Genomic DNA, 115,343 nt, shown 5'->3' with positions numbered 1-115,343 from the left:
AGCCTTAAAAAATCACCATATAGATTGCCTAAGCTTAATGATTTATCTACGATGATTCGATAAATGCCTTTGACTTTTACAATTTGAACACTCGGTTTTTCTGAATTGATAATCTCAATATCATTCAACAAAATAGGCAGTGAACAATTAAGCTTGCTGATTAATTGATCGCTGGATAATCCCTCCCGCTGATAATACAAAAGCTCCAATAGTAACAAGCGCCTCATGTTGCTGATTCCTAGAACTGTTCGAAAATCCATCGTCATTCCCCCTCAACAGAATGCTTTCTTCGAATAATAGTTGGCTTCACTAACAACCTTCTTTTGCAAAAGGACGATCCCAATTCACTGAAATAATTAATCTATAATCTTTATTTAGCTAAAATGCATTATGTTCTCACTAAAGACAAGAATATAGTAACGATAATCACGTAAATAAAACGTTTTCTTTATAAAAATGATAAAACGAGAAGGTATCAAAAACAAGCGCTAATTGCGAATATTCTAAAAAAATAATGCTTTTTTCATTTATCTAGCGGCTGTTAGAGCTAGCGCCGTTTACACTGTATTTAGCGTCATTTGTCATGCTTCCCTATCGAAATCGGAGCAAAGCCATCCATCTTCTTTCCAACAATCCAATCCTACCGACGCTTGTTGTCACCTATTTATTAGGCTATATGAAATCGAGTTCCTTTGCCAGATCATTCAAAAACTGGACCGGTAAAACGATCTCCGAAGCAAAGATTCAGTGATTGTTTGGAGGCTCATCTTGAAACTGGCATTTTCACGCCATCCATGGAATAATTAAGTCCATGCTTTTGTATTCACGAAGCTTTCAAATTTTATAGGTGGAGGGAGAAAATGGAAAAAATATTTACCATTGTTGTGCTATTATTTTTTTGCTATTCATTTATCGGCTGGTTATGGGAGACGGTCTATTGCTCGATCAAAGCCAAACATTTTGTATATCGGGGATTCCTCTTAGGACCGATCACACCAATCTATGGTTTTGGTGTCGTTGGGGTGCTCTATTTGATTGAACCCTACCAGCAGAATATTGCACTATTGTTTATTTTGGCGCTGCTGTTGGTGACCGCGCTGGAATACTTGACCAGCTTTCTGTTGGAAAAAATCTTTCATTTAACCTTGTGGGATTATAAAGACGTTCCGCTAAATATCAACGGACGGGTCGCCGTTCCAGTATCAATCTTTTGGGGCATCGCCTGTGTCTTTATCGTTCGTATCTTGAATCCGTACCTGATGAATTTAGTCATGGGCTGGCAGCAGCGCTTTGGGATGTTCTTACCGATGATTTTGCTGATGGTAACGAGCTTTGACCTTGGATTCACTCTAGCAAACTTGGCATCACTGCGTCAGGCGATGAACAAGATGAGTGCTACGATCCAAGACAAGAAGGAACAATTGCAGGAGGATCTTGGGGAACTGAGAGTTGCCGCGGAAGAACGTCGTCAAAGCTGGATGACAGAACTCAAAGAGCAGCCTGAATGGCGTAAGCAGCTGCCGAAGCTGAATTTCCAAGAACGCCGGTTCTTAAACAGCTTTCCAAATATGAAATCTAAAGAAATAAAAAGTCCATTAGCAGAGATTCGCCAGTTATCGAAAGAACTGCGGAAAAAATAATATTACAAAAATATGACAAGAATTACTGCTTTCAATGCTTCCTGAGACTACCTTTTTAAAGGTTTTAAGGAAAATAAAACAAATGTTACTAAAACATTCTTCGTTTTGTAATGAAATGTAATATTGCTGAAACAATAAGCCCCCTTTTTTCTTATATAATAGCGAAGGACAAAGAGAAAGGTGGACTTTTTAAGTGAGAAAGCAAACGTTTGGGTTCGTTGCCACGCTATTGTTGGGTGCTAACGTACTTTTACCAGTCTTTGCACATGCAGAGTCACTGAATGAACTAGATAAAAAAGAATCCGCAATTGCTCGCCAAAGCGATAAAATCAGCGGAGAGCTGCAGATTGCGCTGAATGATGTTAATGAGAAATATCAAGAAGTGAACGTCATTCGTACAAAGATCAGCGAAAATGAAGCAACCTTAGAAAAGACCAAGGCTGACATCACCGCAACAGAACAGAAGATCCAGCAGCGTAAAGAAGCGATCGCTGAACGGATGAAAACGGCCCAAGTCAGCGGAGCTACCGATCGTTCGATCAACGCATTGTTAGAGGCAAAAGATTTAGGTGAGTTTTTAAATCGCGCGTTTGCGATGTCTGTCATCCAAAATGCCGAGAAAACAAAAGTTGCTAGTCTAGGCGAAGCCAAAGACAAGCTAACTGAGCTGAAAGCAACCCAAGAAAAAACACAAGCCCAATTAAAACAAGATAGTCAAAAGCTGGAAGCTGAAAGCTCTAAGCTAGATGAGAAGATGGCCAACTTAAAGCAAGAGCTAGCCGATAACAAGACCAGCTTAGAAAAAATCAGTCAAGATAAAGAAGTCGAGAAGGCCCGCCAAGCTGCTGCTAAAGCACAAGCGGAAAAAGCCGAAAAAGAAGCGAAAGCAGCTGAGTCTGCTAAAGCGGCGGAAGCAGAAAAAGCTTCGCAGGCTGCAGCAGCACAAGCACAGGAAAAAGCGAAAGCCGAAGCAGCAGCTTCTGCTCAAGCGTCAAAACCTGCGTCATCTGCTTCAAGTTCACAGCAACAATCAACAACAACTAGTGAACCAGCAAAAACAGAACCCGCGCAGCCAGCACCAAGCACGCCGACGACATCTGGTCGTACGATGCAAATGGAATCAACTGGGTATTCATGTGCGGAATCAGTCAACACATTCTTTACAGCGATGGGCATTGACTTACGTCAGAACCCACAGGTTGTAGCGGTTGACCCAAGTGTCATTCCATTAGGTTCAATGGTGGAAGTATCTGGCTACGGCATTGCCATCGCTGGTGATACCGGTGGTGCCATCAAAGGAAATATCGTGGATGTTCATTTCCCAACCGTTGAACAATGTATCCAATGGGGACGTCGGACAGTTACCGTTACAGTTATTAGTTAAGTCACTAAAAGAACCATTTGAAATCCTTCGATTTCAAATGGTTCTTTTTTCTCTTTTCATGCTTATGACCAATTATCCTGAGAAGCACCATTCGCTAGATTTTCATCGGTCTGTTCCACGGCTGCTTTACTTGCTTTCCTACTTTTCTTCAACAGCATCGCGAAGATAAGGGTCAGGGATTCTGCGACTAATAATGGAATCCAAATCAGCTTGGCTCCGAATAATGCCGGCAGGGCAAAGATCAACAAACAGTTGAGCACGAGTCCACGACTACAGGATATCCAGAAGGCCTGCATTGATTTTCTGATGGAAAGAAAATAAGTAATGTAGATAATATTGATCGCCGCTGGAATATACGCGAGTCCATACCATTTCAGGGCGGTATAGGCTAACGGGATCAGTGAATGATCTGTAATAAATAGTTTTAATGCGAAAGGACCAATCAAAACATAGATACTATAAAGTACAGTAGAAAGAATCAAGTTGATCAGCAGACCAGCCCGGAAGAAGTAATGGACTTTATGATTCTCTCTGCGTCCGTAGCTTGTCCCAATCAACGGTTGCAAACCTTGGGAAATTCCAAAGAAGACACCTAACATAATGACCATCATATAAGTTACACCAGCAAAGGCCGTCAAGCCCGATTCCCCTAGATAACGCAGGATTACTAGGTTGTAGCAAAAGATCGTCATCGGCTGACTGATCTGGATGACAAATTCCGGTAAGCCGCAGACAATCACTTCGCGACATTGCTTGAAGGTTACAGAAAAACGTTCGATCCGCAGAATCCCTTTCTTGCGCAGAAAATGGATTGCCAGAACTAAGCAAGAAAGCAATTGCCCCAAGCCAGAAGCGATCGCTGCTCCTTTGATCCCCATCTGCAGTGGAAAAATGAACAACCAATCCAAGAAGATATTACTGAAAGCCCCGACGATCATTCCCCAAAAAGCCAGTCCGGGACTGCCATCATTTCTAACAAAAGCATTGCCTAAGATCGATGCGGTGAAAAAGATCGAGAACAGACTGTACCATTTGATATAGGCAGCCGTTTGCTCCAGCAGTAGATCTGTCGCGCCAAATAGGCGGGCGATCTGTGTCGGCACGAAAAATCCGATCGCTGTTATCAGTAATCCCGCGAGGATCACCAGCAGCGTACTGGTCAAAAAGACTTGGTTTGCCCGTTCCTGATCCTCCTTGCCCTTGTAGATCGCCATGGCAGTCGCGCCGCCGATTGCCAGCATCGAGGCTAACCCCGTCATGATCTGCGTGAAAGGCATCGCTAAATTTACCGACGCTAAGGCACTTGTACCAACACCCTGCCCAACGAACATCCCATCCACCATGTTGTAGGTGAAAGATACCACCATCGCGCTGACCGATGGTACGACATAGCGTAAAATCTGTTTATTGTTTTCCTTGCTCACCTGCATACTTTATTTTCTCCTCTATCTGTATTGACTCGAATTAGTACCCAGTATAAACTGTATAACAATTATACAGTCAAGAGGAGTTGGGATATTTTGGGGAAAGAATGGCTTAAAATCAGTGAATTTTCCAAGCTTTCAGGTATTTCTCGGAAGCTGCTGATCTTTTATGATAATCACGGACTGCTCCATCCTGAGAGGGTAGACGAAGCGAACGGCTATCGCTATTATTCGTATCGGCAGATTGATACCGCCAGTGTGATCGTTTCTTTGCGGGAAGCTGGCATGACCTTGTCCGATATCAAAGAGTATTTGAATAAGAAGTCTCCAGAGACGCTGATTGAGCTGTTAGGGGAGCAGGCGGGGATGTTGGATCAACAGATCCGAAAGCTTCATCAAATTCAGGAAATGATTCAGTTCCGCATCCAACAGACACAAAGGGGCTTAATGAGTAAAACACCTTCGATCAGGATTGAGCAACAAGCTGCAGAAAATATCTTCCTTGGACCAATCTTGCCGGACGACTATGATCTTACGGATGGCTGGACGTATCTGCCAGCCTTTTACGCCAAATGTCAGGAGCAGGGGATTCAGCTGGGCTATACGGTTGGGACGATGGTCTCAAAGAAGAATCTGCTGAAAAGACGCTGGGATAAGCCGAGCCATTATTATTATCGTCTTTCACAGGAAAATTATCCGTTGTATCAATTAAAGCCCGCTGGAGAGTATGTTGTCGGCACGATATATGCAGATTATGGTGAGACAGGTCCGCTTTACAAGGAGCTGCTTCACTATATAGCTGAGAATGGACTGACGATCGCTGGGGACGCTTATGAAGAATACTTGATCGATGAAATTGCGGAGAAAAACAGCGGGAATTATCTGCTGCAGGTAGCCATTCAGATTATCAATTAGATGAGGCGGCTATCATTAGCTGTGAGACATTAGAGCTAAAAAAGATAGTGATAATAATAAAAAAAGGCATATTATAACATGCAATCAACTTTTGCTTTATCGTGGAAATAATTGAGTAATCTATTTAGCGAAATGCTAAACTTGTTATAAAACTTCCTATACTAAGATATCAATAACGCCTGAATAACCTATAATTAATCTATTTTCGCATGTATACCTTATTTGTATTAAATATCATTTGGAGTTATAAAAAGATATTTTACCAAGTGATAAAATGTCATTTTTTGATATTTTACGTATGTGAAAATTTAACAACACCCGAAAAATACTGTATCGTAATATGTGTAGAATAACTCGTGTTACTTAAAAATGATAAAGCAGAAAGGTGTTTTTAAAATGATTAAATTGTATACCTCATCCAGTTGTACTTCATGCCGAAAAGCAAAAGCTTGGCTGAGAGAAAATGGACTAAAATTTGAAGAAAGAAATATTATGTCTGAACCGTTGACACAAGAAGAAATCGTTGAGATTCTTTCGATGACGGAAACTGGTACCGATGAAATTATTTCAACCCGTTCAAAAGTCTATGAAAAACTAGATATCGATTTTGATGAGCTGAGTATAAGTGAGTTGGTGGCTATCATTGAAAAATATCCAAGCTTATTAAGACGTCCGCTTATCTTTGATGAAACCAAATTCCAGGTTGGCTATAATGAAGATGAGATTCATCAATTCATTCCGCGGGAAGTCCGCAGAGTCACTTCGAAGAAAATGGCCAGAGTGCTACTGTACATGGATCTGCAAAAAATGGATTTGCAAAAAGAAAGTCTTGCTTAAAGACATTATATAGATAAATCCCCATCCGGTTCTCTTGTTGGTAGGAACCGGATGGGGATTATGCGAGTTAGGCTTTTCGCAGCTTATCAAGCTTGAAATGTAGATATAGCTTTTTTATCAAGCTAATGAACAGGTAGTTTAGCCTAATCGTATGCGAAACGAGAATACGAATCATTTTTCTGGTTTTAAGAAAAATGATTACTTTATCCCGAGATAGCTGCGAGCTGCGTTTTTCGCAGCTTATCTAACTGTCTGACGAATCAAATGATCAAAGGCGCCAAGCGCGGCAGTTGCCCCAGAGCCCATCGAGATAATAATCTGCTTATAGGCACTGTCGGTACAGTCGCCTGCTGCGAAGATTCCTTCGACATTGGTTGCACCATGCTTGTCGACTAAGATTTCGCCACGATCACTCAAAGCAACAGTATCTTGCAGCCATTCGGTATTTGGCATCAGACCGATTAGGATGAAGACGCCTTCGACCTTCAAGGTATGTTCTTCATTTGTCACACGATCCGTGTAGGTCAACGCTTCGACATGTGAAGACCCAGTGATCTCTTTTGTCGCCGCATTGGTGATTACAGTGACGTTCGTTAATGAATAAAGCTTTTCTTTTAGGACTTGGTCGGCCTTCAATTCTGGTAAGAATTCCAACACATAGATGTGTTTGGCTAAGCCGGCAAGATCAATCGCTGCTTCGATCCCTGAGTTTCCGCCGCCAATAACGACAACTTCTTTGTCCTTGAACAATGGGCCATCACAATGTGGACAATAGGCGATCCCTTTATTTTTGAATTCTTTTTCACCAGGCACATTGATCGCTCGCCAACGTGCACCCGTTGAAAGGATCGCTGTTTTGGCGGTTAATTGCGCACCGTTTTCCAGCTCAACTTCGATCAAATCGTTTTTCTGGATCGATTTGGCACGTTGCCCCTTCATGATATCCACGTCGTTTTGCTTCACGTGTTCCTCTACCTGACGCATCAATTGCGGACCTTCCACATAAGGCGTCCCAATCACATTTTCGATCCCCAACGTTTCTAAAACCTGTCCGCCAAAGGTATCTACGACCATTCCAGTCTTGATTCCTTTGCGTGCCGCATAGATGGCTGAACTGGCACCAGCTGGACCGCCGCCGATCACTAACACATCAAAGGTTTCTTTGTCGGCGAATTCATCAGCACTTAGTGGACCGCTGACTTTTTCAATGATTTGTTCGATTGTCATCCGTCCGCTGTCGAATTCTTCGTCGTTTAAGAAGACGGTTGGCACAGCCATGACTTCTTTTGCATCGACTTCTGCTTGATACATACCGCCTTCGATCATGGTGTGGGAAATCTTAGGATTCAATACAGCCATGATATTCAACGCTTGCACGACATCTGGACAATTGTGGCAAGTCAAACTGACATAGGTCTCAAAGGACAATGGGCGATCAATTGATTGGATTTGCTGAATCACCGCGTCATCGACTTTTGGTGCACGACCAGCGACCTGTAACATAGCTAAGATAAATGAGGTAAATTCATGCCCCATTGGCAGACCTGCGAAGACGATGCCGCTAGCGTCCGCGCCAACTTGATTGATCTCAAAGCTTGGTGTCCGCTTCAAGTTCTTTGTTTCGATCAAAATCTTGTCATCCATCGCCGCGACTTCTGTTAAGAAATCCTCCACTTTTTTTGAATCTTCCGACTCATCCAAGCTTGCGGAAAAGACGATCTTCGACTCCAATAAAGCTAGATATTGTTTCAACTGCTCTTTTGTCTCGTTATCTAACATAGGCATTAAATTTTCCCAACTAGGTCAAAGCTTGGTTTCAAGGTTTCGCCGTCTTCTTTCCATTTCGCAGGGCAAACTTCACCTGGATGCGTGCGGACATATTGCGCTGCGCGGATCTTGTCGATCAGGCTGCTTGCATCACGGCCGATGCCATCTGCGTTGATCTCCATCGCTTGAACGATGCCGTCTGGATCAATGATGAAGGTTCCCCGCTGAGCCAAACCAGCTTCTTCGTCTAAGACATCAAAAATGCGTGAGATATGATGAGAAGGATCACCGATCATCGTGTAGTTGATCTTGCCGATCGCTTCTGATGTGTCGTGCCATGCTTTGTGGGTGAAATGAGTATCAGTTGAGCAAGAATAAACCTCAACACCTAACTCTTGTAATTTTTCATATTGATCCTGTAAATCTTCTAATTCCGTTGGACAAACAAAGGTAAAATCTGCTGGATAGAAACAAACAACGGACCATTTGCCCCGTAATACTTCTTCAGAAACCTCGATAAATTTTCCTTGACGATAAGCTTGTGCTTGAAACGCTTCAACTTGTTTCCCGATTAATGACATGAATGTACCCTCCTGTTTAATAGTGAGAAAATAATCTCGTAATTGATAAGAGTGAATCAAGAAAAACGTAAAACGACCCTCTCTTATTTAAAATAATTATAAACAAAAAGACATTCTATTGTAAATGACTTTTTTGCAGAATTTTGCGTTTTTTATCCAAAAAGATGAAAATAAATTTGGAATTTGGTTTTTTTAGACGCATATAGTTTTTAGAGAGTAGTCGCATTATTTGCTGGTAATCTTCATAATTGAGAAAAAAAATAGTGGGTGAGAAAATGAAGCGGTCATTACAATCAACAGTATAATGACATAGTGCTGCGTGCTGAGCCCCCATATGGCTGTGGTTACCGTGAAGGAATTGTCTGATGGGAATCGATCGAAGCTTTATCGACCAAGTAAGCCGAAATCCCCTAGACAAAAATAGTACCTGAAAACGGTGATGAGAAGGGGCAAATTTTTGGTCGTTGAGGTGTTTAACTTGTTGATAGTGTTTAGACAGACAATAAATCTATGCTATTTTTGATTATCTGTTTAGTTATATATTTGTCGAAAACAAGATGTTTCAACTTATATATAATTGATTATATTTGATTTTCATTTACTTGAGTAACGAAAGATGTTATTTTGTTTATAGGAATATTAATCTGAAAAAGAACTTTGTCTCATTAGAGTTGATAATCACAGGATGATTTGATTTACAAGGGTCTTTTTTTGACCAATTCTAAAATACATAATTTCTAATAGATGTTGAATTTAAGACGAGGTGGAAAATCAATGCTAATAAAAATGGAGGCTTCGCCAAAAATTGGAGCAAAGGTCGAAACATTGCTAGGCACTCGCTTGTCAGAGTACTGTACGGTGAATATCATGCATACAGATTTTGGCAACGACTTTTACTGCGTTCTTCCTCCAGATGAAGCCGGTGAGAGAAAAGAATTTTATGTTCAGTATCGTGAATTGGAACGTGTTGAGGAGCAGGATGAGTATCTGTCCTTGCGTCTTAAGACTGCGACAGTTCGCCGATGGTTAAAGAAGAGGTGTCTGACCTTTCTTTTTTATGTTGACCTTGCTCATGACGACATTTATTGGGTCGATCCATTTGAACAGCTCTTTGGAAAGTTGAAGGAGCTAGCACCTGACCAAGAGTGGATCGTCTTTGATATCCCTAAAAAAAATCTATTATCGAGAGAAGCGAAAGAGTTTCCTGATCATTTTTTTGAACGGATGGAGAAATTTGACAATTATTTGTTCAATGGAACCTTAGACCGAATCAGCAGAGATATCGAAATATCTAGGGAAGACGTGATGTTTTCAGAAGAGTTGTTGATTGACGAGAAAGAGGATTCTATCAATATCAAATATAAAAGTGTTTCTTTGAACGCGAAGTTTCCTGAAACTAATCAAGAAGGCAGCTGTTCTATCACGTTTGGCAGATTGATGAAGACGACGGATCTGGATATACACTTGAATCATAAAGAGATACTGGATTTATTCTATTTTGGCAAGGAGACAGATGCCCGACTAGGTATGAGAAGATATATTGGTCTTTATCTTGAGGATCTGGATCAATATTTTGCTGAATTTAGAAACAGTGTCGCCTATTTATATCAAAATGAAGTGGAAGAGCTGGGAATAGTAATCGACACATTCATTAAGAAATATGTTGCGAAAATCACCGATTTTTTGAAAGAGCTGCAATCATTTGCCTTTGAACCCTATTATGGAGACTACCGCAGATTTAAGCTAATGGAACTCGATGTAGAGATATGGGAGCAAATTCGAACGCATGTACAAAAGTATCAAACAGGCAACGGACCTTACGATCAAGGATATATCTTTATCCCATATGAGGATCCCAATTTCATAGGCGTTGATGATGATCAGGGGAGAGAATTATTCAGTGTTTATGGTAACTATAGACAATCCAACAAGGAGTCTGAGAAGTTAGTTGTCGATGTAGTCTGGGAGTATATCGATTATTCCCAAGAAGGCATCCAAGCAGGACCAACTTATAATGTTGCCGATACCTATGCCTTTCTTATTAATGATCTGCTGCCTAAATTCTTTACAAGCGAGCATACGGTCAAGAAAAGACGCCTCTTCGGAACAAAACTTGTTAAAGTGCACAAAACACAGACAAAAGAAGAGATTGAGAAAAAAATCTTCACTCCCAGATACAAACTAACGCAGTACCCGAACGGGAATGCCGAACTGGCCGAGACCTTCCGCTATCTTTCAAAATATTTGAAGGCGAAAGATTTTTATTCAATTGAACCAGAGGTGTTTGAGAATTTGTTGGAGGGTTTTGATACGCTGCTTCGAGCAGAATTATCGATCGGCGGAGAATCTTCAAAAGCTTGGTACCAAGAGAAAAAAAACGATCTGTTGAAAGATATAAAACAACTAAAAGCAGATCAAGAGAATCAATTTATCAGTGATGGGTATTTTCTAGCCAATATCTTTAACAAGCTTCAGATGATTGTCAAGCACTACAAAGGTTCTTTTGATGGAAAGAGAATCCAAGAAAACGAACTACTTCGAGAGTTTTCAGATTTGATTAATGAATACAATGAAGAACAGTTGATCCGACTGTTGCTTCGTTAGAAACTAAATAAAACACCTGCGAAATGCTGTGTAAGCATTTCGCAGGTGTTTTTGGCTATCGTTATTTCCACTTTCTTAAAAGGAAAGAAGCAACTCCAAAAATACAGGTTGTGATAAAGAGTATGAATAAAACAATTTTTATAATAGTTGAGAAGTCCATGATTATTCCCTCCGTTAATTCAAACTATACCATAAAAATGTGTTATATGTGAGTCTCCATCATTTTTATGAATGAAATAAAGAGTTATATAAAACATATTTTTTATTACGAAATTCTGCTGAAACATCAGTAGTCAATCCATATATGATTCTTAGAAAGGCTATCATATCACTAGCAAGACTCTTATAGACTAATCTTTATAAACTATGGCATAACTTTCAGAATGTATGAAGTATTGCAGGTGGGAGTAAAATATAAAGTAAAGCAAGTGATTGCGTAATCACTTGTGTATTGGAGTGTATGCAGGGTATCTATCTAACTGATAAAAGTCAAAGTCCAGTCGCTCTGGTAGGTACTGCCAAGTGTAATGAATTTGAGTAGAGAATCTTAGAACCAGCATACAGAAATTTGATGAAATTGGTGGACGATGTTGTGTTGCAAACTGGATTCTGAAAGGTAAATGTAAAATTAAGAAGTTGCAAAGTGAAAGATAAGTAGTGTTTAACCCTGAAGATATATTGTGAACAAATGTAGCGCTCCACACGAGAATATAATAAAAGGAACAAATGCCAATTCCTCTATATCCTATTTTTTACCAGTGACGAATTTATTTTATCTTGTTATATAAAATTGGAGAATCCACTAGATGTGAATAATAGCATAGAATTCTCGAAATATTGGGCCTGGAAAGGTTTTTTTTATCAAATTTATTTCAAGTGTAACAAAAAATAGTATTCTGGTTATTTATAGGAGTTTAACAATTTTCTAAAGCCCTTTCTTTTTTATGCGGCTAGTAAAAAAACTACATAATTAACAAATAGCGCTTTAATAAATTGTTTTTTTGTTAATTTATCGAAATAATAATAATTCCAACTTTAAGATGCGCAATGAAATTGTCATTGATATTACAGACTGTGTGAACTATAATAATAACGTTGACTGTGTACTTATAGGTTATAATGATTTTAAATTGCGACTAAGTGAATTTTTAAACAAAAAATGGGATTAACTATTTTGATTGATTATTGGTAAAAAGCAATAAGAATTTCTTTTGTGGGTAACGGAAGTATTCATGCTTTTAAAAAACATTTCATTTAATTAAAGTAGCAGTAATCAATACCGTTTAGAAAAAAATTCTTTTTCTTTAGAAAAACGTCGAAAAAAGAAGATAAATTTTCTAAAGAATTTCTATTCGTATCATTCTTTTTTGATATATTATTTCTGCTATTCAAAGGGATTTTAAAAGGAATATAAAAAGTAAAAATTTAGGGAAGTTGAGGAGCGTATGGAACAAACGATCAGTATCAAACAATTATTTGAATTACTAAGGAAACGAATGGGGTTGATTGTGTTAGGAGGACTTGTAGGCCTTTTGATTTCAGGTCTATTAGCCTTTTTCATTTTAACGCCCAAATACAGTTCACAAGCACAGTTGGTTGTGACATTGCCGCAGACAGAAACGACAAATGCGAACGATGTCAACACAAACTTGCAGATGATCAATACATATAAAGATATTATCACTGGGGATTTGGTTACTAAAGAGGTATCTGAGAAGTTGAACTCTGAGTATGGAGTCAAATTAAGTACTGATGATCTGAAGGAAGTAATAAAGGTAGAACAAAATCAGAACTCTCAAATGTTCTCAATTATAGCAACAAGTAAAAGCCCAAGAGAAGCAGCAAACATCTCAAACACGACAGCTGAGATATTTAAAGCAAATGCAAAAGATGTGTTGAATGTCGATCGTATTTCGATTATTTCTCAAGCTGTAGCTAATAGTGCTCCAGTGTTTCCAAATAAGAAATTGACCTTAGCTGTAGGATTGTTGTTTGGCCTGATGTTAGGTGTTTTCTTGGCAATTCTTTTAGAATTATTAGATCGTACAGTGAAGGATAGTAAAGTATTGACCGATGAGTTTGGCTTGACTCTTTTAGGGAATGTTCCAGAGTTAACCCAGAAAGAATTGAACGCGAAAATTCGCCGTGAGCCAGCGCCGACAATCAATAAAAAAGAAATTCCTAAAAATAATCCAGAAATGTCTCTTGATCGTCGCAGACGCAAGAGGGTCTAGGAGGTAATTATGGCTAAAAGAATGAAACAATCAGATGTGGCTCAAGCTGTCAGCTTGATCACACTAGTAGATAAAAGCTCACCGGTATCAGAACGGTACCGGACGATCCGGACAAATATTCAATTTGCATCATCTGCTGACCGTCAGATCAAGACATTGGTTATTACGTCTTCTGGACCAGGTGAAGGAAAATCAACGACAGCAGCGAACCTTGCTGTAGTCTTTGCAAATTCAGGGCAAAGCGTCTTATTGGTTGATGCAGATATGCGGAAAGCAACTGTCCACAAAACCTTTATGCTGAATAATGGCGTAGGACTGAGCAATGTTTTAAGTACAGATATAAGTATTAGTGACGCAGTTCAACGCACAGTGGTCCCTAATCTTTATGCAATGACCAGTGGGCCGAAATCACCTAATCCATCGGAATTATTAGGGTCAACACGCATGGATCAATTGATGAGAGAGCTTCGAACCGATTATGATTTTGTCATCTTTGATATGCCGCCGATCGTAGCGGTAACGGATGCTCAAATTGTTGCTTCTAAAGCGGATGGTACCATGTTAGTGGTGCGCGAGAATATCACTCGTAAAGATTCTTTGCAAAAAGCTCGAGAGCTATTGTCAATGGTGAATGCCAATGTATTGGGTGCTGTATTTAATGGTAGTACAGATGCGAATGATCAAGGCTACTACTACTATGGTACAGATAAATAGTACGAGAAGGTGGAAAAATTGATAGATTTGCACAGTCATATTTTACCAGGTGTCGATGATGGAGCTCAAACGATAGATGATAGCATCGCAATGGCTGAAAAAGCAGTTAGTCAAGGTATCACTCATTTAATGTGTACCCCACATCATAATAATGGAAAATACTTCAATCCTGCTCAACAGGTTATTACTAGGGTTAATGAGTTACAAAGTGTATTGGACCAAAATGATATTCCTCTCACTTTGCTGGAGGGACAAGAAGTACGGATCACGGGTTCGCTTTTAGACGACATTCGGAATCAAGAAATCTTGTTTACTGATCTAGACAATACCTACGTTTTGATCGAATTCCCTTCTGGCGACGTGCCAGAGTATTCGGAGCAACTTTTTTTTGAACTGATGAGTAATGGGCATGTACCAGTAATCGTTCATCCGGAACGAAATGCGGTTTTTCGAAAAGAGCCAAACCGCATAATCCCATTTCTCCAAATGGGCGTGCTTACGCAATTAACTGCACCGAGTATTGTTGGTGTTTTTGGAAAAGATATTCAAAAGACTGCAAAACGCATGTTGAAGCATAATATGTTGTACATGGTGGCTTCTGACGCGCACAATCTAAAACATCGAACTTTCCTTATGAAAGAAGCCTATAAAGAAATTCAAAAAATTGGTGGAGCGAGAATGGTTGAAGAGATGCAGCAGATGGCAAAGGATTTGGTGAATGGTGATGAGGTCCATCCACCACATTTTGAACGCGCGAAAATTAAGAGATTTGATTGTTTTTATTAAGTGATGAATTATTTTTAGGAGGATTTAGTGGTGTTTGGGTTCAATCTTACAAGAAAGCGAAAAATGGCAATACTGATTTTCGTGGATATTTTATTAATTGTATCAGCAAATTTGGGGGCTTATCTATTTATGCATCCCTTAGTTTTGATTACGATTAAATTTTTTATCACGAATACGATTGTTTCTTTGTTTTTATATGTATTGTTTGGTTTTATTTTTAAAGTATTTACACGGATAAATCGTTATACGAATTTAAAAGAAATGATAGCAATTTTTCTTGCGATTACTTGTCAGATTATTGTTGGTGCAATAAGCATGAACTTTATAGCCGGATACAGTTATAGTTTGAGGTTTCAAATGTTGACCTATTTCTTTTCGACTTTCTTTATTATTACAAGTCGAATTAGTTGGCGTATGTTTATTGAAAAAAGAAATGAGCATAGTAACGGTGATGGTAAAATAAAAAAAACTATAATCGTTGGTGCTGGAAGTGGGGGACAAATTCTTTGTAATAGCTTTTTAGGCTCAATAACTGCTGGAGAGATTGAAGTTGTTGGACTCGTTGATGATGATCCAAATAAACTACATACATATTTATCGGGAATAAAAGTATTAGGTAGTATTAAAGACTTACCAATGCTAATTGAGAAAAAAGATATCGATGCAATAGCGATTGCGATTCCCTCATTATCTAATACGCGTTTGAGAGAGATATTTAAACTAATTGAACCTCTGAATGTAAAAGTAAATACAATGCCTTCACTGGAAGAAATAGCTTCAGGAAAAGTAAGTATGACCCGATTGAAAGAAATTGATGTCGTAGATTTGCTAGGCAGAGATGAAGTTCAGCTGGATATTGATTCCATCAAAGACCAGATAGCTAATCGAGTTATTCTTGTTACCGGGGCAGGGGGATCTATTGGTTCAGAAATCTGTCGACAAGTGATGAAATTCAATCCAAAAAAATTACTCTTACTTGGGCACGGAGAAAACTCAATTTATCAAATCGAACGTGAATTAAAGACAAAACATAACAATATAATCACTGAGATTATCCCATTAATTGCGGATATTCAAGATAGAGATCGAATATTTGATATCATGAATGACTATAAACCAACCATTGTTTATCATGCTGCTGCTCATAAACATGTTCCTTTAATGGAATACAACCCTAGCGAAGCTTTGAAAAATAATGTTCTTGGAACAAAAAATGTGGCTGAAGCTGCAAAAAAATCAAAAGTCAAAAATTTCGTCATGGTTTCAACTGATAAGGCAAACAACCCACCGAATGTAATGGGGGCAACAAAACGCATTGCAGAAATGATCGTAACAGCATTAAACGAAGAAAATTGTACGAAATTCTCAGCTGTTCGTTTTGGAAATGTTTTAGGGTCTCGAGGAAGTGTCATTCCACTATTTAGAGAGCAAATTGAAAAAGGTGGACCTGTAACAGTGACTGATTTTCGGATGACGCGTTATTTTATGACTATTCCAGAAGCTAGTCGTCTTGTTATTCAAGCAGGGGCTCTTGCGAAAGGTGGGGAGATTTTTATTCTTGATATGGGTGAACCTGTTAGAATTGTTGAGTTGGCGAGAAATATGATCCGTCTCAGCGGTTATACAGAGGATGAGATAGAGATTATTGAGACCGGTATCCGGCCAGGTGAAAAATTATATGAAGAATTATTACTAGACAAAGAAAGAACTGATGAGGCTGTATTCGACAAAATTTTTGTTGGAAATATTAAGGGATATGATCTTGATAAGGTGATGAAATTTGTCAAGAGTTTATCAAAACGTGACCAACGATTGTCAAAAGAAATTGTTGAATTTGCTAATGCGTCAAATAAATAATTAAGGAGTTTAAGATGAAAAGTATTCCATTTTCTCCACCAGATATTAGTGAAAAAGAAATTGAAAGTGTTGTTAAAGTTCTAAAATCTGGCTGGTTAACAACAGGACCAAGGACTAAAGAATTTGAAACAAAAATTTCTCAATACTGTGGAACTCAAAACACAAATTGTCTAAGTTCTGCAACTGCAAGTATGGAGTTATGTCTGAGATTGTTAGGTATTGGTCCAGGAGATGAAGTCATTACTACGGCTTATACTTATACTGCATCGGCGAGTGTTATTGATCATGTGGGTGCTAAAATAGTATTAGTTGATACTGATAAGGACTCTTATCATATATCTTATGAACAATTAGAACAGGCTATCACGCCCCAAACAAAAGTAATTATTCCTGTAGATATAGCTGGAGTAATGTGTGATTATGATAAAATTTTTGAAATTGTAGAATCAAAAAAAGCTATATTCCAAGCTAATAATGAGATACAAAGACTTTTTGGAAGAATTATTATCTTAGCAGATTCAGCTCATTCATTTGGAGCTATTTACAAAGAAAAAAAAGCTGGTAATGTAGCCGACTTTACAAGTTTTTCTTTTCATGCTGTAAAAAATTTGACTACATCAGAAGGTGGAGCTTTAACATGGAGAAGTTTAAGTTCTGAAGCTGATAAAAAAATATATCAAAATATCAATGTTTTATCCCTACATGGTCAAACTAAGGACGCGTTTTCCAAAAATCAATTAGGATCATGGGAATATGATATTATTTCTCCAGCTTATAAATGCAATATGACTGATATACAAGCCGCTCTGGGTTTAGTACAATTAGAAAGGTATAATGATATATTAAAAAAACGAGAAATGCTTATCGATGAATATAATAAAATTTTCCATAATATTAATTCATTTGAAGTGCTCAATCATAATATGAATAATTGTAAATCAAGTGGTCATTTGATGTTATGTAGAATTATTGAATCAGTTAATCAAAGTGACAGAAATGAGATGATTGCCTTTTTGGCTAAAAAAGGTATTTCTACAAACGTACATTACAAACCATTACCTCTTTTGACAGCATACAAGAATATGGGTTTTAAAATTGAGGATTTTCCTAATGCTTTTGAAATGTATAAAAATGAGATTACTTTACCTTTGCATACAGGATTATCAACAGAAGATGTCCGTTATATTGGAGAATGTGTCATAAAAAGTTTGAATTAGAAAGAGAGTGTTTTTATACTAGTGGAAAAAGTATTGGTTTTGGGTGCGGGTGAATTACAAATACCCACAATCAAAGAATTAATGAATAATGGCTTTTACACCATAGTTGTTGATTATGATAGTAATGCGCCAGGGAGAAAGTTAGGAAGCATTTTTTTTCAGGTAAGTACATTGGATTATGTAGAAGTTTTAAGTCTAGCAGAAAAGTATAAAGTTTCTGCAGTTGTTACAGCAGCAACCGATCGACCTATGACTGTATTGGCAAAAATTTCAGATAAATTAGAATTAAATATTGTTTCTGAAAATGTTATTCGCAATGCAAATAATAAGTTTCAAATGAGAACTATACTGCAAGAATCAGGAATAAAAGTACCTAAATTCAGAAAAATACATACTTTTTATGAAATAATAGATTTTATGAATCAAAATAAAGGAATAGATTTTATTTTAAAACCAACTGACAATTCTGGAAGTCGTGGAATTAGTTTTATCAAAAGGGATTCACGTATTAAAGAGGTATCAAAGGCATTTGATTATACGATATCACAGACTGAGCTTGATTACATTCTTATTGAAGAATACATGTCTGGTAATGAAATTAGTGTTGAGTCTATAATGATCAACGGCGTTAATAATATTATAGCGATGACTGATAAAGTTACTTCAGGCCCTCCTCATTTTGTAGAAATTGGGCATTCTCAGCCAAGTAAATTTGTCGAGAATTATCATAGAGAAGTGGCTGAATTGATTCAGAAATCTTTAGAAGCAATTGGCTATAAAAAAGGGGTTTCTCATATTGAAATTAAATTGACTCCTGATGGTCCTAAAATAGTAGAAATTGGATTAAGATTAGGTGGCGATTGTATTACAAGTCATCTTGTCCCATTATCGACTGGAATTAATATGGTGAAAGCAAATATTTTTTCTAGTTTGGGCAGAATCTTTAAAATAAGAAAAAATTTAGATAAAGGATCTGCAATCAAATATATTCCTCAAGTATCAGGGGTTTTAAAAGAAGTCATAATTCCAGAATTAAATACTGATTATTTCTCTGAAATAGTAATCAATTATAATAAAGGCGATAATATTAAGAATTTATTTAAATCAAGTAATGAAAGACTAGGTTATGTGATTTGTAATGGTGAAACAGCTGAGGATGCTTTAAAGAATTGCGATGAGATTATTTCTAAAATTATTATTAAATATGATTAAATGGAGTGTTACATGAACATATGGATAATTGGGATCGGTGAGCCATTACCGATAGACGGGAAAAACGTTCGTTTAAGAAGGCAAGGTAATTTTGCACTATATGCTTCAAATGAGCACAAAGTGAAATGGTTTTCAGTGTCTTTCAATCATTATGAAAAAAATCAAAGAGTCAACTCGGATAAGGCTATTTTGCTAAATAAAAATTTGGAATTAATAATAGCTAAAGTTACAGGATACAAAAAAAATGTTTCTGTAGATAGAATAATTTTTCATGGACAAGCTGCAAAACAGATTGTCAATTTGATGGAAGAACAGGACGAACACCCTGATATAATTTTGGTTGGAAATACACCGTTAGAGCTTGTTAAAAAAATTAGTGAATTTTCTATTAAAAATAACATTCCTTACATCATTGATATAAGAGATTTATGGCCTGATATATACGCTGATGCAGTACCAAAGTTGTTAGATTTTCCTGTGCGTTTGTATAGTACATGGTCAAAAAAAAGAATTAGGTATGCATTTAGAAATGCTAGTGGATTGACTGCATTGGCTGATGGTTTCTTAGATTTTGGATTGAAAATATGCGATAGAAAGAAAAAAGTAACGGATGCTGTGGTTAGAATGGGGTATCCAAATTACAGATATGAAGAATATAAAAGACTTTTCAGTGAGAGTTGGTCAGATTTTGACTTGCAAGACAGTGATTTTATTATCTCATTTACAGGGAATTTTGGGAGACAGTTTTCATTCGATAAAATATTACAAGCTGCAAAAAGGCTTTATGATTACAAAGATATTAAATTTGTACTATGTGGTGTTGGAGAATACCTAGAAAAAATTAAAGAAAAGGCAACTGAAAACGTCATTTTTTCCGGATGGATTGAGAAGGATAAATTATTAAGTCTACTTTCTAATTCTTCATTAGGATTAGCTCCATATATAAATAGTGTGAATTATAATATGAATACGCCCAATAAGTTTGGAGAATACTTATCCGCTTCATTACCCATTTTGGTCGAGGTGGATGGAGAGATGAGGATTTTAACAGAAAAGAATGAATGTGGTAAGTATTATGATAGTTCAGATGAGCTTGCTGATATTATTTTAGAGTATTACAAACAACCTAAAAAGTTAGAATATCAAAGAAAAAATGCAAGAAAATTATATCTAGAAATGTTTAATTCAGATAACACAAATAAAGAATTGATGAATAATATCGAGACTATTATCAAAAATCGATAAGCAAATGATTATAAGGAGGTTTTTATTTGTATAGATTATATGTAAAACGTCTTCTTGATGTATTTTTTTCCATTTTGTTATTACCCATTTTGTTTTTTTTAGTAATTTTTGTATCTATTTTTGTTGTTTTGGATGATAAGGGAAGTGTTTTTTTCTTAAGTCAGAGGTTAGGTAGATATGGGGAAAAATTTACCATACTAAAATTTAGAACAATGTACGAAAACGTTCCAGATATAAGAAACTCAGATGGCTCAACTTTTAATTCTACTTCAGATGAGAGAGTTACCAGATTAGGGAGATTTTTGAGAAAAACAAGTTTAGATGAGATTCCTCAACTGCTGAATGTGTTAAAGGGAGAAATGTCGTTTGTCGGTCCAAGACCTGATTTACCAGACCAAATTAATAGATATAATAATGAGGAGTTGGAAAAATTATCAGTCAGACCAGGAATAACTGGATATAATCAAGCCTTTTTTAGAAATTCTGTTTGCCAATCTGAGAAATTTAAAAATGACGTTTACTATACTCAAAACTACTCTTTTATTTTAGATGTCAAGATTATTTTTGCTACTATCTACACTGTATTAGCTAGAAAGAATATAAATATTGAGAACTCTAAAGGAGAGAATAATGAAGATTTTTCTTAGAGGATTAGTGTATTCTGATCGAGAAATCATTTATGAATGGAAAAAAGATGAGGGATTAAGAGATTCAGTCGGAACAATTTTTCCTATTTCAGAGTCAGAGCATGTTAGTTGGTTTGAGAACATAAAAAATGGAAATGATAGATTTTTTGTAATATGTTTAGAGGATGGGGTTCCATTAGGATTAATAGGTTTGCATGATATTGATTATGTTAATGGAAATACAATGTTATCTATTCTTATTGGAGAAGAAAAGGTTAGAAATTCTGGAATTGGAACTGCTGCCCTAAAGGAAATTATGAAGTTTATCTTTGAAACAATGCGTTTGAACGTATTGTATTTGAAAGTTTTTTCATATAATTTAAAAGCTATTAGATTCTATGAAAAAAATGGATTCATTCAAACTGGATATTTACAAGAAAATGTCTATAAATTTGGTGAGTTCCATGATGCATATCTTTTTTCAATGACAAAAAATCAATATGAAGTTCTATTTTAAAATCGGAAAGTTAACTTCAAAAGTAAAATAAAGGAAGGTTTTTTTATGTCTTTTTCTGATAGCTTACTTAGTAAGAAAGAGTTTTTAAGTGTCATAGGGTTAGGTTATGTTGGAATGCCACTTGCAGTTGCATTTTCAGAGAAAATGAACGTAATTGGGTTTGATAATAATAAATCAAAGGTGAATAAATATAAGAATGGCATAGATCCTACCCAAGAAGTAGGAAATGAAAGAATAAAAGACGCGAATGTTTATTTTACAAGCGACGAAACAGAATTAAAAAAATCAAAGTTTCTTATTATTGCTGTGCCAACGCCTATTAATCAAGATAAAACCCCAAATCTTGCACCAATAATTAGTGCTAGTAAAGTTGTTGGTCGAAACTTAAGCAAGGGTTCAATTATCGTTTATGAATCAACTGTTTATCCTGGAGCCACTGAGGATATCTGTATTCCAATTCTAGAAAAGGAGTCTGGATTAAAATGTGGAAGTGATTTTAAAATAGGGTATTCCCCTGAAAGAATCAATCCTGGAGATAAAATTCATACATTAGAGAAAATCGTTAAAATTGTATCGGGGATAGACAAAGCAACACTCGATGAAATTTCAGAAGTATACAAGCTTATAATTGATGCTGGGGTTCATAAGGCTAGTTCAATAAAAGTTGCGGAAGCGGCAAAAGTTGTCGAAAATTCTCAACGAGATATCAATATAGCTTTTGTAAATGAATTAGCGATCGCATTTGATAAAATGGGAATAGATACAAATGAAGTTATTGATGCAATGAATACAAAATGGAATTCTCTAGGATTTCGTCCAGGATTAGTTGGGGGACATTGTATTGGAGTAGATCCATATTATTTTATTTATCAAGCAGAGAATTTGGGCTATACGTCTCAATTGATCTCATCTGGAAGAAAAATTAATGACTCTATAGGCAGTTTTGTCGCGGACTCACTTATAAAGAAATTGGTACTAAGCGGAAAACCGGTGAAATCTGCTAATGTCGTTATTTTTGGACTTACGTTTAAAGAAAATTGTCCTGATTTACGAAATTCAAAGGTTATAGACATCATTGAGAGATTGAGAGAGTATGGTATTTCGCCGATGATAGTGGATCCTTGGGCAAACGAAGAAGAAGCTATAAATGAATATGGAGTTTCTTTAGAGTCAATAGAAAATATTAAAAATGCTGATGCTTTGCTATTTGCAGTCGCTCACGATGAGTTTACTAAACTTACATTAGATTCAATAGGAACGATGTATTCTGATTCAAAGTCTAAGATATTAATTGATATAAAGAATTTGTTTAATTCAACCGAACTAGAAAAGAATAATTTTCATTATTGGAAACTATGATACAGTTATCATTTACGGAGGTAGCATTGTGAACATCGCTTTGATTTTATTAGGGATAATTTGTATTTTTATATCAAAATACTTTTCAAAAACGCTTTCGTCTATTCCAAGTTTGCTATGTATTTTTTGGACAATAAATATTAGTTTATCGATATTGCTATTTAAAGAGATCAAACTAAATTTTTATCCTGAAATTTGGATATTTACTGTATGCTTAATGTTTGTGTTTGGATATTCTATCCAAGGAAAAAAGGAAGTTCATACTTCTAATTCGAATCGTTCCTTTAATGAAAAAAAATCACAAATGATACAATTTTTATCATTGGTTATTGCTTTTTTTTACACTATTACTTTGATAAAACAATATGGAATTTCACTAATAAATTTGATGGATATTGAAACTTTAGTTAATGTAAATACAACTGCAGCACGAAATAGATATAATCAGATAGGATCGAATAGCTTAATGGTTCAATTTTCTCTTGTATTTGTCTACTTTTCTTGTGCAATAGGAGGATATGTTTATCCTTTTTCAAAAACAAAGATATCCCAAATTATGTCGATAGTCGCTTTTTTTCCGCCTATTCTTATTTTATTAACAGAGAATACAAAAGCGACAATATTGGGTTGTATCATTTTATGGGTTTCAGGTTACTATTTAGGATATTTAAAGTTTTATAAAAGATATATAAAGTTTAATGCCAAAAAAATCTTAATGGCTTCGTTGGCAATTGGCTTAATTATCATTTTGTTAATTATATCAATGATGCTCAGGATAGGTAGTTTTGATTTAATAACCTTAGAGATAGTTCGTAATAAATTTGCAAATTATGCTTTAGGTCATGTTCCAGCATTTGATTTTTGGTTTACAAATCACGCGATTAATATAGAACCTGCTTTTGGATCATATACATTTTTAGGACTAGCAAATTTTTTTGGTTTGGTTCAGAGAAATCAAGGAGTGTTTTCTGATATATATAGTCATGGAAATGTCAGCACTAATGTCTTTACTGCTTTTAGAGGGTTGATTACCGATTATTCAATAGTGGGAGTTCCCATCATCAGCCTATTTTTAGGTTTTTTTACTAATCGAAGTGTGTATTCTATTATAAAAGAAAATACTTTTAGATTTGCAGAAACATTTCTGTTAGGGATTTGTTCTTTCATTCTATTTTCTTTCACTGTTTCGATTTTCAGTTACTTTAGTTATTTTGTGGTTTTTGTATTATTCTACTTTTATTTGTGGTGGACCTTCCAAAACAGAAAGGATGAAAGAGAATTTTAAAACAAATTAAAAAAAGTTCATTTGCACATGATATTGTTATCACTACTTTTGGACAGATAGTCGTATTATTATTAGCTTTTTTGACAAATAAGCTGATTAGCTACTATCTTGGTCCTATCAAATTCACTGAATTTAATATTGTGAACAGATCGGCAAATGTAATAGCATATGTTATGGTTTTAAGTTTAGGTATTACTTTACCAAGATATCTCCCTTACTACATAGCAAAAAGAAAAAAGAAAGAGGAGTCAGTTTTTTTTGTAGTCTCCAAAAGAATAATGTTTATTGCAACGATAGTTACAGTAACTATTCTATTTATATTTAAAGATTTCGTTATGAGGCTCATATTTAGTAATGAAGGATATGCATATTTTTTTTGGCCTCTAATTTTCATGGCAGTCAGTGTAGCTTTTACAACATATATATTTTCTTACTATCGCGGAATTGATAAGTTTTATATATATAATTTCACTCAAATAATTGTACAAGTCATATCTTTTATCTTAATTTTTTTTAGTAAAAATAGTCCTGCAACAATGCTTTTTTTGCGAGGAACAGTATTAACAATGCTTTCTATCATTTTGATTATAAAAATTTCATATAGTTATTCAACTAATCTAGTTCACAAAAAAGAGAAAGAATTAGTAAGAAGGATAACATTTGAGGTTTTACGATTTTCACTTCCAAGAGTTCCTGGGGAGTTTATTCTTTTTTCCTTTACTACTATCCCAATAATAATTATGAATAGTAAGTTAGGGATAGAAGGAACTGCTGGATTTGTTACAGCACTATCTCTAAATTCAATAGTAACGCCATTATTTCGTTTTGTTGGATTAGTATTATTGCCTTATATAAGTAAAAATGTTGCTGATAAAAATTATGAGGACATAGAACTGAAAATTAAATTACTTTCAAAAATATATATATTATGTAGTATGATTCTAATTCTGAGTCTCTACTTCTTTTCTGATGTTATCTTACAAATCTTATTTACCAAGGAATACATTAAATATTCAAATGTAGTAATAGGCATGTCTTTTTCCATCTTACCTAATTCAATATATCTGCTTTTAAGAAATCCACTAGATGCCCTGAGTGAGAAAGCATATAATACTATTAATTTATTTATCAGTTTTCTATTTTTAATCATAACAGTGTATTTTTCAAAGTACGATTATCAATATTATTTATCTTTTTTTGTTGCTTATTTAATATTAGGAGTTTTGACCTATCATTCATGGCGAAAAGTAAGAAGGCGGATTTATGAAAAAAACTAATTTTGTTTTTGTGATACTTTGTTACAAATCATTTGAAGATCTAAAGAAATTTTCGAATAGTATTGAGAACGTTAGCGATTTACATGAAGTGATCGTAGTTAATTCTTTTTCAGACGAAATAGATGATTCGAAGATTAAAAATTTTTGTTTAGAAAGAGAATATGTTTTTTTACCAGTATCTAATAATGGATATGGATATGGTAATAATCAAGGGATTAGGTATGCCGAAGCCAATTTGCGATACGATTACTTAATTGTCTGTAATCCAGATACTTTTTTTCTTCCAGATGGACTAAAAAAATTATTAGAAAACAAGGAATCCTTTTCATGTAAAATAATTGCGCCTAAAATTCAAAATTTAAAAAATAAAAATCAAAATCCTTATAAACCGAGAAATTCTATAATTATTGATTACCTTCAGTATTTCGGCCTCAAGAATGAAAAAAAATATATTTATTTATTAGGGGCAGCAATCAATCGCCTTTATCGAGAACTATATAATTTGTTTACCCGTGATAAAGTTAGAGTTTATTCTTGTCATGGATCGTTCATTATATTTCATAAGAAAGCCATTGAATCACTATATCCAATTTTTGATGATAGTATGTTTTTATTTGCAGAGGAGGATCATCTCGGACAATTGGCAATGAGTAAAAAGATTAAAATTATTTTTTATCCCCAAATTTTTATTAGGCATAAAGAAGATGGAAGCGTTGGACAGTCGAATACTTCTATGACGGATATCGCTAAAAAATCATATTTACATTTTTATCATCAATGGAGAAAGTGAGTTGATCAAATGTCCGAAAAGAAAAAGCGTAAGCGTCAGGGTGTTAAACGTACAAGTCGATCAAAAAAGATTTTCTTAACGTTACTAGGAATCTTATTAACGATCATTCTTGTAATCGTTGGTGTTGGTGCGAAAATGTATTACGATGTAAAGTCTACGGCGGATGGTGCCTATGAGACGGTGAAGCGAAGCGGTTCTGAGAAGCGGCAGGTGAATCTGTCTGAACAGGAGCCTTTTAGTATTTTGCTTTTGGGAGTGGATACTGGTGCGCTGGGACGAACGGAGCAGGGGCGTTCGGATACGATGATGGTTGCGACGGTAAATCCGTCGACGAACGAATCGTTACTAGTTAGCTTGCCGCGTGATACGTATGCGGAGATCGTTGGACATAATACGCAGGACAAGATCAATCATGCTTATGCTTTTGGCGGTGCAGCGATGTCGATGGATACGGTGGAGAAATTGCTGGATATTCCGATCAATCATTACATCACCATCAACATGGAAGGCATTGAGGCCTTAGTTGATGCGGTTGGTGGGATTGAGGTCAATAATCCTTTTGAATTTACGTATGAAGGCACTACTTTTCCTAAAGGTTCTCAGCAGCTTGATGGGGAATTAGCGCTGAAGTATTCTCGCATGCGTTACGATGATCCGAATGGGGATTATGGTCGGCAAGAACGGCAGCGTCAGATTATTACTGGTGTCTCTAAAAAGGTGCTTAGTACGAATGGGTTAACCAACTATCAATCGATTTTGACAACAATGGGTGAGAACGTGAAAACGGATCTGAGCTTCACGGATATGCGGAACTTGATGGGGGATTATCGAGGAGCCTTTGGCAATATCAAGTCTGATCAGATGAAGGGTGAAGGCTTTATGCAAGATGGCGTTTCTTATCAACGTATTGATCCTACCGAGTTGAAGCGTGTGCAGGATGAGCTGAAAGCTCAATTAAACTAGCTTTTAGTTTAGTACTCAGAAACAATAAAATGAATTCGGATGGTATCTGAACTGTAATCAGGTATAAGATAAAAGACTTAAAAAAAATGACTAATCTTTTATTTACTTGTAGAAAAACTATTTTGATATTTATAATTGCTTATTAGGAAGCCGGAAAGTTAACTTTCCGGCTTTTATAATTTTTCAGTAGGGTGTTTGATCTTCTAACGCTAAATAAATAATTTGTTACGTATTATTAATAAGTTTTATTAATTCATCTGCATTTTTAGTGTGTTTGAACAAAATAATAAAACATGTTGTCTTTTAAAATGATAAAAAGTATACTTATATCATCGGAAAATATTATTTTCGATGATTATTTTGTTTGCCATTTTTTAGTAAAGGAGGTTTGTAGATGAAGAAAATTGTAAGTGGGTTCATTGCACTCATCGCGGTGGTTTTGTTTGTTGGGCCTAGTGCTCAGGCAGACGGTGCCATTACAGTCGATGAGCAAAGAATTTTGTCGGAGCTGGACAAAGGTGTCACTGTCGGCGGGAAGACGTTTAACATTGGCGCAGCAGAACGTGCACAGGCAGAGAACTTCTTGAAGCAGAATGATGTGTCTGCGGATAAGGTGAATGTGGTGGTTGAACAGATTCAGAGTGCTCGTGCTTTAGTTGAAGCGTCAGGTCTTGATGTATCAAACATCAATTCGATCGAAGCGTTGATTAAGGCGTTGCCGCTGAACACTAAGAACCAATTGAAGGATATGATCACCAAAGCGGCGAATACCCTTGGGCTGACAATTACCTTCTACCCTGGAGGCTATTCTATTACTCAGCCGGGCTCTGGTTCTGCTGGGTCAAAAAGCTCCAGTAGCACAGTTTACACTTCAGGTGGTGCTGTGAAACAGACAGGGATGACGTATTTGTCTAGCGCGATTTCCTTCGCAAGCTTATTACTTGTTGCAGCAGGTGCATTTGTAGTAGGACGTAAGAAGTTTGCCTAGGTCTTCAAGATTGAAGAGGATTGGAGTGACGATGATCGCTCCAATCGTCTTTCTGGTTATCGGCTATTCTTTGATTTATGTAATAGGAAGACCTGTCATACAATTTGTCACTTCTTCTATCCAACTATTCTTATTAACAGATACCCCTAACTTTGAGACGACGAAACAGTCGTTTACGGCTGTGGACAATAAAAAAGTTGCTACGAACGAAAAGAATGAGCTGCCCTCGAGTAAGATCGATTATCCGTTGGGTGGCCAGCTGTACGGGAAAGTGAAGATAGAAAAACTGCAATTGAATGTTCCTTTATATTTTGGAGATACCGAAGAGATACTGCGTCAAGGCGCGGGACAATTTATGGGGTCCGTCTACCCTGGTGAGCTGGGGACCACACTGATTGGCGGACACAATGTCGATGATTTTGGCAAGCTGGGTGCTGCTCAGATCGGAGATGAGGTCACGCTTCAGACCACCTATGGAAACTATGTTTACCGCATCAATCAATTAGAAGTGCGAGATAAGAAGGATAAAGAAATTAATGAGATGATCTATCAACGAAATGATCGGAGATTGATTCTCTATACCTGTTATCCGATTGACAGTCTAGGTTTAACCAACGAGCGTTTATTCGCCATCGGAGAGTATGTCTCTGGGCCAATGATCAATGGAAATGAGTAGGCTATCATGAACGAATAGTAAAAAATCAAGCGAAATGGATTTAGGAGGAAGCAACGACGATGAATCATATGAAACGAAATATTCCCAGATGGATATTGGCCTTTATCGGATCCTTGCTTCTTTTCGCTACGAGTGCGTTGATTTGTATCCGCCTGACCTTATTCAATCAGAACTTTATGATCCAGCAGGTCCGCCGTTCGGGCTATGTCGAGACGATTCGTAAGGACATGACAGAAAGCATTCAAGACTTAGGTCGGGGAAGTAACATTCCGCCTGAAGTCTTGGCAGATGTCGTTCCTAAAGAGACAGTCTCATCCAATGTTGAGAACTATATTCGGAGTATCTATCAAGAAGTTCCTTTTAAGATTCAGGGAGAAAGCTTGATCAAAGAGAATATTCTCAAAAATGTTGATCAGTATGCGAAACAAAAGAATTACACGATCGATGAAGGGACAAAAAGTAATTTGGATAATTTGGCGGCAAGTGCGACAAAGAATTATTCTGCCTATATTGAGATTCCATATCTGCTGGAATATGGAAAAAAAGTGATGAGCTTTCGCTCGTCGCTAAACTTGATTTTGATTCTTGTAGCGGTGGCTTCTCTATTTATCTTCTTGGGATTGCTCCTGATGGTCAAAATGAAGCATCAACGGATCCGTTGGAGCAGCATTGTTTTTTTTGGAGCAGGCTTGATGTTAATCGTATTACCGGCAGCTATTTATTTTAGCGGTGTGATCAATCGGTTAGGAATTTTATCGGAGGGCTTGTATCGTTTTGTAACAAGTTATGTCACAGCATTTGATTTGAGTTTTATCGTTGCAGGGGGGATAGCCACTGTCGTAGCGATCTTACTGGTACTTATCAGTGAAAGGCTTCGCCACAAAAAAATAGTTAAGATTCGTTAGTGAGGAGAAAAGTGATGGAAGAGACAATCAGCATAGTAGAATTAATTCAAATCTTAAAAAAGAAGGCATTATTGATCATTATGACCACAATTGCCGGGATCGGACTGGCAGCTGGGGTCACCTTTTTCATGCTTACCCCGATCTATGATTCAGCAGCGCAGCTGATCGTGCAGAACAAACAAGCGGAGGGAACTGCGACTAATTTACAAAATGATATCAATGGGAATGTACTGCTGATCAATACATATAAAGACATGATCAAAGGCGATATCGTTATTGATGCTGTCCAAAAGGAACTGCAAAAAAAGTATCAGTATACCTACAGTAACAGTGAGCTAAAAGAGATCATCGAAGTGGAGCAGGCTCAAAATTCACAGATGTTCCGAATTATCGCGAAGTCACCTGAACCGCGAAAAGCGGCTACGATCGCGAATGTAACCGCGGGGATATTCAAGAAAAAAGCGGAGGACGTGCTGGAGGTAAGTAAAGTGACGATCACTTCAAAAGGGTTCGTTCCTTCCAAAGCAATCTTTCCGAATAATAAACTGAATTTGTTGATTGGTGCGGTCTTAGGCATGATGTTGGGTGTGGGTCTCGCGTTTTTGATCGAGCTGTTAGATAAAACAGTGAAGGATGAGCGCTTCATCGCGGAGGTTCTGGAGCTGCCTATTCTAGGCCAAGTTTCGGAAATTAGTAAAAAAGAACTATTCGACAATCGAGGAATCATAGTGAAGCCGCAGGAAGACACGCAAATGATCCAAGCGCGAACAGTGAATTCACGTAAACGCAAACGTGTTTGAGAAATGAGTTATTGAGGATTAGGAGAAGGACATAGATGGCAAAAAGAAAACAAATGATCAATCCGGTTGATTTGATTGCTTCAATCAACCCTTTTTCTACGGCAGCAGAGCAATATCGGAAGATTCGTACCAATATCGAATTTTCTTCTGCCGATAAGAAAATAAAATCTTTAGTGATTACTTCTTCCGGCCCTTCAGAAGGAAAATCCACCACGGCAGCAAATCTAGCGATCGTATTTGCGAATACTGGCAGCCGCGTGCTGTTGGTTGATGCTGATTTGAGGAGACCCAGTGTGGCCTTGAGCTTCAAAGTTCCCAATGTGAATGGCCTGAGTAATTATTTGACAGAAGAAAATTCAACTAGCGGCAGCTTTCATCATGAAGGCGCATATCTGACGCATGGAAACACATCTATCAACAACCGACTGGTCGAGACAGCGACTGAAAATCTCTATCTGATGCCTAGTGGGCCGACACCACCGAATCCATCTGAATTGCTGCGATCACAAAAAATGCAGGATTTGGTAGGGGTTTTGGAAGAGTCATTTGATTTGGTGATTTTTGATATGCCGCCGGTGGTTACAGTGACCGACGCACAGATCTTGTCGGCTTATGTCGATGGAACGATCTTAGTCGTTCGGGAACGGGCTACGAAGAAGCAAGCAATCCTGGAAGCAAAAAAAACATTGGAGATGGTTCAAGCGAAAATTCTCGGTGTCATCTACAACGGTAAAAAACAAGGAGAGGCCTCCTACTATTATTATGGGACGGAAGGAAATAAGTGAAGGGTAAATGATTGATCTACATAGTCATGTTCTGCCAGGTGTAGACGATGGTGCACAAAACTTGGAAGAAAGTCTAGCAATGGTCCGTAAGGCAATCAGTCAGGGAATTACACATCTAATGTGTACGCCTCATCACAACAATGGAAAATACAATAATCCAGCCGACGAGATTATTCAGCACGTCGAGTCTTTGCAGCAGGAAATTGATCGCAGAGGGCTGAATTTGACTCTGCTGGAAGGACAGGAAGTCCGACTGACGGAATACCTTTTGATGGAAATCGAGCGGGGAGAGCTCCTATTTACAGATTTGGGCAACACTTATCTATTAGTTGAGTTACCGACGCATGAAATCCCGCTATACACAACGGAAGTCTTTTACAGCTTATTGAAACAAGGGCATGTCCCAGTGATCGTCCATCCTGAACGAAATTGGATCTTTCGCAATGATCCTAATCAGCTGCTGCCGTTTCTTGAAATGGGTGTGCTGACACAATTGACAGCACCTAGTATTGTAGGAGTATTCGGCGACGAGATTCAGTGGACAGCTAGACGCATGCTGGAACACCAGATGCTCTTTATGGTCGCTTCTGATGCTCATGGCCTGAGACAGCGAAACTTTTACATGAAAGAGGCGTATAAAGAGATTCACAAAATTGGCGGGAAAAAAATGGTAGAAGACATGCAGAAAATGGCAAAGGATCTCGTGAATGGTGATCCAGTCGTGAGACCAAAATACCGAGCGATCAAGGAAACGCGATTCCGATTCTTTTGAGTCTACTTGGGTGATGGCCAGACTTGAAAAAGAAAAAAATAAAACGTTCTTTGAGGCTTAAATAGGGGAAAAAATGGTACTCTCATGTAGGAGCTTATCTTGCGTCAATGTAGCTAGACAAGCAATAGAGATACGATTGTATCAAACGACTCATCATTCTTTTCTACATTTTTTTGAACTTGTTATTATTCTCCTCTTATGTTTCGGGGCGCCTATAAAGCATATAAGGTTGAACTAGACTATAAGTGAGCTTTACTTAGAAACATGTGGACAAAATGATGGAGTTTTGGATGAGAAGATGCGATTTGCTACGGATCACATCTAATTTTGAATGGACGATTGTTTGTTCTTATTAGTCATTAAAACAATCAAAAGCAAAGCTCATTCAGATGGTCATGTTGAATCAAACTGTCTATCTCTAGTAAATGGATAGTACTTTTTTATACTGAATCTGAAAAGGTCAGAGTTACTTATTCTAATGGTAAGATTTAGAAGACGCTTACGCTAAGTCTGATGTCATTTAAGTGCATAAACAGTTTTTTTCGGATATGATGTTTTTTATATTTGTTGACAATAGGATTGTTATATAATAACTATTTTATTTTTCGATGATAATATAAATTAATATGATTTATTTATATAATATAAAGGCATCTTTTCTCTTTTAGAAAAGATGCCTTTATTTTTTTTGTGAAATAAGAATATTTACTTAGTCTTGTAAAAAACTAGAAATACCAATAGTTAAACAATGCAAAATAACTTATTTGTTTGATATATCAAAAATATTTTATGTTTCAATTATATTATTAATTATTAATAGGCAATATGGTTCACTAAAATAATTATTTTATATAAAGATAAGTATCATAAGTAAGATTATTCTTTTTCAAAATACAAATAGGAGACAGTAAATACGAAAATTGAGCCGTCTGTTAGGCCGTCAAATAGGAGGAAATTTTACATGCGTAAAGGTGAAAATATTTATCTAAGAAAAGATGGTCGCTGGGAGGGAAGATACCCAAAAGGTCGAAAATTCAATGGGAGGATAAAGTATGGATATATATATGGAAAAAGCTACAGTGAAGTGAAGCAGAAATTGTATCCTCTTCGTCTACAGTATCAATCGTTGCAGCAAATTCAAGGATCATCTGCCGAGACTTTTGAGGAATGGACGATTGAATGGTTCAATGAGGTGCAAAGTGAGGTAAAACCATCTACATTTTCTAGCTATTATTATAAAATATGCACCTATGTTTTTCCGATAATCAGAGATATTTCTTTAAATGAACTCTCGATTGAGACAGGAAAAAAATTGCTAGCAGACTTGCAAAAGAAATTGGCAAATTCAACAATTCAAGTTATTTTCCGGATACTAAATAAGTGTCTTAATCATGCAAAAAAGCTTGGAAAAATCAATGTTAATCCTTTTTCTGAACTAAAAATTCCAAAAAAGAAACAGCGGAAAGTTCGAGCGTTATCTTTGTCCGAACAAAAGAATGTAATGGCGATTGCTGCAAAGGAAAAGAAGGGATATGGCATCCCAGCATTATTAGCCTTGTATTCAGGGATGCGGATTGGTGAAATTGCTGCATTAAAATGGTCTGATATAGATTTTACTGCAAACTTGATTAATGTTAATCATACTTACCAAAGAATCTCAATTTTAAACAAACAGAGAAAAACGCAATTGGTTCTAACAGAATCAAAGACAGACGCGTCTGTTCGAATAATTCCAATGAGCAAGACACTAAAAAAACTATTATTAACTCATCGTAAACACTCAAAGGGTGCTTTTGTCTTTTCAACAAATGGTCAACCTTGTGAACCGCGCTTACTCACTTACCATTTTCATCAAATTCGGAGGAAAGCGGGTTTGTTACACATTCATTTTCATCAACTACGCCACACTTTTGCAACACGTTGCTTGGAAGCGAACAAAGATATTCCATCGGTAAGTGCAATCTTAGGGCATGCATCCACTCAAATGACTTTAGATACATATGTAGATGCAATGCTAGAGCAGCGCTATCAAGTAATTGATGATTTAGACTGCTTTATAAGTTAATTTTTTTTTAAGAAATAGAATTTTCGGGTATTCTTTTTTCAATTATTAGGTAAGCGCTTACTTAAGGTGGCGTTTTTCTGTACAGGTGCTTTTCTATTCATGAAAAATTGATTTTTCCTGGTAATCACATGGGTGTAGGTTTTCAAAAAAGAATAAGCCGTCATTCGTCGTCAAACGGTTTGGAGATTCCTTGAAATATAGGCATCCCCAGACCTTTTCTAGTTTTTTACAAGACTAGGCAAAAAATGTGTTCTAGATAAGTAAGAACTAGAAAAGATAACTAATTAAATTAACTTATTGCAAACTTTGAAAGGAGGTATGTTTATCGAGGGACAGACATACTAATTTCTTATTAATTCCCAATACCTGAGCTAATTTCATAAATCCTTAAAAGTGACAATAAAGTCATTTCTCTTACTGTTTCTCTATGAAAGATGAAACCGTGTAATACCAATGGGGAGATAAATCGTAATATTTCTCAATTTCTTTGAAACAAAGTTGATTTCAAACCGATTTTGTTAGGATTTTGGGGAGGTAGACAAATTTTTGTCTCTCAAAATCATTGATATAACCAGCTAAAAAATTATGAAATTAGTCCACCTAAAGAGAAAAAGGAATTTTATTCAGGTATTGGAAAAATAAATAATTGAGAAAATGGCGGCAACCTCTTCTCACTTATTTATTTTATCTAATTTGGGAGTAAAAAACAAAAAAAGCAAAGGAGTTTATTATGAAGAATAAGAGAAAATGGATAAGTAAAGCAGCGTTAACTCTAGGTGTGCTGACAATGTTAGGGGCAGCTGGAGCTGGAGCAGCACCAATGGTTTATGCAGTAGATCAAGATATTAGTGCAAATCCTGTATCCGATCATACATCTGATCGGAAAATTACCCTATGGAAATATGAAATCAACAGTTCGGCTGATTTAGGCGAGCGTGGAGACGGGATCAACCCAGATCCAAGCCAAGCGCCCGATATTGCTGGAAAGAAAATGATGCAAGATGTTAACTTTGAAATCATTAAAGTTGAAGCGATTGGTAATGCGGATTTAACAGATCCCTTACAACAAGTAGAAGGAACACATTGGCAAGTTGCAACAGAGAATCCTTATAGCAATACAGGATCTACAGATTCAAGTGGTAAATTAGTCTTTGATGTAAGCAATGGGATGTCTGATAAAAAGCTTGCAGACGGTATTTATATCGTTCGTGAAGTGCCAAGTGGTGTAGATGCAAATGGGAAAGATTTGTATACCTATACAGACCCTGTTTCTGGAAAAACGGGAATTAAAATTACCAAACCGATGGACCCATTCTTTGTTCATCTGCCACAAACAAAACGCGATGACACTGGAAAACTAATTTATGATGTCCATGTGTATCCTAAGAATATTGTTTCAAATACTGAATTAGATAAGACTGTTGAAGGCGGAAAAGGCTTCTCTATTAAAGCTGGAAATTCGTTCCATTGGGAAGCAACAACGAAGTTACCTTCAGGTCTGTATGCAGTTGCTACACAAAATATGACGATTAAAAATTATGTTGATCCAGATACAGGAGCTACATCAGATAAAGCGTTTTCAATTGGTGACGAGATTTACGCTTCTTACTTCAGAGTAAGCGATAGTATCAGTGCAGATCTTATGTTAGAAGGTGTTGAAGTCTACGCACTTGCGGCAGATGGAACGCCAACTTTATTGACAAATGGAGATGAGTATACGGTTACTTTAGGTTCAGGTGGTGGGGCAGCAACAACGATCGCTCCTGGAAATGACGTGGAAGATTTAACCTTAGGTGCTACGAAAGATGTAGTCGTTAGTTTAACGAAAGATGGTATGAAAAAATTAGGTCTTGATGAAGATACTCATATCAAAGTTGTCTATAAAACAAAAGCAAACAAAGATTACAATGGTACGATCTCAAACCAATACAAGGTTGATTACTTACTTCCTGGTGGAACACCGGACTCTAGTGAAAGTGATGAACCTGAATACTACAATGGTGGATTTGACATTAAAAAGACCGATAAAGCAGGCGCAGACTTATCAGGAGCAGTATTCCATATTGCAGAAACAGAAGACGATGCCAAGGCTAAGAAATATCTAGCATCAGATGGAAATTCATATACTTTGAATGATGATGGTACTTCGACTCCACCATTGCCATCAGGAGTGACTTATTTAACTTCAACTTCAAATGCATCAGGTGAAGCACGCTTTGATGGATTGAAATTAGACTGGTATACAGAGTCTGGCAATAACACGAGTCAAGATCCAGAAATCCCTTCTGAAGCAACTTGGGACGAAGCAGACATTAAAAAAGTTTACTGGGTAGTGGAAACGAAATCACCATCTGGGTATGAGCTATTGAAGACACCACAAGATGTTACCGTTACATTGACAACACATGAAGATAGCACGATTGAAGTGACAGTAGTCAATGAACCAGAAACCAAACTACCATTCACCGGTGGCACTGGCACGATGTTACTAGTGATCATCGCAATCGGAGCTATCACGATCGGTACAGCAGCAATCGCAATTGATAAAAAACGTCGTCACGCTTAAAAATGGGACAGAAAGGAAGGACAGACCATGCGCGAAAGATTCAAAAGAAAGCCAATAGTCGCAGTTCTTCTTCCCATTGCTCTTCTTTTGGGAGTAGCGATACTTATCGCTACTTCCATTGGTCCTTTACTAAATGCGGCATTAGATACCCCTTTAGTACAAGTAGAAAATGAAGAAGGGAAACAAGTAGAAAACTTTAAAACAAGAAAAGAGTCTGAAAAAATTCAATTGACTGCTAAAGAAGATGGCATCCTTGAATTGAAGTACGATGAAAATTTCTCAGTCAAAGTATTAAACGAGAAAAAAGAAGAATTATCGATTCCTATCTATCATAAGGAGACGCTACCTTCAGACAAAGTATCTGACACATTTAAAAAGATGAAGGAAGATACAGAAGACTTTTACGAGGGTGAGGATAAAAAGCCTGAAAAGAAAGTCGCTTGTATCCGAGTGATGAAAAGTGAAGCAAAAGGATCTCTATATTTTGAGTTTGAAAAAGATCAAAAACAGTGGCTAGAAATTCAAAGACATACCTCAGAAAAAGTGGATGTAGAGTTTTCAAAAGTGGATGATGAAAATCGCGTGCAACAACTCATTGAATTTGAGTCTTTAAACAAAGCTTTGGTAGAATCTGTTTCATCTGAAGCACCAGAAAAAGCTTCGATTAGTCAAGAACAGGAAGAAAAAGAAACACAAGAGTCAAAAACTCAGGAGTCGACGAAAACTTCTGAATCAACTGAGAAATCAGAAGAGACGAAAAAACAGGAGACAAAGAGCACCACAACATCCGAAGAAAAAACACAAGAGGGTACAAAGGCTAGCTCAGAAAAGAAAAATGAAACAACAGACTCAAAAGCAGAAACAAAAGATGAATCTGAAAAAGATACATCTAAAGATAGCGATAAAGAAGAAACGAAACTGCCTGAGTTAGGATCGCCAGAAAGCTACAAGTACGTTCATGCGGTAGAGACAAAGAAAACAGATGCTTCTTTGGAGAAACTGTTAAAAGCTAAGTATGAACCAGAAGACTCTTTGATGAAACCCAAGCTATTAACAACAAGTAAGGCAACGAAAGAGGTTAAGGGAACTAAATCCGATGTTCCGATTATTATACGAGATGTGAATCTGTCTGTAAAAACAGGAACTTCGACTTTTGATAGTGATAATGCAGCCGGACATGATAAAGATGAGAACAACGATATCGTTCGTTCTTTTGACCAGGTCAGTTATTTAGTTTCATTCTCTATTCAAAATAAGGAATTGACGAAAAAGTATACAAACATCAAATATCGTGTAATCGCGAATCTTGACAATGCAGTGGAAGTCATTGATGGCGTTCCCAGAACTAATGCGGAAATTGCGAATGGAACATACATTGATAAAACAGGCGGTACAGGTGCACAGTATTCAGAAGGCGTCATGGAATCCATTATCAGTGATACTGGTCAAGTATTTGTGCCAATTTTTATGAATGTGTATGGTTCTCCACATGGGAAAAAACTGAAACCGACGATCAAACTTGAAATCGTGGAAGCAATTAACGTTGAGACTGGAGAAGTAGAAGAGTTTAACAAAGTTTACGAAGAATCTGATCTATCAAAATTAACGATTCCAGAAACAACAGTGTCAGCAAAGCCTTCTGTGAAGGTTCAGCTAGTTAAGGGTGAAGTTTCGTCAAGTCAGTTAATTGGTATAAATAATGGATATGTCCAAGCTTTGAATATGGGAGTAGTGACTACGCTATATTCTTTACCGGAACGTTCGACAGGGGATTATCGTGGTTCAACATTTCCAAGTGGTGAAATTAGCTATACGATCAAACAAAAAGGAACTTACCAAATTGGTAGCAACCCAGCACAAAATATGTCTACGGGACAATATTATCGAGCTAGTGTATTTGGATTCGCACCTGCGTATAAAGACCGTACTGCTGCACCATGGACTAAAAATGCAACAGTGAATGTTGATCAACTTAGTGAACCATTAGATATTCCACATGCAAAAACACAACAAATCCATACTTCGCAGCCAAGCGGAGACCTTTCAGAAATAGGGGTTTATGATTCTGGTACATTCAGTGGCGGTTTAACGGATGATTATAACGGGACATTGATGAAGAATACGAATTATGTCGGTGCCTTAAATCCTTATACCTATAACATGACGGGAAAACGTACCCCGGAGGCAACTGCTAAAAGTTTTTCCAGTTTAGAATTAGTATTCGGTTGGGATAGTAGCTTAACGCAGAGTTATGCAAACAGCCAAGGGTGGAGTCGCTATGACAATACTTTTTATATTGAATCTGTTACTTATGATGGGATTACTAGCCCAAGTGAATCAAGTATTACTTATCCTACGATTATTACAGGGGCGGGAGCATATGCTGGGGGACCCACTGTATACCAAAGAGTTAGCGAAGAATCGACTAATATTGTGGGGATAAATTCTCAAGGGCGAATGGATATTAATACTGGGAGTGTTCAATTAACTAAAGGAAGCCGCGTTTACATGGGGGCATTTCCTATAACAAGTGATCCTTTGGTTGGGGAAATCAAGCAACTATTGATGTGGGATCCCAGTGCTTTTGAGTATGATCTTTCGGCCGAATCCATTTCTTATACGATAGGGGAGTTCGAAATATCGAAAGAATCTTTTCGTTACGGAGTATCTAAATCTGCAAATACTTCACCTCCGTATACGAGAATTGTTAAATCATTGGATGCCCAGGTAGGGGATTACAATTGGTATGATACTCCAGAATCTGCAAAGTTGGCAGGTTCAATTGGAGCTGTACTTTATGACTGTTATCCCGAAGCAGACACGGTTACTAAAGGAAGAGTTTTCCCAGCAATTCCCGTAAAAGTGATTGGAGAGGCTGGGGATAAAAGTCCTGCTGGAAACCCTTTAGCTTTGCTAGGAGCTACTCAATTTTTAAATAGTAATAAGGGGATTATAATGCAAATTCCCTATGCAGGGACAACTGAACAATATAAACCAACAATATTTGATTCATCTGGTAACCCGATTTCCTATCCGAATGAATATTGGAATTGGATAGGGGAATCACTTTATATTCAACCATTTGGTATTACAACAAAAACAGATGTAAAAAAATCTCTCTATCAAACAAATGAAGATATCGAGGTCACTGTGACCGGAACGTTTAAGGGGAGTCCTGAAACAGAATATGACTGTGCATTAAATACCACCTTACCAAAGGGGATTCATTATAAACCTGGGTCATCGAAAGATGCTGTGGGTAATTCTCTACCCGATCCTATTGTTACAACTAATGGAAATGGAACAACAACACTACGTTGGACATTTACAGATATCTCAAATGATAGTGGGAGACTAAATACTGGGGTAGAAGTTAATTTTTCAACAACATCAGATATCACACAATTATCTTTTAAGGACACAGGTTATACTAATTCCTTAGAAGTAAAGACTGTGGGAGAAATGTGGATTTCTGATGATCCTAGTATCAAGGATACAGCAAAAGAAATTTTGCGGTCATCTTCTGACACATTCATTGAATACCTCGTCCAACAAATTATTCTAAGTAAAGACGCAGATAAACCATTGATTGAAGTAGGGGATAATGATCCGCGACCTTCAGGTGAGGATACATCTATTACTTATAAAATAAAAATGTTGAATGAAAGTGCATCAGACATACCTAATGCCAGATTGTTAGAAGTTTTACCTTATAACGGGGATGGTCGAGGAACTAGTCTAAGTGGTAATTATATTGTCAAAGAGATTTTTGTAGATGATGAGAATGCAAGTATTTCATTTTCTAATAGTTCAGTTGACCCAGCAACAACAGATCCGATGAGCATTTCTGGTTGGACGAACTATATACCTGGAACCACACCGATAGAAGCCATCAAGGATGCAAAATCTATCCTGGTTACTAGGAAGGATAAAGATAAACCATTAAAAATTGGGAAATCGGTCGAATTGACAGTAAAGATTCAACCTACTGGGCAAAAAGCTGGAGATGTTCTAGTAAACAATGCTTCAATGAATTCTGATTTGAATCTTCCGGTTAATTCGCAAACGTTCTGGACGCGAGTCTATGGTCGTGATCTGACTGGATACGTTTGGTATGACGATAATTATGATGGATTGATTGATCCAACTGAAAATCCCGTTGGAAATATTCCTGTGAAGTTGTATCGAACTAGTCAAAAAGATTCATCTTATGTGAAAGAACTTGTGGAAGAAAGCTTAACGGGAGAGAAATTCATTAATGTTTCTGGTGATTCGTTGATCAAAACAGGCGCAGATGGGAAATACAAATTTGGGAATTTGCCTGAAGGGGAATACATTGCTGAGTTCATGGTGGGTGATATTGTAGTGACAAAGAAGATTGCAGTCATTACAAAACAATTAGTCGGAAGCAATCCAGCATTAAACTCAAAGGCAGATCCAGATAATTTCAAGACACCAGAAACTAACGATGATGGTACGCCATTCTATAAACATCCAGAACTGGCTAATTTACCAGCGCTTTTGACAGGTACAGACAAGGTAAGTCACATCACTGATGTCAACGCTGGATTAACACGTTTATCGAAAATTCGTCTTTTCAAATATGAAGAAGGGTCGGTCATTGATATTGATGATAGCGGAACATTAGAACCCGGGGAAATCGAAGCAAGCACTACCAATGCACTGGAAGGTGCTGAGTTTCAATTGTACAAAGGAAAGAAAGACGATCCTGATACGATCAAGGATGAAAATAAAATCGGTAGTCCTGTGGCTACAGGAAGCGATGGATGGCTAGAATTTGTTAGCTTACCGCCAGGATTCTATACGATTGTTGAAACAAAAGCACCAGAAGGGTTTGAATTACTAAAAAATCCGATTGAAGTGGAAGTTCCGACATATAACTATATCGCGATCGTTCATGTAGCGGATAATGGTCAAACGGAACTGCCATTCACTGGTGGCACCAAAGCGATGCGTATCATTCTAATCGCTTCTGCAGTATTATTGGTAGTCGGAATGACTAGCGTCTTTCTACATTTTCGACCGATCAGAGTAAAGGGAGGAAAATAAAATGAAAAAACTACGTCGTTTGTTGTTCTGTTTGTTTGTTTTCTCCCTGAGCTTTGGCGGTGTGGCGACTGCTCATGCCGAAGTAGAAGCCACAGAAGTGGAGGAAAACGCTGGTTACAGTATTTTTATCCAGAAATACAAGATTTTAGACTTTGACAAGATCGCTGATACGATGCCGTTAGACGGTACTAAAGTAGATCAAGTCAAGGACGAGAACGGGAAGACCCTTGACCCGCTGCCAGGGATGACCTATGAGATCACGCGTGTGACACCGATCCAAGGAGGCTCAGGATTTGAGCCTGTCCAAGGGGATGGCGCGTTTCAAACGACCGTTACAACGGATGAAAAAGGGCTTGCGCATGCAGGCAATCTGGTTCAAGGGATGTACCAAATCGTTGAGAAGGAACATAAACAGCTAAAAGACGTGATGGAGCCTGTCATCGTCGAACTGCCGTTCCCGCAACAGACCGGTGAACCGTTGAACGAGGTCTACATTTATCCGAAGTCCAGTGTTGTTAGCGCGAATCCAAAGCCGCCGGTGACGAAAGGTCCAGACGGCAAACCAATACCTGTAGAAGTTGATGAAAAAGGTGAGATCAAAAGACTACCGCAAACCAGTGGAAACATTGGGACAGCGCAAGTACTTCTTTGGATCTTAGCGATGATCGTCGCTATGGGCGGTATTGGAATGGTTAGTATCCATCGTAAGAAAGATGTTTTTTAAGAATTGATTGATGCATCATCACTGAAGAAAGAATCTTGGATGCGGACCTATTTGTATCCTTGATTCTTTCTTTCAAATTGTGACTCTCTATTGGAAAGAAGGACCCATCATGAAGAAGAAAAAGAGCCAAAAACCAAAAAGAAAGCATTCCTTTTTGAAGATCTTCGCGATCATCATGATCGTTGGTGGTGTGTTGACGCTTCTTTATCCAATTGTGGGAAACTATTTGGCCAATCGTGAACGGAGTCAAGCCGTCTCTGAATACGACGACACGATGGCGAAAATGTCACAAAAGGAAAAAGATGAACAGTGGGCTTTAGCGAAAGCCTACAACGAATACATTTACAACAAGCAAGAGGGATTACCCAGTGGTGATCCAGTGGTTTATAACAAGATCATGAAACAAGGGGATGTCATGGGGACCGTGGATATTCCCGGAATTGATATCAAACAAATGCCTTTTTTTCATGGCACGTCATTCAAAACATTGGAAAAAGGTCTGGGTCATTTTGAACCCACATCGATCCCGATAGGTGGAAAGAATACCCATTCAGTGATCACAGGACATAGTGGTGTTAAGAATCAAGTCCTCTTTACCGATATTCGAAACTTAAAAGAAGGCGATTTGTTTTTTATCAATATTTTAGGCAAACGTTTGGCATATGAGATTGATTCCTTTGAAGAAATCCTGCCAAGCGATGTCGACAAGGTCAAGATACATAAAGGCAAAGATAAAGTGACCTTGCTTACTTGTACACCACCGGGGATCAATACGTTCCGGCTGTTAGTCACGGGACATCGCGTTGATTATAAGACGGCGGTCAAGAAGAAGGTCAAGAAACGGAATACTTGGAGTTATCAAAATATTGTACTGGCAACACTGGGCTTAAATGTCGCAATTTTCGCCTTACTGATGGGCTTATATCGTCGCTTCATCAAACGCTTCCGCTCGGAGGATCCGATCATTGCGGCGAAAGCACGAAAGAATTTGAAACGACTGTTCACTGTTACGAAGACGCTCTTCATTATCCTGTTCATCACAATGACGGCAGTATTGATCACGGCAATCTATGGTTATCTCCACATGGAACAGGAGCCAGCATCTGCCCCAGTCAATGTCGGAGCGACAGAGGAATTGAGTTCTTACAATATCGACAAGGTCCAAAAGGCAAACTATGGCGAGAAACAGATTGCCAGTGTTAAAATTTCGGATTATGCCAAAGCGAAATCGGTTGTTCAAAATACGACGAACAATTGGGGCATCGGAAAGATCGTGATTCCCGATGTGTCAATTGACCTGCCGATCCTCGCTGGAATGGCGAATGAAAACCTGTTGACTGGAGTGGCGACCTACCGCTCCGATCAACAATTAGGGCGCGGAAATTATGTTGTGCTAGCTCACAATATTTTTGATAAGGATGTCTTATTGCATCGTATCCAAGATTTAAAAAAAGGCCAGCTGATCTATGCGACGGACTTCAAGAATGTGTATGTCTACGAGGTTTCTTTGAACAAGATCATCGAAGAGACCGAGGTTTCTTATGTGGAAAAAGAACCGAAGAATGGGATCGCGAAAATCACCCTCTTACGATGTGAAGGCGATATCGGCACGATCTATCGGCGTCTTGTTCAAGGAAACCTCAAGAGTGTCCAGCCTTTACATGGGGCAGAGGAAGAGCTTTTTAAACAAATGAAGCTCAAGCGAGAGGAAGGCACGATCGATGGCACAATCGTAAAAAAAGACCCGGTCTCAGAGACTGAACGCGTTAGCATGACCTTAGCAGCGAAGATTATTTCTGATCCAATGCAGACCGTCGTGCCGTTGTTCTTATTGTTTCTCTTACCAATATTATTCTTTAGTCTGATCTAGAAAGGAACCGATGCATGAAAAAGATAGTGATAGGAATTTGTGGTGTACTGGTCTTCATCGGCGGACTAGTGAGTATCCGCAGCGGAGTATTAAAGGCAGGAGAGCTGACAAAGGACTCTTCTTTAATAGTAGAAACAGGAACAACAGAAAGATCGTCTCCTACTTCACAAAGTAGTGAAATACTTGCCAGCGAAGAAGCAGCGCAACAATCTGACGCTGTAACATCGGTTGAGGAGCAATTCGAAAGAGAGACTGAATCATCGGATTCTTCGGTTAATACAGAAACGGATAGTTCAACTTCGTCAGAGACTATGCCTTCTGAAAGCAGTGCGACCGATCCATCAACGAGTACGACTTCGTCCTCGTCAGATTCAGGCTCATCAAGTTCGACACCGTCTTCATCCGGCAGTTCGTCGACTTCAAGTACGGCTAAACCAAGTAGTACGAATCCTAGTAGCACAATGCCTAGCAGTGTAACGCCAAGTTCAACGACGCCTAGCAGTACGATTCCCACACAGCCGTCTACGAGTTCAAGTCAAGAACCGCCAACAGCGTCGGCACCAGCTACATCAACATCAGTGGTGCCAAACAATCCAGCAGCTGTGACACCGTCAACTTCTCATTCGACGAGTGTCCAGACGCACTCATTTGTCACACCAACTGCACCAGAGGCTTTTTCAGAAATAATTGCGCTGAATTTGCCAAGTGAGTTGAAGACGACAGAAGTAGCACAATCGGACTTGAAGGGCTTTGAACTACCGTTATTAAGTAGTTTTGAAAATAAGGCTCATGCAGCACTGATCTATGAAGGGATCAAAAAACTCGGTACTGAACAAGAAGAAAGCTATAACACAGAGAAATTAGCGATCGCTATTTATCGTGAATTGTTCGATTTAGAGGTAACTGGTGAGCCAGAGAAGCTGCCAGAGGAACTCACGGTTGGTAGTCTGATCTATCAGAAGAAAAAGAATAAGAATATCTTGTTAGGTATCTATATTGGACAGGAGTATTACTTAACTGTAGAGGACGTGGAAATTGAAGAAGAGTCAATTTCTACCGCAGAACAATCGAAAGAAACAGCTGATTCAGAAACTGCAGAAGCAACGAAAAAGGACACACAACGTCAAGTAATTATTGAAACAATTGATTTAGAAGAAGACCTTTTGGCTCAAGAACTGCATGAAGCCTCGTTGACTGAATATGGAGAACAGGTTTTGGCAGAATATCCTGCATCAATGAACTTTACCGAAAATGACAGTGCGAAAAACTTCATTGAAAAAGTTGGAGAAGATGCACAGAAGCTAGGGCAAGAATACGATGTCTTTGCTTCGGTGATGATCGCACAAGCCTTAATAGAGAGTGGATCAGGTACCAGTACCTTATCTTTGGCACCAAATTATAACTTATTTGGGATCAAAGGAACCTATCAAGGACAATCGGTGTCGATGGTCACTCAAGAGGATCGTGGAAATGGCGCCTTATATTCGATTAATGCAGCTTTCCGGAAATACCCGAATTATGTCGCCTCTTTAGGAGATTACGTGAAACTGTTGCGCGGCGGTATTTCAGGCAACAGTAGTTACTACCAGCAAGCTTGGCGTTCTGAAGCGAAAAACTATTTACGTACGACCAATGCCTTGACTGGAACTTATGCGACAGATACCACGTATGGTCAAAAGTTAAATTCGATTATCGCCTTGTATCATCTGACTCAATACGATCAGCCAAAAGCAGAAACGACTTCTGGTGTTTTCATTAAAGGGAAAAACGAGATCCCAGAAGAGTATCGCAGTCGGATGAAATATCCTGATTACAATGGCGTGGATTATAACAGTTCCGGCTCGTATCCAGTCGGACAATGTACCTGGTACGCGTATAACCGTGTGAAGCAGCTTGGCAAAACAGTGGATGATTACATGGGGAACGGCGGACAATGGGCAAGCAAGGGGAAGGCACTTGGTTATAAAGTGAGTCAGAAACCCAAAGCAGGGTGGCTAATCTCCTTCAAACCAGGAGTCGCTGGTTCGGATCCACGATATGGACATGTGGCCTTTGTGGAGGTTGTTCGACCAGAAGGTATTCTGATCTCAGAAGGCAATGTCTATGGTGGAACAGTCATTTCGTACCGAGTCATTGATACAGCATTAGCCACATCTGACCAAGTTTCCTATATCAAAGCAAAGTAAAGAAGTAAGAAGGAGCACTGTAACTTATGGCAACTGTTCGATCACGTCAAACGAAAAAAGAAGGAAGCCCACCACAACGGTCAATTGGAAAAAGTTTGATTCTTACTATATTGACACTTTTACTACTGGTAGTGATGTTCATTTCGGGACAGCTAGTAAGAAGAGAATATAGTTTCCACCCTATCTCGGGAACCTCCATGAGTCCGACGTTGACAGAAAAAGACATGGTTCTCGTGAAAAAACGTGATTCAATTCAGCGATATGATGTGATTGCTTTTTCAGTCAAAGGAGAACCTGGAAAATTTGTCAAACGGGTGATTGGAATGCCGGGGGACACGATGTTCATCCGCAATGATCGAATGGTTCTGAACATTGGAGAACACGGAGACTTTGAAACCACCTATACGTTTCAACTTTCTCCAGCAGTGGCTGAAGAGTTTCAACACTTAACGAAGATTCCAAAGGGATACTATTTCACAACAGGCGATCACATTGACGTATCAAAGGATAGTCGAACGTTTGGATTCGTTGATAAAAAAATGGTTGAGGGAACAGTCCAATTCCATTTGCCGTCCCTGATCAAAAAACAAGCAGAAAGTGAATGGAGAATATCTCGCTAAAGGGGAAAGAAAGATGTTCATATTAGGAATAATTGGTGCGGGTTTTGTTCTCATTGCTCTTGTGATTATTATTTTGCGACTCATTTTTGATATACAACTCACTACGATTCAAAAAGACGTGGATCAATCTCCGTTGTTTCGAAAAAAAGTCACTCATCTAAGGAAAATCGAACAAGCGAGACACATTCGATATTTGTTATTTATTTGTTTGTCAATTGGAGTTGCCTTGATGCTCCTGATTATTTCTTTTCTGATCTTATCAAAGGATTACCAGAAGATAGGAGTAGAGAAGGCTCAATTAGAAAATCGAATAGAAAATTTAGAGAGTCAACAGAAAAAAGTAATTGCCAGTATTCCTTTGAAAAATTATCCAGAAGAGGGAATTGGGCTCAAGGAGTATGAATGGAACAAATTAAACAACGATTCAACTGTCCAAAAACAAATTGAATCAGCGATTTCACAAAAGACGAGTTCCTATTTTGGTTCAACGGATATAACCGTTTCCTTATCCGATCCAGAAACGTTATCGATTCAATTAAAAGGACAAATAGAAGACAGTGCCAGCAAGGAAATAATCAAAAAAAATATCGATGACTTTGCGAAAGAAGTCGAAATAAATTCCGAGTTGACTGGAATTCATGTTCGGATGGTCACTTCTGTGGGGAAAGAAAAACAAATCGTGTATAGCGTGACTTATTCTCGCGAGAATCGCGAGAATGGGTTCAAGAAGAAGAACGACTCTGAACAGAAACTAAAGGATGATGGTGGGAAAGGCTAATGGTAGAGAATAAAAAAAGGCGAAAATGGCTATCAACGCAATCATTGAAGGAATTTATCAATGATATTACCGAAGAAGAGTTGAATGCGGAAGATCTCTATAACGAAACGCAGGTCGATTATAAAGAGTATGATACCGAAGAAATTCAAGAAGCTGATTTAGAAGAATTGATTCAAGGGCAAGGAAATTCAGAGTTAGAACTACCAGCAGAATCCAGCCATTCTGTGCAACAGACAGAAATCCAAGAGCTTCAAGCAGAATTGGATAGTTTAAAAGCTGAAGCAGAAATTCGTATCCATGAGTTAGAACTGGAAAATGAGACATTAAGTGAAAAACTAACCTTTGAACGAAAGCGAATGGATGAGGAGCTAAATGACCGTGAGGAAGAATGGCAGGTAAAAGTTACCGAGATGGTTGAAGAGAAAAAAGAAATCGAAGTGACTATCGCTGAACTGCAACAACAACTTGAAGAAAAGCAGAAAGAACTAACAGAAACGATCGAACGAGTAAAAAAAGAAGCAGCAGAAAAAGAAACAGAGGTCGTTGATTTAAAAGAACTCACGCAACAGCTCAAGGAATATGAAAGAAAATATCAAGAGTTACAAGCAGAAACAAGTGAAAAAGAAAAAAAGCTGGTTCAGATCAAAGAGGAGTATGAAGAAGAGAGGCACCGATTTGATCAGCTAAAAACGCATTATCATGAATTGGAACAAGATTATCAGCAGTTACATATGATCAATCAAAAAAATGAAGGGAAGCTAGTAGAACTTCAAGGAGAGATCGATGTATTGAATGAGTTGCTTGAAGAAAAAGAACAAGAAGTTTCCACTGAACTGAAGCAACTGAAAGCAGAGAATACGAAATACAAACAAACGATCCAACAGTTAAAAGAGCAGGTTGCTCAAAAGCTTGAGAATGCATTGGAGGAATCACAAATGGCGATCGATGAACAAGGACAACTACCAGAAGAACAAGTGCAAGAAGATACGATTGAAGATATGGAACAGCTTGTGGCTGAGAAAGAAGCCCTTAACAGCGCCTTGTTCGATGCTCATGAAGAAATCGCAAAATTAGAAGAAAAAACCAGTGTTCTGGAACAACTGGAAGCGGAAAAAGAACGATTGGCAAGTCGTTTAGCCGATGCTCAAATTGAGTTAAGCAAATTGAAGGAGCAAAAGGCCGATGAAGAAAGTCTGGAATTAATCCAAGCAAAAAAACAAGTGGACGAGCTGATTGAAAAAAATGAACGCCTCAAAAAAGAGGTCGTCCAATCGCAGCAGGAGATCGGAGAAGTGCTGATCTCAGCCAAAAAGCAAGCCAATCGGACTGTAGAGGAAGCGCAGGTTGAGGCGAAGCATCTAATCAGCTCCGCCGAATTAGAATTAGAAAACATCAGTAACCGGGCGAAAAAGATTTTGATTGAAGTATCAGAGTCGCGGAAAAATGTCCTATCTATCTATGATGATCTAGAATTTAAGGTAGAAGCACTATCGAACGGAACACTGTTAAAAGAAATAAAGAAAAATAAACAGGACCAGAAGTTAGCTGATTATTTTGATTAATCACGAAATCAAATAAAGAAAAGGGGATACAGAAATTTTGATCATAAATTGGATTAGCGTTGCGCTGGTCATTTTGATACTGATTATTTGGTTTCGTCGAATGGTTATTAAGATTCAATTACAGCGGCTTAAATTACCACCAAATACACCGTTGTCCTTCCGTCGAAAGTTGGAGGTTGTCAAACAAGCAGAACAGGGAAAGCATGTTTCGGCTCTGTTGTATCTGACCATTCTCTTAGCGGCGGGGTTACTTTTGGCCACTTATGGACTATTTCGAATGGAAGAACAGTTACACGTTGTAACCGAACGAACCAATCAGTTAAAAGACGAGTTGTACACAATTAAAAAGGAACAGAAACAAATTATAACAAAATTGCCAATCAAGGCGTATCCGAACAAGGGTATTGGCTTGAAGGAGTATCCATGGGAGGAATTGTTCGCAGAAGAAAATCGAGAGAAACAGTACGAAATAGAAAGTGATCTGTCCACAAAGGTTAGTCCATACTTTGGACTTTCCACAACATTGATTGTGTTGGATATTCCGACGCAGACCTTGAACATTGCCTTAGCAGGTGATTCTGGCAGTGAAGAAAATCGGCAGCAGATCAAGGACAACATCAAAGCCTTTGCGAAGGAAGCGAAAGACGTATCCAAATTGACTCAGATCACCTTCCAAATGAACTTGATGAATGATAAAAATAAGAAAAAAACGTATAGCTGTACCTTCTCTCGCGAGAATGCGGATGAAGAATTTACATTGATCCAAGAAGAAGAGTAGAGAAAGAGGAGAGAAAACAACATGACAGCACAACAAAAAAAGAATGGCTGGTTTTTCAACAAGAATATTATTGATGAAATCAATTCTGTGCCAGAAGAAGAAGTAATGATTGAGGAGTCCCCCAACGCGACAGTTGAAAGAACGACCAGAGGGCAAAATGATGAAGTCTCAGAATTAAGACGAACCATTTTGGAAAAAGATGAGCAAATTGAACAGGTCAAAAGAGATACTGCACTGGAGGCCCAACGATTAACAAAAGAAAATGAAAAATACAAGCAAGCACTTCTGCGAACCGGTGAAGAGAAAGCGGAGAATCGCCGACAAATACAAGATTTAGAAGCGGAAGTTCGCCGAAATCGGCAAGAGATTCAACGCCTACAAGACAATAAAGAGATGGGCTATTTGAAGGAACAATTGGATCAAGCAGAAGAAGAAGTAGCTTCGTTGAAGGATTCCTTAAAGAATCATCAAACCTTAGAAGAAGAGCTGAAGGAAGCCAAACAGCAAATTCACGAGTTCGCTATGGGACAAAAAGATGTGGAAATGCAGCATCATGAAGCCCTTCAAGAAGTTGAACAACAAATGGATAATTTAGCTAAAGATCTTCATGAAAAAGAAGGTTTAGTGGATCAGTTAGATCAGTTAATTGCAGAGAAGGACCAAGTGATTTTAGAAAAGGAAGATCTCATTCAACAATTGATTGAAGAACAAAAGCATAGTGATTCAGTTTTAGAAAGTGATCATATCACTAAATTACAGCGCCAAATCACAGCACTTCAAAAAGAGAATGAACAGTTGAAGGAAGAGGCGATTCAATCGCAGCATGAAATCGGCGAAGTACTTATTTCTGCTCGTCGTCAAGCGAATCGGATGGTGGAAAAAGCGAAAATGGATGCGCAACGCATCGTTAAGGATTCTGAAGCAGAGCTGCAAACGATTCATGATCGGGCAAGAGAAATTTCTTGCGAGGTAGACGAATCTCGGCAAACAATTATGAGTATTTATGAAGAATTGAAAACTCGCGTGGATCAATTAGCTCAAAGTGACGTTCCAGACTTGGAAGAAGTCAAAGGGCGCTACGAGTATCCAAAAGTTTCGGTGATCTCGCGTAAAGAATACCAATAATAGCGATAAAACACAGTTGGTATCGGTAGACAAATAAAGGAAACAATGTAGATGGGATGTAGGGCTTCATTGTTTTCCTTATACATAGTGTTTCAATGAATTATCTGAATCATTATATAAGTATCAAGCTTTTTTTATAAAAAAGGGGAGATTTGAATGAATCAAGTGTTGATTCTAACGAAGAATATTTTAGCTGAACAGGAAATTCAGCAAAAAATTCAAACATTAAATTATGAAGTTTACTGTTCGTCAAAGATATTTGAAAACTTTAGTAAACGAATAGAACTATCAGAGTTTTTTAAATATTTCCAATACATCATTTTAAGCGAATCAATTTGTGAGTCAGAAGTAATAGAGATCATTCAGCTAATAAAAGATCATTCTATTCGAATCATTCGAAAAGTAGAAACAAAAGTCACTGAAATGGATCATCAGTACTTGGAAGAGGAGCTTCTCCATGCGATTATCTCGAACGAAGATTCGGTGGATGAGCTACGAGAGTGCTTATATGCATTGAAGCCGCAAGAGGATTCGGAAAGACTCTCTTATGGAACAAAAAAATATGTACAGTTGTCAGATAAAGTCTCTCTGATTCGCCCGAATGCATTGCAAAAAAATGTTTCCTCACCTGAAGAAAATTATCAATTTTTAGAGGTGATGCATCATTTGTCTCAGACAGAAATGCGGATTTTATATATCCTTTTTCAAGCCGGAAATAAGGTTGTTACGCGAGAAATGATTTGTCATAAAATTTGGAATGAAGAAGTCAATAAATCGCATTTGGCATCCTTGTCCAGTACAATCACTAGAATCAAGAATAAGTTTGAGCAGACGAACTTAACCCATAAAGCAATCCAAACCTTATGGGGAAAAGGCTACCGAATCAATCCAGAGCTGTTAGATCGTATTCAAAAGAATGATGCCCTTCAGATGCTTGTTTCGAATGAATAAAAGAATATAGATAATTAGTAGATTACTTATAGAATAATTACTATAAAAGACTTTTCAAAACAGCACTAGTCTAATTGCGATACTAAACTAGAGTAGTGCTGTTATGTAAAGTCTATTATATTTTTATAAATAATCTGTTATAGTGGGCTTTCTCTGAACCAAGTATCGAGTGACAGTCCCTTTCATTAAACTTTTCTTGCGAAGTGTTCTTTTTACTGTTCCCTTTGAAATGTTTCGATATAATAGTTTGCTATAAGACTGTCGAGGAGGGGATCAAATGAAGAAAATCATTGCAGGGATCGTGTCTTTTATACTAAGTTATGGGATGGTTTATTATTTGGTCATGCCAACGCTCCAGAACTATCCTCGTTTGGCTCGGATGGCACAGCGATTTGAGTATACGGATGAGGCGTTGTGGATCTTCATTTTTTTAAGTTTATGGCTGTTTTATTGGCAGTGGGAGCAGCGTCGGTTGTGGAATATCTATCTGTATTTGTTTTACAGCTGCTACTTTTTATTATTGTTCATCATGCTTTTCACGAAGGCACGGGCTTATCATTCGTTTAATATGAATCCCTTTGACTTATTTTTGAACAACGAGCAACAGGTTGTTGAGCTGTTATTGAATATCGGCTACTTTATTCCGTTAGGTTGTCTATATGGTCTGCGAGCGAAGCCGCTAGAGGCGGCCGTGATCGCTCTGATCACGATTATTGGGATCGAGACGATCCAATATGTTTTTTACATCGGTACCTTTGATATTTGGGATATTATCACCAACTTCACTGGCTGCATCATTGGCTATTTATTTTCTTTACAAATCAAAAAGAGAATCGTATAAATTGACTACTAATGACTGGGTTTTTTTCCCAGTCTTTTTTATTTATATTGTTTATTTTCTGAATATTCAATCGTTTCCTCGTAATAAATAGCTCTATTATAATTTCTAAACGCCATTATTATGTAAAAGTATTTGAAAATTTGAAAATTTAATAGTAATATTAAATTATAAAAATCATGTTTCAGTTAATTGATTTCCTTTTTTTGAAGATTTCATTTCCTTTTTTGTGATATGAATTCAATTATCTGAGAAAAGAATAATAAAATGAATTGAAGGAGTGCTGCCAAACGATGATCAGGAAAAAATGGAATACAGGGAAAATGATGGTCCTAGCAGTAATCTTCTTTTGTCTATTTTCCTCCGTGTCTCCGATTCTCTCATTAGGACAATCAAATGAGGAAAATTCTTCCTATCAACCGACAAGTGGAACACTTAACACGAGTGATAGCTTGTCATTTGTTGATTCTGAGCAGAGCACGAATTCCGTCAATGCTGAAAGTTCCGAAGACTCTGTCGTTTTGGAATCTAGTACAAGTAATTCGAGCATGGAAAAACCTGTCAATGACCAGAAAAATGAGCCAGCTGCTTATGAGACACGGGATGTTGATAAAAATATCATTGATTCGGTTGTTGTGATGGATTGGGAGTTGTACCGAGAGCATGGTGGAAAGCACGAGTCTTTAACGGAGATTCCTAAAAGTAATGCAGTATCAAATCAAGCTTACAATCTCACTTTTGAATGGAAGATACCTTCAGGCAAGCTAGGCAGAAGTATTATGGCTGGCGATTTTTTTACTTTAGATATTCCACAAAATGAGAATCCAGATACGGGGCATTGGTATGCGGTTCCGAGTGCGTGGAGTACGGTTAATGCTGAGGACGGGACTCCAATTTATCAATATAGGATCGAGAACAATAATGATAACAATACACAGCAAATTCGGATTGAATTTTTAGAGGGAATTAATAACTTTCCTACTGATACGATTGAGAGTTCGATTTTAGACTTTCCGGGTGTTATGAACTATATCACAAAAGCGGGGGTTCAAAATGTTACCTTTGGACAAATCTCAAAAACAATTACCTTCAATGCGATCGCTTTGAATCGTGGAAACGGGTTTTCATTTAAATACGGATCTGCGGGAACCAATAATTCATTAAAATGGGGAATTCAGTTTAATGGGGCTTCCAATATCGAACTAGGTGGCGATAAGGTTGATTACGGTGTAAATGGAGGACAAGGCAGTGACTATCAAGGGTTCTATACAGATAGACCTGATCGGAATGTCTGGCTTCCTTGGGGAACGAATTACACAGATATCTATGCAGAAGAAGCTAATTTAAATGGGGGTGAATTGGGTGGTTATGTAGAAGATGTACTGCCAGCCGGAGCAGACCTGACTACAATAACAATTGCCGCTTATATCCCTATTCCAATCGGGCTTACACAAGACAATTATGCTAGGCAAGAAGGTTCCTATCTATCTTCTACTGCCGCGTATCAATCTTTTGTTTTAGCAGATTATGGTAATGGCCCGACCTATCGATCAGACGGAGATAGCGGCGAGACCCAGAAACCGAAGCCTGGGACTGGCTTTACTCTTTTGACACAGAATGCAGATGAGTCTAAGACATCGTTCAAAAAAAGAATCCAAGCAGCTCCCTATCAATATGGTGTATATAAAGACTCTACTGGCGTACCAACTGTCATGATCCATTACGGTTCTATGCGTAAGTTAGGGAACCAGCAAGAAAGTCTGATCAATTTAACTGATACCCCTTATACTGGGCGAACAATCACGAATCCAAAATCAAATGCAACAGTAAAAATCACACAATTTGCTGCTAAGGCCGCTGATTACTCTATCAAGCGAGGGTATTATGCCGAAGCAGACCGCGAACTGCTGGAGAATTATTACTCCATTACATTTGGAGATACGAATACCATTGGTGGGAAAATCGCTTCCTATAACATTTCCTTGACGGTCCGCTATCCGCCAGACACACCATCTGGTCTGGTCACAAATGAGTCAGCAATCTATACTCGTAGTGCTTTGACAGCTACTGAAAGTTTGCCCAAAAAGGATAAAGGAGAGTATTCTTTTAAAAACCCTTATGGCAGTATTTCTATTAATCCGAATCAAGCATTATTACAAAAATTCGATGTAGAACTAGATGAAAATGAACAATATATCCCAATCAATGGAGCGGAATTCAAGTTGCAGGTACAAAGTGGCAACGATTGGATCGATGTAAAGAAGAACGATAAACTACTGGTCTTTGAAACAGCAGGACTTCCGTATTTTGAGGAAGAAATCGAAAAGACCGCCAATGGATTGATCAAGGTTGATTTTGGAGAGTTAGGACTGGCGAACGGAACGTATCGATTCGTAGAAACAAAAGCGGCCGCTGGTTATGATGAAAAAGAATCACCTAATTGGGATGGCACTCAGGTAGTTTCTAGTAAGTTTGAGATTCCTTCGACAACATCAAGAGGACCAACAGTTACGGTATGGAATAAAAAGCTACCACAAGTTGAATATACCGTGGAACATTACGTACAGAAAGCTACGGGTAATGATACTTCGGTCAAAGAAAATTTTGAATTGAAGAAAACAGAGAAAAAGAACGGTTACTTAGGACAAGAGATCAAAGGGATTCCTTTGGAGGAACTTTTACTTTCTTATGAGTATGATGAAGACTTGTCTAAAAAGCATGGCATGATAATCGGTAAGGTGACGGAAGATGGCAAATTAGTTTTACAGTTATACTACACAATTGCAGCAGAGGTTCCGTTCACGCTGTATAAGCAAGGAGATAACGGAGAAGCGATGCCTTCCGTTGATTTGAACGGGAATCAACTCGTTGATGAACAAAATAGAGAACTGAAAGTTGCTTTTGATGTGTATGAATATCAAGGGTCAGGTAAACCTAGTAATCTTGGGGAAGGTCCGATAGGGAAACCAACTTTGTGGGAGCAGGTAAATAAGGAAGGTCCAATCACAACGGACGCTCTTGGGCGACTGCGTGTCCCAAAAATCACGGATCTGACAAAGTATTATGCGATTGTTGAAGTCGAGACTTATCCTGATTATGTATTAGCTTATAATGATCCAGCAAAAACGACAGGTTCTGCTGGATATCGAGAAGTGTATTGGGTAGTAAAAATGGGAGCCAAACCTGAAATGTTTTCTACGCCAAGTTGGGCTAACGGAACAGAGGTTGATAAGCCAGAATTCGAAATGCCGAGCGCGGCGAATAATAATCAATACATCTTAAAAAATCGCAGACCGGATATTTCTTTATTTAAGGTGAATGAGCAAGGTGAGGCGATGCCGTCATCAGAGAAACAAAAAGTGCAATTTGATATCTATCGGTGGACTGATGGAGGGTATTTTGAAGAAAATTATCCTTATTCATGGAGTCAATGGACGAAAATAACTTCAGAGGCTGCTACGGATAATGAAGGTTACTTTGCAACGATCGGGCAGACAGGTCTAAATGGAACAGATAATAAGAACTATGACTGGTATGCCATTCGCGAAACCAGTACCTATAGCGGCTACCAAGAAGCAGAGGGCTATTGGTTAGTAAAAACCGCTTGGAATAAAGCTACTCAAAAATTTGAGATCTTTGATGTGAAATATAAAATCAATGAGAATGGATCAATTGTTGATGGCGATGACCAGGACCCGGGCCATAAAATTAGTGATGATAGAACACAATTGTATCTGACCAACAAAGCGAAGTCGATCAGCTTCTATAAGGAAGATGGCAAGAAAAATCCATTAGCAGGTGTTCATTTCAAACTTTATAAAGCGAAGGAGTCGGAGGATGGAATCGAAACTTCCGAAGATCCAGGAGCTTCTAATACTAAATGGGACACAGCGAACCCGACAGAGTTGGTCAGTGCCGATAACAGCGGGGAAGTCGTTCTTGGCAAATTAACTCGCGGAGATTATCTGTTGGTTGAGACAAAGACACTTCCAGGCTATCAGCTTCCCGCTGGTTCATGGATCATCACCATTAATTCCTATGGTGAGATCGAAACGATCAGAGGACGGGGAGATCCATTGCCGCCTGCGTTTCGGGTGGACAAGGGGAGTTATTATTTACCAAATTATTTACCGAATACTTTACCTAATGCAGGTGGTTATATGAGATTGTACTTAGCTGTGTTAGGGATCGTGTTACTAGGTTCTGGAGTACTTATCTTTCAGAATCGAAAAAAAATAACTGAAAAAGAGGGGAAAAGATGAAAAAGAAATTAAGTAAAATAGTCGCGGTATTATTCATTTTAGCAACAACATTAGGTGGGGCTCTAACTGGCTATGCAGCAGATGAGGCCATTCGACCGGATAAGGGGAATTTAACGATTCACAAGTATTGGGCAGAGGCGGCAGCAGATGTGAAGGATGAGGGCGATGGTACCAAGTTAACCGGCAACAATATTCCGGACAATCCAGCCGTCAAAGGGATTCAATTTGATGTATATTCAATGACACCTAATGGTTCTTCAACGCCGGATACCCCACCATCAGATAAAGACGGTTGGTCATATTCAAGAAGCGGTCTTGAATTAACTGTAAAAAAAGGTAGTACTGAACACAAATATACATTAGTAAAGCAAATCGCTGATGTTGCGTATGCTGATGGTAAAACTGACGCTAATGGTGAACTAAAGTATTCTGGTTTAGATGCTGGTTACTACTATGTGGAAGAAAACTTAACAGCTTCTGCGGGATACGAAGTCCAAGGAACTGGTAATGATAAAAAAGTAATCACTTCAGCTTCAAAACCGTTTATCGTAGCGGTACCGATGACAACGCCAGCTGGAGATGATTGGAATGAGGACGTTCATGTATACCCGAAAAACCAAGGATTGAATCCAGAAAAGAAACCAAACAAGCCTTCCGTTAATGTTGGGGACGAAGTTGAATGGACAATTACTGCCAATGTACCAACAGATATCGGTACGTATTCTAAATTTGATATTACCGATGAATTAGATAAACGTCTGAACTATGTATTTGATCCTAGTGATATTAATGCGAGTGCAGTTGTAAATGGTTTCGGTGCTAGTGACAATATCTTAACTACTTTAACCAAGACAGATGATTATACGGTTAGTCGAACACCCGCTGGTACAGGAACGAAAGAAAAGATTGTCATTTCTCTAACGTCAGCTGGAATCGCTAAATTAGCAGGTAATAAAGATATCGTAAAACTATCGGTTTCTTTTAAAACAACAGTAAATGGCAATATCGCTTCGGATTTAGAGAATGTCATCAAAAATGAAGCGAACATCGAATTTGAAAATGATTCTACTACAGGTACTGAGAAAGTACCTACACCTCCATCTGAAGTTGATACCGGAGAAATCGTGATTGATAAGAAAGCTTCTGATGGATCAACTGATTTGGAAGGTGCGGAGTTCCAATTGGCCTCTGATGATACCAATGCAACGAATGGTGATTTCTTGAAAGTTAAGCTTGATCCAACCAACACCTATATCATCGATATCCTTGATAAAGATGATACAGGATATGCTGCTGCACATGATTGGGTCGTTCGTCCCCATGAAGCGGTCACAGGTAACCTAGGTCTAAAAGACGGAATTTTTTACGCAACATCCTTTGAAGGTCTGCAAACTCATACTGTTTCAGGAGCTAGTACTGCTTGGAATAGTTATTGGGTAGTCGAAACCAAAGCACCTAAAGATTACAATCTGTTAGGTTCGCCAGTTCAAGTAACTTTTGATGATACTCATGAAAGTAAAAATTATGTTTTATCTGAAACGGTCATCAACAAAAAAGGCTTCACCTTACCAAACACCGGTGGCATCGGTACAATGCTTCTAGTAGTGGTAGGGATCGTCTTTATCGGTCTGTCAGTGATCTTAACCATGAATAAAAACAAAAAGAACGCTTAAAAGAATTAAATAGATGGCCGAGTCAAAGGGCTCGGCCTTTCTACTACATAGAATTTGCCGGAATTGATCAACAATTAGTGAAAAATTGATAGAAAGGATCATGCGATGAAGCGGGCGATCTTGATTATTTTGTTATTAGTAACGGGGATCGGTATCATTGCCTATCCTTTTATCGGAAATTACTTGAATCAAAAAAATGCGACAAAAGTAGCCGAAACGTATCAAAAAAATGTCGATAAATTGTCCCTAGAGGAAATCACCGATATTTTTCAAGCGGCTCAAATCTATAACGAGAATCTCTTAGGACAGCCAGCGCATGACCCGTTTATCCCAGGCTCTGGCATCGTCATGCCGGATAATTATTATCAGGTGTTGAATGTCAAAGGGACGATGGGTCAGCTTAAGATTCCGAGTATCGATGTCGATTTACCGATTTATCATGGGACAAAAGACAGCGTATTAAGAAAAGCTGTTGGACACTTGGAGGGATCGGCTATGCCGATCGGGGGTGAAGGGACTCATACTGTGTTGACTTCTCACACGGGGTTGACAGAGGCTAAGTTATTTACCAATCTGACCGAACTGAAAAAAGGCGATCATTTTTACATTCATGTATTGAATAAAATTTTCGCCTATGAAGTCGATCAAATCCTAGTGATCGAACCTGAGAAAACGGAAGCGTTGAAGGCGATCAAAGGGAAAGACTATGCGACCTTATTGACGTGTACTCCTTATGGTGTCAATTCCCATCGCTTATTAGTGCGGGGAAAAAGAGTGCCTTATCACGCCCAGAAAAAAGTGAAAAAAAAGAACATCAGTCAAGAGGATCGCATCTTATTGAGAGCAGTCTTGATAACCACTGCTGTGATGGTGTTATTGATTTTATTAAATTATTTAAGGATTAAGCGTAAAGATAAAAAAGCCTAATCAAAAAAGTTGTTCCTAGTAACGATTCGTGTTAACTTACAATTAGTAAGTGAGGTGCGTGGAGATGGAATATCTTTATCAGGTAGGAAAACCCGAAGGTAAAAAGTTTATTTTGTTGCATGGAACAGGCGGCGATGAAACATCTTTAGTAGAATTGGCGAAAGTTTTAGACGCGGACAGTGCGATCTTATCCTTTCGCGGGAAGATCAAGGAAGACGGGATGAACCGCTTCTTCAAACGCAACGGCTTGAATCAATTTGATTTTGAAAGCTTAGAAAAAGAGACCGATAATTTGCTGGAAGCCATCACAGAGATTAGTGCAGAAAAAGACATCGCGTTAGAAGATTGGGTCCTAGTCGGCTACTCGAATGGTGCAAATATCGCGGCCCATCTATTGTTGGAGCGGGAAACGACTTTATCCAAAGGCATCTTTTTCCATCCAATGTCGCTAGAGGTTCATACCCAATCTTCTAGTTTAGCAGATAAAAAAATTTGGGTTTCTTATGGCGGGGCACAGGATCCGATTGTCAGTGACGAATCTTTCGCTGAATTAGTTGCGGCTTTCCGCGACCGTGATGCGGATATCACCGTAATAGAAACACCCTACGGACATCAGATCTCGATGGATGAAGTGCAAAATGCCCGTGATTGGTTGAAAGGGTAGTGACACGCTTTTCGGATGTGGTAAAATGAGTCGAAGGGGTGGCGTAATGAACGACTCATTTGATTACAAAGGCTTGACCTTAACATCAACAGATTTAGCATTCAACGATGAAGAATTGCAAAAATTACTGACCTTTGAGGGCGCGATCACGCATGAACGCTTGAAGGGCTTTAATTTTCACTATTTTTTGATGCCTGAATACGATCTGAACGGCTTGTTAGCCAAACTTGGTGAGGCTGAGCGCAAAGCAAAACGTATTTATTACATAACAGGAGAGCTAGTCTCCAGTGATTTGAAAAACATGGCGGTAGACGGCTACTACATGCCGACCAACTGGGGCTTCATGCATGTCGATAGTCATAAATAAGCGGTGGAAGAAACAATCTTCTACCGCTTATTTTGCGAGTCCGACTTTTCGCAGGCTTATTTTGTTTGAGCAGGTTGCGTTTTTTTAGAGCTAGATGTTGAACACGAAGTATAGTCGGATCGTATGCGAACGACGATAGACTCCTCTTTCCGCTCTTTGCCAACGGATGCTATCAAAAAAGAATTGCAGATCGCTCCTCAATGGATCATCAAAGTCCACAGTAAAGGGAAAAGTTTTTTTGCACGGATACAAAGGATACTTAGCAATATCCACAAAAGTCAGTATATTTTATCGAGTATTATGACGTCAGCTTATATCATGGATATGAGAAAATCTGGTGAATCCTCATTGTTGTCTTACATTCATCTTCATAATTCTTGTAATGACGGAGAAAGGAACGATAAGGATAGTGCACACGCGCCTGTGTTCAATAAAGTAACTCATATTCGTGGTGAAGCAACATAAGGGTCACATTTATTTTTTCCAACTCTCTCTAGATTTGATCAAAATCAATTAGGCCATACCCAAAAGTTTCAATCGTTTTATGAGGAAAAAACTGCTTTCAATCATCGGTTATCCATTTCTTCAGACAAAGGACAAGTTCAGTCTTTGTCTTTCGCCAATTTGATGACTTATCTGACTTTTGGGCGGCCATGACCCATACTGTCGGCGATCGTGCAAATGCTCAATATTTCATTGACCAACTCCAATATTCTACGATAGTGTATCATAAAAAAAAACGCCTATATAAGAATTTTCACAAGATTGTGCTCTATCATTATACGGGAGGGATCGGTTTTAAAATTGAGTATGATACTTTGATTGGCAGTGACCGGTAACATTTGTGGCAACGGGCGGTAATAATTGTGTCACTGGGGGGAATTTCAGGTGGCGGATATCATGGTGGTTTTAACTGGTCAATTTCTTTGCCTGAGGCGGTCAATTCTGAATGCTTTATACATGGATCGTCAAGAAATGAAATTTCGAAAAAAATAGAATTATCATAGATTGAAAATTATTATTTAAATACTGTTATTAAAAAAATATTTATCATGATTTCAGGTATAAACAAGAAATATCTTAACTATTAATTGATCGCTGTTATATCGGGGTTTAACAATAAAAACAACATGGAAAATATTTGTTTCAAAATCTTGTTAAATTAAAAAAACGTTTTTTTATAAAAAGTAGTTGCAATCTGACAATAGATAAGGTACATTTGTGTTGCAAGAAAAGTAAACGTTTACTTTGGGCCGGATTTGACAAAAAATAAGATTCAAAAATATGAATTGAAGGATGAGATTTGAAAATCAATTTTTTTAAGAGAAATCTTGTTTTTAGAGTAAACGTTTTTTAAACAAGATGCTCAATAATAGCAGATGAAAAGTTGGTGTAAAAATGATTTGAATATAAAATGTATAGCCAAATTTTTTTTGGAACTAAAAGTAAACGTTTACTTCGAGGAGGATTCTATGAATAAAATAGTTGTTCTAGGTAGTTTTATGATGGATTTAGTAACAAAGGTTGACAGGTTGCCTCAAGATGGAGAGACATTAATTGGTCAAAGCTTCATTCAAAATGCTGGGGGAAAAGGTGCTAATCAAGCAGCGACAATTGCTAAGCTAGGAAGAGCAGTGACTTTTGCTGGCATGGTTGGAAACGATGACTTCGGATTAGAAGCGAGAAGAGTTTTAGATTCTCTGGGCGTATGCACAAAAAATTTAGAAATTACAAAGTTGGCACCAACAGGGATCGGAAATGTAATGGTAGATAATGATGGAATGAATCGAATTGTGATTATTCCAGGTGCAAATTTAGTGTACTCAGCAAAAGAGTTTAATCAGATCAAGGATTTAGTTCGATCAACTGAGTTATTGGTGTTACAGCTTGAAATGGATTTTGAATTAACAGAACAGGTGATTGATTTCGCCCATAAAAATAGAGTGAGAATATTACTAAATCCAGCACCAGCGAGAAAATTGTCAAAAGAGATTTTGATGAAAATTGATTATTTGACACCAAATGAAACTGAGTTGGGTATTTTAACAAATCAATCTATCCAATCAACGGAAGAGGCAATTCAGGCGGCTAAGCTATTGACAAAGGAAGGAGTAAAGAATGTCATAGTAACACTTGGAGAAAATGGGGCTATCTGGGTTGATGAATCTGACACTATAACAAAAATGAAAGCCTTTTCTGTTGACGCTGTAGATACTGTTGCAGCAGGGGATTCGTTCAATGGAGCTTTAGCATGCGGTATTATTGATGATCTGGATAAGGAGGAAATTTTAAGAACTGCCAATCAGGTTGGGGCTTTAACAGTCACAAAAGCAGGAGCAATTCAAGCGCTACCAACGATTGAGGAATTAGAAGAGTTTCAACAAGTAATAGATCGAATTGAAGTCTAACAATTTGAGTATTTCAGTAATTATTCAAACTATTTTATTTGGAGGTTCGTATGGATATTTTAGAAAGAGCGAAAGAGGTAATAAGTACCGAACAGCAGGCGTTACAAGTAGTAAGCGAGAATTTAAGTGACGATTTTTTAAAAATCGTTCAAGTTATTCAAGCACGTAAAGGAAAAGTAGTTTTTACTGGAGTAGGAAAATCAGGCCATATCGGAACGAAGCTAGCTGCCACATTTTCTAGCCTAGGAGTAACCTCGATCTTTGTTCATAGCACAGAAGCCTTACATGGAGATCTTGGAATGATCAATCACGATGATATTGTATTTATGATGTCGAATAGTGGTGAAACTGGTGAAGTATTAGCAATGCTGCCATCATTAAACAAAATCGGTTGTACAAAAATTGCATTTACTTCTCAGCCAGAATCCACGTTGTCTAAATCCTGTGAAATGACATTGTCTTACCAATATGAGACAGAAGCTGATCGTTTAAATCTAGCTCCGACTACCAGTGCCATTATTATGCTGTCATTGGGCGATAGTTTAGGTGTTGCTTTATCAGAATCATTGAAGTTTGAACGTGAAGATTTCCATTTATATCATCCTGGTGGCGCACTAGGCGCTCAATTAGAGTCTAACAAGTAGAGGAGAAAAGAAAATGAAAAAGAAACTTTTTTTGCTTGCAGCGGTAGTTTTGTTAACAATATCTCTAGGAGCATGCGGTAAGAAAGACGATGCTGCATCTGACGGTAAGGTTGAACTTGAATTTTGGAATCATTGGGTAAGTGATGGTGGAGAGGCAAAGTTCTTTAATGAGAAAATCAAGGAATATGAAAAGAAAAATCCTGACGTAAAAATTATTCAAAAGAACATTTCGATTGATGATTACACAGGGACTAAGTTGACAACAGCGTTCGCTACCGGTGACGGTCCAGATATTTTCAGTGCGAGTCCTGGTACGATCAATACTTTTATTGATTCTGGAATCAATTATCCATTAGATGATTTCTTTCCTAAGGAAGTTCGAGAAGATTACTCAAAAGAGTCGATTAAAGATGTGACTAAAGATGGAAAAATTATTGCTGCTCCCTTTGAACAAGATTTAATGGCTCTTTTCTACAATAAAGACATGTTTGAAAAAGCAGGAATTCAACCGCCAAAAACTTGGGATGAAATGACTGAGGCGGCTAAAAAATTGAATACAGATAAAGTTACAGGGATAACTTATGATCTTACCAAAGGAGCATATGGAAACTTTTCATTTATGCCATTCGTGTGGCAGGGTGGCGGAGATTTCTTTGATGGAAAAAAATCAACACTCAATTCTCCGGCTGTCATTCAAGCATTAACATTATGGAAAAAAATGGTTGATGATAAGAGTGCAAATCTCAAACCCTCTCGACCTGCTAGTGACGTTGGTATTTTAGGTGATGGAGAGACTGCTATGTGGATCGGTGGAAGTTTTGGAATCAAGGCGTTGGAAGATGACTATTCAGATATGAACATTGGCGTTGTTCCGTTGCCGATTCCAAAAGACGGCACGCCAACATCGGTTGCTGGTGGTTGGAAAATGGTCGTTAATAAGCAAAGTAAAAATCCAAAAGAAGCTGCTAAATTTGTAAAATGGCTGTTCTTGAATAAAGATCCGAAAAATAGCATTGAATGGAATACGGAAGTGAAATTCTCTTATTCCCCTAGAAAATCGGTAATTAAAGAAGCGGAAGGAATTTATCAAAAAGGGCTGCGAGCTGAGTTTACTAATGAGATTTATGGAACAGAACGTCCAGAACTTTCAATGGATCCTAAAGTGGCAGATATTATCGGTGACATGATCCAGGAAGCGCTCTATAACAAAACTCCAGAAGAAGCTGCTAAAGAAGCTGATAGTAAACTAAAAGATTACTTTGAAAATCAGTAATTGATACAAGTTGGGGCTGATTTTTCAGTCCCAATAGTAAGGAGGATCGTATGTTAAAAATGGGCACAAAAGAAGAACAAAAAAGTTCGGCAACGATCAAAAAGAAGACGCTAAACAAGAATTTGGGTGAGTCTGTCACTGCATACTTAATGTTATTACCCGATATTATTGGACTAGCTGTTTTCGTCTTTATTCCAATGTTATATGCAATCTACGTGAGTTTTCACCAATGGAATGGATTAACACCGATGGAATTTATTGGTTTGGATAACTATAAACGTTTGCTAGGTGATAAAGACTTTCTAAATTCGCTAAAAGTAACATTCACCTATGCCATTATTTACATTCCTAGTGTGTATTGCATATCACTTGGATTGGCTTTAGTAACAACAAGTCTAAAGGGAAAATTAGAAGTTTTTGCGCGAATGGCTTATTTTATTCCATATTCTATTTCAACAGTCGTTGCCGCTTTAGTTTGGACATTCATGTACTCACCCAAAAGAGGGTATTTCAATGAGATATTAAAACTATTCGGAATTCCAAATCAAAGTTTTTTAGCAGATAAAAATCAAGCTTTGTTAAGTGTTGTAGCGGTCAGTGTTTGGCTGATTGTTGGCTATAATATGGTGATTTTTATTTCTGCTTTAAAAGATGTACCAAAAACATATTATGAAGCAGCTGAAATGGATGGCGCAAATGCAATCCAAAAATTCTTTAATGTGACCTTACCACAAATAAAAAATACTACCGTTTTTATTCTGATCGTAACGACAATCGGTTCTTTTCAAGTATTTGATCAGATCAAAATTATGACAAATGGTGGTCCAGCAAAAGCAACAGAGGTCACGGTTTTCAGAATTTATGATCAAGCATTTACAATGTATGACTTTGGCTACTCTTCAACAATGGCAGTCGCATTATTTATGTTAATCATGGGGCTATCCTATTTCCAATTTAGATCGATGGGCGCGACGGAACCAAAAGTGAAACGAGGGAAAAAAGCATGAAGAGAAGTAGAAAAAAACAATGGATCATAAATATTTGTGCGATAGCATTGGCATTGCTATTTCTATTTCCAATTTATGTTATGGTTCTAAGTTCATTCAAACCAAATAACGAAATCTTTAATATGTCACTGATTCCTGACTTTAGTACGCTTACCTTAGACAATTTTCGGCAAGTGATGGCGAATGGCTCCTTCTTCCAAAGTATGTTGAATTCCTTCATCATTGCGGCAACGATCACGATTGCTGCGCTGTTGTTTCACTCAATGGCTGGTTTTGCATTGGCTAAGCTAAAATTCCCCGGAAAACGATTCGTTTTTGGTTGGTTCATGAGTACCATGATGATTCCTTTTGCAGTAATCATGATCCCGCTTTTTTCGATCGTTAAAGGAATGGGATTATTAAATACTTTGTGGGCGGTAATACTACCACTACTCCCAAATGCGTACGGAATATTTCTATATCGACAATTTTTTATGGATATTCCAGATTCATTATTAGAAGCAGCCCGGATCGATGGATTATCAAATTTTCAGATTTTCTGGAAAATCTATCGTCCATTATCAACACCGATCACGATCACATTAGGAATAACCTTTTTTGTCACTAACTGGAATACTTACTTGTGGCCGCTGATCGTGACACAACGACAAGATCTTTGGGTCGTTCAGGTGGCAATGGCAAACTTTAAGCAAGAACACACAACAGCATGGAATCTGATCTTGGCTGGCGCAGTAATTGCAGCGTTACCAACAGTCATCTTATTTTTCTTATTCCAAAATTATATTAAGGACGGTATTAAAACTGCCGGTATGAAAGAGTAGAGGAGAATTGTATATGTTAGGAAGTTCGTTAAGAGACATTTGCAAAGAAAGAACAGGCAAACGCAAAAGAGCATCTAGTTATGATATTACAGGAGGAAATCGTGATTTCTTAAAGGTCTATCCAGGAGATAGTAAAACGATTGCGACAATTAGTGGAGCCGGATGTGTCACACACATTTGGATGACAATGGCACCATTAGAAGACGGTGCCATGGAAGAATATTTGTATCGTAAAGTGATTATCCGTATGTTTTGGGACAATGAAGAAAAACCTAGTGTAGAAGTTCCTATCGGAGATTTTTTTGGAATGGGACACGGAATAACGAAAAATTATTCATCTGCTCCTTTCCAAATGGGGCCTGAGCATGGACAAGCATTAAATTGTGTTTTGCCGATGCCTTTTGCGGAAGGTGCCCGTTTTGAGATTGAATCACAGGCAGCTGAACCAATCAAATTTTATTATTACATTGACCATGAGTTGTATGAGGAATCACCAGATACCGCGCTTCGCTTTCATGCGACTTGGCATCGAGAATTGACTCAAGGAATTAATAGTGATGATGTAACGAATGCGTTTTTTGAGTTTGGTGGAAAGAATACGGATGGAAAAAATAATTATGTTCTATTAGAAGCTGAAGGGAAAGGCCACTATATCGGCTGTAACTTGAATATCCATAATTTACGTTACACCAATGAATGGAATTGGTATGGCGAAGGTGATGACATGATCTTTATTGATGGTGAGGAATGGCCACCGACATTACATGGTACCGGAATGGAAGATTATTTTAATACCGCATGGTGCCCAACAGAGGAATATCAAAGTCCTTATTTTGGTTTACTGCTTGGAGGAGATCCAAATTGGGCTGGAAAAATTTCAACCTATCGCTACCACATCGAAGATCCGATTATGTTTGATGAATCCATTAAAGTGACGATTGAACATGGGCATAATAATCATCGTAGTGACGATTATAGTAGTACGGCGTATTGGTATCAAACAGAGCCGCATAAAGAATTTCAACCACTTTTAGGTATGAATGAGCGATTGCCATTGCCTGATATCAAAGCTGCCACAGCAGAAGAGACTGAGGAATTTTTCAATTATTAAGACTAATGAAAAGACGAGGGGTCAGTTAATGAAGAAAATAGTGTTAGTTTGTCTAATTTTAATTGGATTATCTGGTTTGGCTGGTTGTGGAAGTGAAAAAAAAGCCGCAGAAAGTGATGAAAAAATAAAGTTGGAGTTTTGGAATTTTTGGTCAAAAGATGGCGGTGAAGACAAATTCTTCAAAGCACGTATCAAAGAATTTGAAAAGAAGAATCCAAATATAAAAATTACACAAAGCAATATCCCTGTAGACGATTACATGGGAACAAAATTGGCGACCGCATTTACTTCTGGAACAGGCCCCGATATTTTTGTCGCTAGTCCTGGAACGATCGGAAATTTTATTAATGCTGGGATTCCCTATCCAATGGAAAATTACTTTTCTGATGAAGTACGAAAGGATTACTCTAAAGCATCACTTGAGGCAGTAACAGACAAAGACGGACATATTCTTGCAGTACCTACTGAACAAGATTTGGTGGCTCTATTTTACGATAAAGATCTCTTAGCTGAGAAAAATATCACACCGCCTAAAACATGGGATGAAATGGTCAACGCAGCTAAACAATTGACTACCGACAAGCGCGCCGGTATAACGTTTGAAGTCACTAAAGGAGCTTTTCAAAATTTCTTATTGATGCCATTTCTTTGGCAGCAAAATTCGAATTTTATCGTTGACGGCAAAGCAAATCTGGATTCTCCTGAAGTAATTAAAGCTTTAAGCTTATGGAAAACAATGATTGATGATGGCAGTGCGAACATCAAACCTTCAAGAGGAGCAGGAGATGTAGGAATTCTTGGAGATGATGAAACAGCTCTCTGGATTGGCGGTACAGTTGGTATCCGGGCTTTGAATGATGAGTTTAAGGATCGGAATATTGGTGTCGTACCTCTTCCAAAACCTGATCAGAATGCAAAAGATGTTACGGTTGCTGGTGGCTGGAGTTTCGTTGTCAATTCAAAAAGCGAACATCCTAAAGAGGCAGCAAAATTTGTGCAATCAATGTTCTTAGATGAAGATGGTAGGAATAGTACTAAATGGAATACAGAAGCGAAATTTTCGTATTCACCAAGAAAAAGTGTAGTTGAAGGAGCACCAGATGCCTATCAACAAAATTTGGCAAAAGAAGTTACAGAACAAATCTATGGAACAGAAGTTCCTGAATTAACTATGTCTCCAGAAGAAAGTGATATTATTGGTGATATGATTCAAAATGCACTGTTTTCAACAACACCTGACAAGGCTGCAAAGGATGCCCAGAAAAAAATGGAGATTCTACTGCGATCTGAAAAATAGCGAGCAACCTGAGATAATTGGTGTGAATAATATTGTAAGCAGCGAAGGATATTTATTTCTATAATCTAAAATGTTAAGATTATCGAGAAAAAGAATCGTGATTACGAAAAGAAGGAAAGAATATGCCTAAAGAGGAAATGAACCTAAAAAGAGTGACTATTAAAGACGTAGCCAAACACGCTAACGTTTCTACAGCTACAGTTTCAAGAGTAGTTAACGGTATTGGAACAGTGACTGACGACAACAGAAAAAAAGTTCAAGAGTCGATTAAAGAATTAAATTATTTTTCAAACACGCTTGCTTCGAATCTAAAGAAAAATAGTAGCAATGTTGTTGGTATAGTTATCCCTACATTTACTAATGAATTCTTTATGCAAGTAATCAAGGGGATTGAGGACCATTTCGGGCATTCTGAATATGTCTTTTATATTGCGAGCTCAGATGATAAACCAGAAAAAGAACGAGCAATTCTAAAAAAATTACTCGAAAGTAATGCAGAGGCAGTCGTGTTATCAACGATTGGCGGAAATGATCAATTCATCGAAGAATTAAGACAGTTAAATATGTATATTATCAGTGTTGATAGATATATTGATAACGAGGAGCCAATGGATTATATTTGTGAAAACAATCAGGAATCTGCGTATCAACTTACAAAAGAGTTTCTTAAAGAGAAACCTTCTAATGAAATTGTTGTGTTAGGCGGGCATGAAGAGCTTTCAATCGGTCAAGAAAGATTACTTGGAACAAAACAAGCACTCAAAGAAGAAGAAATTCTATTTCATTACATTGACGGACAGTATAGCGAAGAAACGGCTAAGCAGCTTTTCCTGACGATTAGAGAGGATTTTCCGTTAGGATGTGGAATTATTTCACTGAATAATACGATGGTTGCAGGGTTAATCAGTGCTATGTACGAAGAATTATCTGATGAAGAGATGAGTAAATATCCGATAGCCTCTTATGGAGAAATAGTTTTTCAATCAATTTTCTCCAAAAATATTCCCATCCATATTCGTCAACGACCATATGAGATTGGAAAAGCTGTCGCTGATCTTCTAGAAAAGAAGATTTCTGCAACAAATTCCACTCCGCAAACATACGAAATAAAAAGCAGTTTGGAAAAAGCAACTCTTAAATAATACGTAATAGCGGTTAAGTATTTAGCCGCTTCATTTGAATAACAATCAGAAAACGGTTTCTTTTTCTGATTGTTGATGAAAGACGAGGGAGAGACATGGTTGAAGTAGCATTAAAAGGGATTCATAAAAAATATGCAAATAACGAGAATTACTCTGTCACTGATTTTAATTTGGACATTGCAGATCGAGAGTTTATCGTTTTTGTAGGACCGTCTGGATGTGGAAAATCGACAACCTTAAGGATGGTCGCTGGATTAGAAGACATTTCAGAGGGGGAATTACATATTGGCGGTCAGGTCATGAATGATGTCGCACCAAAAGATCGAGATATTGCGATGGTTTTCCAAAATTACGCCCTGTATCCCCATATGACAGTTTTTGACAATATGGCATTTGGTTTGAAGTTAAGAAAATTTGAAAAAGAAGAGATAAAACAACGGGTTGAGAACGCTGCTTCTATCTTAGGATTAACGGAATACCTTAATCGAAAACCGGCTGCACTTTCTGGCGGGCAACGTCAGCGCGTAGCATTAGGTAGAGCGATAGTTAGAGATGCGCAAGTATTTCTAATGGATGAACCACTATCCAATCTAGATGCTAAACTACGTGTAGCCATGCGTGCTGAAATTGCTAAATTACACCAACGTCTAAACACTACAACAATATATGTAACACACGATCAAACAGAAGCGATGACGATGGCAGATCGAATTGTTATTATGAAAGATGGATTTATTCAACAAATCGGGACACCTCAGGAAGTCTACAATACACCGAAAAATGTATTTGTTGCTGGGTTCATTGGTTCCCCAGCGATGAATTTCTTTAGTGTCGAATTAAAGAATGGTCGTATTACGAATAACCACGGACTTAACCTTACCGTACCAGAAGGGAAAAATAAGGTTTTGGTAGAACTAGGATACGAAGGAAAAGAGCTGATTTTTGGCATTCGTCCAGAAGATATTCATACAGAACAAATCGTTTTAGAATCGACCCCAGAAGCAACGGTTAGAGCTGAAGTTGTGGTCTCCGAGTTATTGGGTGCCGAAACAATGCTCTACACTCGGATAGGTGACAATGAATTTATTTCAAGAGTAGATGCACGAGACTTTCATGAGCCTGGTAAGTTCGTTGATTTAGCCTTTAACTTAAATAAGGGTCATTTTTTTGACAATGATACTCACGAGGTAATCTCTCTTTCAAAATAATTGAAATAGAAGAAAGTGCATTCTATCTTCTGAAGAGAATTTAATAAAAGTATTTACAAATCAGTATAGAGGCGATCAATCAATGCGATCGTCTCTTTCTTTTTTGCTCGTAAGCATCAAAAGAGGGCTCATCAATGGCAAAGCATTGATGATGGCTTGTGTCAGAGCGGAGCGCCCAGTTATACGAAAAAAGCATGACAAAGCTCATCCTCAGTCATCCAGTGTAAGCAATTGTTACGGATGGTCAAGTGTGCGCTGCGCCTATTCTTGTCAAGGCAACCCATTATCGAAAGTCGTTAGGCTGCCTGTTGATCATTGATAAATTGTTCCGACATCGTCAGGAGACTAATCCATTTCTGAGGTATGTCGTCATACGTTTCGAGCTCTGGTAAAATCATCGGCCTGCGACTTCTTTTCTAGCTTGGAATGCGGACGAAGAAGGTTGAAATAGGTAACAATTAGCGTGACTTTGGCAAGAGGTCGCTTCAGAATGGAAGCGGCCTAACGGCTTATAGTTTACTTTGAATGTGCGGTTCAAACGTTCAATAATCTGTTTCAATGGTTGGTATTCCTGTGATACTTCGTCTTCATTGGTGAGCCGAATGACTTGGATTACCTCGAAATCAATGCCCTGTTGAGCGAAGAACTTCTCGGCCAACTTTGTAGATCGGATTGTCGTTGACGATCAGTTTTAAGTCAGCTGGAATCTGTTAAAATCGACGAATGACAGCATAGATATCCTTGATAACAGTCTCTGTATCTCGATGATGACTGTATCGATGAGAGAGAATAATCTTTTTTTTTGCATTAAAGCACAAGCTGGCTGCCCAGAATATCCAAGGCCCGATCATCGAGACTTGCTGGGGACAGGGCTATCGGTTGCATGAGGCGGTCTTTGAACAGATTAGTGTTGATTCAAAAGAGCTGAAGTATGGGAATGAATAGTTCCTTCAATGGTAAGCACCGACTATCCTTTGAGGAAGGAAGTGGGTGCTTTTTATCTAGGGATCTTGAGTAACAAAGCAATTGTTCTCGTTTTCGTAAATGACCATGCATTGCAGTCTTTACAGAAAATCTAGATATAACACGTATATGACTTTTTTTATGGAATAAAATAAGATGTTGACAATATGTATTTATGCTGATATATTTTATTTGTAGGCGTTACCAAATAATTGAATAAATAGGATTGTTATTGGCAAGGCAGGCGATACCACAAGAATGTGTGTATTTGCGTGTTTTTTTTTTTTAGGCTGGAAAGGTGGATTCATTGAAGATGATTATCAAAAAAAAATTTAATAATAACGTGTTGATGACCACCGATAGAGAAGGAAATGAAATTATTCTAATCGGAAATGGGATAGCTTTTAATTCTCGCCCGGGGGAGCTTGTGGATGAGGAGAAAATCGAAAAAATATATCGAATGGAATCAACCAAGAATACAGATTCTTTTGCGGATTTTTTGATGACTATTTCTGAATCACAATTAGAGATGATCGAAAAAATCATTGAATATGGTGAAGAAAAATTAGGGCTACAACTCAACAAATATTTATATTTGAGTTTAAATGACCATATTGAAAGTGCATTGGAACGTCATAAGGCTCAAATGGATTTATCCAATCCATTACTGTGGGAGATCAAGAAAATTTACCCGCAGGAATTCGAAATTGCTGCTCATGCGTTGAAATTGATTGAAGCACAAAATGGTGTTAGTTTACTTGAGGATGAGGCGGGATTTATTGCGCTTCATTTTGTGAACGCCCAACAGAAACAAGAAAAAATGCATCAAACTATGCAAATTCCAAAGATAGTCAAAGATATATTAAGCATTGTAGAGTATCATTTTTCGATTGAATTGAGTAAAGATAGTGTTTCTTATGAGCGATTTTTGGTTCATTTAAAGTTTTTCGCTCATCGAGCAGTCACGCATGCTGATTTTCCGAATTCAAACATCTCCATGTTAAAGCAGTTGGCAGCATCTTTGCCAAAAAACTATGCATGTGTTGAAAAAATCAATCAATACATGGAGGAAAATTATGAGATTGATGTCAGTGATGATGAAAAATTTTACTTGATGGTACATCTTCAACGTGTCATTGAAAGTTAATAACAAAAGGATTGTTACTGTTAGGCAGGCGATACCTTAGATGAGTCTTTAGCAAAGACTTATTTGAGGTATCGCCTTTTTATTTTGGAAGGAGAGATAGGATGGACGATAGTAGTTTCCCAGAAAATTTTTTATGGGGTGGGGCAATTGCTGCAAATCAAATTGAAGGTGCTTGGAATATAGATGGAAAAGGAATGAGTGGTGCGGATTTGTTTTATTATGATCCTCAAAGTGATACCTCCAAATTGCATGTCTCTAATAGGACCAAAGCACATGTGTTGGACGCGATTCATGATGACGAAAAGTATTATCCAAAGAGACATGGAATTGATTTTTATCATAGCTATCAGAAGGATTTAAGCTATTTAAAGGAAATGGGCTTCAAGACCTTCCGATTATCAATTAATTGGGCACGAATCTTTCCGAATGGCGATGAGATTGAACCAAACGAGGCCGGATTGGCTTTTTATGATCGTTTATTGGATGAAGTCCTTGCAAATGGAATGGAGCCGATTGTTACGATGCTTCATTATGAGATACCAGTGAATCTCACACTAAACTATGGTGGATTTCATAATCGTCAGGTTATTGATCTATTTGTCCGATACGGAAAAACGCTTCTGGAACGTTTTGGGCAAAAAGTGAAATATTGGATTGTCATAAACCAGATTAATTTATTTCAAATCGAACCATTCAATTCGACGGGGATATGTATTGATCAAGTAGAGAACATGCAGGAAGCTTTGTATCAAGCAATCCATAATCAGATGATCGCTAGCGCAAAGATCGTCAAAGCAGCTCGTGAGATCAATACGAGGCTGAAAATAGGAACAATGTTAGCAGATTTGACTGCTTATCCAGAAAATAGTGATCCAGAAAACAATGTGCTTGCTTTACAACATAATCGGATGAGTTATTATATGACGGATGTCCAGTTTCGTGGGAAATATCCGGGTTATATCTTACGTTTTTTTGCTGAAAATCAGTATACGATTGAATGGACTGAAGAGGATGCTGAGCTGTTGAGGCAGCATACAATGGACTTTTTAGCGATCTCTTATTACTTTTCTCAGATGGTTTCGATTGAGAAGAATGGAGATGATCGTTTCGCGGTAAGTCCGAATCCATATTTAAAGGCGAATCCATGGGGCTGGGCTATTGACCCTAAAGGCTTGTATCATTGTATTTCTAAGTATTGGGATCGTTATGAAAAGCCTATCATGATTGCCGAAAATGGTTTAGGAATGTATGACAAATTAGAGAATAAAACAGTGTATGATGACTATCGAATTGATTATTTAAAGAACCATATCCAACAGTTGAAGGAATGTGTGAAGGATGGAGTAGAGGTGTTCGCGTATTGTGCTTGGGGGCCTATTGATCTAGTTAGTGCTTCTTCACAAGAAATGGAAAAGCGTTATGGGTTCATCTATGTTGATTACGATAATTTGGGTAAAGGTACAGGGAATCGCTATAGGAAAAAATCATTTGACTGGTATAAGACGGTCATTGCAACAAATGGTGAGAAAATATAAGGAGGAAAACAAATGTCAGTATTTAATGAAGATTTTTTATGGGGCGGAGCAATTGCTGCCAATCAGTATGAAGGAGGGTATAAGGAAGGTGGAAAAGGACTTGGACCAGTAGATTTCTTACCTAATAAAGATGAAAATCGTGTCCACGTTATGTATCATCCAGAATTAGCAATGAAGCAAAAATTTAATTACTATCCTAGTCATCATGCTATTGATGGGTATCATTATTTTAAAGAGGATATTGCGCTGTTCGCTGAGATGGGCTTCAAATGTTTGCGTATGTCTGTCAGCTGGCCAAGAATTTTTCCAAACGGTGATGAGGAGACGCCGAATGAAGCAGGATTGAAATTTTATGATGAATTGTTTGATGAATGTTTGAAATACAACATTGAACCAGTGGTTACCTTGAATCATTTTGATACGCCCATTTATTTATATGAAAAATACGATGGCTGGACAAATCGAAAGCTTATTGATTTCTTTGTTCGGTACGCTACAGTGATGTTTGAACGTTACAAAGGAAAGGTAAAATATTGGCTGACTTTTAATGAAATCAATATTTTGCAGGTGTTACCATTTTTAGGAGGCTGTTTTGATCCAGAAAAATTCGAGAACCCATTACAAGCAAAATACCAAGCAGCTCATCATCAGCTAGTATCTTCAGCTCTTGCGACGAAAAAGGCAAGGGAGATTGATCCAGAAAATAAAATAGGGTGTATGTTGGCGGCAGGATAGGCATATCCGAATACGTGCAATCCGAATGATATTTGGGCAGCTAAACTAATGGATAGGGAAGGACTCTTTTTCATTGATGTTCAAGTACGAGGAAAGTATCCTAGCTATAGCCGTCGTTTCTTTGAAGAACAGCAGTTGGTGATCAAACAGGAAAAAGAAGATGAAGAGATTTTGAAACATACAGTAGATTTTATTGGTTTTAGTTACTATTCAACGAAAGTTGTCTCTGCAGATCAGCAAGTTCTTTCAAGTTCGGAGAAGTCAGACGGTAATATTTTCTCTAGTTTAGAAAATCCTTATCTTCCGAAAAGCGAATGGGGTTGGATTATTGATCCAATGGGGTTAAGAATTACGATGAATACGTTGTATGATCGCTATCAAGTACCTCTTTTTGTGGTTGAAAACGGTCTTGGAGCGGTGGATATTCCAAATGAATCGGGCGTTATCGAGGATGATTATCGTATCAAATATTTAAATGAACATATCGATGCGGTTGGTGAAGCAATTAAGGATGGCGTAGAAGTTATGGGATACACCCCATGGGGCTGCATTGATATTATCAGTGCTGGAACAGGCCAAATGTCTAAGCGTTATGGTTTCATTCATGTTGATCTGGATGATAACGGAAAGGGGTCATTCAAGCGGAGTAAAAAGGCCTCGTTTGATTGGTACAAACAAGTGATCGCTAGTAATGGTGAGAAAGCAAGGGGGACTAAAGATGAAATTTAATGAATTAGCTAAAAAAATAATTGAAGCTGTTGGAGGCACTGATAATATCGAGCAGGTTTGGAACTGTACGACGAGACTTCGTTTCAATCTTGTTGATCATTCAATAGTTGATGATGGAAAAGTTCAAGCGATCAAAGGGATGCTAGGAACACAAGATAAAAAGAACCAATATCAAATAATCATTGGAAATGATGTCGCTGAAGTATACAAGGAAGTGGAAAAATTAGTAGGAAATCACGCACCACAAGAGACTGTGAAAAAAAGTAAAAAAGGAGTCAATCCAGTTAATGAAGTTCTAGAAGTTATTTCAGGAATTTTTACACCGATCTTGCCAGCAATCATTGGAGCTGGGATGATGAAGTGTATATTAACAGTCCTCTCACTTGCTAATCTTGTGAAAATGGATTCGGGTGTCTACACTGTTTTCTTTATGATCTCTGATGCCGCGTTTTATTTCTTGCCTTTCTTGATTGCTGTTTCTGCTTCAAGAAAGTTTAAGGTCAATGAGTATATCGGCTTATCTGCTGCGGGCGTTTTGCTTTACCCAACGTTGATTAATGGAGCAGCAGAAGGTTTAGCACCAATGAAATTTTTTGGTCTTTCGATTCCTTATTTGAGTTATAGTTCTTCGGTGGTACCGATCATTTTGACGATTTGGTTGATGAGCTATATCTATCATTTTGCAGATAAATATATTCCAAATGTTTTTCGTTTTATTATCACGCCTGTAGTTACGTTGATTATCACTGTACCGATTTCTTTACTTATTTTGGCACCGTTAGGAAATTATATCGGAAATTACTTATCGAGTGGTTTAGATTGGTTATTTTCAACAGCTGGTCCAGTGGCTGGGTTTGTCTTATCTTGCTTTAATCCATTGCTGGTAATGACAGGAATGCATTTTACCGTAATGCCGATCGCTATTCAAAATCTGGCGAATACAGGATATGATAACTTCTGGTTGCCGTTTTGTTTGATTAGTAATATTGCACAAGCCGGTGCAATATTTGCTGTTTTCTTTAAGACCAAAAACAATGAACAAAGATCAATCGCTGCTTCAACAGGAATTTCAGCACTATTTGGCATTACAGAGCCGGGGATGTTTGGGGTTACTTTCAAATTGAAAAAACCATTTTATGCAGCAATGCTGGCGGGAGGAATCGCTGGCTTCATTGGAGTGCTGTTAGGTGTCAGAACGTATTCCTTTAGCGCACCAAATATTTTAGTGTTACCCACTTATATAGCGCCTGATGGAAATACTCAAGGCTTGATCGCGATTATCATTGCTTTAGCAGTAAGTTTCGTTCTTTCTTTTGGTTTTACGATGTTTTTGAAATTTGATCCTTTGGAAGGAAATTCAGCATCTGAGAAAAAAGGAAAAAATGAAGGAGCGATCGAAGTAGGTGATCCAGTGATTGGTACTCAAGGTTTTTATGAAGAGGTGGCGAGCCCGTTAAGAGGGGAACTGTTGGATATTCAGACTGTACCAGATAAAACGTTCTCTGATGAGATAGTGGGAAAAGGGGTGGCGATTGATCCTGTTGAAGGCAAACTCTATGCACCTTTTGATGGAGAAGTTGCACTCGTATTTCGAACGAAACATGCGGTAGCGTTTAGATCATTAAATGGATTAGAATTATTGGTTCATATTGGTATTGATACAGTTGAACTTGATGGAGAGGGATTCACAATGCTAAAAGAAGCAGGGGACCCAATCAAAAAAGGTGAGTTAGTTATGGAATTTGACTTTGAAGGTTTAAAGGAAGCAGGTTACCAGACAATTACGCCTGTGGTCATCACAAATTATACAGAATTTCAAGAAATAAATAAAAATAGTTTAGATGGGCCGATTGATGAGGAGTCAATTTTGCTTCAAGTAAGTAATTGATTTGAATGTAGAATACTAAAACTCCCTTTGCAAGAGGTTTTGGATTCCAAATAAGAGTAAAGGATTCCGTATATTTATTGATGGTGGTTGCTAAATATGTCGATCAAAATTTAGTTCAAGTAATAAAATGATGGGAGCTTTTTTACGATTCAAAATGGTCTAAATCGCTTTGGAGGTAGAGTTTTGACAGTCAGAAAATAATTTACAATTGAATCTTGCTGTTGTTGTACGATGCAAAAAAAAAAGTTATTGTTTTGTTCAATTACCTAAGGGGCTGACCCAAAAAGCAAAATGAGCTAAATGCTTTTAAAATAAATCGAATAAAAAACAAGAATCAGCTCGAATAATAATTAAATAGCCGGACGATTGTATTCTATCTCCTTGAATAGAGATGCAATCGTTCGGCTTAATTTTGCTGATAAATGCCAAATAATACAATATTTACATATCAAATATTCAACCTGCTATGCGGGCTTTTCTTGGGTTGGAATAGAATGTCGATGTTTTCCATCAAAGTAGTGACATTCTGTTGTAACTGAAACGCATCTTATGGGTAATAAGAAAGCCATTGTACTATGACTCCAAAAAGTGACATTTTTCCCGGAAGAGCCAACCTTCCAGAAATTCTGAGGATACAACCAGCCTGTTCTATGATAGAATGCATACGGACTCATGACAGATAGGAGACAGGCCTATGTATACAAAAGAAGTGTTTAACAATAAAATGAACAGCTGGATCAATGTCGAGGCGGAAAATGCGGATGAACTGAAGAATCTGTATCGGGATTACGGGATCGATAATGAATTTGTTGATTACTCATTGGACCGTAACGAGCGAGCGCATTTAGACTATGATAAGTTGACTGATGTGCTGCTGCTGATATTCAATGCGCCGAATCGACGCAAGATTGATAATCATTATGAAACTGTCCCCATGACCTTCATCGTGGTGAATCGCACGTTGATCACCGTAACCAATCAGCAAAGCAAATACCTCTACTTTGAAATTAAAAATTATCTGGAGAAGAATCCCAACAGCACGCTGTTTGAATTGCTATTTAGCAGTCTTTTCATTATTTCGGACCAATATTTCCCCTTTGTGGAAGGAATGGACCGGGAGCGCAAACGGATCAGCAGCTTATTAAAAGAAAAGACAACGAAGCAGAATTTATTGCTATTATCGGATTTAGAGACTGGGATCGTTTATTTCGTGACGGCCTCTCGGCAAAATGTGCTATTAGTGCAGCAGATCAAAAGTCATGGGATCTATCGCCGGTTGAGCGATCAGGAAAAGGAAAGCTTGGATGATGTCATGATCGAGGCGCAGCAGTTAGTGGAGATGACACAGTTGTCTTCTCAGATTTTGCAGCAATTATCTGGTACCTACAATAATGTCCTGAACAACAACTTGAACGATACGATGCGAATCTTGACGGTGTTATCCGTTCTCTTGACGATTCCTACGATCGTCTCCGGCTTCTTCGGAATGAACATGCCGCTGCCACTGGAGCATAACGCCTCTGGTTGGATCATTACGATCCTAGTCAGCCTATTGTTGTGGTTTGGCTTGTCCTATGTGTTGAGAAAACTGATGAAATAAAAAAATGACCTGTGTAAAGCTAGAAAGATCAATTTCGTGATTGATCCTTCTAGCTTTTTGTGTTTTTTAGTAACATAATAACAAGACTTCTTATTGTTGACGATCTCACTAAGTATCAATAAAAATGGACACGATTCCATGATTAATGGAGCGCGTCCGTTTTTATTGATTTTTTTAACGAGAAAAAAAGATTTTGGATAAGGTGCCCGTTCTTATGTGAAAGATGATAACTTTATAAAGGGATTAGTGCAATGAAGGTGCTAGTTATTGTCACAAATTTTGCCCTTTTCTCATTGCATTTCTAAACAAAATACTGTATCCCCCATGAAATAAAGACTTTTTGCACTAGAGTAAGTGCAATCATTTCATATTGTGACACGAAAAAGAAATCACTATAGTTAAACGTGTAAGGAGAGAGTATTATGCAACAAATCACGAAACGACAGATTCAGGTATTGCTTCAGTTGCTGGAGGATTCAGACCCAAGGACCACCAAAGAGCTGGCGGATCAGCAAAATGTAAGCGTGCGCACCATCAAATATGATCTGGACAGCATTCGTTTGTGGCTTCAAGAACGGAATCAGGATTTGACCAGCAAAAGGAGCCAAGGCGTTTGGTTGGAGCTGAGTGATTCTGAACGGATCAAATTAAAGAGTGAATTGATGGATGTCGATCGGCTGGAGTTGTTCGCGGATCAAACCCTGCGGTTGGATCGTCTGAGTATCTTCTTGATGCTGACGAATCAAGCGATTACTTCTTTTGAATTGGCGGAGCGTTTGATGGTCAGCAAGGATACGATCCTCAACGACTTGGATGTTTTAGAACAGCGTCTTGTTTCTCAGGGGATGACTCTTGAGCGATTGCCCCGCAAAGGTTTTTTGATTACGGGTCCAGAGCATCAGATCCGGCTATTGATCGAAGAGGTGCTGCAAAAAGATTTAACTGATTACGACATCTACAAGATCATGGAGCTGCTCCTGCAAAGTGAAAAGCAAGAGGGCTACGAACTGTATTCGGCCAAAGGGACAGCATTTCAAGAAGTCTTCAATCAAGTCTTAGGCGACATGCGTCAGCTGTTAAAACAGATCGACACGGCGGAACTGAATTACGCGGAATTACTGAACATGCTGATTCGTGTAGCGATTGCTACTGTACGGCTGCAAAACGAATACACGATTGGTCGCTACCAGCTGTTAAATGATCCAAAAGAGCAGCGGGAACTCTCTTACTTATTGATGCAGCAAGTTTTTGCACATTATCAGCTGCCCTTGTTCGAGGATGAGTATCGCTACATCTACAGCGATACCTTCGAAAATGATCCGCAGCAGGATGTCATGACCTTGACGGAGAATCTGATTCAGAAGGTAAGTAAAAAGATCAACTATTCTTTTTCAAATGATCCACAGCTGTTGACGAATCTCTATGCTCATTTATCAATGCGGTTATCCCGCAAGCAAAAATTCGTGAATGAGTACAATCCCTTCAAGGATGATATCAAGGCTAAGTATCCAGAATTGTTCGATGCAATCGAAACGGTCGTCCGGCGGGAGATTCAAGGGAGGAGCTTATTGATTAACGATTCCTTTATCGCCTATATCGCGTTGCACTTTCTCGTTTCTTATGAGAAGGCGGCGGATCTGCGCAGTGTCCGAGCCGTCTATGTTTGTTCCACCGGTTTAGGGGTGACAAGTCTAATCAAGCAGAAAATCTCGGAAGAACTCTCAAATATCGAGATCGCGGCTTTTGCCTCTGTGCTGAATGCGCAGGAGATCATCAAGCAGAAGGAACCAGAATTGGTTATCAGTATTTTTCCGATCGAAGGGATGGATAGCGAGTTTGTCAAAGTTCATCCGCTGCCAACCAAGCAGGATTTAGAAAAGATCCAGCAGGCAGTCAAAAAAATCTTGAGCCAGTCACCACAAAAAGGAACGAAGAAATTGCGGTTGGAGCCGGCAAGCAACCGAACCTCATTAGAGGACTTCAGCAAGGAGCTGATTTTGCAGGCGTATACGATCTACGAAAAATTATTACTGCTATTTCAAGAGCAGCTCAATCAAGAATACCGTGAAGCCTTCTTATTGCATGTATTCTTGATGGTTCATCGCATTACCTTTGATCAGCAATACATGATGGAAGGAAACAAGACGGACGAAGCGCTAACTGCTTCTGCGTCATACAACAAACAGATAGAGCAGCTATTCGCGGAACACAATTTAACCATCAATCAGTCGGAGATCAATGCTCTATTTGCTTATATCAAAGGATAGTGTTTGCACAAAAAGATGTCTGTTCTGTTTTCGTGTATAAGCCGAAAAGCAATGATGGACAAACAGAATGGTATCTAGCAATAGGATAAAGAAGGAAGTGAGAAACCGTGACTGGAGAAGCGTTACAAATTATTTCAACTAGTAAATATCAGAAAGAATTAGAAGAGCTAACCGATTGGTTAAAAGAGGAACTAATGAAATTGTCCATCACACCAACGGATTTACAATGGACGATCTTAATCAATCATTTAAATGAAATGATAAAACGTTCCAAAGAGCAGGAGACGATTCCAGAAGTTGATCCTGAAATGTTCAATGAAGTATCTAACGAAGCGTTGAAGCTAGCCGATGGTGTCGTCAGGAAAATCGACAATCTATCGCAAGACGAGATGTATGTTTTATCGATTCATTTTGAAACAGCCAAACAAAATTAAATTTAGGGGGAAAAATAAATGATCACAGTAGTAATCGCAGACCGTATGGGTAAAGGACAAAACGTAGCAAAAGGTGTAGAAGCAGCAGGCGGCAGAGCAGTCGTTGTTCCAGGAATGGGAGCAGACATGCGTTTAGGCGATGTGATGCAGCAGGAAAATGCCGACATGGGGATTTCATTCTGCGGTAGCGGCGGAGCAGGAGCGCTGACAGCTTCAACCAAGTACGGTTATCCTGAACGGCATGGCATGCGCTCCATCGAAGAAGGCATCACAGCGATCAATGATGGCAAAACGGTTTTAGGTTTCGGTTTTATGGATCAGGAAGAATTAGGCAAACGTCTAGTAGAAGCTTTTGAAAAGAAACATAATTAGGGAGATGAGTAAATGAGTATTCAAGATTGCCAACAAGTCATCGTGACAGTCGAAGGCACGGGCGATTCTAAACAGCATGCGTTTGCAAGTGCCTTGGGTCAAATCCAAAAGAAAATGATGCAGGAGTCAGAAGTCATTTTACGCATTGAACCGATTGAAGTAGAAGTTATCAAGGCAGTTGAAAAGACATATAAGGAACGTTTTCTCTTTTTCTTCTTTCCAAGAAAAAGAACGAGCTATCATGTGGAGTTGGAAGTGACGGTCAATGTGACGACGCTTCAAGTAAATGAAGTAGCCTTTACTCAGGAAGCGACAGATGATCCTGATGGCATTCAGATTCCGGTTATTTCCAAAAGACTATAAGTAAAGGGAGGAAAAAGATAGTGGAGTTTACAGTAATTTTAATTAAATCAATCATCATTGGCGGCTTACTCGGGTTTTCTGCTTCGATGGGAGCAGCGCGGATGTTCCATGCGCCAAGTACGCAAGGATTGGGTGCCTTCCGTACATTAGGTGAAATGAATGCCTGTATGGGAGACCCGGCATCGCACTTTTCATTCGGGCTAGGCTTCTTCTTCAATGCTTGGGCTTCAACGGTTGGAGCCGGAGCATTTACACAGGACGTCACACATCGGATCATTCCCAACTGGGCAGCTTCAGTCTTATTAGCAAAAAATAAAAATGTTACAGAAACGATGCATGATCCTCGGAAAATGGGCTTTGTTGGAGCGGTGGTAGGAGCAATTGTTGTCGCATTCTTAAATTCAACCGCAGCAGCTATTCCAGCAGCACTGCAAGTCACTGCGGTAGCGGTATTAGTTCCAGCAGCAACTACTTTGATTAATATCGTCATGCCCGTGATTTTCTGGTTGGCAGCATTAGACGCAGGAAAACGGACTGGATTCTGGGGTACATTATTCGGCGGAATCGCACAATTGATTATGGGCAATGCCGTTCCAGGGGTGGTACTCGGAATCTTAATCGGTAAAGGTGTCGATGAAATCGGCTGGTCAAAAGTAACGAAGATGATGATGGGCGCGATCATCTTACTATTCGTATTCAGCGGCTTCTTCCGCGGCTTCGACTTGCAAGTATTGGAAAGCTTCAAACTACAAGCACCACAATGGTTGGAAAACATCCATAAAATGCTTGGGTTGAGCTAAGACAGCTCTGAACGGGTGAGTTAAAAAATGAAAAAGTTGTTGGGTAGATTCAACTATTTAGCAGAATGATAGATAAGGTGAGAATAATTTTACTATAAGTAAATTCATTATAGGATGCCAGTTTGCGAGTTCCACTCAATGCTTCAGCGTGGTTAGTGGAATCGTATGCGAGGCGACGAAAAGTTCATTTTTCGATTCTTTTGAAAAATGCGTTCTTAAGTAGGAGTTAGCCTTATTGACTAGTAAGAGAATGTTAACAAGATATAGGAGGGAAACAAATGGATAACACGGAAGAATTGGAAAGGGAACAAGCGATGCTTTCTGAAGAGAAAAAAGCGAAAAGCTTCTGGTATGCGGATTGGGCATTTCCAATCACTGTTGGAATTATGGCAGCGGCTGTTTTTGCTGGAACCCATATGTATGTTGTACACGGAGTAGGAGCCTTTAATGAAGTATCCATCGTAGCGATGCTGAAGGCGGGATTAGATGGTGGTTCATATGGAGCGGCAGCAGCGTTTGGCGCAAGCTTCTTGTTTGCACGTATTTTGGAAGGCTCATTGGTAGGGATTCTTGACTTGGGCGGATCGATCTTAACGGGTATTGGTATCGGGATTCCAGCGATCTTCTTGAGTATGGGGATTCGCGCACCGATCGATAACTTTGCTTTGTCATTATTGACTGGAGCTGTTTTAGGACTGTTAGTCGGCGGTGTGATTATTTTGATTCGGAAGTTCACGATCAATCAGGCGAACTCAACCTTTGGCGCAGATGTCATGATGGGTGCTGGTAATTCTTCGGGGCGTTTCTTAGGTCCATTGATTATCTTAAGTGCCTGCGGAGCATCGATTCCGATCGGGATTGGCGCGACTTTAGGAGCGTTAGGCTTTTATGCTTGGAAGAAACCTATTGCTGGTGGTGCGATTCTTGGAGCGATGGTACTTGGTACGATCTTCCCAGTTGCGCTTCAGTAGAAAGAGGGCTAAAGGATGTTTGATTTACTAATCAAAAATGGAAAACTGATCACTGGGGAAACAGTCGAAGTCGCAATCAAAGACGGCGTCATCTTAAAAGTAGATAAGAACATCGAATCATCAGCGGAAAAAATCATTGACTTAGCAGGGGAGCATTATATATCCGCCGGCTGGATTGATGATCACGTTCATTGCTATGAAAAAATGACGCTCTACTATGATTATCCAGATGAAATCGGTGTGACCAAAGGCGTTACGACTGTGATTGACGCTGGTACGACTGGCGCAGAAAATATCGGTGACTTTTACGAGATCGCTAAGAATGTAAAGACTAATGTCTATGCACTGGTCAATATTTCAAAATGGGGCATCGTTGAGCAGGATGAATTAGCTGATTTGACGAAGATTCAGGCGGACCTTGTGCATGATTGCTTAGCTAAGCTTCCGCAATTTATCGTAGGAATCAAGGCGCGCATGAGCAAGACTGTCATTGGTGAAAATGGCATCACACCGTTGGAATTGGCGAAGGATATTCAGCGGAAAAACCAAAACCTTCCATTAATGATCCATATTGGCTCGGCACCGCCAGAGCTGCGAGAAATCTTGGAGGTCTTAGATGAAGGGGATGTGTTGACCCATTGCTTCAATGGCAAACCGAATGGGATTCTAGATAAGGAGACCGATCAGATCAAGGACTTTGCGAAAGCGGGTTATGAAAAAGGGATTGTTTTCGATATCGGTCACGGCACCGACAGCTTTAATTTCCATGTGGCAGAAACAGCGTTGAAAGCAGGGATCAAAGCCACGTCCATCAGTACCGATATTTATCATCGCAATCGTGAGAATGGACCGGTTTATGATTTGGCGACAACGATGGAAAAACTTCGGGTTGTTGGCTATTCATGGGAAGAGATCCTGGATAAGGTAACCGCTGTGCCAGCGAAATATTTCCATTTAACGAAAAAGGGACAATTGAAGACTGGCTATGATGCAGATATCACGATTTTCGATTTGGCAGATGGGGAAAAAATATTGATGGATTCAAATGGGTTTACGCGAACAGCGAAGGAATTGATCATACCGGTGAAAACAATTATTGGGGGCGCAGTTTATGACAACTAGTTATGACAAATTTGGCTTAAAGGAAGTCATCAATGCTTCAGGCAAAATGACAATTTTAGGTGTGTCAAAGGTGTCAGAAAATGTTGTAGCGACACAGCGCTTTGGCGGTGAACATTTCTTTGAGATGAGCGAACTGTTTATTCAGACGGGAGCTTATTTAGCGAAGCTTTTAGAGGTGGAGGATGCGCAGATCGTGTCCTCAGCCTCAGCTGGGATCGCGCAATCTGTTGCAGCATTGATTGGTGAAGGAAGCGGCTATCATGCCTATCATCCTTATACCGACCGTATCAAAAAGCGGGAGATCATTTTACCCAAGGGGCACAATGTTGATTATGGGACGCCGGTTGAAGTGATGGTCAGTCTAGGCGGTGGTAAAGTCGTTGAGGCCGGTTATGCTAACGGCTGCTCACCTGAGCAAGTGGAAATGATGATCACGGAAAATACGGCGGCGATACTCTATATCAAGAGCCATCACACGGTGCAAAAGAGTATGCTGACGGTAGCAGATGCAGCAGCGGTCGCTAAGAAGCATGGTCTGCCGCTGATTGTTGATGCGGCAGCTGAAGAAGATCTTTACCAATACAGTAAAGCTGGCGCGGATCTGGTCATTTACTCAGGCGCGAAAGCGATCGAAGGGCCCAGCAGCGGACTAGTGATCGGCAAAGCCCAGTATATCGACTGGATTCGACTGCAGGGCAAAGGGATCGGTCGCGCGATGAAGATCGGCAAGGAGAATATTCTAGGCTTTACGCAGGCGTTGGTGGATCATTTACACTACGGCAGCGAGACTGGCGATTCCATGAAGCAGCGTTTGGCGCCCTTTATCGAAGAGCTAAATAAAATAGAGGGCTTAGAAGCAAAGGTCGTGCAAGACGGAGCAGGAAGAGAGATCTATCGTGCCAGCGTAAAAGTGCAAAAGGGCTCAGCCGCAGACGTGATCGCGGCATTAAAAGCAGAAAATCCTGCGATCTACACACGGGAATATCAAGCCAATAACGGTATCATCGAATTTGATATCCGTTCTGTTGACCAGCATGAACTGCATAAGATCATTGTTCGATTAAAAGAGATTACCAGCTCCGGTTTTTGCAGTAGCTGAATGTGAGAAACACTAATGATTTCTGAAAAGCCTTTACTTCGGACGCTTTACCGGATTGGTATGCGTACGAAAATCATTTGAATTTTACGTTAGAAAAATTCAAACTTTATTTATGAGCTAGCTGATAGTCCATACGAGTGGATGATATCTAACAATATTAATAGAAATAAGGTGCTTATATAAATGTCATTAACCCCGAAATATTATAAAGAACGAGTGTGTCTGAATGTATTAGCAAACTCAGTCGAAAACGCTCGCGATTGTTATGAAGCGGCAGAAGGTCATGTGGTCTTAGGAGTGCTGTCGAAAAATTACGACAGCGATGAGGCTGCGATTGAAGATATGAAGAAGTATCAGGCAGCAACTGAGAATGCACTATCCGTTGGTCTTGGTGCAGGTGATCCAAATCAAAGTCCAATGGTTTCACGTATCTCCAGTGAGCTGCAACCACAGCATGTGAACCAAGTCTTTACTGGCGTGGGAACCTCTCGTGCCCTGCTGGGACAGAAGGATACCGTGATCAATGGTTTAGTATCGCCCTGCGGAAAAGCTGGTTATGTCAATATCGCAACAGGTCCGTTGAGCTCACAAGTAACTGAAGCCATCGTTCCAATCGAAACAGCGATTGCTTTGCTGAAGGATATGGGCGGCAGCTCCGTTAAATATTTTCCAATGAAGGGACTTGCCCATAAAGAAGAATATCAGGCGGTGGCAAAAGCCTGCGCCGAAAATGACTTCTATTTGGAGCCAACTGGCGGGATTGATTTAGAGAACTTCCAAGAAATCGTCAAGATCGCCTTGGATGCGGGTGTAGAGAAAGTGATTCCCCACGTTTATAGCTCGATCATTGATTCAGAAACAGGCGATACCCGTCCAGAGGATGTCAAAGCCCTGCTGGATATGGTGAAAGAGCTCCTTTAATATAGAAGAAACAGCACAAAAAGTCACTCGTAAGTCGACTTTTTGTGCTGTTTACTTGTTTACTAATAGTAGAGATTAATGGTGCTTATCTTGCAGGCTTTTGATCTCGTCAAGACTCAAACCAGTGAACTCTGCGATTTGTTCAAAAGGAAGGTTTGCCATCAACATTTTTCCTGCAATGGTCCTTTTTTCTTTTAAAAGCCCTTCTTCAATCCCTTCTTCTCTCGCGGTGGAGAGCTCAGCGTTTCGAATGGCTTCAGTTTTGTTAATATTCATAATCATCGTCTGTTCTTCCTCCTTTAGCGAATAGAAATCGATTTTCCTTAATAATAAATCGTTCGTCGGCAAGTATTTTTCCATCGTATCACGCCTTTCAGACAGTACATTGAAAGGCTTTTCTCGCTTTTATTATAGCATGGGCGGGAAAAGCTCTTCTATAGATAACATACGTAGAAATTGATTTTTTTATTATAGAGAATGATAAAGAGAGGGTGAATTGACGTCAGAGGAATTATTAAATCTTGCACAATCATTTGACAGCGCTTCAAAAATGTTGTAAGTTAAGAGACAACTTGGAGGATAAGAATCTCTTTTATCTTGGTAAGTTTAAAAGAATAGAAGCAACAAAAAATTTTCGTGCTGTTAGTGAAATTATGCACAAAATAAATGAGTAGGAGGAAGCGGAATGATTGAAACGTTTGTGTTTTCAAGTGAGAGTATTTTTTTACGGGAAGAAGATCAATCGAAAGTCCATCAATTGCTAGACTATCTGAAGAGTCGCAAGCAACAGATCGGCATGGTTTTCTACGATCAAGCAATGATGAATCAAGTGTTGTTGGACCACCATTTGGCCGATTATTTAGATTTTTCGATCAATGGCGAAAAAGCTGGAACGGTTCCTCATGGGCTAGTCGATTTTCTGCAGGTGGAGCTGACACATCAGAAGGTCAATTTCATCTCGAACTCTTTGGAACAACTAGATGAAGCCAAAACGCTGGGCTTCAAACCGATCTACATTGCAGAAGATTGCGACAAAGAAGCAGCACCGTGTCAATCCTTTAGAGATTTCGATCAGCTGCATTTAGGCGTCATCGAAAGCCGCTTTGAGAAATTAATGTAACAGTCAACTAAATCATTCATTCAAGAGTCTTTGACAGTTTTTAAAAGAAACTGTCTGAGGCTCTTGTTTTGTTATTTCCAGAGGATTATTTTGAACGAAAAATGAGTGATAATAAAATACAGTTTTTTAATATTAGACACACTCAGGATAATCTAATAATAAAACTAACATTTTTGGGTTATTAGTGATTAAAGTTGTCGTTGTGGGATTTCTAAAAAAAGTGGATAAAACTTTATATTGACAATCTTTTGGCAACTGGTATAATCAAAAAATAAAATATTTTTCGAAAATTCTGAATAAATACACAAATGCTGACAGATTTAATTATGAGAGTCTACAGTTATTTTTTAACCTTATTTTAAAAATAAAAAAGTAGGGAGTTAATTATTTTATGGAGAAAGAACTGCTGCGGGTCGAAGAACTCACCGTTAAATTTCGCACCTATAACGGAGAAGTGACTGCCGTAAATAATTTAGATCTTCTATTAAATGAAAACGAAACATTAGGGATCGTTGGGGAAAGTGGCAGCGGGAAGAGTGTGACTTCTTTGAGCATCATGGGGTTGTTAGATGAAGCGACAAGTACGGTCACTGGTAGAGCTTTGTTTAAAGGCAAAGATCTGATTGCCATGAAGGAAAAGGAGAAGCGACAGTATCGCGGACATCATTTAGCGATGATCTTTCAAGAGCCGATGACTTCTTTGAATCCGCTTCATAAATGCGGCAAGCAGATCATCGAATCGATGCTGATTCATACCGATATCTCAAAAGCGGATGCGAAGGAAAAGGCGATTGAGCTGTTAAAGCTTGTAGGAATCCCAGCACCTGAGCAGCGTTTCAATGAATATCCACACCAAATGTCGGGTGGAATGCGGCAACGGGTGATGATCGCTATGGCTTTGGCCTGTGATTCGCAGCTATTGATTGCTGATGAGCCGACGACCGCACTGGATGTAACGATCCAGGCGCAAATTTTAGAGGTTTTGAAGGAATTGAGAGACCGCTTGAAAATGGGGATCATTATGATCACTCACGATCTGGGGGTTGTGTCTGAAGTCTGCGACCGAGTGATCGTGATGTATACCGGAAAAGTAGTGGAGCAGGGATTGATTCGTGAAATACTAGACAATCCGAAGCATCCTTACACGGAAGGCTTGATCGCCGCGATTCCAAATATCAATGATCAAAAAGGGAAACTCAGCAGCATTGAAGGTGTGGTTCCTCAATTAAGTGAAATGCCAAAGGGCTGCAGCTTCCACCCACGCTGTCCTTATGCGATGGATATCTGCAAGGAAAAACGCCCCGCGATCACAACGATTGAAAATGGACGCAAGGTTCGTTGTTTCAAGTATTCGACGGAAGAAGAGACCGAGGTGACGACGTAAATGATGACGCAAGAACCAATTATTCAGATGGAGCATGTCAAACAATATTTTGAGATCCGCGACAGTACTGGGAAAAAAGGCACGCTGAAGGCGGTCGATGATGTCTCATTAACGGTGAAAAAGGGTGAGACGTTTGGCATTGTAGGCGAAAGCGGCTGCGGGAAAAGTACGTTAGGAAAAACCATGCTGAACCTTGGCGCCATCACGGATGGGACGATCATTATTGATGGACAAGATGTCAGCGCCTTCAAGAATCGCCAGGAAAAGAAGGCTTTTGGTACGAAAGTCCAACTCGTTTTCCAAGATCCATCCGCCTGCTTGAATCCTCGAAATAAAATCAGCGGTATTTTGGCAGAGCCTTTCCAGATTCACCATAAGAAGGATATGACTAAAGCAGAGATTGAAGCTGAGATCGATCGTTTATTGACAATGGTAGGTTTAGCGCCTGATTATAAGCATCGCTATCCTCATGAAATGTCAGGGGGGCAAAAGCAGCGTATCGGGATCGCCCGCGCGTTGGCGTTGAAGCCGGATATTATCATCTGTGATGAACCTGTTTCGGCATTGGATGTGTCAATCCAAGCGCAGGTTATCAATCTGCTGGTTGAGCTGCAAAAACAAATGGACCTGACGTATTTCTTCATTTCCCATGATTTAGGCGTTGTTTATCACCTGTGCGATCGGATCGCCGTGATGTACTTGGGAAACATCGTGGAGTTGGCAGATCGCGATGCTTTGTACGGCGATACGCTGCATCCTTATACGAAGGCCTTGATTTCAGCGGCACCAACTATTGATAAGGAAAAGACAGATCGAATCGTGTTGACCGGGGATGTACCAAGTCCAGCGAATCCGCCAAAGGGCTGCAAGTTCCATACACGCTGTCCATTTGTCATGGATAAATGCAAGACAGAGGTTCCTGAACTGACGGAAGTAAAGGACAATCACTTTGTGGCTTGTCATTTATGTAATAAAGAGGAATAAAAACAAGGAGGAGTACAAGGTATGAAAAAAAGCAAGATGTTGTGGAGCGTCATTTGTCTGTTAATGTTGACTCTCGCTGGTTGTGGCGGCGGTGGCGGCAGCACAGATGGGTCAAACGATGGTGGCGGCAGTGGAGATGGCGACAAGACGTTGGTAGTCGGGATGGCATCTGACTTGAAAACTTTGGATCCTCACCATGGGTATGAAGTATACGGAAACATGGTGTATTACGCGATGTATGATTATTTGTATCGGACTTATGAATCATCGACTCCAGAGCCTTCATTAGCGGAATCTCACGAATTAGATGATTCACAAAAGGTTCATACCTTCAAGATCAAGGAAGGCGTGAAGTTCTCAAGCGGAAATGAATTGACGTCAAAAGACGTGAAATTTAGTGTGATGCGGACCAAAAATCTGAAGAGTAATACGACACATCACACGGAAAATGTGGAAAGTATTGAAACACCCGATGATTACACTGTGAAGTTTACGCTGAAAGAACCTGATGCAGCTTTCTTAGTGAAATTAGCCAATAACTCGTTTGCCATCGTTGATTCAGAAGTGGTCAAAGAACATGGCGGTACTGATGCAGAAGACGCATCTTCTAAAGACACGGCTGAAAAATGGTTGAACTCAAATTCTGCTGGTTCAGGCGCGTATGTTTTGGACAAATGGAAACAAAACGAAGAGCTTAGTTTGACGAAGAACAAAAACTACTGGGGCGAAGTGAAGAACGACAAAGTCATCTGTAAGGAAATCCCAGACGTGAACACCCAGATCCAAATGTTGAAACAAGGTGACATCGATATCGCTTTAGGCATTGGTGTGGACAACGTTTCTCAATTGAAGGATCAAGAAGGCGTGAAGATCAAGAACTATGTCGGCTCAACAACGACCTTCCTATTGATGAACCAAGATGAAAAAATCGGCGGACCAATGGCCAATCCGAAGGTTCAGGAAGCTGTTCGTAAAGCGATCAACTATAAAGAGTTATTGGAAATCTCTGGTGATAAAGCGGTATTACCATTAGATATCGTACCTAAAGGATTTACCGGAGCGTTAGAAAAAGAAAAAGATTATCAAGATATTGATGAAGCGAAGAAATTGATGGAAGAAGCTGGCTACAAGGACGGCTTTGAAGTGAAATTCACCGTGGCGAATTTTGATACAGAGGGGATGTCTTGGACAACGCTAGGTCAAAAGATCAAGGACGATTTAGAAAAAATCGGAATCAATGCCAAGATCGAAACCTCTGAGATCGGCGTCGTCATCGATTCTTATCGTGAAGGGAAAGAAGCCTTCTTGCTGATGCATTGGCATCCAGATTATATGGAGATCAACAATCAATTAGTGTTCTTACCAGGCGACACAGTAGGTGAGCGTGCGAATTGGACAGATACTTCGAATACGAAGATCGCAGAATTGAAGAAAACGATCCAAACAGAATCTGATGAAGAAAAACGAGTGGCAGCATCAGAAGAATTACAAAAATTACTGGCAAATGATATGCCATATGCATTCTTAGTTCAGCATCCGAAAGTATTGGCTTATCGTGATAACTTGAAAGGAATTAACTACTACGAAGTGCAAAAGATCAATTTCCAAGATGTAAGTATCAACTAACCAAAGGGCAAGGGGCAAAAGTGTATGAGGAATATGGCTAGATTTTTATTACGGCGCTTACTATTTGTCTGCTTTTTGATCATTGGGGTGACGTTTTTAGTATTCATGATCTCACATCTCGTTCCCAGTGATCCAATCGCGTCGAATATGAGTCCAAATGCGATGAGCGATCCTGCGGCAGTCGCGGCTTACAAAGCGCGCTGGGGATTGGACAAGCCGCTAATGGAACAATATTTTATCTATCTAAGCAATTTGTTGCGGGGGGACTTAGGGACTTCGATTCGCACTGGTAATCCTGTTCTCAGTGATTTGAAACAGTTTTTCCCGGCGACTTTGGAACTATCCATCATGGCGATGCTGATTGCCGTTTTGTTCGGGATCACTTTCGGAATCATCTCTGCGGTCTATCGCAACAAGCCGTTTGATTATCTAGTCCGTACTATCTCGATCAGCGGGGTCTCGATCCCGAACTTCTGGTTCGCATTAGTTATGCTACTACTGTTTTATTCCAAATGGCAGCTGTTTCCGGGAGGCGGTCGAGTCAGTTCACGGATCTCGGCGCCGACTGGAGGGACCGGATTTTATGTCTGGGATGCTTTGGTGAGCGGCAACTGGACATTGTTAAATGATGCCCTCTCCCATTTGATTTTGCCAGCGATCGTCCTTGGATTCTTTACCATGGGACTGATCTCGCGGCAAACTCGCTCGAATCTATTGGAAGTCTCTTCACTAGATTATATTCGAACAGCAAAAGCCAAGGGGTTATCCCAACGCCAGATCGTCCTGCGCCATGCGTTAGGCAACGCGCTGATTCCTGTAATTACCGTTATGGGAATGGGCTTTAGCAATTTGCTGGGCGGAATGGTCTTTGTTGAAAAAATCTTCTCGTGGCCGGGAATCGGGCAATACGCCTATCTCTCGGCAACAACGCTGGATTTTCCGGCAATCTGTGGTGTTTCATTATTGATCGCGATGGTCAATGTGATACTGAACCTTCTGATTGATATTCTATATGGGGTCATCGATCCGAGAGTGAGGTACAGCTAATGAAACGACTACTAAAACAAAAAAACTTTTTATTTAAATTAGGAATCGTGATCTGTTCGTTGTGGGTGATCATCGCCATACTCGCTCCATTGATCGTACCGCAGAATCCGCTGGCACAGGACATGGCAGGACGCTTTCTGTCACCTGGTTCAACCGGACATTTTTTAGGAACGGATGAATTGGGACGTGACGTTTTCTCTCGTGTGTTGATGGGGAGTCGGGTGTCGATCACGGCTGGACTGGTAACTGTCTGTATCACGATCGTCATCGGAACAATCTATGGCGGAATCGCCGGTTATGTCGGCGGGATCATCGATGATATCATGATGCGTTTTGCTGAATTGATCGCTGCTTTTCCACCGCTGATTTTGGCGATGGTGATCGCCGCTGCATTAGGACCAAGTATTTTCAACTCGGTATTGGCAATGACGATCATCTGGTGGCCCAACTATGCACGGCTGATGCGGAGTCTCGTGATCACCTTGAAGGAAAATGAATACATCGTTGCTTCAAAGGTTTTAGGCGCGAGTCATTTGCGAATCTTGGTCAAAGAGATCGTCCCAAATGCGTTAGGCTCACTCCTAGTAATGGCGACTCTTGATATCGGGAATGCGATCGTAACCTTCTCAGGACTAAGCTTCTTAGGTCTGGGTACCCAACCGCCAACACCGGAATGGGGCTCGATGGTTTCCGATGGGGTCAATAATATGAACTATTGGTGGATATCCACCTTCCCAGGTATCGCGATCTTCTCCATGTCGATCGGTGCCAACTTTGTGGGTGACGGACTGCGCGATTATCTCGATCCAAAAATCAAAAACAAATAAACGAAACGAAGATCTCGTCTTTCTGCTAGTGAAAGGCGAGATCTTTTTTGCATTTCCACGCTATTTATGATGTTCATTCAAAACAAAGCTAACTGTCTTAAAACTTACAACGATTAGACCTTGTTAATGTTTATAAATTATATATTCCGTATCGAAATTAATTATTTTACTAAGAGAATGTGATAAACTAATTATTAATGAGTGAAGAATAATTTTGCATTCGAGAAACAATCAAGTGAAAGAATAAACCTAAGATAGAAGGTGAAAATTTTGGGTAAACATACGGATCCAAACGAGAAATCTAAAGGCAAATATGTTGTGATCGGTCTGGCGGCGCTCTTATTAACAGGGGGCATGTATTTTGGCGTGACGCGCATTTTAAATAATCCAACGGAAAAACCAAAAGAGTCAGTTACTGCTAAGGAGAGTTCCTCATCTTCAAAGGAGAAACCGACTGCTAGCAGCACAAAAAAATCAGAAAAGAAGACGACTAAAAAGAGTTCTGAAAAGAAAAAAGAAACGAAGAAAACAACAGAGTCTTCTAAGAAAAAAACCACCAAATCAAGTTCAAGTAAAAAGCAGGAAACCACGAAGAAGACCACAGCTAAAGCTAAGAAAACTACTCCTAAGTTAAATGCGAGTACTCTGACCAAAAGTGCCGGCAAGGTGTATTATGGCGTTCATTATTTTAAAGATAAACAGGATTTTTCCAGCAATAATTCCGAACGGACGATCGCAGCCAACGTAATCGAGCTGTTCATTATGGACTATGCTTTAGCGCAAAAAGATGGTAGTGAGCAAGTCATCCAAGACAAGAAGCTGAATGAGTGGCTGACGCCGATGATCCAGCAAAACGATATCAATGCCACCAATGTATTGATTGATCATTACGGCATGGATAATATGAATGGCTATTTCAAGGATCAAGGCTATCCAGATACTGTCATCGAGCGTCGAATGGTGGATATCAACGTTCGAAGCACCGACAAAGACAACTACACTTCCTTAAATGACTGTATGAAGCTATTGAAAAAAATCTATGATGGTCGCGAAAAAGAACCGCAAAAAACGATGTTGGAAATGATGAAGGGACAAGTGATCCGTACGAAGATCCGTGCGCAACTACCGAAGGATGTCGTTGCGGGAAATGTCACTGGTGAGCAGCAAAACGTTGAGAATGATATCGGGCTGGTTCTTACTGAGGACAATCCTTTTGCTATCGTTGTATTAACAAAGGATGTTTCAGATATTCTAAAAACCAGAACCGCGATCGCTGATTTTAGCTTAGCCGCGACAAAAGTGAAATAGAGCAAGCAAAGGCAAGAAAATGTGATCATTGATCAGATTTCCTTGCCTTTTTTGAGGAAGTGGGTCGATGGAGTGAGCCTCAATCTTATTCCTTCAAATTACTGATATGATAAAATGAACGTAAGAAAAACGAATAATCTTCCAAATGAATGGAAAGGAGCGGTTTCGAAAGTGAAACGATGTCCGAGATGCGGAAAAGAAAATAGCGACAAGTCCCTATTTTGTGAACATTGCGGATTTGAATTTGCCAAAAATGATGTATCACCCAAACGAATTCAAGGAACGAAACTGAAAGAGGGAACTCGTTCATCAAAAAATTCTTCTGATACCCCAAAAGCTAGTTTTCCCAAATGGCCCTTTGCAATTTTGGGTCTGGCATTGCTGGGTGCAATCGTTGGGATTGGTCTCGCGGTAGCCAGCCGCCCGAATATTGCGCGCCCTATACCAGAGAAAACCGTTTCTTCTAGTTCAGCTGATACCAGTAAATATGATGAGCTCATTGCTGAAGCCAGAGAATTGACGAACGATGGTGAGTATAAAAAATCAAATCTCAGGTTAAGACGTATTTCTGCCAGTGATTTGGAGAAGAGCGAGTTTTCAGAAGTCGCTGCTGAGGTGGATGAGCTAACCAAGCAGAATGAGGCAGGTTTAAAAGAAGAAAGTGAAGCCAGTCAGGATTCACATGAAGCTGAGGATGCGCAAGTGTTCACCGGTGAGTATGCCAAGTGGGCGGGAACCTATCGATTTTATTATTCACAAACCAGTCAGAAACAAAAAACGTTAACAATCAGCTCGAGCGGCAAAGTGACACAGAAAAATACCAGTGGCGGACCAAATGTTGGCAAGGCAACGATCATGGGAGCCAGCGGAGAAGTCTTGAGCTATGAAACAACTCGTCAACATCCTGTTGATATGCCGGATACAAAGCTGATCAATCCGAATGTGCAAATTATCGTGACGTGGGAGGATGGCAGCACGCAGACTTACTATGGATATGTTTCCTATTCTTCACGATTAGCATTGACTGATGGCGTATCAAAAAATAATGGTGTCAATGAGGTTTGGGTATCTTAGGATTTTTGAAGCAAAATGAAGTCACTTTTTGGGAAGGTATTGATGGAGGGGAAAAATGGAAAAGATCGCAGCTTCGATTATGTGTGGGAATCAACTTGCGTTGGGACAGGAACTGCTGGATTTGCAGGTAGCTGGGATTGATTGGCTGCACTGTGATGTGATGGATGGGGTGTATGTCAATAATCTGGCGATGGCTCCCTACGTCTTGGAACCGATCATTCAGACGAAACAATTCACTACTGATATTCATTTAGCTTGTGTTGATCCAGAAAAATATATCGAGATGTTTGCACCATTGCAGCCCGATTATCTGACCTTTCATATTGAGACGACCGAAGAACCTGAGGCATTGCTGAAGAAGATTCACGGCAAGGGAATAAAGGCGGGGATTGCCATCAATCCCGAGACGCCGATCGAAAAGATATTTCCTTATTTAGATTCTTTGGAGCTGATTCTTGTGATGACAGTCAATCCCGGGTTTGCTGGACAAAGGTTTCAATGGCCGGTTTTAGAAAAGCTCGAACGACTGAATAGTCAGCTTGAAGGAAAAAATGTGAAGCCATTGATTGAAGTAGATGGCAATATCAATCGGGAAACGACCGCTGCTATTAGTAAAATCGGAGCAAATCTTTATGTTGTTGGTACTTCTGCACTTTTCAATGATAAGGCTGGGTCATATACAGAAAAGGTTACGCAGCTGAAGCAGAGTTTAGTAACGAAGGAAAAATAGTTTGTCAAGTTCTTGTCTGAGGATTTCTGAGACAAGAACTTTTTTGTCTATACAGATAATTTTCGCCATGTTACCCTTTGATTATCCTTATTTAGTGAATGGAGAGAAGTAAATGACGAAAGAGGAATTTCTAGCAAAAATCAAAGGTGGCTTGATCGTTTCTTGTCAGGCCTTGCCTGGAGAACCTTTATATACTGAAAAAGGCGGCGTCATGCCACTATTAGCGTTGGCCGCAAAGGAAGGCGGCGCGGTGGCGATCCGCGCGAATTCTGTCCGAGATATCAAAGAAATCAAAGCTCTGGTGGATCTACCGCTGATCGGCTTGATCAAGAAACAATATCCGCCAGAAGAGCCATTCATCACTGCCTCTATGCAAGAAGTGGATGCATTAGCAGCGACTGGAGTAGAGGTCATCGCGCTAGATTGTACCTTGCGTGAACGCCATGATGGACTAACGATTAATCAATTCATTCACCAGATCAAGGAGAAATATCCTGATCAATTATTGATGGCAGACATTGCTACTTTTGAAGAAGGAAAGAATGCTTTTGAAGCAGGCGTTGATTTTGTTGGGACAACACTAAGCGGATACACAGCAGAAACCGTTGGTCGAACCGATCACGGACCTGATTACGAATTGATGGAACAGTTAGTTAATGAAGGACTACCAGTGATTGCTGAAGGAAATATTCACACACCCGAACAGGCAAAGAAGATTCAGGATATGGGGGTATGCGGGATCGTTGTTGGTGGTGCGATCACACGACCAAAAGAAATCACCGAGCGGTTTGTAAAAGGACTAAAATAATTCCGACAAATCGTAGCAGCCAAAATAATCAGATTCACGAGAACGAGACGAGTAGTAATGTCTCGTTTTTTGTTCAATCAAAGATAGTCATATTTTTCTCGATCATTTAGCGTTTTAAAATTTAATTATAAAATAAAACTATTTTGCAATAGAATAATTTCGTTATATAATTATATAGAGAAGTAAATGACTATTGATTAGGAGGAAGTAGAGAATGGACGAATTAGTAAATGAATTTTACTCAACGTACATAGCAATAAAAAATACGGAAGCGGTCAAAGAATTGAGAAAATATTCTGAAGGAAGAGCACTTGTACTCGTTTATTTATCTCAATACACAGAAGGAGAGGTGCTGCCCAGTGAGATTAGTAAAGCCTGCAATTTGCCACCTGCCCGAATCACAACTTTTCTAAATGAATTAGAAAAAAGCGATGAAATAGCCAGAAAACTAGATTTAGAAGATCGTAGAAAAGTTCGAGTGGTACTTACGGATAAGGGAGAAGCTCACGCGAAAGAGGTAGTAAAAACTATTCAATTGGCTATTAAAAAGATTATTAAGCAAATGGGCGAAGAAAATGCCTCGTCACTAATCAAGAATATGGAGCAGGTACTTACTGCTATCAATTCAATGAAGGAGAATGAAGATGAGTAATTATTCAAAGGATTCAATCATGAACGAAGCCTTATGGTTGAAGAGTGCCTCTGCAAAATTTGAGGTTGCTAAAGCAGAATATCCACATCCAGGAAGTAAACAAATGACTGTGAAGGTTCATGCTCTAGGAATGAACGTTGTTGATGCTCTTCAAGGAATACAGCGTAGACTGATCATGCCTTGGTTGAATTATCCAGCAATCGTCGGCGGAGATGTTTCAGGCGAAGTTGTCGAAGTTGGAGATGAGGTAACAACGTTCAAGGTGGGCGATCGTGTTGTAGGACTTGCTTTAGGGACCGAGAAAGAAGTAAATTCTTCAAAAGAAGGGGCCTTTCAAAATTATTGCCTATTAAACGAAAAAATGACTGCGCCTATTCCCGCATTTATCGACTATTCAGCCGCTGCGGGGTTGCCCATCGCGTTGTCAACCGCAGCTACAGGTTTATTTGAAAGAAAACATCTTTGTTTAAGCCTTCCAAAAGTTGCTCCAGTTAAAAAGGATCAATTTGTTGTCATTTTAGGAGGTTCCTCGGCGGTTGGCAGTAACGCGATTCAGTTAGCCGCTGCCGCTGGCTATCGTGTAATAACAACTGCTTCTACAAAGAATTTTGCTTACGTTAAATCACTTGGAGCTGAATTTGTGTTTGACTATCACGAGGCAAATGTAGAAGAAAAAATTGCTGTTTGCCTTAGTGATGCTCCTTTAAGCGGAATATTCGCTATTGTTCAAAATTCTCTTCAGTCTGCTTTAAAAATCCTTAAAGGGTCTAAGACTGAAACGAAAATTGCCTGTGCACAACCAGCGTTATTAACTAAATTAGGATCACTGTTCAAAAATACACGCAATGTTCAACTTTCTTCTATCTGGGGCAGTGATATACGAAATACCGAGGTGGGAACTGCGATCTTCAAAGAGTATCTGCCAGAGGCACTCAGTACAAAACAATTCGTTCCGGCACCTAAAGTCCAAGTAATGGGAACAGAATTATCATCAATCCCAAGCGTTTTGGATGAATTAAAAAAAGGCGTGAGTGCAACGAAATATGTAGTTCAATTGATTAACTAAAAAGGGCAAAATAAGATAAACAAAGTTTAAAAAAACGAGAGAAATGAGTGCTAAAAAGAATATCGCTGTCCTCTTTTTTGTTTTTTAGCAAGTTCTAAGTATTTTAATAGTATCGTTTAGTTCAAGTATTGTTCATCAAATAAAAAAACATCGGAATGTCATTCTTATTGATTGGTATGTACCTTTCAACAAGAATAGTGTTCCGATTTTTTATCGTGTTTTAATGTATGTAACAATCATTCGCTGAAAAAAGATGTGAATTTTGAGTAAACAATTTAATTTTATCCTCATAATTCTATTGACATGGATAAAAAATCTGATAAACTAAATTTACGGATAAAATATCCTAAAATGAAAATAATGGAGGATAATTTTTATGGAAAAATTGAGAGTTGCGGTTGTTGGTGCTGGGATCTATGGGATCCATCATGTGGATGTCTACAAACAGAATCCCTTTGTTGAGTTAGCATCGGTCTGTGATTTTAGTGCTGAAATTAGAAAAGAGGTGAAAGAAAAATATCAAGTTAATACTTACAGCACCGTAAAAGAAATGTTGGCGAATGAAAAATTGAATGCGGTTTCTATTGCTACGCCAGATCATTTACATGTTGAGCCTGCTATTGAATGTATCAATCATGGATTGGATGTATTGATTGAGAAGCCGTTAGCGACCACGGTTAAGGATTGCCAAGCGATTTTAGATGCTGCTGAGAAGAATGATGTCAGAGTGGCGGTTGACTTTCATAAAAGATGGGACCCAGCGGCTATTTATACCTACAATCAGCTAAAAGAATCAGAAAATGGTTACCCTATTCGAGGGTATATGAATATGGATGATACGATCGATGTTCCGACAAAATGGTTTAAATGGGGAAATGCTTCCGATCCGATCGATTTTCTAGGTGTACATTGTGTCGATTTGATGCGTTGGTATATGAACTGTGAAGTGACCGAAGTCTATTCTGTGGGGTCGAAGAAGCTTTTGCCTAGCTTAGGAGTGGAGACCTATGACAGTGTTCAATCTATTATCACTTTTGAAAACGGTTGCACTTGGACGCTGGAAAATTCTTGGATTCTGCCTTCCGGATTCGCCAAAGTAAATGATAGCCGTACCGCTGTTTTGACCTCAGAAAAGTATATCAGAATCAACAATCAAGATCGTGGAGTGGAAATGGCCGACAATGAGAAAACTCATACACCGAATGTTTTCTTCTTCAATGATTTCAATAATAAAGTAGTCGGCTTTGGTGCTGATCCAATCAACAGCTTCGTGGACAGTCTGATCGATGGTTCAGAGTTTGTCGCAGATGTATATGACGGTTTACAGGCAGCTAAAGTTACAGATGCCATTCATGAAAGCTTAAGAATCGGAGATCGAGTGAAATTATAAATCAAAAAATGGGAGGGAACGAATATGGCAAAGCAAAGAATTGTCAGAGTGGACTACAGATTGATCCATGGTCAGGTTGTTGCCAGATGGATCAAATATCACCCAGTCAATCGAATCATTGTAGCAGACGACGAATTGAAAAATGACGATTTTATGTGTGATATCTATAAAATGGCAGCACCGGGAAACGAGGTGGAGATCGTCTCTTTGGCAGAGCTGGAAGAGACGTTAAATAAGAAAAATGATGATGTGATGCTCATTTTTAAAAATATTAAAAACGCTCAACAGGCATTGGACAATGGGGTGGCGTTAGCTGAATTAAATATCGGTGCTGTACAAACGGGAAAAGACAGCCATTTCATCACTTCGGGGGTGGCCTTGACTAGAGAAGAATTTGATGGATTAAAAGCTATGCAGGCAAAGGGGTTAAATGTTTATATTCAACCGATCCCTGAAAATGAAAAACTATCTCTAGAGAACATCACGAATAAAATCAAATAGGCGGGAGGAATTACAATGGATAATAGTGTAGTAATGGCTGTTGCTATGGCGTTGGTATATTGGCTGAGTCGGGGAATGATTGGTGGATACTTTGCTCTATTTTTTATTGGAAATCCTATTTTTATCGGGATCATTTCTGGCTTGATTTATGGAGATGTGATGTCGGGTTTAATGATTGGCGGCGGAATTGCCGCAGTATTTGCTGGAATCATTGCACCGGGCGGGAATTTGCCGACGGACCAAGGGATGGCAGCGGCAACGATGATCCCGATTGCTTTAAATACAGGCTTATCGGTAGAGCAGGCGATTGCCTTTGCTGTTCCATTAGGGCTCTTAGGTGCCCAATTATTGAATTTGCGTAAAATCATTAATGTTCCGTTGGTGCATAAGGCAGATGAATACGCTGAAAAAGTTGATACTAAGGGAATTGCCCGAACAGCTATTTGGTATCCTGTCGCAACATCCTTCTTACTATTGTTTTTACCAGTATTTATTGTCGTATTATTTGGACAGGATGTTATGCTGAATCTTTTAAAGATCGTTCCTGAATGGATCATGCACGGTTTAGAAGTTGCCGGCGGTATTTTACCTGCTGTTGGTTTTGCCTTGATCATCAATTCTATTGGGAAACCTAGGCTGATCCCGTACATCATTATTGGTTTTATCTGTGTCTCAGTATTGGGAATGAACTCTTTAGTTACAGGGATCATTGCAATTTCAATCGCCTTTATTACTGTATTGAATCGCAAACAGCTTTCTGAGTCGATGGGAGGGTAAAAAAATGGAAAAAACTGAAAAAAAACTAACGCGTTCAGATATCAATAAAACGATCTTCAGATGGTATTTTTCTACGGAAATCTCTTTAAACTATGAAAGAATGCAATCCATCTCCTTTACTTATTCTTTAATGCCTGTATTAGAAAAATTATATGACTCTACCGAAGATCTGAAACTGGCTTTAAAACGACATTTAGAATTATATAATACGAACTGTACAGCAGGCGGATTGATTCTAGGAACTGTACTTGCCATGGAAGAAGAGAAAGCTAATGAAGGGACCATCTCGGATGAAGCGATCATTGGTATCAAAACAGGACTGATGGGACCAGTTGCTGCTTTTGGTGATTCATTCAGTGCCGGCACGCTTCAGACACTCTGTATATTAGCAGCGAGTACACTAGCTGCCGGCGGATCATACTTTGGCTTATTGATGTTGTTTTTAGGAAACTTCATTTTAATGTGTGAATTGGTTTTTACAACTAATCTAACCTATATTAAGGGGCGGGAGGCAATCAAAGACGTTTTGTCCTCCAGATTAATGACTGATGTATTGGAAGGCGCGAATATTTTAGGGATGATGATGATGGGTGCTTTGACGGCATCTATGGTTACGTTAGTTACACCGTTGGCTGTAACTTTTGGAGAAACCAAAATGAAGATCCAAGATAATTTTGATAATTTGATCCCAGGATTATTCTCAATCTTAGTCCTGTTCTTGTTCTACTACCTAATCGGTAAGAAAAAAGTCAGCATTTCTAAAGTAATCTTCGGTACGATAATTGTTTCGGTTGCTTTATCATTCTTTGGAATCGTCTAACAGGGAAAGGAAAAGATTAGTATGAAGGGGATTTTAATCATCAGTCATGGAAACTTAGCAGAAGGAATGCGCGATACGTTGGAGTTGTTCTTGGGAAAGATTGAACAGCTGGATACAGTGACATTATCTGCAGGACAGGACATTTCAGATTTTCGTGATAAATTGTCTGATAGAATTGAACAGCTTGATACAGGGGATGGGGTGGTTATCTTTTGTGATTTGGCTTTTGGTACACCAGCTAATATAGCAGCAAGATTGTTAGGCGAGACCGAGTATAAGGGTCGGATTCAGATTATAGCTGGCATGAACTTACCATTAATTCTAGAATACAGCCAATTAAGGTCAGAAAACGTTGATTTTAATGATATGATTACAGTGGGAAAAGATGGTATGATGAATTTAAATCAAACGTTGAATAGTTGATTGAACGATTAACATTAAAGGAAAGAATACAATGAATGCGATAGACATGATAAGTAATACGTATGATCAATTAACCAAATCGGAACGAAAAGTTGCTGACTATATCGTTTCTAACAAGGATAAGGTCGTTCACAATACGATTAGTGATTTAAAACAGTTACTAAGTGTTGGCGATGCCACAATTAATCGATTGTGTAAAAAGGCAGGTTTTTCTGGATTTACTGAGTTGAAAATTGCCATTGCCAAAAATAATGTACGTGTTGAGCAAGACAATTTTAACAATACTTCGTTGCTGAATAAAATCAAAGAGACGCTGGATCGGACGCATGATCTTATCGATGAGAATGACTATAGAAAAGTAGTAGGTCTGATTGAAGAAAAACGTCATATCTATATCTTAGGCAAAGGCCAGAGTGGATTAGCGGCTACAGATTTGGAAAAATTATTATTAAGAAACGGTGTACAGTCAACGGCTTTATTAGACTCAGATTTCCAAATAAATGCTGCAAACGTAATGACTGAAGATGATTTGCTTATCGTATTTTCATTGTCCGGCAGAACGGCAAACTTACTTGAGACCATTAATATTGCTAAAGAGAACAAGGTAACGGTGGTAGGAATAACAAATTATTTACTTTCACCAATAGCGAAATTTAGCGACGTAGTCATCCAGAGCTCCTATGATGAGTTTTTCAGCTCACCAGTACCTGGTCGAATGAGTCAAATGTATATCTCTGGATTGATCATTGATATTTATGAAAATGAACACCATGCTTCAAAGAGTTTAGAAATTAGAGAAAAAACATTGAAGACGATCATGGATAAACGTGTGGAAGAATAGAAGGATTTGGTACTCTTCATTTCAAAATGAAAAAGTTTAGCTATGTAAGATTTAGATGGTTAGCTTCTTTATAGAATATAAAATGTGCAGGAAGGCTTCCCTTTCCTGCATATTTTTTTGGGGATAACCCTCGTCTTTTTGAAAAATGACCGCAACATTGATGAAAAAATGTTTTCACTTCTCATATATAATACTTATTTGACCAAGTTTGTGAGAGGTGATGAATAATGGATGTTTTAGCAGAAGAGCAAAGAGAGTGGCAGGTGATTCGCAAGGAAATCGAGCAGAAGGAGTCCAGTCTGGAACAGGAAATGATTCATTTTACGAAGGAAACGCAACAATTTCATCAGTATTTGGTCGATTATAAGGGGGAGATTGATCCCCATGAGATGTTTATCAATTCACGGCTGCTGGATCAGCAGCAATTGGCGGAATCAGTTAGCGGCAAGCAATTAATCCGACTGGAAAAGCAAAAGAAGAATCCTTATTTTACGCGAGTGGACTTTGTCTATGATGGCGAACCGACTGCGGAGAAAATCTATGTCGGGCCTTTCTCCTTTTCTACGCAGGAACAGGGTTTGCTGATCTATGATTGGCGGGCGCCCATTGCCAGTATTTTCTATGATTATGATCTGGGAGAAGCGCAATTTCAAACTCCAGCAGGCACTGCGACTGGCGAGATCCAGCGAAAACGCCAGATCAAATTTAAAGGCGGTACGATCGATTATGTTGTGGAATCTGATACGACTGTTTTTGATGAGGTCCTGCAAAATGAACTGCGCCAGCAAAAAGGTGGTCAGATGTCGACCATCATCAGCACGATCCAGAAGGAGCAGAATCAGGTGATTCGCGACAGCCGTTCAAAGGATATGATCATCCAAGGAGTTGCTGGCTCGGGAAAGACATCGATCGCTTTGCATCGCATCGCTTTTTTACTTTATCATTTTCGCAATCGCATTACTTCTGATCAAGTGATGATTCTTTCACCCAACCGCACCTTCAGCATGTTTATCGCACAGGTGCTGCCTGAACTGGGGGAAGAACCGGTGACGGAATGGACGATCGATGAATTTGGCCAGAAGCTCTCAGGAACAGCCAACATTCCCACCCGTTTTCAGGAAATCGAAACGTTATATCTAGCTGACCAGCCACAGCTAAGCGAGCGAATCAGCTACCTTTCAAGCAAACAATGTGTGGCTGATTTGAAAGAGTATCTAAGAGAAATAGAAAAATTTACACCAAAACCGATCACAATCGGCGACTATGAATATGACGGGGAATATATTTTGAAACGCTATAAGGCCTATCACAAGAAGCCGATCTTTCAGCGGTTCCAGTTGATTGCCGAAGATATTCTGGAAAATCTGCGAATTCGACCTTTCCAGCCAAAAAGAAAACCGACTAGAAAACAGCTATTCAATCGTTTGAAAAAAATGTTCAACTATACGACCAGCACTAGACTTTATCATGATTTCTTGGCGGAACAAGGCTTCTCTGCGAAAAAGGCATTGAGCTATTCGGATTTATTTCCAATCATTTATGTTCGCTTATTTATTGAAGGGATGGATGAGTTTTCGAAGATCCGCTACTTAATCATTGATGAGATGCAGGATTACACACCGATTCAATTTGAGGTCTTCAAAAAAATGTTCACTTGTCCGGTGCTGTTAATCGGGGATTTCACCCAATCATTAACGACGATCAATGAAATGAGTCTAGCCGAGGTGCAAAACTACTATCCCAAAGCCCAATCGATCTTTCTCACGAAAAGCTATCGCTCTACTTATGAGATCATTTCCTACGCGAAAAAAATCATTGATGATCAGACGATCGAACCGGTCTTGCGCCACGGGATGGAGCCAGAAGAACGGATCTTGCACTCTCAAGCGGAGGAAATTTCGAGTATAATAGAGATAGTAGAAGAGTTAAGAGCAAAGGGTTTAGCGACAATCGCCTTGATTACGAAGACTTTGGTGCGAGGGAATGAATGGCTGGAATTATTGGAAGCACAGGGGATGACTTGCGAGGTATTGGCGGATGAGTCAGCGAACTTGCAGGAGAATCTTTCTATTTGTCCATTGGTTCAATCGAAGGGGTTGGAGTTCGATGCAGTGATTGTGGTTGATGCGGATGAAAAAACATATCCCGGTCTGTTAGGCAGACAACAACTATTTGTCGCTGTAACACGCGCGATGCACGCCCTCTATTTTCTCCAAAGGAAGTGAGAAATATGAACAATTCCCGGTTGGTTGCCAGCATCACGGATTACATTGAAGAACATCTTCAGGAAAAAATCATGCTGGACGAGCTGGCGAAGCAGCTTCATTATTCAAAGTATTATTTGCTGCATGAGTTTAAGGAGACAACTCATCAATCACTTTATAACTATATCAAGCGTCGCCGATTAAACGAAGCCGCCAAGGTATTACTTTATTCTGATCAACGAATTATCGAAGTGGCAGTTCAAACGGGCTACCAGAGTCAACAAGCTTTCACTAAGGCTTTTGAAGAACTATTCAAGCTTACGCCTAGACGCTATCGGCTGCAGAATAAGAAATTTTTTATTGAAGAACCCTTTGTAGTAGCGGATTATTTAGTCTGGGCTGAGCAGCGGGATCTGCATATTCGTCAGGGACGCTTAGAGGATCAGCTGGCGATCTTGCATTTTGTTCAGCTGATGCGAGGGGCTCTCCCTTATTTGGAAAAAGAGGAGTATCTTCGATCGCTGCGTCTATTTATTAGTGAAGGAAATTGCTATCTTGATTGGGCAAAAGGGCGAATCGTCGGTCTTCTTCTGTTTGACCAAAAAAGGAAAAGAATTGAAAACCTGACAGCCTTGCCTTCCTGTTGGAATCTAGAGATCGAGAAAAATTTACTAACGACACTCGTTCGCGAAAAAGCGCCTCGCTTCCTGTCTACAACCACCTTCAGAGCAGCGGATAAGCTTGATATCGGTCATCGCCAACGTCTATTGAATGTGGGATTTGTACCGAATGAACAAATTATGGAGGTCAATTATCCCACGGAAAGACTGATTTTATCGCTGAAGGAATGACCTAAGACTACATAGAACTGGAAGAATCAGGCTCTAAGTCAAATAGTGTTGTTTTCATTAAAGCACTGAAAGGAAATGCTTCGGCGTTTCCTTTTTTCTTTTTGTTTTCCTCGCTCAAATGATGTCGCAAAGATTCTGTTGAATCAGAACTCGCATACGAAGATGTCCAAAGGTTCTAAAACCAAACGACTTATAAGGGTGTTAAAAAGCCACCCGTTTTCACGGATGGCTAGTTTACTATGCTATTTCTGATTCCTGCGTCCATGTTTGATGATCCACTCTTGCGCTTTGGTCGAAGGCGTCTTTCGCCATGCGCTGATCAATAAATCAGCTTTTTCCGGGTCATCCTTGTAGAGATCATTGAGATTATTCCCGACACTTTTTTGCACGAATTTCTCGGGATCATCTTTCAGATTCGTCAAAATCTGCGAATAACGCTCAAACTCAGCTAGAGCAACATAAATTTTTTCCGACCACGGCAGCCGAATGCGAATCCCTTCGCAAGCGAGTCGGCGCACATGAATGTTGTCTTCTCTGCTCCATTGGATCAATTCATCCATCACTTCCTGCGGATGCTCCTTCAACAAAGGACGGATCGCGTATTCACCAGTAAAACGTTTGGTCAATTCCTTTAGAAAGGCCAGCGAAATCTCCCAGTCTTCATTGCCATGTCGTTCAACGTAACGACCAATCGGCCACAACCACCAGCCAAAACTGAACATTCCTGTAGCTTGATCTAATTCTGGTCCAAGAATTTGATAGAAGGATTGGATATTCCCCTGATAGTCTTCAGTCAGACAATCATCCAACGCATCGACGATAAAATCAAAGCGGGCGAAGAGCTCTTTGTCATCCAACTTACCTACTAATGCCTTAGAAAATTTGTCTGTGTCGAAATCCGGTTGCGCTTGTTTCAATTTTTCTGACAAGTCTAAAATGTATGGATCATCATAGTGGTCCTTATGCTTCATATGTATCCGCCTCCAATGCAATCTTTCTTTCGATAATACCATAAATCGCGACAAGTTTTTAGAAAGTCAATATCTTCCAAGCACTGTTGCTGCTGCCTTGGTACAATAGCAGGAAGAAAGGGGGGCGAGACGTTGAATCAGAAAACTATTTGTTATGACCAAGATTTAGGGATTGAAGTCTATTCCTTTACCGGAGTGTCGCAGAACTTTCCTAATCATTTCCATGATTATTATGTTGTTGGGTTGATCGAAGAAGGCCAGCGAACGATGGTCGTGAACAATCAATCGTATAGGCTTGAGCCGGGTGACCTGCTGACCTTTAATCCCTATGATAATCATAGCTGTGAAGGGATCGATGGCAGTCGCTTGACCTATCATTGCTTGAATCTTAAAAAAGACATTTTTCAGCCGTTTACAGGAACGGATTTGCCAAAATTTCTAGCACCGATGCAGGCACAAACGGAGCTGGCAGAGGATTTTCGCCAGCTGCATCAGCTGATCATGCAGGAAGGCGACAAAGAAGAAAAGGAAACCTTGTTTATTTTGCTGATCGAGGAATTGTTGCAAAACTATACACAAGAAATCCAGAGTGAGGCAAGCGTTACACCAGAGCCAGTAGCAGTTATTTGTGAATATCTGGAGGCGCATTATGATCAGAAAATTACTTTGGATCAGCTTTGTCAGATCGTCCATCTAAATAAGCACTCGCTGGTCCGCCAATTCACGAGGGAAAAAGGAATCACCCCTTATCGTTATCTGGAAACCTTTCGGATCGTCAAGGCGAAGGAATTGCTGGAACAAGGCTGCAGCTTGATCGAAACCGCTGATCGAACCGGCTTTTATGATCAAAGTCATTTCACCAATTATTTTAGCCGCTTCATCGGCTTGACCCCCAATCAATATCGCAGTATTTTCGCGAAAGGAAATGAGGAGTAAGATGTCAGCAAATGAATTGAAGTGTGTCATGGTAGTAGATGAGACGATGCCTCAAGGAATCATCGCAAACAGTACGGCCGTCATGGGTGTGACGATTGGAAAGCTCTTTCCTGAAGTTGTGGGACAAGATGTGATCGACCAAACAGGCTATCGTCATCAGGGAATTATCGAATTTCCGATTCCGATCTTAAAAGGCAATCGTGAGTTTCTTAGAAGTATGCGAGAACGATTGTACGAACCGAATTTTGACAAACTGACAGTCGTTGATTTCTTTGATGTCGCCCAAGGTTGTAAAACATATGGTGAGTATATCGAGAAGATGACCCAAGTACCGGAATCAGCGATCGATTATTTCGGGCTGACCTTATTTGGTAATAAGAAGCAAGTCAATAAATTGACCGGCAGTCTGCCGCTGCTGCGCTAAGGGACGTTTCTCCAACAAAATCATTCATTTTCATGCTTTTTTCAGTAAAAGGTGGTATTTTAGACAAGATGAATTTTTGAAGAGTTGAGGAGACGTTTAAATGAGTATTGAGATTCTATCGAAGATCCTTTCGATCATTGTATTAAATCTAGTTTTGAGCGGCGACAATGCGGTGGTAATCGCCTTGGCAACAAGGAAGCTGCCAGCTACGTCACAAAATAAAGCGATTGTGATCGGGACAGCTGGCGCTGTCATCTTGCGAATTCTTTTGATGCTGATCGCGGTCGAATTATTGACCGTTCCATACGTGAAAATCGTTGGTGCTATCTTATTATTTTACATTGCCTATGATCTGTTGAAATCGAATGGTGAAGAAGCCGAAGTCAAAAGTGAGACCACGCTGTTATCAGCGATCCGGACGATCATTATTGCCGATCTGGTTATGAGCTTGGACAATGTTTTGGCGATCGCCGGTGTAGCTGATGGTCATTTTATGCTAGCTGTTCTAGGGCTGATCATCAGTATTCCGATCGTGATTTTCGGCAGTCAAATCATCTTGAAGCTGATGGATCGCTTCTCTTGGTTGATCTGGATCGGCGCTCTGCTGATCGCTTATACAGTAGGCACAATGCTGGTAGAGGATAATTTTATTCATCACTTGCTGAGGGGCTTGAGTAACGGGCATATTGTTTCGTTAGCATCTTGTGTTTTACTAGCTGGAATGTATTTTCTGTTTAATCGAAAGAAATCATAATGAATATGGAAAGAGCTGTTGCAAATGAATTGCAGCAGTTTTTTATTTAATTTGAAAGCTATCAACAGGAATTCTCAGGTATACTAAAGAAAACGGTATCAAGAAGGAGTTGGATATGAATATAGCAATCTGTGATGATGATCGCTTGATGAGCGGTCAAATCGAAAAAATAGTTGACCAAGTTTTCCATGGTGAAACGAATAAATACAATACAGAAGTCTTTTTTTCGGGAGATAGCTTATTAGACTTCTTAACTAAGAAGCCAAACTATTTTCATATGTACTTATTAGATATTGAGATGGAGGGGACTGACGGTCTAGCGACGGCGGCGAAGATTCGTGAAGCAGACCCGAATGCGGTGATCATATTTATGACCAGCCACGCGGAATTGATGTCAGAAGCCTTTGAGGTCTTGGCCTTCCAGTTTATCGTCAAGCCTTTTAACAACGAAAAAGCGGTTAGCATTTTATCTTCGGCGGTGCGTTATTTACAAAAGCGCAAGGGCGTTTTCCAATTCGTGTCGCAAAAGAAAATCTATACCTTCTTTCTGAACCAGATCAGCTACATTGAAAGCTCGGGACGGAAGATTTTCCTGCATACGACTGATGGGGAAACCTACGAGTATTATGGGACTTTAAAGGATGCGCGGGAGCAGGTCAAAGGAATTCTTTTTGCTCAGATTCATAATTCGATCATTATTAATTTGGAAAGCTTGAATACGGTGGAGAGTAATTTTGTCTATTTAAAGGGTGGAGAAAAATTGCCAATCAGTAAGAAGTTTCACGCTTCTTTTCACGAACAGTTTCAGCAATTTGTTTTATCTCGATAAAAGGGGGATGGGTATGGCCTTTTTAGAAAATTTTATTCCGGTCACGGTTTTGACTTCAATAAGCTTGTGTTTATTATTTTCCAGCTTTTTCCCAGTGAAGCCGCGGATTCCTAAAAGAGGCATCATTGTTCTGATCTACCTGACCTGTGTTCCCTACTATTTCATCAATAATTTGGCGAATGAATCAGGTACAGGCGATTTACGTCCGGTTCTCACCTCGTTGAGTACGCTGCTTTTGCTGGTCTGTGTACAGTTTTTCTTTAAGGGGAAAGTCTATCAGCGCGGATTAGTGGCCATTTTATTTATTGTTTTCTCGATTATCAGTGAAGGGCTCTTGGCGATCTTGGCTCGACTGGTTTTGCCTGTGGAGAACCTGCTGGAATTCATCAGTGCAGGAGGAATCGGCAATCGGATCGCGATGCTGATCAATTTTCTTTTGATCTTTTCCTTCTGGTCCGCCAGAAAAAAACGGGATATTTCGATTCAACGGAATTTTTCGATCATCCAATTATTGATCGCAGCCATTTGTAGTCTTTTGATCGGGGGACTGATCATCAATGTGATGGGAACCAATCATTTTGTCGCCAGAGATCTTTTTTTGATGCTCAGTTTCATTTTGCTTCTGATATTGTTTTATCTCAATTTTGAAATGTCTGACAATATGGCAAAAAAGAATCAGGAATTTCAATTGCAGGAGCAACGCCATGAGCTGCTGGAGGAATACTATCAGCAAGTTGAGAAACACCAGCAAGAGATTCGCAAAATTAAGCATGATATGAAAAATCAGTTGTATTCGATCGCCGGATACTTGGATGAGAATAAAGATGGTGCGGCAAATCAGCAGGTCAATCAATTAATCCGCCAACTGGATTCAAATAAATTGCCTTCCTTTACACAGCATAGTGGGTTGAATGCTTTGCTACGGTTGCATTATCAAAAAATCAAGGCAGCAGGAATCACCTGCGAGTTTGAAATTAAATGTCCCGAGACAATGAAGTTTTCCGATTCTGATCTTTCCTCTTTGGTGGGGAATATTTTAGACAATGCGCGAGAAGCCTGTGAACAGAACGATCAGCGGAAATATGTTCAGCTAAAGCTGGTTTATTTTAATCACTCACTAGTGGGCTCTTGCGAGAACAGTACGGATGGTAAAGTCACGTCCTTGTCTACGCGAAAACAAGATAAGTCCAATCACGGATTTGGACTAAAATCAATTCGCCAAATCGTTGAAAATTATCATGGCAGCCTGAATTATACTAGCGATGATTATTCCTTCAAGCTGACCTTCAATTTATTTGAGCAAACATGACGAGAAACCTGTGCAAACATGACAGGCTGCAAAAATCCGCCTCCTGAGATGATAAATTATGAGTGTAGCAAAGATAAACACACATAAATGGAGGAATGAAAAATGGAATACAGAATCGTAGAATTGGAAAACTTCAAATTAGTAGGCGTGAAGATGCGCTCGACCAATGACAACCGGCAGGGGATGAAGGATTGCGAAGCTTTTTGGAATCAGTTCATTTCAGGCAATAAACAGGAACAGGTCGCACCTTTGATCGATCGTGAACCCTTTGGCGTAATCGGCGCCAGCTTCTATAATGTTGATCCAGAGGACAGTAAGAAATTTGACTACTACATCGCTGCAGCAACGACAGCCGCAACTCCTGAAGGCATGGAAGAGGTAGAAGTCCCAGCCAATACCTGGGCAGTTTTTCCTTGCACAGGCAAAACCGCTGGTACGACGCAGATCGAGATCGTGACCAAATGGGGACCGGAATCAGAAGAGTACGACTTACTAAATACGGGTTATATGACAGGTGAGATGAGCTCCGGTGGACCAGATTTAGAGGTTTATACGCAAGGCGAGGATATGGAGATTTGGGTGCCGGTGAGAAGAAAATAGAATAGCCAAATAGTTTGAATCCAACATTCGACCAATGTTGGATT

At 39.2% G+C, this 115,343-nt stretch carries 98 protein-coding genes and 1 pseudogene (1 of these 99 running past the window's edge); 92 read left to right on the top strand and 7 right to left on the bottom strand.

Annotated features, from left to right (window positions below; translation table 11 throughout):
- A protein-coding gene (locus AC4J95_RS04160) for an AcpB/EbpR/MafR family transcriptional regulator (RefSeq protein WP_494548730.1) crosses the window boundary here: on the bottom strand, positions 1 to 260 show its 5' portion. It extends 1,261 nt beyond the left edge of the window; the window shows 260 of its 1,521 coding nt (coding positions 1–260); it begins with the start codon at positions 258 to 260; its stop codon lies off the left edge, out of view.
- A gap of 600 nt (positions 261 to 860) precedes the next feature.
- Between AC4J95_RS04160 and AC4J95_RS04155 the strand changes: the two genes are divergently transcribed.
- Together AC4J95_RS04155 and AC4J95_RS04150 are read left to right on the top strand one after the other, a co-directional pair.
- Entirely contained in the window at positions 861 to 1,640 is a 780-nt protein-coding gene (locus AC4J95_RS04155; RefSeq protein WP_494548729.1) for a putative ABC transporter permease, read from the top strand.
- 193 nt (positions 1,641 to 1,833) lie between these two features.
- Positions 1,834 to 3,024, top strand: a complete 1,191-nt coding sequence (locus tag AC4J95_RS04150) for a 3D domain-containing protein (protein WP_494548728.1) — start codon at positions 1,834 to 1,836, stop codon at positions 3,022 to 3,024.
- A 62-nt stretch (positions 3,025 to 3,086) separates the two neighbouring features.
- Here AC4J95_RS04150 and AC4J95_RS04145 read toward each other — a convergent pair whose 3' ends face one another.
- Positions 3,087 to 4,454: an MATE family efflux transporter gene (locus tag AC4J95_RS04145; RefSeq protein WP_494548727.1), complete on the bottom strand. Its 1,368-nt coding sequence runs from the start codon at positions 4,452 to 4,454 to the stop codon at positions 3,087 to 3,089.
- Positions 4,455 to 4,544: 90 nt separating this feature from the next.
- Between AC4J95_RS04145 and AC4J95_RS04140 the strand changes: the two genes are divergently transcribed.
- Entirely contained in the window at positions 4,545 to 5,363 is an 819-nt protein-coding gene (locus AC4J95_RS04140; RefSeq protein ID WP_494548726.1) for a MerR family transcriptional regulator, read from the top strand.
- A 396-nt stretch (positions 5,364 to 5,759) separates the two neighbouring features.
- Complete coding sequence (spx, locus tag AC4J95_RS04135) at positions 5,760 to 6,200, top strand: transcriptional regulator Spx (protein WP_494548725.1); 441 nt, start codon at positions 5,760 to 5,762, stop codon at positions 6,198 to 6,200.
- Positions 6,201 to 6,440: 240 nt separating this feature from the next.
- Here the strand turns inward: spx and ahpF are convergent, their stop codons facing one another.
- Complete coding sequence (gene ahpF / locus AC4J95_RS04130; RefSeq protein ID WP_494548744.1) at positions 6,441 to 7,979, bottom strand: alkyl hydroperoxide reductase subunit F; 1,539 nt, start codon at positions 7,977 to 7,979, stop codon at positions 6,441 to 6,443.
- Between the two features lie 5 nt (positions 7,980 to 7,984).
- The gene (ahpC, locus tag AC4J95_RS04125; RefSeq protein ID WP_494548724.1) at positions 7,985 to 8,548 is read right to left on the bottom strand and encodes an alkyl hydroperoxide reductase subunit C; all 564 of its coding nucleotides are present in this window, start codon (positions 8,546 to 8,548) and stop codon (positions 7,985 to 7,987) included.
- A 774-nt stretch (positions 8,549 to 9,322) separates the two neighbouring features.
- Here ahpC and AC4J95_RS04120 point away from each other — a divergent pair.
- The 48 genes from AC4J95_RS04120 (at position 9,323) to AC4J95_RS03885 (ending at position 72,097) form a co-directional block, all read left to right on the top strand.
- A complete protein-coding gene (locus tag AC4J95_RS04120; protein WP_494548723.1) occupies positions 9,323 to 11,152 on the top strand; it encodes a DUF4365 domain-containing protein in 1,830 nt (609 codons plus the stop codon).
- A 1,445-nt stretch (positions 11,153 to 12,597) separates the two neighbouring features.
- A complete protein-coding gene (locus AC4J95_RS04115) occupies positions 12,598 to 13,386 on the top strand; it encodes a YveK family protein (RefSeq protein ID WP_494548722.1) in 789 nt (262 codons plus the stop codon).
- Positions 13,387 to 13,395: 9 nt separating this feature from the next.
- A complete protein-coding gene (locus AC4J95_RS04110; protein ID WP_494548721.1) occupies positions 13,396 to 14,100 on the top strand; it encodes a CpsD/CapB family tyrosine-protein kinase in 705 nt (234 codons plus the stop codon).
- A gap of 18 nt (positions 14,101 to 14,118) precedes the next feature.
- Positions 14,119 to 14,886: a tyrosine-protein phosphatase gene (locus AC4J95_RS04105; RefSeq protein ID WP_494548720.1), complete on the top strand. Its 768-nt coding sequence runs from the start codon at positions 14,119 to 14,121 to the stop codon at positions 14,884 to 14,886.
- A gap of 63 nt (positions 14,887 to 14,949) precedes the next feature.
- Positions 14,950 to 16,743 (top strand): polysaccharide biosynthesis protein, encoded by a 1,794-nt coding sequence (locus tag AC4J95_RS04100; protein ID WP_494548743.1) that lies wholly within the window; start codon positions 14,950 to 14,952, stop codon positions 16,741 to 16,743.
- A gap of 14 nt (positions 16,744 to 16,757) precedes the next feature.
- Complete coding sequence (locus AC4J95_RS04095) at positions 16,758 to 17,960, top strand: DegT/DnrJ/EryC1/StrS family aminotransferase (RefSeq protein WP_494548719.1); 1,203 nt, start codon at positions 16,758 to 16,760, stop codon at positions 17,958 to 17,960.
- A gap of 21 nt (positions 17,961 to 17,981) precedes the next feature.
- Positions 17,982 to 19,172: an ATP-grasp domain-containing protein gene (locus AC4J95_RS04090; protein WP_494548718.1), complete on the top strand. Its 1,191-nt coding sequence runs from the start codon at positions 17,982 to 17,984 to the stop codon at positions 19,170 to 19,172.
- Between the two features lie 12 nt (positions 19,173 to 19,184).
- On the top strand, positions 19,185 to 20,417 hold the full coding sequence (locus AC4J95_RS04085; protein WP_494548717.1) for a glycosyltransferase: 1,233 nt from the start codon (positions 19,185 to 19,187) through the stop codon (positions 20,415 to 20,417).
- Between the two features lie 26 nt (positions 20,418 to 20,443).
- Complete coding sequence (locus AC4J95_RS04080) at positions 20,444 to 21,064, top strand: sugar transferase (RefSeq protein WP_494548716.1); 621 nt, start codon at positions 20,444 to 20,446, stop codon at positions 21,062 to 21,064.
- Complete coding sequence (locus AC4J95_RS04075; protein WP_494548715.1) at positions 21,048 to 21,560, top strand: GNAT family N-acetyltransferase; 513 nt, start codon at positions 21,048 to 21,050, stop codon at positions 21,558 to 21,560. The genes AC4J95_RS04080 and AC4J95_RS04075 overlap by 17 nt, the downstream gene beginning before the upstream one ends.
- A 45-nt stretch (positions 21,561 to 21,605) precedes the next feature.
- Positions 21,606 to 22,919: a nucleotide sugar dehydrogenase gene (locus AC4J95_RS04070; RefSeq protein ID WP_494548714.1), complete on the top strand. Its 1,314-nt coding sequence runs from the start codon at positions 21,606 to 21,608 to the stop codon at positions 22,917 to 22,919.
- A gap of 28 nt (positions 22,920 to 22,947) precedes the next feature.
- Positions 22,948 to 24,204 (top strand): O-antigen polymerase, encoded by a 1,257-nt coding sequence (locus AC4J95_RS04065; RefSeq protein ID WP_494548713.1) that lies wholly within the window; start codon positions 22,948 to 22,950, stop codon positions 24,202 to 24,204.
- A gap of 173 nt (positions 24,205 to 24,377) precedes the next feature.
- On the top strand, positions 24,378 to 25,481 hold the full coding sequence (locus AC4J95_RS04060; RefSeq protein WP_494548712.1) for a lipopolysaccharide biosynthesis protein: 1,104 nt from the start codon (positions 24,378 to 24,380) through the stop codon (positions 25,479 to 25,481).
- The gene (locus AC4J95_RS04055; RefSeq protein ID WP_494548711.1) at positions 25,468 to 26,271 is read left to right on the top strand and encodes a glycosyltransferase family 2 protein; all 804 of its coding nucleotides are present in this window, start codon (positions 25,468 to 25,470) and stop codon (positions 26,269 to 26,271) included. Before AC4J95_RS04060 ends, AC4J95_RS04055 begins: the two co-directional genes overlap by 14 nt.
- Before the next feature lie 9 nt (positions 26,272 to 26,280).
- Complete coding sequence (locus AC4J95_RS04050) at positions 26,281 to 27,234, top strand: LCP family glycopolymer transferase (protein ID WP_494548710.1); 954 nt, start codon at positions 26,281 to 26,283, stop codon at positions 27,232 to 27,234.
- A gap of 394 nt (positions 27,235 to 27,628) precedes the next feature.
- On the top strand, positions 27,629 to 28,222 hold the full coding sequence (locus AC4J95_RS04045; RefSeq protein WP_494548709.1) for a hypothetical protein: 594 nt from the start codon (positions 27,629 to 27,631) through the stop codon (positions 28,220 to 28,222).
- 31 nt (positions 28,223 to 28,253) lie between these two features.
- Entirely contained in the window at positions 28,254 to 28,898 is a 645-nt protein-coding gene (locus AC4J95_RS04040; protein ID WP_494548742.1) for a class D sortase, read from the top strand.
- Between the two features lie 59 nt (positions 28,899 to 28,957).
- On the top strand, positions 28,958 to 29,803 hold the full coding sequence (locus AC4J95_RS04035; protein WP_494548708.1) for a hypothetical protein: 846 nt from the start codon (positions 28,958 to 28,960) through the stop codon (positions 29,801 to 29,803).
- Positions 29,804 to 29,817: 14 nt separating this feature from the next.
- Entirely contained in the window at positions 29,818 to 30,603 is a 786-nt protein-coding gene (locus tag AC4J95_RS04030) for a YveK family protein (RefSeq protein WP_494548707.1), read from the top strand.
- Positions 30,604 to 30,638: 35 nt separating this feature from the next.
- Positions 30,639 to 31,388 (top strand): CpsD/CapB family tyrosine-protein kinase, encoded by a 750-nt coding sequence (locus AC4J95_RS04025; RefSeq protein ID WP_494548706.1) that lies wholly within the window; start codon positions 30,639 to 30,641, stop codon positions 31,386 to 31,388.
- Positions 31,389 to 31,395: 7 nt separating this feature from the next.
- Entirely contained in the window at positions 31,396 to 32,160 is a 765-nt protein-coding gene (locus tag AC4J95_RS04020; RefSeq protein ID WP_494548705.1) for a tyrosine-protein phosphatase, read from the top strand.
- A 961-nt stretch (positions 32,161 to 33,121) separates the two neighbouring features.
- A complete protein-coding gene (locus AC4J95_RS04015) occupies positions 33,122 to 34,225 on the top strand; it encodes a tyrosine-type recombinase/integrase (RefSeq protein WP_494548704.1) in 1,104 nt (367 codons plus the stop codon).
- Between the two features lie 730 nt (positions 34,226 to 34,955).
- Positions 34,956 to 36,791, top strand: coding sequence for a SpaH/EbpB family LPXTG-anchored major pilin (locus tag AC4J95_RS04010; protein ID WP_494548703.1), 1,836 nt, complete (start codon positions 34,956 to 34,958; stop codon positions 36,789 to 36,791).
- A gap of 27 nt (positions 36,792 to 36,818) precedes the next feature.
- Positions 36,819 to 41,861: a SpaA isopeptide-forming pilin-related protein gene (locus AC4J95_RS04005; RefSeq protein WP_494548702.1), complete on the top strand. Its 5,043-nt coding sequence runs from the start codon at positions 36,819 to 36,821 to the stop codon at positions 41,859 to 41,861.
- A 1-nt stretch (position 41,862) separates the two neighbouring features.
- Positions 41,863 to 42,585 carry a pilin N-terminal domain-containing protein gene (locus AC4J95_RS04000; RefSeq protein WP_494548701.1) on the top strand — a complete coding sequence of 241 codons (723 nt, stop codon included), beginning with the start codon at positions 41,863 to 41,865 and terminating at the stop codon, positions 42,583 to 42,585.
- A gap of 109 nt (positions 42,586 to 42,694) precedes the next feature.
- Positions 42,695 to 44,455 carry a sortase family protein gene (locus tag AC4J95_RS03995; RefSeq protein WP_494548700.1) on the top strand — a complete coding sequence of 587 codons (1,761 nt, stop codon included), beginning with the start codon at positions 42,695 to 42,697 and terminating at the stop codon, positions 44,453 to 44,455.
- Positions 44,456 to 44,469: 14 nt separating this feature from the next.
- Complete coding sequence (locus AC4J95_RS03990; RefSeq protein WP_494548699.1) at positions 44,470 to 46,641, top strand: glucosaminidase domain-containing protein; 2,172 nt, start codon at positions 44,470 to 44,472, stop codon at positions 46,639 to 46,641.
- Positions 46,642 to 46,667: 26 nt separating this feature from the next.
- Positions 46,668 to 47,261 carry a signal peptidase I gene (gene lepB / locus AC4J95_RS03985; protein WP_494548698.1) on the top strand — a complete coding sequence of 198 codons (594 nt, stop codon included), beginning with the start codon at positions 46,668 to 46,670 and terminating at the stop codon, positions 47,259 to 47,261.
- 13 nt (positions 47,262 to 47,274) lie between these two features.
- The gene (locus AC4J95_RS03980; RefSeq protein WP_494548697.1) at positions 47,275 to 48,039 is read left to right on the top strand and encodes a hypothetical protein; all 765 of its coding nucleotides are present in this window, start codon (positions 47,275 to 47,277) and stop codon (positions 48,037 to 48,039) included.
- Complete coding sequence (locus tag AC4J95_RS03975) at positions 48,039 to 49,601, top strand: hypothetical protein (protein WP_494548696.1); 1,563 nt, start codon at positions 48,039 to 48,041, stop codon at positions 49,599 to 49,601. Before AC4J95_RS03980 ends, AC4J95_RS03975 begins: the two co-directional genes overlap by 1 nt.
- A gap of 37 nt (positions 49,602 to 49,638) precedes the next feature.
- Positions 49,639 to 50,379: a hypothetical protein gene (locus tag AC4J95_RS03970; protein WP_494548695.1), complete on the top strand. Its 741-nt coding sequence runs from the start codon at positions 49,639 to 49,641 to the stop codon at positions 50,377 to 50,379.
- 21 nt (positions 50,380 to 50,400) lie between these two features.
- The gene (locus AC4J95_RS03965) at positions 50,401 to 51,504 is read left to right on the top strand and encodes a hypothetical protein (RefSeq protein ID WP_494548694.1); all 1,104 of its coding nucleotides are present in this window, start codon (positions 50,401 to 50,403) and stop codon (positions 51,502 to 51,504) included.
- A 156-nt stretch (positions 51,505 to 51,660) separates the two neighbouring features.
- The gene (locus AC4J95_RS03960) at positions 51,661 to 52,455 is read left to right on the top strand and encodes a helix-turn-helix domain-containing protein (RefSeq protein ID WP_494548693.1); all 795 of its coding nucleotides are present in this window, start codon (positions 51,661 to 51,663) and stop codon (positions 52,453 to 52,455) included.
- A 277-nt stretch (positions 52,456 to 52,732) separates the two neighbouring features.
- On the top strand, positions 52,733 to 53,296 hold the full coding sequence (locus AC4J95_RS03955; RefSeq protein WP_494548692.1) for a VanZ family protein: 564 nt from the start codon (positions 52,733 to 52,735) through the stop codon (positions 53,294 to 53,296).
- Between the two features lie 290 nt (positions 53,297 to 53,586).
- Positions 53,587 to 57,555, top strand: a complete 3,969-nt coding sequence (locus AC4J95_RS03950) for a SpaA isopeptide-forming pilin-related protein (RefSeq protein WP_494548691.1) — start codon at positions 53,587 to 53,589, stop codon at positions 57,553 to 57,555.
- Positions 57,552 to 59,228, top strand: a complete 1,677-nt coding sequence (locus AC4J95_RS03945) for a SpaH/EbpB family LPXTG-anchored major pilin (protein ID WP_494548690.1) — start codon at positions 57,552 to 57,554, stop codon at positions 59,226 to 59,228. Before AC4J95_RS03950 ends, AC4J95_RS03945 begins: the two co-directional genes overlap by 4 nt.
- Positions 59,229 to 59,333: 105 nt before the next feature.
- Entirely contained in the window at positions 59,334 to 60,155 is an 822-nt protein-coding gene (locus AC4J95_RS03940) for a class C sortase (RefSeq protein WP_494548689.1), read from the top strand.
- A 64-nt stretch (positions 60,156 to 60,219) separates the two neighbouring features.
- Complete coding sequence (locus AC4J95_RS03935; protein WP_494548688.1) at positions 60,220 to 60,819, top strand: alpha/beta hydrolase; 600 nt, start codon at positions 60,220 to 60,222, stop codon at positions 60,817 to 60,819.
- 25 nt (positions 60,820 to 60,844) lie between these two features.
- Positions 60,845 to 61,186, top strand: a complete 342-nt coding sequence (locus tag AC4J95_RS03930) for a hypothetical protein (protein WP_494548687.1) — start codon at positions 60,845 to 60,847, stop codon at positions 61,184 to 61,186.
- Positions 61,187 to 62,658: 1,472 nt separating this feature from the next.
- Complete coding sequence (gene rbsK / locus AC4J95_RS03925) at positions 62,659 to 63,594, top strand: ribokinase (protein ID WP_494548686.1); 936 nt, start codon at positions 62,659 to 62,661, stop codon at positions 63,592 to 63,594.
- Positions 63,595 to 63,644: 50 nt separating this feature from the next.
- Entirely contained in the window at positions 63,645 to 64,238 is a 594-nt protein-coding gene (locus AC4J95_RS03920) for a KpsF/GutQ family sugar-phosphate isomerase (protein ID WP_494548685.1), read from the top strand.
- 13 nt (positions 64,239 to 64,251) lie between these two features.
- Positions 64,252 to 65,511 carry an ABC transporter substrate-binding protein gene (locus AC4J95_RS03915; protein WP_494548684.1) on the top strand — a complete coding sequence of 420 codons (1,260 nt, stop codon included), beginning with the start codon at positions 64,252 to 64,254 and terminating at the stop codon, positions 65,509 to 65,511.
- A gap of 50 nt (positions 65,512 to 65,561) precedes the next feature.
- Entirely contained in the window at positions 65,562 to 66,518 is a 957-nt protein-coding gene (locus AC4J95_RS03910; protein ID WP_494548683.1) for a carbohydrate ABC transporter permease, read from the top strand.
- Positions 66,515 to 67,339, top strand: coding sequence for a carbohydrate ABC transporter permease (locus AC4J95_RS03905; protein ID WP_375360578.1), 825 nt, complete (start codon positions 66,515 to 66,517; stop codon positions 67,337 to 67,339). The genes AC4J95_RS03910 and AC4J95_RS03905 overlap by 4 nt, the downstream gene beginning before the upstream one ends.
- Positions 67,340 to 67,352: 13 nt before the next feature.
- Entirely contained in the window at positions 67,353 to 68,450 is a 1,098-nt protein-coding gene (locus AC4J95_RS03900) for a glycoside hydrolase family 172 protein (protein WP_494548682.1), read from the top strand.
- Complete coding sequence (locus AC4J95_RS03895) at positions 68,380 to 69,747, top strand: ABC transporter substrate-binding protein (RefSeq protein ID WP_494548681.1); 1,368 nt, start codon at positions 68,380 to 68,382, stop codon at positions 69,745 to 69,747. The genes AC4J95_RS03900 and AC4J95_RS03895 overlap by 71 nt, the downstream gene beginning before the upstream one ends.
- A 122-nt stretch (positions 69,748 to 69,869) precedes the next feature.
- The gene (locus tag AC4J95_RS03890; protein WP_494548680.1) at positions 69,870 to 70,889 is read left to right on the top strand and encodes a LacI family DNA-binding transcriptional regulator; all 1,020 of its coding nucleotides are present in this window, start codon (positions 69,870 to 69,872) and stop codon (positions 70,887 to 70,889) included.
- 95 nt (positions 70,890 to 70,984) lie between these two features.
- Positions 70,985 to 72,097 (top strand): ABC transporter ATP-binding protein, encoded by a 1,113-nt coding sequence (locus tag AC4J95_RS03885; protein WP_494548679.1) that lies wholly within the window; start codon positions 70,985 to 70,987, stop codon positions 72,095 to 72,097.
- 394 nt (positions 72,098 to 72,491) lie between these two features.
- On the opposite strand, the gene AC4J95_RS03880 is transcribed toward AC4J95_RS03885, so the two are convergent.
- Positions 72,492 to 72,755, bottom strand: coding sequence for a hypothetical protein (locus tag AC4J95_RS03880; RefSeq protein WP_494548678.1), 264 nt, complete (start codon positions 72,753 to 72,755; stop codon positions 72,492 to 72,494).
- A gap of 618 nt (positions 72,756 to 73,373) precedes the next feature.
- On the opposite strand from AC4J95_RS03880, the gene licT reads away from it, so the two are divergent.
- From licT to dagF, 14 genes and pseudogenes are all read left to right on the top strand, one after another.
- Entirely contained in the window at positions 73,374 to 74,207 is an 834-nt protein-coding gene (gene licT, locus AC4J95_RS03875) for a BglG family transcription antiterminator LicT (protein ID WP_494548677.1), read from the top strand.
- A gap of 101 nt (positions 74,208 to 74,308) precedes the next feature.
- Positions 74,309 to 75,742, top strand: coding sequence for a glycoside hydrolase family 1 protein (locus tag AC4J95_RS03870; RefSeq protein WP_494548676.1), 1,434 nt, complete (start codon positions 74,309 to 74,311; stop codon positions 75,740 to 75,742).
- A gap of 12 nt (positions 75,743 to 75,754) precedes the next feature.
- Positions 75,755 to 77,206 (top strand): annotated as a pseudogene (locus AC4J95_RS03865) (6-phospho-beta-glucosidase).
- The gene (locus AC4J95_RS03860) at positions 77,196 to 79,094 is read left to right on the top strand and encodes a beta-glucoside-specific PTS transporter subunit IIABC (protein WP_494548675.1); all 1,899 of its coding nucleotides are present in this window, start codon (positions 77,196 to 77,198) and stop codon (positions 79,092 to 79,094) included. The pseudogene AC4J95_RS03865 and the gene AC4J95_RS03860 overlap by 11 nt, the downstream one beginning before the upstream one ends.
- Positions 79,095 to 79,788: 694 nt before the next feature.
- Entirely contained in the window at positions 79,789 to 80,694 is a 906-nt protein-coding gene (locus AC4J95_RS03855; RefSeq protein WP_494548674.1) for a magnesium transporter CorA family protein, read from the top strand.
- A 422-nt stretch (positions 80,695 to 81,116) separates the two neighbouring features.
- Positions 81,117 to 82,961, top strand: coding sequence for a BglG family transcription antiterminator (locus AC4J95_RS03850; protein WP_494548673.1), 1,845 nt, complete (start codon positions 81,117 to 81,119; stop codon positions 82,959 to 82,961).
- Between the two features lie 107 nt (positions 82,962 to 83,068).
- Positions 83,069 to 83,395 carry a PRD domain-containing protein gene (locus tag AC4J95_RS03845; RefSeq protein ID WP_494548672.1) on the top strand — a complete coding sequence of 109 codons (327 nt, stop codon included), beginning with the start codon at positions 83,069 to 83,071 and terminating at the stop codon, positions 83,393 to 83,395.
- 18 nt (positions 83,396 to 83,413) lie between these two features.
- Entirely contained in the window at positions 83,414 to 83,767 is a 354-nt protein-coding gene (locus AC4J95_RS03840) for a glycine-rich SFCGS family protein (RefSeq protein WP_216407725.1), read from the top strand.
- 12 nt (positions 83,768 to 83,779) lie between these two features.
- The gene (locus AC4J95_RS03835) at positions 83,780 to 84,130 is read left to right on the top strand and encodes a DUF4312 family protein (RefSeq protein ID WP_494548671.1); all 351 of its coding nucleotides are present in this window, start codon (positions 83,780 to 83,782) and stop codon (positions 84,128 to 84,130) included.
- Positions 84,131 to 84,150: 20 nt separating this feature from the next.
- Positions 84,151 to 84,930 carry a DUF4311 domain-containing protein gene (locus tag AC4J95_RS03830; RefSeq protein WP_494548670.1) on the top strand — a complete coding sequence of 260 codons (780 nt, stop codon included), beginning with the start codon at positions 84,151 to 84,153 and terminating at the stop codon, positions 84,928 to 84,930.
- Positions 84,931 to 85,208: 278 nt separating this feature from the next.
- Complete coding sequence (locus AC4J95_RS03825; protein WP_316401174.1) at positions 85,209 to 85,901, top strand: DUF4310 family protein; 693 nt, start codon at positions 85,209 to 85,211, stop codon at positions 85,899 to 85,901.
- Positions 85,902 to 85,916: 15 nt separating this feature from the next.
- On the top strand, positions 85,917 to 87,023 hold the full coding sequence (locus AC4J95_RS03820; RefSeq protein WP_494548669.1) for an amidohydrolase/deacetylase family metallohydrolase: 1,107 nt from the start codon (positions 85,917 to 85,919) through the stop codon (positions 87,021 to 87,023).
- Positions 87,013 to 88,122 (top strand): DgaE family pyridoxal phosphate-dependent ammonia lyase, encoded by a 1,110-nt coding sequence (locus tag AC4J95_RS03815; protein ID WP_494548668.1) that lies wholly within the window; start codon positions 87,013 to 87,015, stop codon positions 88,120 to 88,122. The genes AC4J95_RS03820 and AC4J95_RS03815 overlap by 11 nt, the downstream gene beginning before the upstream one ends.
- Positions 88,123 to 88,305: 183 nt before the next feature.
- Positions 88,306 to 89,043 (top strand): 2-dehydro-3-deoxy-phosphogluconate aldolase, encoded by a 738-nt coding sequence (gene dagF / locus AC4J95_RS03810; protein WP_494548667.1) that lies wholly within the window; start codon positions 88,306 to 88,308, stop codon positions 89,041 to 89,043.
- A 75-nt stretch (positions 89,044 to 89,118) separates the two neighbouring features.
- On the opposite strand, the gene AC4J95_RS03805 is transcribed toward dagF, so the two are convergent.
- Positions 89,119 to 89,325 (bottom strand): hypothetical protein, encoded by a 207-nt coding sequence (locus AC4J95_RS03805; protein ID WP_494548666.1) that lies wholly within the window; start codon positions 89,323 to 89,325, stop codon positions 89,119 to 89,121.
- 403 nt (positions 89,326 to 89,728) lie between these two features.
- On the opposite strand from AC4J95_RS03805, the gene AC4J95_RS03800 reads away from it, so the two are divergent.
- From AC4J95_RS03800 to AC4J95_RS03705, 20 genes are all read left to right on the top strand, one after another.
- Positions 89,729 to 90,163 (top strand): hypothetical protein, encoded by a 435-nt coding sequence (locus tag AC4J95_RS03800; protein WP_316401169.1) that lies wholly within the window; start codon positions 89,729 to 89,731, stop codon positions 90,161 to 90,163.
- A gap of 391 nt (positions 90,164 to 90,554) precedes the next feature.
- Positions 90,555 to 91,547: an ABC transporter ATP-binding protein gene (locus AC4J95_RS03795; protein ID WP_494548665.1), complete on the top strand. Its 993-nt coding sequence runs from the start codon at positions 90,555 to 90,557 to the stop codon at positions 91,545 to 91,547.
- Positions 91,548 to 92,531: an ABC transporter ATP-binding protein gene (locus AC4J95_RS03790; protein WP_494548664.1), complete on the top strand. Its 984-nt coding sequence runs from the start codon at positions 91,548 to 91,550 to the stop codon at positions 92,529 to 92,531.
- 21 nt (positions 92,532 to 92,552) lie between these two features.
- Positions 92,553 to 94,157: an ABC transporter substrate-binding protein gene (locus AC4J95_RS03785; protein ID WP_494548663.1), complete on the top strand. Its 1,605-nt coding sequence runs from the start codon at positions 92,553 to 92,555 to the stop codon at positions 94,155 to 94,157.
- 24 nt (positions 94,158 to 94,181) lie between these two features.
- Positions 94,182 to 95,204 (top strand): ABC transporter permease, encoded by a 1,023-nt coding sequence (locus AC4J95_RS03780; RefSeq protein WP_494548662.1) that lies wholly within the window; start codon positions 94,182 to 94,184, stop codon positions 95,202 to 95,204.
- A complete protein-coding gene (locus AC4J95_RS03775; protein ID WP_494548661.1) occupies positions 95,204 to 96,031 on the top strand; it encodes an ABC transporter permease in 828 nt (275 codons plus the stop codon). Before AC4J95_RS03780 ends, AC4J95_RS03775 begins: the two co-directional genes overlap by 1 nt.
- A 261-nt stretch (positions 96,032 to 96,292) precedes the next feature.
- Positions 96,293 to 97,339 (top strand): serine hydrolase, encoded by a 1,047-nt coding sequence (locus AC4J95_RS03770; RefSeq protein ID WP_494548660.1) that lies wholly within the window; start codon positions 96,293 to 96,295, stop codon positions 97,337 to 97,339.
- A gap of 171 nt (positions 97,340 to 97,510) precedes the next feature.
- The gene (locus AC4J95_RS03765; protein ID WP_494548659.1) at positions 97,511 to 98,413 is read left to right on the top strand and encodes a zinc-ribbon domain-containing protein; all 903 of its coding nucleotides are present in this window, start codon (positions 97,511 to 97,513) and stop codon (positions 98,411 to 98,413) included.
- A gap of 55 nt (positions 98,414 to 98,468) precedes the next feature.
- Positions 98,469 to 99,143 carry a ribulose-phosphate 3-epimerase gene (locus AC4J95_RS03760; RefSeq protein ID WP_494548658.1) on the top strand — a complete coding sequence of 225 codons (675 nt, stop codon included), beginning with the start codon at positions 98,469 to 98,471 and terminating at the stop codon, positions 99,141 to 99,143.
- A gap of 112 nt (positions 99,144 to 99,255) precedes the next feature.
- Positions 99,256 to 99,951, top strand: a complete 696-nt coding sequence (locus tag AC4J95_RS03755; protein WP_494548657.1) for an N-acetylmannosamine-6-phosphate 2-epimerase — start codon at positions 99,256 to 99,258, stop codon at positions 99,949 to 99,951.
- A 214-nt stretch (positions 99,952 to 100,165) separates the two neighbouring features.
- Positions 100,166 to 100,603, top strand: coding sequence for a MarR family winged helix-turn-helix transcriptional regulator (locus tag AC4J95_RS03750; RefSeq protein ID WP_494548656.1), 438 nt, complete (start codon positions 100,166 to 100,168; stop codon positions 100,601 to 100,603).
- On the top strand, positions 100,596 to 101,669 hold the full coding sequence (locus AC4J95_RS03745; RefSeq protein WP_494548655.1) for a zinc-binding alcohol dehydrogenase family protein: 1,074 nt from the start codon (positions 100,596 to 100,598) through the stop codon (positions 101,667 to 101,669). The genes AC4J95_RS03750 and AC4J95_RS03745 overlap by 8 nt, the downstream gene beginning before the upstream one ends.
- Before the next feature lie 376 nt (positions 101,670 to 102,045).
- Positions 102,046 to 103,059 carry a Gfo/Idh/MocA family protein gene (locus AC4J95_RS03740; RefSeq protein WP_494548654.1) on the top strand — a complete coding sequence of 338 codons (1,014 nt, stop codon included), beginning with the start codon at positions 102,046 to 102,048 and terminating at the stop codon, positions 103,057 to 103,059.
- A 24-nt stretch (positions 103,060 to 103,083) separates the two neighbouring features.
- Positions 103,084 to 103,560 (top strand): PTS sugar transporter subunit IIB, encoded by a 477-nt coding sequence (locus AC4J95_RS03735; protein WP_494548653.1) that lies wholly within the window; start codon positions 103,084 to 103,086, stop codon positions 103,558 to 103,560.
- A 15-nt stretch (positions 103,561 to 103,575) separates the two neighbouring features.
- Positions 103,576 to 104,337 carry a PTS mannose/fructose/sorbose/N-acetylgalactosamine transporter subunit IIC gene (locus tag AC4J95_RS03730; protein WP_494548652.1) on the top strand — a complete coding sequence of 254 codons (762 nt, stop codon included), beginning with the start codon at positions 103,576 to 103,578 and terminating at the stop codon, positions 104,335 to 104,337.
- A gap of 4 nt (positions 104,338 to 104,341) precedes the next feature.
- Entirely contained in the window at positions 104,342 to 105,157 is an 816-nt protein-coding gene (locus AC4J95_RS03725) for a PTS system mannose/fructose/sorbose family transporter subunit IID (protein ID WP_494548651.1), read from the top strand.
- Between the two features lie 21 nt (positions 105,158 to 105,178).
- Entirely contained in the window at positions 105,179 to 105,580 is a 402-nt protein-coding gene (locus AC4J95_RS03720) for a PTS sugar transporter subunit IIA (RefSeq protein ID WP_494548650.1), read from the top strand.
- Positions 105,581 to 105,611: 31 nt separating this feature from the next.
- Entirely contained in the window at positions 105,612 to 106,421 is an 810-nt protein-coding gene (locus AC4J95_RS03715) for a MurR/RpiR family transcriptional regulator (protein ID WP_494548649.1), read from the top strand.
- Positions 106,422 to 106,648: 227 nt separating this feature from the next.
- On the top strand, positions 106,649 to 108,646 hold the full coding sequence (locus AC4J95_RS03710) for a HelD family protein (protein WP_494548648.1): 1,998 nt from the start codon (positions 106,649 to 106,651) through the stop codon (positions 108,644 to 108,646).
- Between the two features lie 5 nt (positions 108,647 to 108,651).
- A complete protein-coding gene (locus AC4J95_RS03705; protein WP_494548647.1) occupies positions 108,652 to 109,476 on the top strand; it encodes a helix-turn-helix domain-containing protein in 825 nt (274 codons plus the stop codon).
- 242 nt (positions 109,477 to 109,718) lie between these two features.
- Here AC4J95_RS03705 and AC4J95_RS03700 read toward each other — a convergent pair whose 3' ends face one another.
- Positions 109,719 to 110,447 carry a DNA alkylation repair protein gene (locus AC4J95_RS03700; protein ID WP_494548646.1) on the bottom strand — a complete coding sequence of 243 codons (729 nt, stop codon included), beginning with the start codon at positions 110,445 to 110,447 and terminating at the stop codon, positions 109,719 to 109,721.
- A gap of 132 nt (positions 110,448 to 110,579) precedes the next feature.
- Between AC4J95_RS03700 and AC4J95_RS03695 the strand changes: the two genes are divergently transcribed.
- From AC4J95_RS03695 to AC4J95_RS03670, 6 genes are all read left to right on the top strand, one after another.
- Positions 110,580 to 111,383, top strand: a complete 804-nt coding sequence (locus tag AC4J95_RS03695; protein ID WP_494548645.1) for an AraC family ligand binding domain-containing protein — start codon at positions 110,580 to 110,582, stop codon at positions 111,381 to 111,383.
- A gap of 1 nt (position 111,384) precedes the next feature.
- Positions 111,385 to 111,807 carry a DUF2000 domain-containing protein gene (locus AC4J95_RS03690; protein WP_316401145.1) on the top strand — a complete coding sequence of 141 codons (423 nt, stop codon included), beginning with the start codon at positions 111,385 to 111,387 and terminating at the stop codon, positions 111,805 to 111,807.
- 100 nt (positions 111,808 to 111,907) lie between these two features.
- The gene (locus AC4J95_RS03685; RefSeq protein WP_494548644.1) at positions 111,908 to 112,561 is read left to right on the top strand and encodes a TerC family protein; all 654 of its coding nucleotides are present in this window, start codon (positions 111,908 to 111,910) and stop codon (positions 112,559 to 112,561) included.
- A gap of 115 nt (positions 112,562 to 112,676) precedes the next feature.
- On the top strand, positions 112,677 to 113,390 hold the full coding sequence (locus AC4J95_RS03680; RefSeq protein WP_494548643.1) for a LytR/AlgR family response regulator transcription factor: 714 nt from the start codon (positions 112,677 to 112,679) through the stop codon (positions 113,388 to 113,390).
- A 13-nt stretch (positions 113,391 to 113,403) separates the two neighbouring features.
- Entirely contained in the window at positions 113,404 to 114,699 is a 1,296-nt protein-coding gene (locus tag AC4J95_RS03675) for a GHKL domain-containing protein (protein ID WP_494548642.1), read from the top strand.
- Positions 114,700 to 114,801: 102 nt separating this feature from the next.
- Positions 114,802 to 115,299, top strand: a complete 498-nt coding sequence (locus AC4J95_RS03670; protein WP_494548641.1) for a GyrI-like domain-containing protein — start codon at positions 114,802 to 114,804, stop codon at positions 115,297 to 115,299.
- Positions 115,300 to 115,343 lie beyond the last annotated feature (44 nt).

The organism is Enterococcus sp. GPZ-007 (assembly GCF_059374735.1).
This window is presented reverse-complemented; position numbering and strand designations above follow the sequence as displayed.

Excerpts from the sequence above, each read along its gene's own strand:
- AC4J95_RS04120 (WP_494548723.1), top strand. The coding sequence starts at position 9,323 with ATGCTAATAAAAATGGAGGCTTCGCCAAAAATTGGAGCAAAGGTCGAA.
- AC4J95_RS03975 (WP_494548696.1), top strand. The coding sequence starts at position 48,039 with ATGGTAGAGAATAAAAAAAGGCGAAAATGGCTATCAACGCAATCATTG.
- AC4J95_RS04060 (WP_494548712.1), top strand. The coding sequence starts at position 24,378 with ATGGTTTTAAGTTTAGGTATTACTTTACCAAGATATCTCCCTTACTAC.
- AC4J95_RS03915 (WP_494548684.1), top strand. The coding sequence starts at position 64,252 with ATGAAAAAGAAACTTTTTTTGCTTGCAGCGGTAGTTTTGTTAACAATA.
- AC4J95_RS03710 (WP_494548648.1), top strand. The coding sequence starts at position 106,649 with ATGGATGTTTTAGCAGAAGAGCAAAGAGAGTGGCAGGTGATTCGCAAG.
- AC4J95_RS04010 (WP_494548703.1), top strand. The coding sequence starts at position 34,956 with ATGAAGAATAAGAGAAAATGGATAAGTAAAGCAGCGTTAACTCTAGGT.
- AC4J95_RS04145 (WP_494548727.1), bottom strand. The coding sequence starts at position 4,454 with ATGCAGGTGAGCAAGGAAAACAATAAACAGATTTTACGCTATGTCGTA.
- AC4J95_RS03680 (WP_494548643.1), top strand. The coding sequence starts at position 112,677 with ATGAATATAGCAATCTGTGATGATGATCGCTTGATGAGCGGTCAAATC.
- AC4J95_RS03755 (WP_494548657.1), top strand. The coding sequence starts at position 99,256 with ATGACGAAAGAGGAATTTCTAGCAAAAATCAAAGGTGGCTTGATCGTT.
- AC4J95_RS03950 (WP_494548691.1), top strand. The coding sequence starts at position 53,587 with ATGATCAGGAAAAAATGGAATACAGGGAAAATGATGGTCCTAGCAGTA.
- AC4J95_RS03955 (WP_494548692.1), top strand. The coding sequence starts at position 52,733 with ATGAAGAAAATCATTGCAGGGATCGTGTCTTTTATACTAAGTTATGGG.
- AC4J95_RS03995 (WP_494548700.1), top strand. The coding sequence starts at position 42,695 with ATGAAGAAGAAAAAGAGCCAAAAACCAAAAAGAAAGCATTCCTTTTTG.
- rbsK (WP_494548686.1), top strand. The coding sequence starts at position 62,659 with ATGAATAAAATAGTTGTTCTAGGTAGTTTTATGATGGATTTAGTAACA.
- AC4J95_RS03905 (WP_375360578.1), top strand. The coding sequence starts at position 66,515 with ATGAAGAGAAGTAGAAAAAAACAATGGATCATAAATATTTGTGCGATA.
- AC4J95_RS04045 (WP_494548709.1), top strand. The coding sequence starts at position 27,629 with ATGAAGAAAATTGTAAGTGGGTTCATTGCACTCATCGCGGTGGTTTTG.
- AC4J95_RS04075 (WP_494548715.1), top strand. The coding sequence starts at position 21,048 with ATGAAGATTTTTCTTAGAGGATTAGTGTATTCTGATCGAGAAATCATT.
- AC4J95_RS04005 (WP_494548702.1), top strand. The coding sequence starts at position 36,819 with ATGCGCGAAAGATTCAAAAGAAAGCCAATAGTCGCAGTTCTTCTTCCC.
- AC4J95_RS03980 (WP_494548697.1), top strand. The coding sequence starts at position 47,275 with ATGTTCATATTAGGAATAATTGGTGCGGGTTTTGTTCTCATTGCTCTT.
- AC4J95_RS03800 (WP_316401169.1), top strand. The coding sequence starts at position 89,729 with ATGATTGAAACGTTTGTGTTTTCAAGTGAGAGTATTTTTTTACGGGAA.
- AC4J95_RS03850 (WP_494548673.1), top strand. The coding sequence starts at position 81,117 with ATGCAACAAATCACGAAACGACAGATTCAGGTATTGCTTCAGTTGCTG.
- AC4J95_RS04100 (WP_494548743.1), top strand. The coding sequence starts at position 14,950 with ATGGCAATACTGATTTTCGTGGATATTTTATTAATTGTATCAGCAAAT.
- ahpF (WP_494548744.1), bottom strand. The coding sequence starts at position 7,979 with ATGTTAGATAACGAGACAAAAGAGCAGTTGAAACAATATCTAGCTTTA.
- AC4J95_RS04030 (WP_494548707.1), top strand. The coding sequence starts at position 29,818 with ATGGAAGAGACAATCAGCATAGTAGAATTAATTCAAATCTTAAAAAAG.
- AC4J95_RS03815 (WP_494548668.1), top strand. The coding sequence starts at position 87,013 with ATGACAACTAGTTATGACAAATTTGGCTTAAAGGAAGTCATCAATGCT.
- AC4J95_RS03870 (WP_494548676.1), top strand. The coding sequence starts at position 74,309 with ATGGACGATAGTAGTTTCCCAGAAAATTTTTTATGGGGTGGGGCAATT.
- AC4J95_RS04155 (WP_494548729.1), top strand. The coding sequence starts at position 861 with ATGGAAAAAATATTTACCATTGTTGTGCTATTATTTTTTTGCTATTCA.
- AC4J95_RS03890 (WP_494548680.1), top strand. The coding sequence starts at position 69,870 with ATGCCTAAAGAGGAAATGAACCTAAAAAGAGTGACTATTAAAGACGTA.
- AC4J95_RS03670 (WP_494548641.1), top strand. The coding sequence starts at position 114,802 with ATGGAATACAGAATCGTAGAATTGGAAAACTTCAAATTAGTAGGCGTG.
- ahpC (WP_494548724.1), bottom strand. The coding sequence starts at position 8,548 with ATGTCATTAATCGGGAAACAAGTTGAAGCGTTTCAAGCACAAGCTTAT.
- AC4J95_RS04020 (WP_494548705.1), top strand. The coding sequence starts at position 31,396 with ATGATTGATCTACATAGTCATGTTCTGCCAGGTGTAGACGATGGTGCA.
- AC4J95_RS03780 (WP_494548662.1), top strand. The coding sequence starts at position 94,182 with ATGAGGAATATGGCTAGATTTTTATTACGGCGCTTACTATTTGTCTGC.
- AC4J95_RS03705 (WP_494548647.1), top strand. The coding sequence starts at position 108,652 with ATGAACAATTCCCGGTTGGTTGCCAGCATCACGGATTACATTGAAGAA.
- AC4J95_RS03785 (WP_494548663.1), top strand. The coding sequence starts at position 92,553 with ATGAAAAAAAGCAAGATGTTGTGGAGCGTCATTTGTCTGTTAATGTTG.
- AC4J95_RS03730 (WP_494548652.1), top strand. The coding sequence starts at position 103,576 with ATGGATAATAGTGTAGTAATGGCTGTTGCTATGGCGTTGGTATATTGG.
- AC4J95_RS03965 (WP_494548694.1), top strand. The coding sequence starts at position 50,401 with ATGACAGCACAACAAAAAAAGAATGGCTGGTTTTTCAACAAGAATATT.
- AC4J95_RS03760 (WP_494548658.1), top strand. The coding sequence starts at position 98,469 with ATGGAAAAGATCGCAGCTTCGATTATGTGTGGGAATCAACTTGCGTTG.
- spx (WP_494548725.1), top strand. The coding sequence starts at position 5,760 with ATGATTAAATTGTATACCTCATCCAGTTGTACTTCATGCCGAAAAGCA.
- AC4J95_RS04040 (WP_494548742.1), top strand. The coding sequence starts at position 28,254 with ATGATCGCTCCAATCGTCTTTCTGGTTATCGGCTATTCTTTGATTTAT.
- AC4J95_RS04050 (WP_494548710.1), top strand. The coding sequence starts at position 26,281 with ATGTCCGAAAAGAAAAAGCGTAAGCGTCAGGGTGTTAAACGTACAAGT.
- AC4J95_RS03900 (WP_494548682.1), top strand. The coding sequence starts at position 67,353 with ATGTTAGGAAGTTCGTTAAGAGACATTTGCAAAGAAAGAACAGGCAAA.
- AC4J95_RS03820 (WP_494548669.1), top strand. The coding sequence starts at position 85,917 with ATGTTTGATTTACTAATCAAAAATGGAAAACTGATCACTGGGGAAACA.
- dagF (WP_494548667.1), top strand. The coding sequence starts at position 88,306 with ATGTCATTAACCCCGAAATATTATAAAGAACGAGTGTGTCTGAATGTA.
- AC4J95_RS03675 (WP_494548642.1), top strand. The coding sequence starts at position 113,404 with ATGGCCTTTTTAGAAAATTTTATTCCGGTCACGGTTTTGACTTCAATA.
- AC4J95_RS03805 (WP_494548666.1), bottom strand. The coding sequence starts at position 89,325 with ATGATTATGAATATTAACAAAACTGAAGCCATTCGAAACGCTGAGCTC.
- AC4J95_RS03715 (WP_494548649.1), top strand. The coding sequence starts at position 105,612 with ATGAATGCGATAGACATGATAAGTAATACGTATGATCAATTAACCAAA.
- AC4J95_RS03930 (WP_494548687.1), top strand. The coding sequence starts at position 60,845 with ATGAGTCGAAGGGGTGGCGTAATGAACGACTCATTTGATTACAAAGGC.
- AC4J95_RS03700 (WP_494548646.1), bottom strand. The coding sequence starts at position 110,447 with ATGAAGCATAAGGACCACTATGATGATCCATACATTTTAGACTTGTCA.
- AC4J95_RS03825 (WP_316401174.1), top strand. The coding sequence starts at position 85,209 with ATGGATAACACGGAAGAATTGGAAAGGGAACAAGCGATGCTTTCTGAA.
- AC4J95_RS03735 (WP_494548653.1), top strand. The coding sequence starts at position 103,084 with ATGGCAAAGCAAAGAATTGTCAGAGTGGACTACAGATTGATCCATGGT.
- AC4J95_RS03795 (WP_494548665.1), top strand. The coding sequence starts at position 90,555 with ATGGAGAAAGAACTGCTGCGGGTCGAAGAACTCACCGTTAAATTTCGC.
- AC4J95_RS03920 (WP_494548685.1), top strand. The coding sequence starts at position 63,645 with ATGGATATTTTAGAAAGAGCGAAAGAGGTAATAAGTACCGAACAGCAG.
- AC4J95_RS04070 (WP_494548714.1), top strand. The coding sequence starts at position 21,606 with ATGTCTTTTTCTGATAGCTTACTTAGTAAGAAAGAGTTTTTAAGTGTC.
- lepB (WP_494548698.1), top strand. The coding sequence starts at position 46,668 with ATGGCAACTGTTCGATCACGTCAAACGAAAAAAGAAGGAAGCCCACCA.
- AC4J95_RS04000 (WP_494548701.1), top strand. The coding sequence starts at position 41,863 with ATGAAAAAACTACGTCGTTTGTTGTTCTGTTTGTTTGTTTTCTCCCTG.
- licT (WP_494548677.1), top strand. The coding sequence starts at position 73,374 with ATGATTATCAAAAAAAAATTTAATAATAACGTGTTGATGACCACCGAT.
- AC4J95_RS04095 (WP_494548719.1), top strand. The coding sequence starts at position 16,758 with ATGAAAAGTATTCCATTTTCTCCACCAGATATTAGTGAAAAAGAAATT.
- AC4J95_RS04115 (WP_494548722.1), top strand. The coding sequence starts at position 12,598 with ATGGAACAAACGATCAGTATCAAACAATTATTTGAATTACTAAGGAAA.
- AC4J95_RS03690 (WP_316401145.1), top strand. The coding sequence starts at position 111,385 with ATGTCAGCAAATGAATTGAAGTGTGTCATGGTAGTAGATGAGACGATG.
- AC4J95_RS03790 (WP_494548664.1), top strand. The coding sequence starts at position 91,548 with ATGATGACGCAAGAACCAATTATTCAGATGGAGCATGTCAAACAATAT.
- AC4J95_RS03775 (WP_494548661.1), top strand. The coding sequence starts at position 95,204 with ATGAAACGACTACTAAAACAAAAAAACTTTTTATTTAAATTAGGAATC.
- AC4J95_RS04025 (WP_494548706.1), top strand. The coding sequence starts at position 30,639 with ATGGCAAAAAGAAAACAAATGATCAATCCGGTTGATTTGATTGCTTCA.
- AC4J95_RS03750 (WP_494548656.1), top strand. The coding sequence starts at position 100,166 with ATGGACGAATTAGTAAATGAATTTTACTCAACGTACATAGCAATAAAA.
- AC4J95_RS03720 (WP_494548650.1), top strand. The coding sequence starts at position 105,179 with ATGAAGGGGATTTTAATCATCAGTCATGGAAACTTAGCAGAAGGAATG.
- AC4J95_RS03685 (WP_494548644.1), top strand. The coding sequence starts at position 111,908 with ATGAGTATTGAGATTCTATCGAAGATCCTTTCGATCATTGTATTAAAT.
- AC4J95_RS03835 (WP_494548671.1), top strand. The coding sequence starts at position 83,780 with ATGAGTATTCAAGATTGCCAACAAGTCATCGTGACAGTCGAAGGCACG.
- AC4J95_RS03910 (WP_494548683.1), top strand. The coding sequence starts at position 65,562 with ATGTTAAAAATGGGCACAAAAGAAGAACAAAAAAGTTCGGCAACGATC.
- AC4J95_RS03960 (WP_494548693.1), top strand. The coding sequence starts at position 51,661 with ATGAATCAAGTGTTGATTCTAACGAAGAATATTTTAGCTGAACAGGAA.
- AC4J95_RS03940 (WP_494548689.1), top strand. The coding sequence starts at position 59,334 with ATGAAGCGGGCGATCTTGATTATTTTGTTATTAGTAACGGGGATCGGT.
- AC4J95_RS04085 (WP_494548717.1), top strand. The coding sequence starts at position 19,185 with ATGAACATATGGATAATTGGGATCGGTGAGCCATTACCGATAGACGGG.
- AC4J95_RS04015 (WP_494548704.1), top strand. The coding sequence starts at position 33,122 with ATGCGTAAAGGTGAAAATATTTATCTAAGAAAAGATGGTCGCTGGGAG.
- AC4J95_RS03990 (WP_494548699.1), top strand. The coding sequence starts at position 44,470 with ATGAAAAAGATAGTGATAGGAATTTGTGGTGTACTGGTCTTCATCGGC.
- AC4J95_RS03860 (WP_494548675.1), top strand. The coding sequence starts at position 77,196 with ATGAAATTTAATGAATTAGCTAAAAAAATAATTGAAGCTGTTGGAGGC.
- AC4J95_RS03895 (WP_494548681.1), top strand. The coding sequence starts at position 68,380 with ATGAGCGATTGCCATTGCCTGATATCAAAGCTGCCACAGCAGAAGAGA.
- AC4J95_RS04035 (WP_494548708.1), top strand. The coding sequence starts at position 28,958 with ATGAATCATATGAAACGAAATATTCCCAGATGGATATTGGCCTTTATC.
- AC4J95_RS04055 (WP_494548711.1), top strand. The coding sequence starts at position 25,468 with ATGAAAAAAACTAATTTTGTTTTTGTGATACTTTGTTACAAATCATTT.
- AC4J95_RS03740 (WP_494548654.1), top strand. The coding sequence starts at position 102,046 with ATGGAAAAATTGAGAGTTGCGGTTGTTGGTGCTGGGATCTATGGGATC.
- AC4J95_RS03855 (WP_494548674.1), top strand. The coding sequence starts at position 79,789 with ATGTATACAAAAGAAGTGTTTAACAATAAAATGAACAGCTGGATCAAT.
- AC4J95_RS03885 (WP_494548679.1), top strand. The coding sequence starts at position 70,985 with ATGGTTGAAGTAGCATTAAAAGGGATTCATAAAAAATATGCAAATAAC.
- AC4J95_RS03945 (WP_494548690.1), top strand. The coding sequence starts at position 57,552 with ATGAAAAAGAAATTAAGTAAAATAGTCGCGGTATTATTCATTTTAGCA.
- AC4J95_RS03840 (WP_216407725.1), top strand. The coding sequence starts at position 83,414 with ATGATCACAGTAGTAATCGCAGACCGTATGGGTAAAGGACAAAACGTA.
- AC4J95_RS04110 (WP_494548721.1), top strand. The coding sequence starts at position 13,396 with ATGGCTAAAAGAATGAAACAATCAGATGTGGCTCAAGCTGTCAGCTTG.
- AC4J95_RS03935 (WP_494548688.1), top strand. The coding sequence starts at position 60,220 with ATGGAATATCTTTATCAGGTAGGAAAACCCGAAGGTAAAAAGTTTATT.
- AC4J95_RS03745 (WP_494548655.1), top strand. The coding sequence starts at position 100,596 with ATGAGTAATTATTCAAAGGATTCAATCATGAACGAAGCCTTATGGTTG.
- AC4J95_RS03725 (WP_494548651.1), top strand. The coding sequence starts at position 104,342 with ATGGAAAAAACTGAAAAAAAACTAACGCGTTCAGATATCAATAAAACG.